The organism is Pseudomonas sp. NPDC089408 (genome assembly GCF_044749445.1).
Classification (GTDB): Bacteria; Pseudomonadota; Gammaproteobacteria; order Pseudomonadales; family Pseudomonadaceae; genus Aquipseudomonas.
On the sequence record NZ_JBIVHY010000001.1, the window covers coordinates 561,980 to 676,293 of the forward strand.

Sequence of the window (114,314 nt, forward strand, 5' to 3'; positions counted from 1 at the left end):
AACGGTCTCGACCTGCTGGTGGCAGAGGTGTTCCTGCCGGCACTCTGGCAAGCGGCCAAGGAGGAAAACCGCTGATGTACCTGCAACTGCTCAAGTCTCTCAACCGCCTGCACCCACGGGCCTGGGACTTCGTCCAGCTCAGCCGCATGGACCGGCCGATCGGCATCTACCTGCTGCTGTGGCCGACCCTCACGGCGGTATGGATTGCCGGCAACGGCTCGCCGACTCTGGCCAACGTGCTGATCTTCGGCCTTGGCGTGGTGCTGATGCGCGCTGCCGGCTGCTGCATCAACGACTTTGCCGACCGCAAGGTGGACGGCCACGTCAAGCGCACTGCCGACCGCCCGCTGGCCAGTGGCCGCGTACGGCCACGCGAGGCGCTGGCACTGTTCGCCATCCTGGTCGGGGTAAGCTTCCTGCTGGTGCTGTGTACCAACAGCCGGACCGTGTGGCTGTCGTTCGGCGCGGTAGCGCTGGCGTTCTGCTACCCGTTCATGAAGCGCTACACCTATTACCCTCAGGTGGTGCTGGGGGCGGCGTATTCGTGGGGCATCCCGATGGCTTTCACGGCCGCGGGCGGTGAGCTGCCGGCCAGCGCCTGGCTGCTGTACATCGCCAACCTGCTGTGGACGGTGGGTTACGACACCTACTACGCCATGGTCGACCGGGATGACGACCTGAAGATTGGCGTGAAGTCGACGGCGATCCTGTTTGGTGATGCCGACCGCACCATTATCCTGACCTTGCAGTTGCTGTCGCTGGGCTGCCTGTTGCTGGCGGGTAGCCGCTTTGACCTGGGTGGCTGGTTCCACTTGGGGCTGTTGGGTGCGGTGGCGTGCTTTGCCTGGGAATACTGGTCGACGCGCAAGCTGGACCGGGAGTCTTGCTTCAAGGCGTTTCTGCACAACCACTGGGCGGGGTTGCTGGTGTTCATTGGGGTGGTGCTGGATTACGCTCTGCGTTGAATTTCACCAGCCCTTTGCAGGAGCGGGTTTACCCGCGAATGCGTCGGTACAGCCACTATCGCATTCGCGGGTAAACCCGCTCCTACAACGCTACGTGGCGCTGTTCAGGGTTTGGCGATATGCCAGACGTCTTTCACGCCGTCACCGGTCTTGTCTCCGGCTTTCTTGTCCTTGATGAAGGTGTACAGCGGCTTGCCGTCATAAGCCCACTGCATCGTGCCGTCATCACGCTTGATCTGCGTCCACTTGCCCTCGTTCTTCTCGCCTGCCTTGGCCATGAGTGGCGGCCAGTTCTCCGCACAGGCGTCATTGCACATCGACTTGCCGCCCGCATCCTTGTCAAAGGTATAGAGCGTCATATTTGCAGGATCAGGTGTAACCAACATGCCGTCCATTTCCTTAGCCTGATGGTGGGCCGACGCCACCCCCGGGAGCGCCAGCGCAGTGAAAAGGGCCATCCAGCTCAGCGTTTGTCGTGTCATTGGATTCACCATAGTTTCGGGGGGATTTAGGTTCAGGTTGCCGCCGCTGCGGCCCTTTCAAGCCTAGTCCAGTCACGGAATGTCGCCAGAACGGCCAACACCCTGTCACACAGCTGCAATAATTCCGTTATCTAATGCGGGCCAAGACACCGAATCCAGGAGAGGTTTTGAGCATGGTTGGCAGGAACATTCTGATCGTCGACGACGAAGCGCCTATTCGCGAGATGATCGCCGTTGCCCTGGAAATGGCCGGCTATGACTGCCTGGAAGCGGAAAACTCCCAACAGGCCCACGCGATCATCGTTGACCGCAAGCCGGACCTGATCCTGCTCGACTGGATGCTGCCAGGCACCTCTGGCATCGAGCTGGCCCGCCGCCTGAAGCGCGACGAGCTGACCGGCGATATCCCGATCATCATGCTGACCGCCAAGGGTGAAGAGGACAACAAGATCCAGGGCCTGGAAGTGGGTGCCGACGATTACATCACCAAGCCGTTCTCACCACGTGAGCTGGTCGCACGCCTGAAAGCCGTGCTGCGCCGCACCGGCCCGAGCGACAGCGAAGCGCCGATCGAGGTGGGTGGGCTGCTGCTCGACCCGATCAGCCACCGCGTGACCATCGACGGCAAGCCGGCCGAGATGGGCCCTACCGAATACCGCCTGCTGCAGTTCTTCATGACCCACCAGGAGCGCGCCTACACCCGTGGCCAGTTGCTCGACCAGGTGTGGGGCGGCAACGTCTATGTCGAAGAGCGCACGGTCGACGTGCATATCCGCCGCCTGCGCAAGGCGTTGGGTGAAGCCTACGAAAATCTGGTACAAACCGTCCGGGGCACTGGCTACCGCTTCTCGACCAAGAGCTAGCTGCAAGCTGCAAGCTGCAAGAAAGAGCGGCAGCGTAAGGCTCGAAAAGGACTATCAGCACCACGATCCACTTCTTCTTGCAGCTTGAGGCTTGCAACTTGCAGCTGGATCCGAAGGATCTCGTCAATTGAACCAGAACTGGCACGCGACCCTGATTCGCCACCTGTTGCTGCTGATCACCGTCTGCCTGATCGGCGGCTTGGTCAGCGGCTATTACGGCTGGAGCCTGGCCATCGGCCTGGCGCTCTACCTGGGTTGGACCCTCAAGCAGCTGCTGCGCCTGCATGACTGGCTGCGCAACCACCAACCCGACGAAGCACCGCCCGACGGCTACGGCCTGTGGGGCGAAGTGTTCGACAGCATCTACCACCTGCAACGCCGCGACCAGCGCGTGCGGGGCCGCCTGCAGGCCGTGATCGACCGGGTTCAGGAGTCCACCGCCGCGCTGCGTGACGCGGTGATCATGCTCGACAGCGACGGTAACCTGGAATGGTGGAACCGCGCCGCGGAGACCCTGCTGGGCTTCAAGACCCCACAGGACGGTGGCCAGCAAGTGACCAACCTGGTGCGCCACCCGCGCTTCAAGGAGTACTTCGAGGCAGAAAACTACCTGGAACCGCTGGAAATCCCCTCACCGATCAATGACCGCCTGCGCGTGCAGCTGCACATCACCCGCTACGGCAACAACGAGCACCTGATGCTGGTGCGCGATGTCACCCGCATTCACCAGCTGGAGCAGATGCGCAAGGACTTCGTCGCCAACGTGTCGCACGAATTGCGCACGCCGCTGACGGTAATTGCCGGCTACCTGGAAACCCTGCTGGACAATGTCGAGGACGTGAACCCGCGCTGGAGCCGCGCCCTGCAGCAGATGAGCCAGCAAGGCGCGCGCATGCAGACGCTGCTCAACGACCTGTTGCTGCTGGCCAAGCTGGAAGCCACCGATTACCCGTCGGACAACCAGCCGGTGGCGGTCGATGCCCTGCTCGCCGCCATCAAGAACGATGCCCAGGCCTTGTCCGGCCCGCGTAACCAGCGCATTACCCTGGAGGCTGCACCCGGCGTGAAGCTCAAGGGCAGCGAGTCGGAACTGCGCAGCGCCTTTTCCAACCTGGTGTTCAACGCGGTCAAGTACACCCAGGACGAAGGCAACATCCGCATTCGCTGGTGGGCCGATGCGCAGGGCGCGCACTTGTCGGTGCAGGACTCGGGGGTGGGCATCGATGCCAAGCACCTGCCTCGCCTGACGGAGCGCTTCTACCGGGTGGACTCCAGCCGTGCGTCGAATACCGGCGGTACGGGGCTGGGGCTGGCGATCGTCAAGCATGTGCTGATGCGTCACCGCGGCAAGCTGGAAATCAGCAGCGTGCCGGGGCATGGCAGTACCTTTACCTGTCATTTTGCGCCGGCACAATTGGCTAGCGGTAAAGGCTGAGGGCCTCGGGGGCTGCTGCGCAGCCCAATCGCGACACAAGGCCGCTCCCACAGGGAGTCGTGTACGCCTTTGAGGCCAATGAGTCCTCTGCCCTTTGCTTTTGCGGCCCCAGCCGCTACATTGGATCCCCTGTGCCAGCAAGAGCTGGCACCTTTTTTCTCTCCTTTTCTAAGACGGACCCCGTAAAAAATCCATCATGGACCCTTCCCCTGGTATCAGCCTCACTTCGTTATTCGCCGATTTCGGCATGATCATCTTTGCCTTCCTGCTGGTGCTGCTCAACGGCTTCTTCGTTGCTGCCGAGTTCGCCATGGTCAAGCTGCGCTCCACGCGCGTCGACGCCATCGCCGAGCTGCACGGCTGGCGCGGCAGTATCCTGCGCAAGGTGCACAACCAGCTCGACGCCTACCTGTCGGCTTGTCAGCTGGGCATTACCCTCGCTTCGCTGGGCCTGGGCTGGGTCGGTGAACCCGCGTTTGCCCACCTGCTCGAGCCGCTGCTGGCGTACTTTGGTGTCGACTCGCCCGAACTGATCAAAGGCGTCTCGTTCTTCGTCGCCTTCTTTGTCATCTCGTACCTGCACATCGTGGTCGGCGAGCTGGCGCCCAAGTCCTGGGCCATCCGCAAGCCGGAGCTGCTGTCGCTGTGGACCGCCGTGCCGCTGTACCTGTTCTATTGGGCGATGTACCCGGCCATCTACCTGCTCAACGCCAGTGCCAACACCATCCTGCGCATCGCCGGCCAGGGCGAGCCGGGGCCGCATCACGAGCACCACTACAGCCGTGAAGAACTGAAGCTGATCCTGCACTCCAGCCGCGGCCAGGACCCAAGCGACCAGGGCATGCGCGTGCTGGCGTCGGCCGTGGAAATGGGCGAGCTGGAAGTGGTCGACTGGGCGAACTCGCGCGAGGACATGGTTACCATCGATGCCCATGCGCCGCTGAAGCAGATCCTGGCCCTGGTGCGCCGCCACAAATTCAGCCGTTACCCGGTGTACGATGCCGAACGCGAGGAATTCACCGGCCTGCTGCACATCAAGGACCTGCTGCTGGAACTGGCGGAGCTTGAGCACTTGCCCGAGACCATCGACCTGGACGACCTCGCCCGGCCGTTGGAACGCGTGTCCCGGCACATGCCGCTTTCCCAGCTGCTGGAGCAGTTCCGCAAAGGCGGCGCACACTTCGTGCTGGTGGAGGAAGCCGATGGCAAGGTGATCGGTTACCTGACCATGGAAGACGTGCTGGAAGTGCTGGTGGGTGATATCCAGGACGAGCACCGCAAGACCGAGCGTGGCATCCTCGCCTACCAGCCGGGCAAGCTGCTGGTACGTGGTGACACGCCACTGTTCAAGGTCGAGCGGCTGCTGGGCATTGACCTGGACCATATCGAAGCAGAGACCTTGGCTGGCCTGATCTACGAGACGCTCAAGCGCGTGCCTGAGGAAGAGGAAGTGCTGGAGGTCGAAGGGCTGCGGATCATCATCAAGAAGATGAAAGGGCCGAAGATTGTGCTGGCCAAGGTGCTGAAGCTGGATTAGAGGCTGGGGGGCTGCTGCGCAGCCCATCGCGACGCAAGGCCGCTCCTACAAGGGATTCGCGTATACCTGTAGGAGCGGCCTTGTTTCGCGATGGCCTGCAAAGCAGGCCCGGCAATCTCAAGGGTTACCCGCAGTAAAGTCCGGCAACCCGCTGATCGGCCGGTCGAACCGGTAAGGGATCGATTCCAGCGCCAACCCCACATTGCGCTGCACCACAAAATGCAGGTGCGGCCCCGTGCTGTTGCCGGTGTTGCCCGACTTGGCCAGCATTTGCCCTTGCCGTACCCGCTGCCCCTCCTTCACCACCACCGAACCGCGCAGCAGGTGCAGGTACACGCCCATGGTGCCGTCCGGGTGCAGGATGCGGACAAAATTACCCGACGGGTTGGGCTCGCGCCCGCTCTGGCTGTTCTGCGTCTTTACCACCACCCCTTCCCGCGCCGCGATGATCGTGGTGCCTTCTGGCATGGCGATGTCCATGGCATAGCGCCCCTTGGGCCCAAAATGGCTGACACGGCCATTGGGGCCCTGGGTTACGCGGAATGGCCCGCCAATCCACGGGAACGCATAGCGAAAGCCCTGCGGCCGCTTGCCCGGGTCACCCATGGCCTGCAACAGGGTGGAGCGGTAGTTCAGCAGCAACCCAGGCCGCCCCCTGAGTACGCTGAGCATCTGCGTGGTGCGCGGCGGCAGCAGCCGGCGCACGATACGCGGGGCATCGCCGCCTTGGGCGTTGACCAGGTTGTCCAGGCGCAACTCGACCTCTACCGGTACGTGCAGCTCGTTGCGTGCCGAAAAGCTCACCCCGCCGTCGAAGGTTTTTGCGTTCAGCAATACCTGGCCTTCGAGCGTTTCGACCATGGGTTCGAGCAGCACCAAAGGCTTGGCACCTGGGCCGGGGCGGTCGGAATAGGAGATGACACCGGATTCGTCGGTGATCTTGTAAAGGGTCACACCCAGGCTCGACGCCGAGGCCATGAGCAATGCACAGAACAGCAGCAGGCGCGTGGGCATGATAGTGGCTTTTTGACAGTTGTTATCTGTCGAAGCCTAGCAGCGGGTTTTGTGGCGGGTATTGCAGTTGGTCGGATGGCTCAGGTTGCGCAGGCCTTTTTGTAGGAGCGGCCTTGCGTCGCGATAGGGCCGCAAAGCGGCCCCAGAAATTGATGCCTCGACGCTGAAATCCTGGGGCTGCTGCGCAGCCCTATCGCGACACAAGGCCGCTCCTACACAGAATGCGCCGCATGGCCGGCATCAAGCCCCCGGGGTGAAATGCTTCTGCGCAGTCCCACGGGCAATCAGCCGCGACAGGTAGTCGAGCTTCTGCGCATCCTGGTCGACGAACTTGAACGTCAGCTGCAGCCAGTCACTGTCCGGCTTGGGCTCCAGCGCCGCGACGGCATGCAGGTAGCCGTTCAGGCGAGCGACTTCGGCGCTTTCGCCCTGTTCCAGGTCCAGTACCGCGCCTTCCAGCACCTGTGGCAGCGCTTCACCACGACGCACTACCAGCAGCGCCTCCTTCAAGCTCAATGCCTTGATCACGCACGGCTGCATGCCACTGGCCAGGCGCAGCTGGCCTTGGCCACGGCCGGCCGGTGCGGCAGCAGGTGGCGTTGGTGCACTGACCAATGGCTTGGCCGGGGCCGGGGCTGGCGCCGCGACCTTCACCGCTTCCGGCTTACCGGCCGTCAGCGCGTTCAGCGAATCGTTGGCAAACGCCGGGTTGGCACGCGCCGGGCCGATGGCCATCAGGCTGTCGAGCTTGCCGATCTTGCTCAGGGCCTTTTTCACCTTGGTCAGCAACTGCTCGTTGGTGAACGGCTTGCCGACAAAGTCGGAAACGCCCGCCTGGATCGCCTGAATGACGTTTTCCTTGTCGCCACGGCTGGTCACCATGATGAACTGCAGGTTCTTCAGCGCAGGCTGCTGGCGGCACCAGGTGAGCAATTCCAGGCCGGACATCTCCGGCATCTCCCAGTCGCACAGGACCAGATCGAACGCTTCCTTACCGAGCATGGCCATGGCCTTGCGGCCGTTGACCGCATCGTCGATCGCCATGCCCGGGAAGGCATTGCGCAGGCACTTGCGGACCAGGTCACGGATAAACGGCGCGTCATCCACGACCAGCACATTCACTTTACTCATCGATACTCCTTCTGAACCCGACTAGCCTACTGCCAAATACTGGCCACTTGCTACAACCTGGTCACGCCGGGACTTCATCACATCGTTCGCGGGTGCCTGCCGGCTCTCGACCACAAACGAAAACGCCCGGCCAAGGCCGGGCGTCGATGCTCGGGAGCAACCTTACTTATCGTCAGATTCGCCCGGAACATTAGCCTTTTCGCCGTCAGCGATGGCAGTGCCCTGCACTTCTGCGGTCATGCGCTTGAGGCCCATGTGGCGCACGTCGGTGCCGCGCACCAGGTAGATCACCAGCTCGGAGATGTTGCGTGCATGGTCGCCAATCCGCTCCAGCGAGCGCAGCACCCAGATCACGCTGAGTACCCGCGAGATCGAGCGCGGGTCTTCCATCATGTAGGTCACCAGCTCGCGCAAGGCGGTCTTGTATTCGCGGTCGATGGTCTTGTCGTACTGGGCCACCGACAGCGCCAGGTCGGCGTCGAAGCGGGCAAAGGCGTCCAGCGCATCGCGAACCATGTTGCGCACCTGGTCACCGATGTGGCGTACCTCCACATAGCCGCGTGGCGACTCGCCCTCTTCGCACAGCTGGATGGCGCGGCGGGCGATCTTGGTCGACTCGTCACCAATGCGCTCCAGGTCGATCACCGACTTGGAGATGCTGATGATCAGGCGCAGGTCGGAAGCCGCGGGTTGGCGACGGGCGAGAATGCGCAGGCACTCTTCGTCGATGTTGCGCTCCATCTGGTTGATCTGTTCGTCAACCTCGCGCACTTGCTGGGCAAGGCCCGAGTCGGCTTCGATCAGCGCGGTAACCGCGTCATTGACCTGCTTTTCCACCAGCCCGCCCATGGCCAGCAGGTGGCTGCGCACCTCTTCCAGCTCGGCGTTGAACTGCTGGGAAATGTGGTGGGTAAGGCTTTCTTTGTTGATCATGCTGTCGCTCCGCGAAGTTGCTAGCTTCAAGCTGCAAGCTTCAAGTGGTTCGTGTCGTTCCCTGGCTCCGCGCTAACCGCTTTATCTTGCAGCTTGCAGCTCAAAGCTTGCAGCTGCGCCAAAGGCGCTCTTAGCCGTAGCGACCGGTGATGTAGTCTTCGGTCTGCTTCTTCGCCGGGTTGGTGAACAGGGTGTCGGTATCACCGAATTCGACCAGTTTGCCCATGTACATGAACGCGGTGTAGTCCGAAACACGGGCCGCCTGCTGCATGTTGTGGGTCACGATGACGATGGTGTACTTGGATTTCAATTCGTAGATCAGTTCTTCGACCTTCAGGGTCGAGATCGGGTCCAGCGCCGAGCACGGTTCGTCGAGCAACAGCACTTCCGGCTCCACGGCGATGGTGCGGGCGATGACCAGACGCTGCTGCTGGCCACCGGACAGGCCCAGTGCCGATTCGTGCAGGCGGTCCTTGACCTCGTCCCACAGCGCCGCGCCCTTCAGCGCCCACTCGACCGCTTCGTCGAGCACGCGTTTCTTGTTGATGCCCTGGATACGCAGGCCGTAGACCACGTTCTCGTAGATGGTCTTGGGGAACGGGTTAGGCTTCTGGAACACCATGCCCACGCGGCGGCGCAGCTCGGCCACGTCTTCGCCCTTGCGGTAGATGTTGTTGCCGTACAGGTTGATGGCACCTTCCACGCGGCAGCCGTCAACCAGGTCGTTCATGCGGTTGAAGGTGCGCAGCAGGGTCGACTTGCCGCAGCCGGACGGGCCGATGAAGGCGGTCACGCGCTGCTTGGGGATGTTCATGCTGACGTCGAACAGGGCTTGCTTGTCGCCGTAGAACAGGCTCAGGCCCGGCACTTCGATGGCCACGGTTTCTTCGGCCAGGCGCAGGCTTTGCTTGCTGCGGCCCAGGGCAGACATGTCGATGCCGTGGGTATGGGATTCGTTCTGCATGGTTGACTCCGTTTGTAGCTGCCAGCTTCGAGCTGCAAGCTGCAAGTTTGGGCAAAGCGGCAATCTGCTTGGAGCTTGCCGCTTGTGGCTTAAAGCTTCAATCAGCTGTCCAGTGCCTTGTACTTCTCGCGCAGGTGGTTACGGATCCACACCGCCGACAGGTTGAGGGTCGCGATCACCAGCACCAGCAACAACGCCGTGGCGTACACCAGCGGCCGCGCGGCTTCGACGTTGGGGCTCTGGAAGCCGACGTCATAGATGTGGAAGCCCAGGTGCATGATCTTCTGGTCCAGGTGCAGGTACGGGTAGTTGCCGTCCACCGGCAGCGACGGCGCCAGCTTCACCACCCCCACCAGCATCAGCGGCGCCACTTCACCGGCGGCGCGGGCCACGGCGAGGATCATGCCGGTCATCATCGCCGGGCTGGCCATGGGCAATACGATCTTCCACAGCGTCTCGGCCTTGGTCGCGCCCAGTGCCAGCGAGCCTTCGCGCACGGTGCGCGGGATCCGTGCCAGGCCTTCTTCGGTAGCCACGATCACCACCGGCACTGCCAACAGCGCCAGGGTCAGGGAGGCCCACAGCAGGCCCGGTGTACCCAGGGTCGGCGCCGGCAGGGCTTCGGGGAAGAACAGCCGGTCGATCGAGCCGCCCAGCACGTAGACGAAGAAGCCCAGGCCAAACACGCCGTAGACAATCGCCGGTACGCCGGCCAGGTTGTTCACGGCAATGCGGATCAACCGGGTCACCGGGCCTTGCCGTGCATATTCGCGCAGGTACACGGCCGCCAGCACACCGAACGGGGTGACGATCACGGCCATGATCAGGGTCATCATCACGGTACCGAAAATGGCCGGGAAGATACCGCCCTCGGTGTTGGCTTCACGCGGGTCGTCACTGAGGAACTCCCAGACCTTGGCGAAGTAGGTGCCCAGCTTGGTGAACGCCGACATCCCGTTCGGCTGGGTGGCGTGCACCACCTTGCTCAGGTTGATTTCCACTTCACGGCCATTACCATCGCGCGCCACCAGGCTGTCGCGGGCGAAGGCCTGGTGCAGGCCGCTAAGGCGATCTTCGATAGCCTTGTAGCGGCTGTTCAGCTCGGCGCGGTCGGCGTCCATGTCGGCCTGGGCGGCGGCGTCCAGCTTGCCGTGCAGCTCCAGCTTGCGGGCTTCCAGACGCAGGCGTTCGAGACCATGGTTGATGGCACCGATGTCCTTCTTCTCCAGTTGCTGCAGCTCGCTGTTGAGCTGGTTGGCACGCTTGAGGCGGGCCTGCAGCTCGTTCCAGGCGGCAGGGCCTTCGGCGACCACGCGGCCTTGCTCCTTGACGCTGACCAAATAGCCATAAAAGTTGCCCCACTCACGCCGCTCCAGGGCGATCAGGTCGGCCGGTCGCTGCTCGTCGACCAGCCAGTCGCCGACCACCCAGGTGAAATCGCTGCCATTGAGGTCGCGGTTACCCACCTTGATCAGCTCGCGGGTCATGAACTCGGGGCCTTGGTCCGGTACCGGCAGGCCGGCGCCCTTCAGACGGGCGCGTGGGACTTCTTCCTTTTGCACCACTTCGCCGATAACTACGTGATCAGCCTGGCCCGGCACCTTGTAGGTGGCCTGGACCAGGTCGGCCGGCCAGAAGTGGCCCAGGCCGCGCACGGCAATGACCGCCAGCAGGCCGACGGTCATGATCACCGCCATGGCCACCGCGCCGCCGCTCATCCAGACACCTGGGGCGCCGCTCTTGAACCAGCCTTTGAGGGAATCCTTTTTCACGGATCGCTACCTTTCTATCAAAGCGACGAGTATTTCTTGCGCAGACGCTGGCGAATCAGCTCGGCCAAGGTGTTCATGACGAAGGTGAACATCAGCAGCACCAGCGCGGCCAGGAACAGCACGCGATAGTGGCTGCCGCCGACTTCCGATTCGGGCATTTCCACGGCCACGTTAGCGGCCAGCGTGCGCATGCCCTCGAACAGGTTCATCTCCATCACCGGGGTGTTGCCGGTGGCCATCAATACGATCATGGTCTCGCCCACCGCACGGCCCATGCCGATCATCAGCGCCGAGAAGATACCGGGGCTGGCGGTGAGGATGACCACGCGGGTGAGGGTCTGCCAGGGCGTCGCACCCAGCGCCAGCGAGCCCAGTGTGAGGCTGCGCGGCACGCTGAAAACGGCGTCTTCGGCGATGGAGTAGATATTCGGGATGACCGCGAAGCCCATGGCGATACCCACCACCAGGGCGTTGCGCTGGTCGTAGGTTATCCCTAAGTCGTTGGTGATCCACAGGCGCATGTCGCCGCCAAAGAACCAGCTTTCCAGGTGCGGGCTCATGGTCAGGGCAAACCAGCCGGTAAACAGGATGACCGGGATCAGGATCGCGGCTTCCCAGCCGTCCGGCACCCGCAGGCGGATAGACTCAGGCAGGCGGGTCCAGGCGAAGCCGGCCAGCAGGATGCCGAATGGCATCAGCAGGAACAGGCTGAACACACCTGGCAGATGGCCTTCCAGGTACGGGGCGAGGAACAGGCCGGCAAAGAAGCCGAGGATCACTGTCGGCATCGCTTCCATCAGTTCGATCACCGGCTTGACCTTGCGGCGCATGCCCGGGGCCATGAAGTAAGCGGTGTAGATAGCAGCGGCAATGGCCAGCGGTGCCGCCAGGATCATTGCGTAGAAGGCGGCCTTGAGGGTGCCGAAGGTCAGCGGCGACAGGCTCAGCTTGGGCTCGAAGTCGGTGTTGGAAGCGGTCGATTGCCAGACGTATTTCGGCTCGTCGTAGTTCTCGTACCAGACCTTGCCCCACAGCGCGCTGAAGGAAATTTCCGGGTGCGGGTTGCGCAGGCTCAGCGGCAAGAGCTTGCCGCCTTGTTCGATGATGATGCGGTTGGCGCGTGGCGACAGGGCCAGGATACCTGGGCCTTCAGCGGCAGGCTCGACCAACAGGGTGCGGTGCGCGGTGCTGTGGAACACGCCCAGCTTGCCTTCGGCGTCGAGGGCGATGAAGCCCTTGCGGCGCTCTTCTGCATCGATCTGCACGATCGGCGCCTTGCCCATCTGGAAGGTGCGGATCTGCTTGAAGCGCGATTCGCCGTCGGGGTCGCGGGCCATGAACCACTGGGCCAGGCCACCCTTGGAGTCGCCGATGATCAGCGAAATGCCGCCGACCAACTGGCCGGTGGCGGTCACTTCGGTGTCGGCGCTTTCGGACAGCTTGTAGCGGCCATTGAGGCTCTTGTCGCGCAGGCTGAATACATCGGCCGTGGCGCGGCCGTTGATCACGTAGAGCCACTGCTGACGCGGATCGATGAAGATGTTCTTCACGACCTCGGTCATTTGCGGCAGGACGATGCGGTTCTGCTCGGTGGTGACCTCTTCGGTCATCATGTTTTCGCTGCGGGTCAGCGCCAGTACCTGCAGTTGCGCACCGGTGGAGCCGGCCAGCACCAGGGTGTCGCCATTGACGTTGATGCTGACGTGATCCAGCGCGCGCCCCTGCTCGTCGAGCGCGAACGGCTGTTCGCCGTACGGGTAGTCGATGCCGGCGGTGATGGTTTTCTTGTTGTCCGGGTAGGTGATCTTGTAGGTGTGGTGGAACACCAGCGCCTGGCCGTTGGACAAGCCCAGCACCACCAACGGGCTGCCCGGCTGATCGGCACCGATCGACGTAACCTGGGTGCCTGCAGGCACGGGCAGGTCGACGCGCTTGATCTCGTTACCGCTCTTGGTATCGAAGAATAATGCCTGGCCCTTGTCCGAAACCCGCATGCCCACCAGGTTCTGCTCTTCCAGCGCGATCATCAGCGGCTTGCCGGCGTCCTGCTGCAGCCAGGTCGGTTCCAGGGCCTTCTTGCTGGTCAGCTCGGCGCCCTGGAACAGTGGCAGCACCACATAGGCCAGGTAGAAGAAGATCAGGGTGATGGCAGCCAATACGGCAAGCCCGCCCACCAGCACATACCAGCGGGTCAGGCGGTCCTTGAGCGCACGCATGCGGCGCTTGCGTTGCAACTCGGGCGTATTGAAGTCAATGCGCACGGGCTGGGAGTTTTGGGTCATGTTGGAATTGGCCAGATCATTCATGCGCACACCCTAGCGGTCCCGTGTGACAAAAACATTACAAAGTGGTGACGCGCGAAAGCCCGCCGCACAGGATACCTGGCTTCGGGCCGGGAATTCGTGGAAGAGGCCCGGCAGTGGCGCCGGCCTCTCCTTGAGTTACTTACTGCTTGGCAACGTTACCGGCGTGCGACAGGCCCAGGTCAGCCAGGGTCTTGTCGACGACTTTGGCCGGCAGCGGGATGTAACCATCCTTCACCACGACCTGCTGGCCAGCTTGCGACAGCACCAGCTTGACGAACTCGGCTTCCAGCGGGGCCAGAGGCTTGTTCGGCGCCTTGTTCACGTACACATACAGGAAGCGCGACAGCGGGTAGCTACCGTTCAGGGCGTTGGCTTCGTTGTCTTCAACGAACTCGCCGCCTTCTTTCTTGGCCAGGGCTACGGTTTTGACGCTGGCGGTCTTGTAACCGATGCCCGAGTAGCCGATGCCGTTCAGCGAGGAGCTGATCGACTGCACGACCGAAGCCGAGCCAGGCTGTTCGTTGACGTTAGGCTTGAAGTCGCCTTTGCACAGGGCCTCTTCCTTGAAATAGCCGTAGGTGCCCGATACCGAGTTACGGCCGAACAGCTGGATTGGCTTGTTGGCCAGGTCGCCGGTCACACCGACGTCACCCCAGGTCTTGATCTCGGCCTTGCCACCGCACAGGCGGGTGGAGGAGAAGATGGCGTCGACCTGAGCCATGGTCAGGCCCTTGATCGGGTTGTCCTTGTGCACAAACACAGCCAGGGCGTCGACGGCAACCGGGATGGCGGTCGGCTTGTAGCCGTACTTCTGCTCGAAGGCCTGGAGCTCGACGTCCTTCATCTTGCGGCTCATCGGGCCGAGGTTGGCGGTGCCTTCGGTCAGCGCGGGTGGCGCGGTGGAGGAACCGGCCGCCTGAATCTGGATGTTTACGTTCGGATATTCCTTCTTGTAGGCCTCAGCCCACAGCGTCATCAGGTTCGCCAGGGTGTCGGAGCCTACGCTGGAGAGGTTGCCCGAAACACCGGTGGTCTTGGTGTAGGTCGGGATCGCAGGATCGACAGCGGCTACCGCGTTGGCGGTTGCAACGCCAGCGGCGGCAAAGGTGAGGGCCGCCATCAAACGCTTCAGTTTCATGCCTTGCTCCTAGCAGGAATATTGGGGTGTTGGATGGAACGGGCCAAGTATCTGCAGGCCGCATGAATAGGATATGACCTAATTGTGACAAATGGATGAAAGGCCATCATCTGTAGGAGCGGCCTTGTGTCGCGATGGGCTGCATAGCAGCCCCAGAGATCGCAAACCCAGCACAGATTGTCTGGGGCTGCTGCGCAGCCCATCGCGACACAAGGCCGCTCCTACAGGGACCGCGCCAAACCTCCAGCGCAGATCAGCGCTTGTTGGCGAGCAGGTACAGCCCCACCGCCAAACCAACGGCGCACAGCCCCGCCACATAATAGGCCGGCGCCATCGGGCTTACCTTCAGCAGTGCGGTCACCACCATCGGCGTCAACCCGCCGAAGATGGCGTAGGCGACGTTGTAGGAGAACGACAGCCCACTGAAGCGCACCACCGCGGGGAACGCCTTGACCATCACATAAGGCACCGCGCCGATCACGCCCACGCACAAGCCGGTCACGGCATACAGCGGGAACAGCAGCTCGGGGTGGGTCGGCAGGCTGTGGTAGAAGGCCCAGGAGCTGGCCAGCAGCAGCAGGCTGCCGATCACGAACACCCGGCCCGCACCAAAGCGGTCGGCCAGGCTGCCAGCGCCGATGCAGCCGAAGCTGAGCAGTACGATGGCCATGCTGTTGGCCTTGAGCGAGTCGATCGGGCTGATGTGGTAGATGCTCTGCAGCAACGCCGGCGTCATCAGGATAACTACCACGATGGCGGCTGACAGCATCCAGGTCAGCAGCATCGACAGGATGATCGCGCTGCGATGGTCACGCAGCACGGCGCGCAGCGGCAGCTCTTCGGCCAGCGCCTTGCGCTGCTGCATTTCGGCGAACACCGGGGTCTCGTGCAGCCAGCGGCGCAGGTACACCGAGAACAGGCCAAACACACCGCCGAGCAGGAACGGGATACGCCAGGCGTAGTCGGCCACTTCTTCGGCGCTGTACACGCTGTTGATCAGCGTTGCCACCAGCGAGCCCAGCAGAATGCCGGCAGTCAGGCCCGCAGTCAGGGTGCCGCAGGCGTAACCGGTATTGCGCGCGGGCACGTGCTCGGAGACGAACACCCAGGCGCCCGGCACCTCGCCACCGATCGCCGCGCCCTGGATCACGCGCATCAGCAGCAACAGCACCGGCGCCCACATGCCGATCTGAGCATACGTCGGCAGCAGGCCCATGATCAGCGTCGGCAAGGCCATCATGAAGATGCTCAGGGTGAACATTTTCTTGCGCCCGAGCAGGTCGCCGAAGTGGGCCATGATGATGCCGCCCAGCGGCCGCGCCAGGTAGCCGGCGGCAAAGATGCCGAAGGTTTGCATCAACCGTAGCCACTCGGGCATGTCGGCCGGGAAGAACAGCTTGCCGACCACCGTGGCGAAGAACACGAAGATGATGAAGTCGTAGAACTCCAGGGCGCCGCCCAGGGCGGACAGTGAGAGGGTCTTGTAGTCACTGCGGGTCAGCGGCCGCGAGGGCTGCTCGATACTGCTCGGCACGGAAGTCATCGCTCGTTGTTCTCTTTGTAGGGCATGCAGGCCGCTTGGCACGCGGCTTCTGGATTGGGAGACAGGCGAAGATAGCAAATTGCCGAGCCCGGCCGAAAGCGATACAAAAACCAAGCGGATATTCATGAATGCGCGGTCGTCGCTGGCCGTTATGCTCTATATACTGGCGTTTCGTAGGAAAAGGTTGCCCCTAACGTGGGATGTTGTGCGAAAACGCCGGTCTTTATTGTCAGGCGGTTTCGCAGAGTTTCCCTACGGCCGCCCAGTGAAACGAAATCGGCGTAGTATGTTTCAAGCTGAATCGTTTACCCGGCCTTTGCGCCACACCAACGAAAGCGTCACGGGTCAGAGGCCCCATCGCATGATTGAGCTCGAACAAGAAGATCCTATCCCGCAAGGCGACCTGGCCTTGCAGATCACCGCGCTGCCGCGCGAAACCAACGGCTTTGGCGACATCTTCGGCGGCTGGCTGGTTGCCCAGATGGACCTGGCCGGCACCGCCATGGCCAGCCGTGTCGCCGGCGGCCGTGTGGCCACCGTGGCCATCGACCGCATGGCTTTCCTGGTACCTGTCGCGGTAGGCGCGCAACTGTCGTTCTATACCCAGACCCTGGAAATCGGCCGCAGCTCGATCCAGATGATGGTCGAAGTGTGGAGCGATGACCCGCTGTCCAGCGAATGGCGCAAGGTGACCGAAGCGGTGTTCGTCTTCGTTGCCATCGACGGCAGTGGCCGCACCCGCTCCGTGCCTCGTCGCTAAGCCTGGCTGGCGGTAAACTCATTGCATGTGCCCGGGTCCAAGGCCCACTGGCAATCAATGAGACGAGTGCAATGGCTACCTTTCAGGTCGTAACCGAGCAACATGGCGAACTCAACTGCTGGCGTATCAGCAGCGACCACGCCGAACTCCTGATCGCCCAGCAGGGCGCGCAGATTCTCAGCTACCAGCGGGTCGGTGAACCGCCGCTGCTGTGGCTGAGCGACCAGGCCATCTTCAGCAAGGGCAAGTCGGTACGCGCCGGGGTGCCGGTGTGCTGGCCGTGGTTTGGCAACTTGCAGCGCAACCCAGAGGCCGTGCAGGCCATGTACCAAGGTGAGCAGGCGCCTGCCCACGGGCTTGCGCGTGCGCGCGACTGGCAGTTGCTGGGAATCGAAGAAGTGGGCGAGCGCCTGCGGATCGAGTTCGAACTGCCTGAAGCGCAGGGCGATCTGCCCGGCTGGCCGCATGATGTGGAACTGAAGCTGGTCGTGGAGCTGGGCCCAGACCTGAAGCTGACACTGACAAGCCGTAACATGGGCAATAGCCCAGTGACCATCAGCCAGGCCCTGCACAGCTACTTTGCGGTCAGCGATGTGCGACAGGCGCGGGTCGAAGGGGTCGAGGGGCTGAGCTATATCGAGACCCTGGCTGACTGGGAGCAGCGCCAGCAGCAGGGGGCGCTTGAATTTGCCGGGGAGACTGACCGGATCTACCTGGCCACCCCGCCGCCACTGAGCATTGTCGACCCGCACTGGAACCGGCGGATAACCCTGACCAGCAGCGGCTCGCGTTCGGCGGTGATCTGGAACCCCTGGACTGAGCGGGCCAGGGAGTTGGTGGACATGGCCGATGATGGCTGGCAGCGGATGCTGTGCATCGAGACGGCGAATGTGTGGGATGACCTGGTGGAGTTGAAGCCTGGGGTCAGCAGTACGCTGGGGGTGAGGATTGGTTGTGAAATGATCTGAGTCTAGTAGCGCCTGTGCCGGCCTCTTCGCGGGTAAACCCGCTCCTACAGGGGATCGCGCCGTTCCTACGACCTGTGTAGGAGCGGGTTTATCGAGGCGTCGAACCGCCGCGAAAGGGCCGGTATAGGCAATCAGAGATCAGCGTCCTCCACCACCCTCACCTTCCCCGCATCCAGCGCATAGGCTGCATCAGCCAGATCATTGCTGACCTTCTCCACCTTCAGCGTGCCGCTGACCCACAGCGGTGTGTAGATGTCGTCGATCTTCAGGCCTTTGGGGTAGCGCACCAGCACCAGCTGGTTCGGCGGCGGTGGTGGCACGTGGATGCAGGCGCCCGGGTACGGCACCAGGAAGAACAGTGTGCTGTTGCCCTTGGCATCGCTCTCCAGCGGCACCGGGTAGCCACCCAAGCGGATGTCCTTGCCGTTCATGGTCGCCACGGTCTTGGTCGAGTACATCACCGCCGGCAGGCCCTTGCTCTGCTTCATGCCGCCCTTGGCAGTAAAGGTGCCCATGGCCTCTGGCGAGTTGTGGTCGATTTCGGGCATTTGCTCAAGCGCCTTCTGGTCCGACTTGGGCATCAGCTCCAGCCAGTCGGTTTCGGGCAGTTCGGCATGGGCCAGGGTGCTGGCCAAAAACAGGGGAACGAGGAAAAAGGCACGCATGGCAATGCTCGGCAACTCGAATGAATTGCCGGGCATTCTAACCAGTATTCAGCGTTTCTTGATGAATCCGTAGATCACCAGCAGTATCACGGCACCGACCAGCGCGCCAATGAAGCCCGCCGCCTGCCCAGCCTGGTAAATACCCAGGGCCTGGCCGCCATAGGTGGCCAACAGGGAGCCGGCGATACCCAGCAGGATGGTCATGATCCAGCCCATGCTGTCGTCGCCCGGTTTGATGAAGCGGGCCAGCAAGCCGACGATAAGGCCGATGAAAATGGTTCCGATGATGCCCATGGCAATCCCTCTGCAGTGAAGATAGAACAAGCCAAAGCCTAGACAGCGCTTTGGCTTGTTGCCATTTCAGAGGGCAAGCCGTGGGCAGAAGTTCGATCAGTTGCTGATCAGAGCCTCTACTTCGGCAATCTTGCGCTCGAGGGTAGCCATGTCATGGCAGCGCAGGGTGGCGTGGCCAACCTTGCGGCCGACCTTGAAGGCTTTGCCGTAATGGTGCAGGTGGCAGTCATCAATGGCGACAACCTTGTCCACGGCCGGCACTTCACCGATGAAGTTGAGCATCGCGCTCTCGCCCACCTTGGCGGTCGAGCCCAGCGGCAGGCCGGCAACGGCGCGCAAGTGGTTCTCGAACTGGCTGCACTCGGCACCTTCGATGGTCCAGTGCCCGGAGTTGTGCACGCGCGGGGCGATTTCGTTGGCCTTCAGGCCGCCGTCGACCTCGAAGAACTCGAAGGCCATTACGCCGACGTAGTCCAGCTGCTTGAGCACACGGCTGACGTAGTCTTCGGCCAGGCCTTGCAGCGGGTGCGCCGCGCTGGCCACCGACAGTTTCAGGATGCCGCTCTCGTGGGTGTTGTGCACCAGCGGGTAGAAGCGGGTTTCGCCATCACGGGCACGCACGGCCACCAGCGACACTTCACCGGTGAACGGCACAAAGCCTTCCAGCAGGCATGGCACGCTGCCCAGTTCGGCGAAGGTATCGACCACGTCTTCTGGCGTGCGCAGCACCTTCTGGCCCTTGCCGTCGTAACCCAGGGTGCGGGTTTTCAGCACGGCTGGCAGGCCGATGCTGGCCACTGCCGCGTCCAGGTCGGCCTGCGAGAGGATGTCGGCGAAGGCCGGGGTAGGAATACCCAGGTCGCGGAACATGCTCTTTTCGAACAGGCGATCACGGGCGATGCGCAGCGCTTCGGCGCTGGGGTACACCGGCACGAACTGCGAGAGGAAGGCCACGGTCTCGGCCGGCACGCTCTCGAACTCGAAGGTGACCAGGTCGACTTCGTCAGCCAGCTGGCGCAGGTGGTCCTGGTCGCCATAGTCGGCACGCAGGTGCTCGCCCAAGGGCGCGGCGCAGGCATCCGGCGCCGGGTCGAGGAAAGCGAAGTTCATGCCCAGCGGGGTGCCCGCCAGGGCCAGCATGCGGCCCAGCTGGCCGCCACCGATTACACCGATCTTCATGGGTTGAGCCTCAAGCCTGACGCGGGTCTGGGTTGTCCAGCACGGTGTCGGTCTGTTCCGTGCGGAACTGCTTCAGTGCCGCGTGGTACTGCGGGTACTTGGCGCCAAGGATGCTGGCCGACAGCAGCGCAGCGTTGACCGCACCGGCACGGCCGATGGCCAGGGTGGCAACCGGCACGCCCGCTGGCATCTGCACGATCGACAGCAGCGAATCGACGCCCGACAGCATCGACGACTGTACCGGCACGCCGAGCACCGGCAGGTGGGTCTTGGCGGCGCACATGCCTGGCAGGTGGGCAGCGCCACCGGCACCGGCGATGATCACCTCGATGCCACGGCCCTCGGCCTCCTCGGCATACTGGAACAGCAGATCCGGGGTGCGGTGGGCGGAAACCACCTTCACTTCGTAGGGAATGCCGAGTTTTTCCAGCATATCGGCGGTGTGGCTAAGGGTGGACCAATCGGACTTGGAGCCCATGATCACGCCAACCAGTGCACTCATCGTCGAGCCTCTTCGCTTGTGCGCCCGTGGGCGCGTCAAAAAACAACAAGCCACGCGGGACGGCCGGCGTGGCTTGTTTGCTGATCAGGACCGGACGCATCCGGTCGAAAGGCCGCGCAGTATACCGTAAGGTGGTGCGTTTAAGGCACCCCGGCGACCAACTGTCGGGCCTTATTTTTCGGGGCTTTGGCTGACTTTCGGGTCAACCGCGGCAGCACCCTCGAGCTTGCGCCATAGCAGCCTGACGTTGGCCTTGCGCACCAACGCGCAGCGGTACAGGCGGATTTCCAGCGGCACGTGCCACTGGCTGCCGCCACAGATCGCCAGTTCGCCGCGCTCCAGCTCGCCACGCATCGACAGCCGCGGCACCCAGGCGATGCCCATGCCCTCCAGCGCCATGCTCTTGAGGCTGTCGGCCATGGCCGTTTCATAGACAGTGGTATAGCGCAGGTTGCGCTGGCGCAGCAGCAAGTTGACCGAGCGGCCGAGGAAGGCGCCTGCGGAATACGCCAGCAGCGGCACACTGCCCTCGCCTTCCAGGTCGAACAATGGCTTGCCCTCGGCATCCACGGCGCACACGGGTAGCATTTCGGTGTTGCCCATGTGCAGCGACGGGAAGATCTCGGCATCCATCTGCAAGGCAGCATCGGGGTCGTAGAACGCCAGCATCAGGTCGCAGCCACCTTCGCGTAATGCGTGTACGGCATCCCCTACGTTAGTCGCAACCAGGCGGGTGGCGATGTTCAAACCGTCGTTGCGCAACTGCGCTACCCAGCGCGGGAAAAAGCCTGACGCCAGGGAGTGCGCCGCCGCTACCTGCACCACCTCGCCCTGACCACCCTCAAGGTGGTGCAAATGGCGCAGAATTTCGCCCAACTGGTCGACAACAGTGCGCGCCGTTACGAGAAACAGCTGCCCGGCCTCGGTCAGTTCGATCGGCGTGCGGGAACGGTTCACCAACTGCAGGCCCAAGGCCGCTTCCAAGCTGCGAATACGTCGGCTGAAGGCCGGTTGGGTGACGAAACGCCGCTCTGCCGCCTGGGAAAAACTGCGGGTAGCGGCCAGTGCGCTGAAGTCTTCCAGCCATTTGCTTTCAAGGTTCACGAAGCACATCTCCCGGCATGCACCAAAATGGAACACGCTCGAATGTCAATTGGCGTCACATGAAACACTATGCCGTTTGTGCATAGGTTAGCGTGCAACAGCATTGGCCGCAAAATCACCTTCAGGCCTAGGATTGGCGCCATTCCGGCATGTGCCGGGTCAAAATCGAGATGATATACATCATGTCCTCCGCTGCATCGTTCCGCGTCGAAAAAGATCTGCTGGGTACCCTTGAAGTTCCTGCTGATGCCTACTACGGCATCCAGACCCTGCGCGCTGCCAACAACTTCCACCTCTCTGGCGTTCCACTGTCGCACTACCCGAAACTGGTAGTCGGCCTGGCGATGGTCAAGCAGGCTGCTGCTGACGCCAACCGGGAGCTGGGGCACCTGAGCGATGCCAAGCATGCTGCCATCAGCGCTGCTTGCGGCCGACTGATCAAAGGCGACTATCACGAGCAGTTCGTGGTCGACATGATCCAGGGTGGCGCCGGTACCTCCACCAACATGAACGCCAACGAAGTCATCGCCAACATCGCACTGGAGGCCATGGGCCACCAGAAGGGTGAGTACCAGTACCTGCACCCGAACAACGATGTGAACATGGCGCAGTCCACCAACGACGCCTACCCGACGGCTATCCGCCTGGGCCTGCTGCTGGGCCACGATGCCCTGCTGGCCAGCCTCGACAGCCTGATCCAGGCTTTTGCTGCCAAAGGTAAAGAGTTCGACCACGTTCTGAAGATGGGCCGTACCCAGCTGCAGGACGCCGTGCCGATGACCCTGGGCCAGGAATTCCGCGCCTTCGCCACCACCATGACCGAAGACCTGCAGCGCCTGCGCTCGCTGGCCCCGGAACTGCTGACCGAAATCAACCTGGGCGGCACCGCCATCGGCACCGGCATCAACGCCGACCCTGGCTACCAGGCCCTGGCCGTACAGCGCCTGGCAATCATCAGCGGCCAGCCGCTGGTACCGGCTGCCGACCTGATCGAAGCCACCTCCGACATGGGCGCCTTCGTGCTGTTCTCCGGCATGCTCAAGCGTACCGCGGTCAAGCTGTCGAAGATCTGCAACGACCTGCGCCTGCTGTCCAGCGGCCCGCGTACTGGCATCAACGAGATCAACCTGCCAGCGCGTCAGCCAGGCAGCTCGATCATGCCAGGCAAGGTCAACCCGGTTATTCCGGAAGCCGTCAACCAGGTGGCCTTCGCCATCATGGGCAACGACCTGGCCCTGACCGTCGCTGCCGAAGGTGGCCAGCTGCAGCTGAACGTGATGGAGCCGCTGATCGCCTACAAGATCTTCGACTCGATCCGCCTGCTGCAACGCGCCATGGACATGCTGCGCGAGCACTGCATCGTTGGCATCACCGCCAACGAACAGCGCTGCCGTGAACTGGTCGAGCACTCGATCGGCCTGGTCACCGCCCTGAACCCTTACATCGGCTACGAAAACGCCACCCGTATCGCCCGCGTCGCCCTGGAAACCGGCCGCGGTGTGCTGGAACTGGTGCGCGAGGAGAAGCTGCTGGACGAAGAGATGCTCAACGACATCCTGCGTCCGGAAAACATGATCGCTCCACGTCTGGTGCCGCTGAAGGCGTAACCCGGCTGCTGCAAACTGTCTCACCAGGTTAAGGGACTAGACACCTCTCAACCTTTCAAGGCCCGAGCCAATGGTTCGGGCCTTTTTTTGCCTGATGAATTCTGGGGCTGCTGCGCAGCCCTTTCGCGGCACAAGGCCGCTCCCACAAGGGCCGTACAGTGGCCCCACCGGATAACGGCACACAACTTGCTCCATAATGCGTCCCAGGCCCACGGGATTACCCAGCATGCTGCACAGCCACCTGACCACCCTCAACGCGGTATCGCTAATCCTCAACGTCTTCCAGGCAGACGGTTGCGAGGCTTCGGCGCTGCTGGCCGGCAGCGGCATCGGCCCGGCCAACCTGGGGCATGCCGATGCGCGCATCACCACCCAGCAGGAACTGCAGGTGTGCGCCAACGCCGTGGCCCGACGCGAGGACATCGGGCTGGAACTGGGCCAGCGCATGCATGTGTCGTGCTACGGCATGCTCGGTTACGCGTTGCTCTCCAGTGCCACTTTGGGTGACGCCTTGCGCCTGGCGTTGCAGTATCCGGCACTGCTGGGAACAGTCTTCAAGCTACGTTTGCGCGACGATGGCCAGCGCGTATGGTTCAGCGCCAGCGATTACCACGACAGCCCGGCACTGAGCGCATTCAATGCCGAGTTCTGCCTGGTGTCGCTGAAAGTCATCTGCGACGACCTGCTCGGCCGCCCGTTGCCGTTGCTGGGCGCGCGCTTCGAGCACGCCCGCCCTGGTTACCACGCGCGCTATGCCGGTGCATTCCAGTGCCCGATCGTTTTTGCTGCCGAGGACAATGCCTTTGCTTTCGAAAAGCGCTGGTTGGACATGCCGCTGCCACTGGCTGACCCGATTACCCACAAGGCCATGAACGAACGCTGCCGGCGCCTGAACCTGGAATTCACGGGTCGCCAGGCCTGGCTGGGGCGGATTCGCCAGTTGCTGACGCAGCAACTGGACGCTGCACCCGGCCTGGATGGGCTGGCACGGCAGATGAACTGCTCATCGCGCACATTGCGCCGGCATTTGCAGGCGCTGGGCAGCAGTTATCAACAGCTGCTGGACGAACTGCGGTTCGAGCGGGCCAAGCAATTGCTGGCCGATGAGCAAATGCCGATCTACCGGATTGCCGAGACCTTGGGGTTCAGTGAGACCGCCAGTTTCCGGCATGCCTTCCAGCGCTGGAGTGGTGTGGCGCCTAGCCACTTCCGCGGTTGACCTGTTCCGGCCTCTTCGCGGCGGTTCGACGCCTCGATAAACCCGCTCCCACAGGTATCCCACTCGCCTTCGGGCCTGTGGAGTACCTGTGGGAGCGGGTTTACCCGCGAAAGGGCCGGTACAGGCCAAATACCTTGGCCACATCGATCCCCTTTTGGCCGTTTGCGTCGTTCTCCCCCACTGGCCCGCCCATGACAATGGACCCACGCCAGTCCCCACCGGAGAACAACAATGCTGACGATCTATTCCGATGACCACCGCCTGCACCACGGCCGCTGCGAGCTGATCGACGGCAAGCTGATGCCCTGCTTCGAAATGCCTTCGCGCGCCGACCATGTGCTCGACCAGGTGAAACAGCGCAAGCTCGGTGACATCAAAGGCCCTATCGACTTCGGCCGCGCGCCGTTGCTGCGGATTCACAGCGCCGACTACCTGAACTTCTTCGAAGGCGCCTGGGCGCGCTGGGCCGCACTGGGCCAGGAAGGCGACCTGCTGCCGTTCACCTGGCCTGCACGCACCCTGCGCCAGGTAAAACCCACCGGCCTGCACGGCGAACTGGGCTACTACAGCTTCGATGCCGGGGCGCCGATCACCGCCGGTACCTGGCAGGCCGCCTACAGCGCTGCCCAGGTCGCACTCACTGCACAAGCGGCGATCCAGCAAGGCGCACATTCCGCCTTCGCCCTGTGCCGCCCACCAGGGCACCACGCTGCTGGCGAGGTGATGGGCGGTTACTGCTATTTGAACAACGCCGCCATCGCTGCCCAGGCCTTCCTCGACCAAGGCCGGCGCAAGGTCGCCATCCTCGACGTCGACTACCACCACGGCAACGGCACCCAGGACATCTTCTACAGCCGCGACGACGTGTTCTTCGCCTCGATCCACGGCGACCCGCAGGACGAATTCCCGTTCTTCCTCGGCTATGCCGATGAAACCGGCGCCGGTGCCGGCGAGGGCTGCAATATCAACTACCCATTGCCCGCCGGCAGCGACTGGGCCGCCTGGAGCGCCGCCCTGGAACACGCCTGCCAGCGCATCGCCAGCTACGACGCCGACGTGCTGGTGGTCTCGCTGGGTGTGGATACCTTCAAGGACGACCCGATCTCGCAGTTCAAGCTGGACAGCCCCGACTATCTGGAAATGGGCAAGCGCATCGGCCAACTCGGCAAGCCGACCCTGTTCGTGATGGAAGGCGGCTACGCTGTGGAAGAAATCGGTATCAACGCGGTCAATGTGCTGGAAGGCTTCCAGCGCGCCCAGCCAGGAGCCCGGTAATGGTCCGACTCAAGCGTCTGCTCGCCCCGTTCATCGCTGCCACCCTGTTCACCGGTGCCCTGCACGCGCAAGCCGAGCAGCGCACCCTGCGTGTGTATAACTGGTTCGATTACATCACCCCGCAGACCTTGACCGACTTCCAGAAGGACAGCGGCGTCAAACTGATCTACGACATCTTCGACACCAACGAGGCGCTGGAGGCGAAGCTGCTGACCGGCAACTCCGGCTATGACGTGGTGGTGCCGTCCAACGTGTTCCTCGCCAAGCAGATCGAAGCCGGGGTGTTCCAGCCGCTGGACCGCAGCAAGCTGCCGAACTGGCAACACCTGGACCCGGCACTGATGAAGCTGATCGAGGCCAATGACCCGGGCAACAAGTTTGCCGTGCCGTACATGTACGGCACCGTGCTGATCGGTTTCAACCCGGCCAAGGTCAAGGCTGCGCTCGGCGAGAACGCGCCTGTGGACAGCTGGGACCTGATTTTCAAGGAAGAGAACATCGCCAAGCTCAAGCAGTGCGGCGTAGCCCTGCTCGACTCACCTTCTGAAATCCTGCCACTGGCCCTGCAGTACCTGGGCTTGCCGCCAAACAGCGACAAACCGGCCGACTACAAGAAGGCCGAGGCGCTGATGCTGAAGATTCGCCCCCACATCACCTACTTCCATTCCTCGAAGTACATGGCTGACATTGCCAACGGCGATATCTGTGTTGCGGTGGGTTACAGCGGCAGCTTCTCGCAGGCCGCCAACCGCGCCCGCGAAGCGAAGAACGGCGTGGAGGTGGACATGCGTCTGCCCAAGGAAGGTGCGCCGATCTGGTTCGACATGCTGGCGATACCGAAGAACGCGGCCAATCCGGAAGACGCCCATACGTTCATCAACTACCTGTTGCGGCCAGAGGTGATTGCACCGATCAGTGACTTTGTCGGCTACCCGAACCCGAACAAGGATGCCACCGACAAGGTGAACCCGGCGATTCGCAACAACCCCAACCTGTATCCCACGGCGGAGGCGATGGCCAAGCTTTATACGCTCAAGCCTTTGGCGCGGGATGCCGAGCGGGCTAGAACTCGGGCATGGACGCGGATCAAATCCGGGACCTGATGTATTTTGGGGCTGCTTTGCAGCCCTTCGCGGGTAAACCCGCTCCTACAGGTGCGCGCAGGCCTTGTAGGAGCGGGTTTACCCGCGAAGAGGCCGTCAGCCTCAACCCTTGCGCCAAGCCTTACGCAACTTCATCAACGCCTCGGCAATCTCCCCCTCCGGCACCGCCGCAAACCCCAACACCAACCCCGCACGCTTATCCACAGGCACCTCACTGTCCGCCAACCAGAAATTACTCAGCGGCGTCACCTCCACCCCCACTGCTTCGGCCTTGGCCACCAGCGCCTGCTCACGAGCAAAGTTATCCACACCCACCTTCACATGCAGCCCGGCCGCCACTTCCGGCATGGCGCCCAGCCCCGGAATGTCCATTGGCCAGCCTGCCTTGAGCACATTCCGCCGACTTAGCGCTGCCTTGCGCATCCGGCGGATATGCCGCTGAAAATGCCCGCGCGCCATGAACTCGGCCATCACGCATTGCGTACTCACCTCCGAATGCCGCACCGCCAGCGCCTTGCCCTGGCTGAACGCCTGCTCCAGCTGCGGCGGCAACACCAGGTAACCCAACCGCAACGCCGGGAAGGCGATCTTGCCAAACGTACCGACGTACAACACCCGCCCGTGCCGGTCGAGCGCCGCAAGCGGGGCCAAGGGCGCGCCGCTGTAACGGTACTCGCCGTCGTAGTCGTCTTCGATGACCCAGCTGTCGTTGCGCTCGGCCCAGGCCAGCAACTCCAGGCGTCGCGCCAGGCTCATGGTCACCCCGGTCGGGTACTGATGGGCCGGCGTCACATAGGCCAGCCTGCAGTCCGCCAACTGCCCAAGCCGCGTGCAGTCCATGCCGTCCTCATCCACCGCCACGCCGTGCAACGTGCCACCGGCCAGCGCAAAGGCATGCCCGGCCGCCCGATACCCAGGGTTTTCCACAGCCACGCCGTCGCCTGGCTGTAGCAGCAGCTGTGCACAAAGGCTAATGGCCTGCTGTGCACCGCTGGTGATCACAATTTGTTCAGCCGTGCAGCTCAGCCCACGCGAGCGGCGCAAGTAGGCCGCAATCAGCTCACGCAGTGCCGGCTCACCTGCCGGGTCACCATAACCCAGCTTTGCAGGGGACGGATTGCGCCAGAAACCCGCCTGTAGCTTGGCCCACACGTCGAAAGGGAACAAGTCGAATGCAGGAATACCGACACGAAAAGCACGCGGAGCACCGCTCTTTGGCAGCGGCAGGTGGTTACTTTTCAGACGCTGTAACGGCTCGCTGAAACGTCGCCTGCTGGATAAATCCTCAGTGTAATCCGAGGAAAATGTGGATAAGCCTGTTGATAAACCCAGGGATAACCCTGTGGATACTTGTGTGGATAGTTTCGGCAGCCGGCTAACGTAAGTGCCATCCCCCACCCGGCTTTCGATGTAGCCCTCGGCATACAGCTGGTCATAGGCACGCACCACGCTGTTGCGTGACAGCGCCAGCATCGCGGCCAGATCGCGGGTGGCCGGCAACCGCGTGCCGCTGCTCAGGCGCCCGTCCAGTACCCGTGCGCGCAGCGCCTGGTACAGCTGCTGGCTTAGACCGCCGCGGCGATCCAGGGCGATTCCGGCGGGGTCGAAAGGCAGGATGAGGGGGCGCTCGCTCATGGCATTGGACCTATGAAATCAGCTGGTAATGGCTCTTACTCAGAACCAATAGCCTGCCTAGGATGAAGCCATTCGACAAGGACCCTGCCCATGTACAACAGCAAACCCCATCAGGAACACGACCTCGCTCGCCTGCACCAGCACATGCTCGACACCCGCCTGGCCGTTTTGGTCAGCCACGGCGAACAGGGCCTGCTGGCCACGCACCTGCCGGTGCTGGTCAATACCACCGAAGGCAAGTTCGGCACTGTCTATGCGCACCTGGCCCGGGCCAACCGCCAATGGCAGGACCTGGAGCAAGGCGGCGAAGCCTTGCTGGTATTCCCCGGTGACGATGCCTACGTCAGCCCCAGCTACTACCCGAGCAAGGCCGATAACCCCAAGGTGGTGCCGACTTGGAACTACTTGGCCGTGCACGCCTATGGCCCGGCCGAAGTGATCCATGAAGCCGAGCCGTTGCTATCTATCGTCAGCCGCCTTACCGACCGCCACGAGCACGGCCGCAGCGAGCCGTGGAACGTCAGCGACGCCCCTGCCGATTACCTCGAGGGCATGCTCCGCGCCATCGTTGGCATCCGCCTGCCGATTGCGCGCCTGCAAGGCGCACGCAAGCTCAGCCAGAACCGTTCCGAACAAGACATCGCCGGCGTGCGCGAAGCCCTGAGCGCCAGCCCCGATCAAATGGACAACCAACTCGCCGCGCACATGCGCCAACTCTGAAGGAATAGCCCCATGCCCAGCGTTACCCTGCGCTCTGTCACCGCTCAAGATCAAGCCGCCTGGCATGCCCTGTGGCAAGCCTACCTGCACTTCTACGAAACCGAGTTGGCCGATGAAGTCAGCCTCAGCACCTGGCAGCGCCTGCTCGACCCCAGCGAGCCAACCCACTCGGCGCTGGCCTGGGTCGATGGCAAGGCGGTGGGCATGGTCAACTTCATTTACCATCGTTCCAACTGGAGCATCGAGAACGCCTGCTACCTGCAGGACTTGTACGTGGACAGCACGCAGCGCGGCCTGGGCATTGGCCGGCAGCTGATCGAGCATGTCTACAGCAGCGCCAAGGCCGACAACTGCATCAAAGTGCACTGGCTGACCCACGAAACCAACGCCACCGCCATCAGCCTGTACCAACAGGTTGCCGAGCGCTCGGGCTTCATTCAATTCCGCAAAGGCTTGTAGGCTGAACATGACAGATGCATTGAACTGGAAACCCGCCGCAACGCCCCAGGCCGAGCCCATCGAGGGCCGCTTCATCCGCCTGGACAAGCTCGACCCCGCACGCCACGGCGACGACCTGTGGGAAGTGCTGCAAGGCCCGACCTCCGACCCGGTGCTATGGGACTACCTGCCCTATGGCCCGTTCACCGAGCGTGCCGCCTTCGACCGCTGGCTGGACAGCAACGCCGCCGGCCGCGACCCGTTGTTCTATACCGTCATCGACCGCCCCAGCGGCCAGGCCCAGGGCATTCTCAGCCTGATGTCGATCGTGCCCGACCACGGCCGCATCGAAATCGGCCACATCGCCTTCGGCGCCGCCATGCAGCGCACACCCAAGGGCACCGAGGCGGTTTACCTGCTGGGCAAGCTCGGTTTTGAGCTGGGCAACCGTCGGCTGGAATGGAAGTGCAACAATGCCAATGCCCGCTCCAAGCGCGCGGCAGAGCGGTTCGGGTTTACTTTCGAAGGGGTGTTCCGTAAACACTTGGTGGTGAAGGACCACAACCGTGACACGGCGTGGTATTCGATTACCGATGATGAGTGGCCGCAGGTGGCTGCCGGGTTTGAGCGGTGGTTGAGTGACACAAACCAGCAGCCGGGCGGACAGGTGGAAACCTTAGAGGTGTGCCGCAAAGGTTGAAAGTTATGCTGGATCAGCGGGCCTCTTCGCGGGTAAACCCGCTCCTACAGGGGACGCGGTCTTTGTAGGAGCGGGTTTACCCGCGAAGAGGCCGGTGAATCCAGTGCAAAAAAAAGGGGAGCATCCGCTCCCCAGAGGTAAACCGCTTGTAGATGAGGGTCTGAATCAGCCCTCGATCTCGATCAGGATTTCACCCGGCGTGACACGGTCGCCCTTGGCCACGTGGATGGCCACGACCTTGCCGGCGATGGCCGCCTGCACTTCGGTCTCCATCTTCATGGCTTCGGTGATCAGCACCGCCTGGCCGGCCTTGACCCTGTCACCTTCCTTGACCAGCACATCGACAATGTTGCCGGGCATGTTGGTACTGACGTGGCCCGGCTCGGTAGCCTGCTTGCGCTTGCTGCCGCCGCCACCAACGAACTCATTGAGGGGTTCGAACACCACTTCTTCCGGCATGCCGTCGATCGACAGGTAGAAGTGACGCTTGCCTTCGGCCTTCACGCCCACGCCGGTGATGTCTACGCGGTAGGTCTCGCCGTGCACGTCGATCACGAATTCGGTCGGTACGCCTTCACCGCCTGGGGCCGCCACGGCGCCAGCTTCCGGAATTGGCAGCAGCGCTTCAGGGGTCAGGGTGCCGGCTTCGCGCTCTTCAAGGAACTTGCGGCCGATGTCCGGGAACATGGCGAAGGTCAGCACGTCTTCTTCGCAACGGGCCAGGGCGCCGATGTCACCACGCAGCTTGGCCATTTCCGGCTTGAGTAGGTCGGCCGGGCGCACGTCGATCACTTCTTCGCTGCCGATGGCCTGGCGGCGCAGTTGCTCGTTGACCACACCCGGAGCCTTGCCGTAACCGCCTTGCAGGTACAGCTTCACCTCGTTGGTGATGGTCTTGTAGCGCTCGCCGGCCAGCACGTTGAAGAAGGCCTGGGTGCCGACGATCTGCGAGGTCGGGGTCACCAGTGGTGGGAAGCCAAGGTCTTCGCGCACACGCGGGATCTCAGCCAGCACTTCGTTCATGCGGTTGAGGGCGCCCTGCTCCTTGAGCTGGTTGGCCAGGTTGGAAATCATGCCGCCCGGTACCTGGTTGACCTGCACGCGGGTGTCCACCGCGGTGAACTCGCTTTCGAACTGGTGGTACTTCTTGCGCACGGCGTAGAAGTACAGGCCGATCTCCTGCAGCAGTTCCAGATCCAGGCCGGTGTCGAACTCGCTGCCCTTGAGCGCAGCAACCATCGACTCGGTACCCGGGTGGCTGGTGCCCCAGGCGAAGCTGGAGATGGCGGTGTCGATGTGATCGGCACCGTTTTCCACAGCCTTGAGCTGGCACATGGCAGCCAGGCCGGCGGTGTCGTGGGAGTGGATGAACACTGGCAGCGACTGCTCGGCCTTGAGCGCCCTGACCAGCTCGCCGGTAGCGAATGGCGTCAGCAGGCCGGCCATGTCCTTGATCGCGACCGAGTCGCAACCCATGGCTTCCATCTGTTTGGCCTGGGCCACGAAGGCGTCGATGGTGTGCACCGGGCTGACGGTGTAGGCAATGGTGCCTTGGGCGTGCTTGCCGGCAGCCTTGACCGCTTCGATGGCCACGCGCAGGTTACGCACATCGTTCATGGCGTCGAAGATTCGGAAGACGTCGATGCCGTTGACCGCGGCCTTGGCGACGAAGGCCTTGACCACGTCGTCGCTGTAATGGCGATAGCCCAGCAGGTTCTGGCCACGCAGCAGCATCTGCAGGCGGGTGTTGGGCAGTGCTGCGCGCAGCTTGCGCAGGCGCTCCCACGGGTCTTCCTTGAGGAAGCGTACACACGCGTCGAAGGTGGCACCGCCCCACACTTCCAGCGACCAGTAGCCGACCTTGTCGAGCTTTTCGCAGATCGGCAGCATGTCTTCGGTACGCATGCGGGTGGCCAGCAGGGACTGGTGGGCGTCGCGCAGGATCGTGTCGGTTACGTGAATTTTCTTGGACATTGTTATCTCCTCGTAGCTTCAAGCTTCAAGCTACAAGCTGCAAGAAAAAGCTGATCTGCTTCTACTTGTAGCTTGCCGCTTACAGCTTGCAACTGCATTCATAGGCCTGCGTGGGCGGCGATGGCGGCGGCGATGGCCAGGGCGAGCTCTTCGGGTTTGCGCTTGATCGAGTAGTTGGTCAGTTCCGGGTGGCTTTCGACGAAGCTGGTGTTGAACTGGCCGCTACGGAATTCCGGATTGCGCAGGATTTCCTGGTAGTACGCGGCGGTGGTCTTCACCCCTTGCACGCGCATGTCGTCCAGGGCCCGCAGGCCGCGGTCCATGGCTTCTTCCCAGGTCAATGCCCACACCACCAGTTTCAGGCACATGGAGTCGTAGAACGGTGGAATGGTGTAGCCGGTATAGATCGCCGTGTCGGTACGCACGCCCGGGCCGCCGGGGGCGTAGTACCGGGTGATTTTGCCGAAGCTGGGCAGGAAGTTGTTTTTCGGGTCTTCGGCGTTGATACGGAACTGCAACGCGTAACCACGGTGCTGGATGTCTTCCTGCTTCACCGAAAGCGGCAGGCCCGAGGCGATGCGGATCTGCTCACGGACGATGTCGATACCGGTGATTTCCTCGGTGATGGTGTGTTCCACCTGCACCCGGGTGTTCATTTCCATGAAGTACACCTCGCCATCGGCGAGCAGGAACTCCACGGTACCGGCGTTCTCGTAGTTCACCGCCTTGGCTGCACGTACCGCCAGGTCGCCGATGTAGGCGCGCTGCTCGGGGGTGAGCTGTGGGCTTGGGGCAATTTCGATGAGCTTCTGGTTACGGCGCTGGATCGAGCAATCGCGCTCGAACAGGTGCACCACGTTGCCGAAGCTGTCACCGAGGATCTGCGCCTCGATGTGCTTGGGGTTGACGATGCACTTTTCCAGGAACACTTCGGCCGAGCCAAAGGCTTTAGTCGCCTCGGAAATAACCCGTGGGAAGTTCTGTTCCAGTTCTTCACGGCTGTTGCAGCGGCGAATACCACGGCCACCGCCACCGGAGGTCGCCTTGAGCATTACCGGGTAACCGATGCGCTCACCTTCGCTCAGGGCTTCATGAATATCGGCAACGTTGCCTTCGGTGCCCGGAGTTACCGGCACACCGGCGGCGATCATGGTGCGGCGCGCTTCGGTCTTGTCGCCCATGCGACGAATCACGTCGGCGGCAGGGCCGATGAACTTGATCCCGCGCTCGGCGCAGATCTCCGCCAGTTCGGCGTTTTCCGACAGGAAACCATAGCCTGGGTGCAGGGCATCACAGCCGGTTTCCACAGCCAGGTTCACCAGCTTGCGCGGGTTCAGGTAACCGGCCAGTGGCTCGGCACCAATGCTGTGTGCTTCGTCGGCACGCTTGACGTGCAAGGCGTGGCGGTCGGCGTCGGAATAGATCGCTACCGAGCGAATGCCCATCTCGGCGCAAGCACGCACGATCCGAACTGCAATTTCACCTCGGTTGGCGATCAGGATTTTTTTTATCACTGGAGTCTTCCCAAAGCCGTAGGAACAGTCGAGCCGGTTCTACCGGTCGGCGCGTGACCAGGCGTTGCTGGCCAGTCGCACATTCACCCTAGCGCTGTAGGTCGATAAACAAAAATCAATATTTGTTAGGGGCTGCATTAGCAAAAGCTTATAGTTCGGTAACAAGGTGTTGCCGAAGAGCCAATAAAAAATGCGTAAGTCCTTGATGCGTATGACTTTGCGTCAAATGCAGATCTTCAACGAGGTGTGCGATTTGCGCTCGTACAGCCGAGCGGCGGAGGAGATGTCACTGACGCAACCCGCCGTTAGTCTACAGATCCGCCAGCTCGAAGAGCTGATCGGCCAGCCGCTGTTCGAGTACGTCGGCAAGAAGCTCTACCTGACTGAAGCGGCCGAAGCCTTGCAGCGCGCCAGCCACGACATTTTCGGGCGCCTGGAGAACCTGGACATGCAGCTGTCGGACATGCAGGGCTCACTGCAGGGGCAGTTGAAGCTGGCGATCGAGTCCAGTGCCAAGTACTTCGTGCCACACCTGTTCGCCGCCTTCAAGCAGCGTCACCCGGAGGTCAACCTGACCCTTACGGTAGTCAACCGCGCCCAGGCCATCCGCCGCCTTTCCGACAACCGTGACGACCTGATCATCATGTCGATGGTGCCGCAGGACATGGGCCTGGAATTCCTGCCGTTTCTGAACAACCCGATTGTTGCCGTTGCACCGCCCGAGCACCCGCTGTGCAAGCTGGAGCAGCTGCGCTTGCAAGACCTGGAACCTCATACCCTGTTGGTCCGCGAGCAGGGCTCGGGCACGCGCAAGGCATGTGAAGAGTACTTCAAGGACAAGCGCGTGCATTTCACCCAGACACTTGAAGTGGCCTCGGCCGATGCCCAGCGCGAGTGCGTGATCGCCGGCCTGGGTATCGCCCTGCTTACCCGCCACGCAGTCAACCTGGAGCTGGCAACCGGGGTGCTGAAAGAGCTGCCGGTGGAGGAATTGCCGCTGTACCGCAGCTGGTGCGTGGTGCAGGCCAAGGCCAAGCGGCAGTCGCCGGTGGCCTTGGCCTTTCTGGCGTTCATACGTGGCGAACGTGCGCTGATCAGCGCGCTTGTTGAACGTTTTTCGGGGAAGTTGCTGACGACGCCTGCCAAATCGTGAGGTCCTGCAACTCGGGGTAGTCCACCAGGTCGCGGAGCAGTTGACGTTGGTCGCAATAGCTTTCGATCGCGCGGCGGTACTCCATGCGGCGCTGATCCTTTTCCTGCTGTTTGCGAGCCTTGGCGTTGGGTTGGTACGTACCGTCGAAGTCACGAGCCATTGCCTGTCTCCCAGATAGGATGCGGGAGTTTCAGACTGGCCTTGATGGTTTACCGTTTGGCTGTGGAATGGTGACAAAACCGTGAATTTTGTAGCGCCTGTGCCGGCCTCTTCGCGGGTTCACCCGCGAAGAGGCCGGCACAGGCAACGACAATCAGTCGTCGGTAGCCTTGATCGACTTGGGCGACAAACGCAGGCTGCGCAAGCTGCGCTTCACGCTCTTGAGGTGGTTGACCAGGCTCGGCCCGCGCGCCATGGCTACGCCCATGGCCAGCACGTCGATCACCACCAGGTGAGCGATACGCGAAGTCAGCGGGGTATAGATTTCGGTGTCTTCATGCACATCGATGGCCAAGTTGACCGTCGACAGCTCGGCCAGCGGCGTCTGGCTGGGGCACAGAGTAATCAGGTTGGCGCCGCTCTCACGCACCAGGTTGGCGGTAATCAGCAAGTCCTTGGAGCGCCCCGACTGGGAAATGCACACTGCCACATCGCCCGGTTTCAAGGTAACCGCCGACATCGCCTGCATATGCGGGTCGGAATACGCCGCTGCGCTGAGCAGCAGGCGGAAAAACTTGTGCTGGGCATCGGCCGCCACCGCACCGGAGGCGCCAAAACCGTAAAACTCCACACGCTGCGCCTGGGCCATGGCACTCACCGCCTGTTGCAGCGCCAGCGGGTCGAGGTGCTCGCGCACTTCCATCAGGGTGTGCAGGGTAGTGTCGAAAATCTTCAGGCTGTAGTCGGCGACCGAGTCATCTTCATGAATGGCGAACTGGCCAAAACTGGCCCCGGCGGCCAGGCTCTGCGCCAGCTTCAACTTCAGGTCCTGAAAGCCCGAGCAACCAATGGCGCGGCAGAAACGCACGATGGTCGGTTCACTGATACCCACGCTGTGTGCCAGGTCGGCCATCGAGCTGTGCATGACGGCAGCCGGGTCGAGCAGCACGTGGTCGGCCACTTTCAGTTCCGATTTGCGCAGCAGGTGGCGCGATTGGGCGATATGTTGCAACAGATTCACGGGCTGGACTCGGTTATGATCGGCTGGCCGGGTTGTAGCTTTCTTGTAGTTATACTACATGGACGCCAACCCGCCCAGTTAAACGAACGTGGAGAGTGGCGGTTTGACTATTCCTTGCGACATTCTGGTCTTCGGCGGCACCGGCGATCTGGCCCTGCACAAACTGCTTCCGGCGCTCTACCACCTGTTTCGCGAGGCCCGTTTGAACCCAGCCGTGCGGGTCATTGCCCTGGCCCGACGCAACTTGCGCCGAATCGACTACCTGAAGCTCGCTGAACGCCACTGCCGAGCACAAATTGCCCGCAACGACTTCGACGATGAAGTGTGGCAGCGTTTTTCAGCACGTCTCGACTACTTCCCCATGGATGCTTCGCAGAGCGCCGATTTCGGCCGCCTGGCACGTTACCTGGGTGAACCCGGCGGGCTGACGCGCATCTTCTACCTGGCCACGGCGCCCAACCTGTTCGTACCGATCGCCAACCACCTGCGCGTTGCCGGGTTGGCCGACAGTGAAGCGCGTATCGTGCTGGAAAAACCGATCGGCCATTCGCTGGAATCGGCTACAGCCATCAATGAAGCAATTGGTGCGGTGTTCGAAGAAGGCCAGGTGTTCCGCATCGACCACTACCTGGGCAAGGAAACCGTACAGAACCTGATGGCCCTGCGTTTTGCCAATGCCCTGCTGGAACCGGTGTGGCGTAACAACCAGATCGACCACGTGCAGATCAGCGTCTGCGAGACGCTGGGTGTAGAGAACCGTGGCGGCTACTACGACCGCGCCGGGGCGATCCGCGACATGCTGCAGAACCACCTGTTGCAGCTGCTGTGCCTGGTGGCCATGGAGCCGCCCGCGCAATTCGAGGCTGAAGCGGTACGCGACGAGAAGGTGAAGATCCTGCGCGCGCTCAAGCCGATCGCTGGCCAGGATGTGCAGGACAAGACCGTGCGCGGCCAATATGGCGCCGGGCGTATCGGCGGCCAGGAGGTGCCGGCGTACTACTTCGAGAAGGACGTCGACAACGACAGCGACACCGAAACCTTCGTCGCCATCGAGGCGCATATCGAGAACTGGCGCTGGGCGGGCGTACCGTTCTACCTGCGCACCGGCAAACGCATGGCACGTCGCTCTTCGCAGATCGTCATCCAGTTCAAGCCGGTGCCCCACGAGCTGTTCAACGGTGGCCAGGTCAACCAGCTACTGATCCAGCTGCAACCGGACGAACGCATCAGCCTGCGCATGATGACCAAGAGCCCGGGCAAGGGCATGCGCCTGGAACCGGTGGACCTGGACCTGAACCTGGCCCAGGTGTTCAGCCAGACCCGTCGCTGGGAGGCGTACGAGCGTCTGCTGCTGGATGTGCTGGAAGGGGATTCGACGCTGTTCATGCGCCGCGACGAAGTCGAAGCGGCCTGGGCCTGGGTCGACCCCATCCTCAAGGGCTGGGAAGAACACTTCCAGGCACCTCGTCCCTATCCAGCGGGAGCTTCCGGGCCGGAACAGGCCAACAGTCTGCTCGCCAGGCACGGTAGACATTGGCATAACTGAAATATTGCCCTGCTCCTGAGGTGTGCGGAAACCGTGAAAGTAGTCGCCGCGCAACCGCGCTACGTTCAATCCGATCAGGAGCAGACCATGGCTGTAATCGACAACCTCGTTGCAATCAATGACATCGCCGGCAACGAGAAGGTGTTCAGGGTTCACGGTACCGTGACAGTTGCCAACCCAGCGATCGAGCCGGTGCTGGTGGAACCGAAAATGCGCCACAGGGGCGGCTGGGAAGTACTGGAACTGCAGCTGAAAGACACGGGGGCTGTCACCATGCAGGTACTCGCGGAAAAAACCGTGATGTTCGAGCGAGTAGGCGGTACTCCTTGGAAGAGCCTGGAGATCGTCCAGGCCGATGGTTCTCAGCGATGCGAAATCCGCACCCTGGAAACGATTGACTGAGCCACTTGCTGCCGGGCCAGCCCAAGGTGGCGGCCTGGCTGCCTTTACCGGGTCGATGAACGGACAAAAGGTGCATATTTATACAGTAGAGATTTGCCCGATTTCCTGGCGCACCCTAGAATGGCCCGATGCGCACAGACGACCTCTCCCTCCTGCTGAACTCTCTTAACGATGCCCAACGCCAGGCCGTAGCGGCCACGCTCGGGCGTCAACTGGTGCTTGCCGGCGCCGGTTCCGGTAAAACCCGCGTGCTGGTGCACCGCATCGCCTGGCTGATCCAGGTGGAGCAGGCATCGCCGCACTCGATCCTGTCGGTGACCTTCACCAACAAGGCCGCTGCCGAAATGCGCCAGCGGATCGAGCAACTGCTGGGGATCAACCCGGCAGGCATGTGGGTGGGCACGTTCCACGGCCTGGCCCATCGCCTGCTGCGGGCGCACTGGCAGGAAGCGCGGCTGGTACAGAACTTCCAGATCCTCGACAGCGACGACCAGCAGCGCCTGATCAAACGGGTGATGCGCGAGCTGGGCCTGGACGAACAGAAGTGGCCGGCACGCCAGGCCCAGTGGTTCATCAACGGGCAGAAGGACGAGGGCCTGCGCCCGCAACATATCCAGGCCGGTGGCGATCTGTTCCTGGCGACCATGCGCGAGGTCTATACCGCCTACGAACAGGCTTGCGAACGTGCCGGGGTCATCGACTTTTCCGAGCTGCTGCTGCGTGCGCTGGACCTGTGGCGCGACCACCCGGGCCTGCTGGAACACTACCAGCGGCGCTTCCAGCATGTGCTGGTAGACGAGTTCCAGGACACCAACGCCGTGCAGTACGCCTGGCTGCGCCTGTTGGCGCGCGGCGGTGCCAGCCTGATGGCGGTGGGCGATGACGACCAGTCCATCTACGGCTGGCGCGGCGCCAAGATCGAGAACATCCATCAGTACACCGCCGACTTCCCCGACGCCGAAATGATCCGCCTGGAGCAGAACTACCGCTCCACCGGCGGCATCCTCAAGGCGGCCAACGCGCTGATCGCCAATAACAGCGGGCGCCTGGGCAAGGAGCTGTGGACCGACCTGGGCGAAGGCGAACCGCTGACCCTGTACGCGGCCTACAACGAACACGACGAAGCGCGTTACGTGGTGGAAACCATCGAGAGCCTGGTCAAGCAGGGCAATGCGCGCAGCGAGATCGCCATTCTCTACCGCTCCAACGCCCAGTCGCGGGTATTGGAAGAAGCCTTGCTGCGCGAGCGCATCCCCTACCGTATCTATGGCGGCCAGCGCTTCTTCGAACGCGCCGAAATCAAGAACGCCATGGCTTACCTGCGCCTGATCGAAGGCCGTGGTAACGATGCCGCCCTGGAGCGGGTGATCAACGTGCCGCCACGCGGCATTGGCGAGAAAACCGTCGAAGCCATCCGCGAGCACGCCCGCCACAGCCAGCTCTCCATGTGGGAGGCCATGTGCCAGCTGCTCGCCGCCAAGGCGCTGAAAGGCCGCGCCGCCAGTGCACTGGGGGCGTTCATCGAGCTGATCGAAGGCCTGGCTGCCAAGGTTGTGGACATGCCGCTGCATACCATGACCCAGACCACCATCGAGCAGTCCGGGCTGATCATTTATCACCAGGAAGAAAAGGGTGAAAAGGGCCAGGCGCGGGTAGAAAACCTTGAAGAACTGGTCAGCGCAGCGCGCAACTTCGAGTCCACCGACGAAGATGCCGATCTTTCGCCACTTTCCGCTTTTCTCGGCCACGCTTCGCTGGAAGCCGGCGATACCCAGGCCGATGAGCATGAAGACAGCATCCAGCTGATGACCTTGCACAGCGCCAAGGGCCTGGAGTTCCCGTTTGTGTTCCTGGTGGGCATGGAAGAAGGCCTGTTCCCGCACAAGATGAGCCTGGAAGAACCCGGCCGCCTGGAAGAGGAACGCCGCCTGGCCTATGTGGGCATCACCCGCGCCATGCGCCAGCTGGTGATGACCTACGCCGAAACGCGCCGCCTGTATGGCAGCGAAACCTACAACAAGGTGTCGCGTTTCGTGCGCGAAATTCCCGCAGGCCTGGTGCAGGAAGTGCGCTTGTCCAACAGCGTCAGCCGCCCCTTCGGTGGCGCCAAGACAGCCACCAACAGTAACCTGTTCGCCAATGCCAGCATCCCGCAGACCGCCTTCAACCTGGGCCAGCGTGTGCAGCATGCGGTGTTTGGCGAGGGCGTGATCCTCAACTTCGAAGGTTCCGGCGCCCAGGCCCGGGTGCAGGTGAACTTTGCCGAAGGCAGCAAGTGGCTGATGCTGGGGTATGCCAAGCTCGAGGCTATCTAAGCCCCTGCGCCGGCCCTTGTAGGAGCGGCCTTGTGTCGCGATGGGCTGCGCAGCAGCCCCAGAAAATCAGTGTCACCGCCACAATTATGGGGCTGCTGCGCAGCCCATCGCGACACAAGGCCGCTCCTACAGGGATGACGACAGTATTCAGAGGGGCGGTGGTGCCGGCGTTTTAACATTCAGGCAAAAGCTCGAAACATTATGTCGCTGGTCATGTGCCCGGGAACCTGTGCACCATGGCGCGCGTGCAATCCACAACAGGGGATATCCCAACTATGCAACGTTTTCTTAGCATCGCACTGGCGCTCTGCGTCGGCCTGACGCTGAGCCTGGACGCCAACGCCAAGCGTTTCGGCGGCGGCAAGAGCTCGGGCTCCGCGCCTATTCACCAGACCCGCCAAGCCACGCCAACCACGCCTGCCGCCGCGCCGACCGCACCTGGTCGTGCAGCTCCGGCCGCCAGCGGTGCTTCGCGCTGGTTGGGCCCACTGGCCGGCCTCGCCGCCGGTGGCCTGCTGGCGTCCATGTTCATGGGCGACGGTTTCGAAGGTTTCCAGATCATGGACTTCCTGATCGTGGCGCTCATCGCCTTCCTGGTGTTCCGTTTCATCGCCGCGCGCCGTCGCCAGCAACAGCCGCACATGGCCATGCCTGGCCATGCGCCGATGCAGCGTGAGGCACACGGCCAGCCTGCCCAGCCGTCGGTGTTCGGTGGTTCGGCCGCTCCTGCTGCCGCAGCTGCCCCGGTGATCAACGCCCCGGCCTGGTTCAACGAGCAGAGCTTCCTGGCTGCCGCCCGCAACCACTTCCAGTCGCTGCAGCAGCACTGGGATGCCAACGAAATGGACAAGATTGCCGAATTCGTCACCCCGCAAATGCTTGAGTTCCTCAAGCGCGAACGTGCTGAGTTGGGTGACGGTTTCCAGGCCACCTACATCGACAACCTTGAAGTGCAACTGGACGGCCTCGACGACCGCTCCGATCGTACCGACGCCACCCTGACCTTCCGTGGCGTGTCGAAGAACTCGCGCTTCGACCAAGGTGAAGTGTTCAGCGAAAGCTGGCACATGGTTCGCGCCCAAGGCGAGAACCAGCCTTGGCTGGTCGCCGGTATCCGTCAGAACGGCTAACCACTGCGTGCTGTACAAAAAACCCCGGGCCTGCCCCGGGGTTTTTGCTTTTGCCAGAGTGGCCTACTAGGGTATAACGCGCAGCGTTGTCATCTAGGTCAGAGGAAGTTAACCGTGGAAGAAGTGATCGAACAACTCCGTGAAGCCAATGAACCGGTACCGGTGCCCCTGGAGCTTCCCGACGAGGACCAACTGGTCGAGATCGAAGAGCAGCTGTTCATCAACATTCCATTCGTGTTCAAAGAGTTTCTGCTCACCGTAAGTGATGTGGTTTACGGCTCCCTTGAGCCTGTCACTTGTACCGACCCACAGTCGCACACTTATCTGCCAGAAGTTGCCGCCAACGCCTGGGATGCCGGCGTGCCGCGTGAGCTGATCCCGCTGTGCCAGGACGGCGACAACTACTACTGCGTTGAAGAAGACGGCACTGTGGTGTTGTGGGATGCGGAAGAAGAGCTAGTCGGTGAGGACAGCTGGGAATCGGTGTGGCACTGGGCGCGGGATGTTTGGCTGGAGAGCTGATCATTACCCATTGCCAGGCTAGCGCGGTCCCTGTAGGAGCGGCCTTGTGTCGCGAAAGGGCTGCAAAGCAGCCCCACGATTTCTGCACTGGTGCATAGATTGCTGGGGCCGCTTCGCGGCCCGATCGCGACGCAAGGCCGCTCCTACAAAGGCCATGCATAGTCTGCGACAGGAAAACTAATGGCTTAGTGCCATCATTGTAGTTTAAATCGCCAGGCTTTCTGCGCCTGGCGACATCACTACCGCTCCATCCCCTCGGACGACGGTGAAATCTTGGGCAGGGAGCGTTACCCCCTCCTCCAGCTTCAGTGCGAATTCTCGCGGCTGTTCTCCAGCGTTTCCAGCAAGGCAATCTGCATGCGCGTGTGCACGCGGATGAACCAGCGCCACAACAAGGCCACTACCACCGCAGCCACCACGGCAATCACCAGCAGTAACTCGCTGGTCGGCAGAATGCTCGCCGACAACGCCGACAGCAGCAGGAAAATCACCAGCAGCGAGAGCAGCGGGATCACTTCGGCGATCACCCGGCGCACCCGCTGGGTGTGCCGCCCGGCCATTTCCGGCTTCACGCCCATTTCTGCCAGCAGCATCGACAGCGCCTTCAGCTTACGGTACGCGGCGATCAAGAAGGGCAACGACAGCAACAACGCTGCGCCCCAGATAACCGCTTTCTGCTGGCTGGCGTCGCTGACCCATTCGCTGAGCCAGTTGCCAAGGCGCCCGGCAAAGTAGCCGCCACTGAAGAAAATGGCGATCACCAACGCCAGGTTAACCCCCACCTGCAACAAGATGCGCCGGATCATCGCTGCCAGCATGGCGCTCTCGCCCTGCGGCTGAATGTTGCGTAGCCATTCACCATACAGCGACAGCACCCGTGCCAGGCGGCCAGGCACCACGTTGCCCAGTTTTTGCGACAGCGGGTCGGCAGCGCGGATCAGGTAGGGGGTGAGCAGCGTGGTGATTGCCGATACGGCGACAGCCACCGGGTACAGGAAGTCGCTGGTCACCTGCAGGGTCATACCCAGTGCGGCAATGATGAAGGAGAACTCGCCAATCTGCGAAAGCCCCATACCCACCCGCAGCGAGGTACGCCCGTCATTGCCGGCGATGAACGCGCCCATGCCACAGGACAACATCTTGCCCAGCACCACCGCCAAGGTAATGACCACGATCGGCCAGGCGTAATCGACCAGTACCTGAGGGTCGATCATCAGGCCGATGGCGACGAAGAAGATGGCGCTGAACAGGTCGCGTACAGGCTCGATCAAGCGCTCGATCTTCAGCAGCTGGCGCGATTCGGCCATGATCGCGCCAATCAGGAAGGCCCCCAGTACCATGCTGTATTCCAGCTTCACCACCAGCAGGCAGAAGCCGAAGCACAGGCCCAGCACGGTAATCAGCAACATCTCGTTGCTTTCGAACCTGGCCACGTAGGCCAGCAGCCGTGGCACGAGCAAAATGCCGATGACCAGGGCAACGATCATGAACAACGACAGCTTGCCGACCGTGGAGAACACTTCGCCAGAGCTGACCGTGCCGCTCACGGCGATGCCCGAAAGCAGGGCGATGATACCGATGCCTAGGATGTCCTCGACGATGAGCACGCCAAAAATCAGCTGGGCAAAGCGCTCGTTCTTCATCTTCAGGTCGTTGAGCGCCTTGACGATGATGGTGGTCGAGGAAATGGCCAGAATGGCGCCGAGGAACAGCGAATCCATGGTGTTCCAGCCGAACCAGCGGCCGATCTCGAAGCCGATCCAGATCATCAGCACGATTTCCAGGAACGCGGCGATGAATGCCGTGGCCCCCACCCTGAACAGCTTACGCAAGCTGAACTCGAGCCCCAGGCAGAACATCAGGAAGATCACCCCCAGCTCGGCGAGGGTCTTGATGGTGTCTTCGTCGTGGATCAGGCCGAATGGCGGGGTGTGCGGCCCGATAATGAAGCCAGCGACAATGTACCCCAGTACCACCGGCTGTTTCAGACGGTGAAAAAGGATGGTGACTACGCCAGCGACCAGCATGATGACTGCCAGGTCCTGGATAAAGCTGATGGCATGCATGGCGTGATACTCCTTTTCTCGTCTTTTTTATGAATGCCTGGTCAGACCGCTCCTCTGCCGAGGCAAACCTGAGCGAGCAGCAAGTACATACTGTATTGAATGCCGGAAGGCCCATGTTGCATGGGCGTACTCAGGTTAACATCGCGCTCAGCCGCAAAAAGCCGGTGCAATATGCAGAAACAGATCGGCTGGAAAAGCGCCGTTGATGGCATGATCAGCGTGACGATAGCGCCGCAGCCAACGTCCCGTATCAGCAAGGCAAAATCAAAGAGGGGAACGAAAGTGTCAGCAGATAACGCCCTCCATTCGCCCGATTCAGCGCAACCTAACCGTGAGCACACTATGGAACCTGGAAACGCCCAGCTGAGCATGACCGTCCTGATGACACCGGACATGGCCAACTTTTCTGGCAACGTACATGGCGGCACCTTGCTCAAGTACCTCGACGAAGTCGCTTATGCGTGCGCTAGCCGCTATGCCGGCAGCTACGTGGTCACGTTGTCGGTCGACCAGGTGATCTTCCGCGAACCGGTACATGTGGGAGAGCTGGTGACCTTCCTGGCGTCGGTCAACTACACCGGCAACACCTCGATGGAAGTCGGCATCAAGGTGGTGACAGAGAACATCCGCGAGCGCTCGGTGCGCCATTCCAACAGCTGCTTCTTCACTATGGTCGCGGTCGACGACAACCGCCGCCCGGTGCCAGTGCCTCCACGCCAGCCGCACAGCAGCGAGGAAAAGCGCCGCTTCCTGCAGGGCCAGCAGCGCCGGCAGATCCGTCAGGAACTGGAAAAGCGCTACCAGGACCTGAAAACCGACGCCATTTAAAACGCCAGTAACTGCGCTTCGAAGCGTACCCGTGGGTGGGCGATGCGATCCTGGGCCCGCACCGGTTGCAGCTCGTAGCTGGCGCAGGCCTGGGTTTCAAGCAGGACTTCGTGCACTGCTGCAGCAGTGAACTCGAAGGCCTGTACCCAATTGTCGCCAAGCAACACGCGAGCAAGGAACAGCCCGGACGTCAGGTCACCCACCCCCACTGGCTGGCGCGGGAATGCCAGCAGCGGGCGGCGCAAGTGCCAGCTGTGCTCGGCGGTTACCAGCAACATTTCGAATTGGTCATCGTCACGCCCGGGGTAGGCCAGGTGCTTGACCAGCACCACCTGAGGCCCACGCTGCAACAGGCTGCGTGCCATGTTCACGCAATCCTCCAATGACTGCGCGCGGCGGCCGCAGAAGCTGTCCAGCTCCAGCTGGTTGGGGCAAAGGATGTCCGCCTTGGCAGCGGCCTCGTCCAGCAGGAACTCGCTGACTTCCGGCGGCACGATACACCCCTTCTCAGGATGCCCCATGACCGGGTCGCACAGGTATAACGCCTTGGGGTTCACCGCCTTGATCCGCTCGACGCCGGCCAGGATTGCCCGGCCTTGTTCGGCACTGCCCAGGTAGCCGGAAAGCACCGCATCGCAGTGGCCCAGCTCGCCGATGTTGAAAATACCTTCCACCAACGCAGGAATTTGCGCCGGGGCAAGCACTTCACCTGCCCACTGGCCATACTGTGTGTGATTGGAGAACTGCACGGTATTGAGCGGCCAGACATTGACCCCGATACGCTGCATGGGAAACACCGCGGCGCTGTTGCCGGCGTGGCCGAACACCACATGGGACTGAATGGCGAGCAGGTGCGGGGTACGTTTCATGCGGAAGGTTTCCAAAGCGGTTTCAAAGGATTGTGCGCAACGCAGTATGAACTCGATTGCCACCTGTACGACAGGCCAGGGACGCAGTTAAGCTGGATCTACCTGTTTGGAGCATATGCAAATGTTGACCCTGGAGAACCTCTTCGTCCTGATGCTGATAGCCACGGCAGGCGCCTGGTTGTGGCACAACCATGGGTTGCGCGAAAAAGCCCTGGAACGGGTCAAGCAGCATTGCGCCAAACTAGACCTCGAGTTGCTCGACGACGCTGTGGCGCTCAAGCGCATCGCCTTCGTGCGGGATGCCAACGGCCGCAAGCGCCTGGCTCGCATCTATGCCTTCGAGTTCACGGTCACTGGCGAACAACGCCACCCTGGCACCGTTACCCAGTTCGGCGCACATAGCGTGCAAATCGAACTGGCCCCCTACCCGTTCGAAATCAAGACCCCGCCGCGCGCCGATAACGTCATCGAAATGCAGCAGTGGCGCCAGGAACACAATCGCTGGCGTAACTGATCAGCTGACGCGGCATTCGCTCAACCCGGCTTGCAGGGCGGGTTGAGCCTGCGGCTGGTCGAAAATCAGCTCTATACGCGTGTCCCTGCGCCAGTCGCTGGGCTGCCAGGCGGGCATATCCCCATCAAGCCCGTTAAATGACTGCCAGCCTTCCACGCTGTGGATAACTCCTTTGGCGCGACGCCAGGGCCAAGCGCGCAAAAACGCCTGCAGTCGCTGTGGATAAAACCGCTCGCCGGGGTGCCAGCGCCAGCCAATACTCCAACCTCCCTCCCCCTGCTGGGCAAGACAGATCGGCTGGCTGGGGTCTGTCCATAGTGAAGCTGGGGCGCTCGCAATATTGTCGACAATCCTGAAATCGCGAAATGGGCTGTCAACAATCTGCCGAGGCGCTGTAGGCAGGCCCGAAAAGGCTAGCTCTCCCTGTACGGTCCAGCTGATCAACTTGTCTTTTAATTTATTAGTTATCAACAACTTAGATGATTGATCCACAACTTCAGACTTGTTGAAAACCAGTCTCTCGCAAGCGTCGAAAGCTTGCTGCTGAGCGTCCGAAAGCGGCTCGTTTCGGACCATGGCTTGAGCATCCAGAACCATCAATAAAGGCTGAATTGTCAGCACTCCAGCCCACGGTGCTTGTTGCAGTTGTGCCAACAGCTGCAAGGGGTGGCTCAGCCCGGAAGGCTCGATAAACAACCGGTCTGGCCGGAATTTGCGCAGCAAACGGCCTAGCCCCACCTGGAACGGCATACCGTTGACGCAGCACAGGCAGCCGCCAGCGACCTCACCGATGGCGATGCCGTCTTCATCGCGGCTGAGCAAGGCCGCATCCAGGCCTACCAGGCCAAATTCGTTGATCAGTACCGCCCAGCGCTCATTGGCCGGGCGCTGTGCCAGTAGATGACGGATCAGGGTGGTCTTGCCGGCACCCAATGGGCCGGCAATTACATGGGTGGGTATGTTCTGCAGCATGGGCGGGGCTTCGACGAGGGTGATGGCTCACTATGCGCCGTCAGGCAAGCCAGTCAAGGCTGAGCAACAGCCGCCCCTGCTGGCCCGAAGGCGAACGGTGAACCAGCCCTGCGCCTTCGTTGCCCTGCCACTTCTCGCCCTTGAGCACGGCAACATCGCCGGCTTTCAGGTGCTGAATGTTATCCACAGAAGATTCTGCTGTGGGTAACTCGACTCGCGGGCTCGCCGGTTCCTGTAACCACTCGCTACCTGGGCCAATGTAGGTGGTGAGCAGCCGCAATGGCACGTTATCCACATGGAAGCGCGGGCACATGGGGCCATCCAGCACCCGTAGCCGCAAGCCGACCCGGCGTGCGCCCACCAGGCAGGTGTAGGCCGCCACCAGCCAGGTCACATCGGCAACAAAAGACTCGTAACCCTGCAAGTCCGCAGCTTCGCGCAGTAGATCAGGCAATATTGGCGGGCGCTGCTCATCCACCTCGATAACTCGCTGATCAGCCAACGGCTGGCCGAGGCTGATCACCAGTGCGGCAAAGTCTTCCAGCTAAGCCGGCAAGCGCCGGCGCCATACCGCCAGATTCACGCCGTCCTGCAGCACTTCGGTCAGTACTTGTGGGTTCTCGCCGACTACCTGAAAGATATCCACAGGGCGCTGGGCCAAGTTCATGCTGCCGCTTCCTCGTGCCAAGGGCCGAACGGATCGGGCAGGCGCAGCCAACCCATATGCCCCAGGCTCATTTCCTCATCCGTCAACAGGCAGGCATCCAGGTCTGTGGATAGTTTTTCGAAGTCGATATTCTGCCCAATGAATACCAGCTCCTGTCGGCAGTCGCCGGTTTCCGCGGTCCAGTGTTTCAAGATCGCACTAGTGTTATCCACATCCTGTGGCCACTGATCGCGCGGCACGAAGCGCCACCAGCGACCTGCCAGGCCATGACGCATCATGCCACCCGCTTGCGACCAGCTACCGGCTTCCTGATATTTGCTGGCCAGCCAGAAAAAACCTTTGGAACGCAGCAAGCGTCCATTGCTCCAATGGCTGTGGATAAAGTCGAAAAAGCGCTGTGGGTGAAGCGGCCGTCGTGCTAACCAGGTGGTGGCCGCGATGCCATACTCTTCGGTTTCCGGCACATGTTCACCGCGCAGCTCCTGCAACCAGCCCGGCGCCTGGGCTGCCTGATCGAAGTCGAACAAGCCGGTATCGAGAATGCGCGCCAGCGGCACCTGGCCCATGACCACGGGCACGATCTGCGCTCGGGCATTGAGGCTGCGCAAAATGGCGGTGAGTTCTTCGCGATCATGCTGGCTGATCAAGTCGATCTTGCTCAGCAACAGCACATCGGCGAATTCGACCTGTTCGATCAGCAGGTCGCTGATTGAGCGCTCGTCTTCCTCGCCCAAGGTTTCGCCGCGGCTGGCCAGGCTGTCTGCGGCCTGGTAGTCGCGCAGGAAGTTTAAGCCATCGACCACGGTGACCATGGTGTCCAGCCGCGCCATGTCGGACAGGCTGCGACCTTGCTCATCACGGAAGGTGAAGGTCTCGGCTACCGGCAGAGGCTCCGAGATACCAGTGGACTCGATGAGCAGATAATCGAATCGTCCCTCTTCGGCCAGCCGCGCCACTTCTTCGAGCAAGTCTTCACGCAGCGTGCAGCAGATGCAGCCGTTGCTCATCTCGACCAGTTTCTCTTCAGCGCGGTTGAGGCTGACATTGCGCTGCACCTCACTGGCGTCGATGTTGATTTCACTCATGTCGTTGACGATCACCGCAACCCGCAGGTTATCGCGGTTACGCAGCACATGGTTGAGCAAGGTGCTTTTGCCGGCGCCAAGGAAGCCGGACAGCACGGTGACAGGGAGACGATTGGACATGGCGAACCTCTTCAGGCAGACGCATTCGAAACGATGCATTGCACAATGTTATAAAGTAACAATACAATTTCGCCAAGCCGTTCTCGACGGACGCGTGCTCACCGGGGATGAAACATGAAGCTTTCTCGTGCCATGGCGGTACTGCTACTCGCCATGCCCACCACGCTCATCGCCATGCCACAAGGCAGTGCATTGGCGCTGTGTACCCGTAGCGCAACGCTGCTCGCTTGCCAGGATGGCAAGGGCAGTTATTACAGCGTGCGCACCGAGGGCAGCACGTTCTACCTGCGCGGCTACGATTTCAACAGCCAGCGCTTATGGGCACAGACCAACAGCCGTTATGGCTCGTTGACCTTTTTTACCGGCCTGGCCAGTGATGGCGAGGCCTGGGTGGGCTACAGCCGTCGCGTTGGCTGGACCACTTTGAACCGCGTATCCAGTTCCAGCGGGCAGCGCTTCAACCTGCATTGCAGCTTGATCGGTGGTTGCCGCTGAGGCCAATTCTTTGTGTGGAAAGCCAAATGACCCAGCTCCCCGACATCGCTGCACAAACCCAGCAGTACACCTTGCCGTTGAACTGGGTGGGCATGTGCGGCATTGCCCTGCCTGTTCAGTTCGAAGGGCGCACCGCCGCTGCAAAAGTTGATGCTGGCGTCAGTCTGGTCGATGGCAGTTCACGCGGCATCCACATGTCGCGGCTTTACCTTGCCCTGGAATCACTGGAGAACCAGCCCCTCACACCACTGGCCATGTGGCAGCTTTTAAACGGTTTTCTCGCCAGCCACGAAGGGCTTTCGTCTGCGGCCTATTTGCGCCTCAGCTTCGAGCACTTGTTAAAAAGGCCTGCACTGATCAGCCCCCTGGCGGGCTGGAAAAGCTATGCCGTAACAGTCGATGCACGCATCAAAAATGAAATGTTCCACGTGGAACTATCCGTTTCCGTACCTTACTCGTCGACCTGCCCATGCTCGGCGGCACTTGCACGGCAGTTGATCCAACAGCAATTTCAGGCGCATTTCAGCGAACAGCACATCGAAAAAACTGCAGTACTGGATTGGCTCGGCACGGCCGAAGGCATTGTCGCCACCCCGCATAGTCAACGCAGTAATGCGCAAATCCAGGTACGGTTACGCAACAACCACCACGTTTTGCCGATTACGGAACTGATCGATTGCATTGAGGACAGCCTCGGAACGGCGGTGCAGACTGCTGTGAAACGCGCAGACGAACAGGCATTCGCCTTGGCCAACGGACAGAACCTGATGTTCTGTGAAGATGCCGCTCGACGCCTGCACAAGGCGCTGCGACAAATAGAATGGAGTACAGGCTTCAATCTGCGTGTGGAACATGCAGAAAGCCTGCATGCCCACGACGCGGTTGCCACCAGCCAGTGGCAATGGGATTTCAACTGCGCGGTTTGACCGTGCCGCAGTCGCTACCCACCCACACTGCCCGGGTGTTCATGCTGCCTTGCTGCTGAACACCCGAGGCATTGAACGTACCACTCACCTGGGTCGTGAATTCGCGATCGCTAAGAAAGGTCGCCTGACCGCTACCCTGCGCCTTCGGGCAACTGAACTGGAACTTCCATACGTTCCCAGTACGGTCGGTAATTTTCTGGGTACAACCTGACTTCGGGTCCTGCAGCGGGATGTCATTGGTTGCAACCTGCTCGGGTGTAAGGCACGAGCGTACGCCGTTGCCGCCGACAGTCACCCCTTGCTTGGCCAATGCCCCTTCCATCATTGCGCGCTGTTCCGGCGGCAGGTTCTTCAACTGGCCGAGCATGAACGCCATGTCGGGCAGCGGCTTGCCATCGACCTGCATGTTGCTGGTGGTCAGCTCCCACAAACCGGGCTGGAGCATCTGGGCATGCACCAGCGGGCTGCTCATAGCCAGGGCCAACGCCAACAGTGGCAGACGAATCTTCATGGGTGAACGCTCCTGGAAAAACCGGCCAAGTGGGCCGGGCTGAGCCTTAGACGTCAAATCCACCTACTGGTTGCAAGGCGGACCGGGAAGTGTTCTGTTAGCTCAAGTGTATATGGCAAGCAGGATGCATATGGATTACCACAGCCCCTACTTCTTGGGTTACCTCTTCGGTCTGATTCATCTACTGGGTATCGTCGCCGCACTGCACGCGCTGTTCACCGTGCGGACCGCCCAAGGTGCCATCGCCTGGGCCATGCCCTTGTTCTTCATTCCCTACTTTACCTTGATCCCCTACTTGGTCTTTGGCGCCCGCTCCTTCTATGCCTACATCAAGGCACGGCGGCAGGCCAACCAGGAAATGCACGTGGCCATGGCCAACCTCAACTGGCGGCCCTGGGTAGAAGAAGCGCTTACCGCCCGCGAATCAGAAAGCTACGCAGCCTTGCGCGCCATGCCCAAACTGGGGCGTATGCCGTGTCTGGCGAACAACCAGGTGAAGCTGCTGATCAATGGCAAAGCCACCTTCGATGCCATCTTCGCTGCTATCGATAAAGCTCGCGATGTGGTGCTGGTGCAATCCTTCATCATCCATGACGACAACCTCGGCAAGGCACTGCAGCAGTTGCTATTGCGCAAAGCCGCCGAAGGCGTGCAGGTTTTTGTGCTGTACGACCGCGTCGGCAGCCACGCCTTGCCTGCCAGCTACAGCCAACAGTTGCGCGACGGCGGCGTGCAGATCCATGCCTTCGCTACCCGGCGCGGCTGGTTCAACCGCTTCCAGGTGAATTTCCGCAACCATCGCAAGATCGTGGTGGTGGATGGCCTGTTCGGTTTCATCGGCGGGCACAACGTGGGGGATGAATACCTGGGTGAACACCCGCAGCTATCACCCTGGCGCGACACCCATGTGCAGATCAACGGGCCGGTGCTGGCCTGCCTGCAGGAATCGTTTGCCGAAGACTGGTACTGGGCCACGCGCCAGCTGCCACCGCTGATACTGCCCGATACCTATCCGGACAACGGCGTGTTGTGTCAGGCCTTGGCCAGCGGCCCGGCCGACCCGCAGGAAACCTGCTCGCTGTTCTTCCTTGAAGCCATCCACTCAGCTACCCGCAGGGTGTGGATCACCAGCCCGTACTTCATCCCGGACGAGGCAGTGTTCGCCGCGCTGCGCCTGGCGGTATTACGTGGGGTAGATGTACGGGTGCTGATTCCGTCACGGCCTGATCACCGCATCGTGTATGCCGCCTCTAGCTTGTTCGCCTTCGAAGCGGTACGTGCAGGCGTGCGCATGTTTCGTTACCAGCAGGGGTTCCTCCACCAGAAGGTGGTGCTGGTGGATGACGATGTCAGCGCGATTGGCAGTGCCAATCTGGACAACCGTTCGTTCCGCCTGAACTTCGAAATCACCCTGCTGACAGTCGACCGTGGCTTCGCCGACCAGGTCGAGCAGATGCTGAATGATGACTTTGAACAGGCGAGGGAGATAACGGCCGAGGACAGCCGCGATACCCATCGCCTGCAGCAGTTGGGGATGCGCATCGCGCGGCTTATCTCCCCAATCCTGTAATAACGCATTTTCACTCAGGCCCCTGTGGGAGCGGGTTCACCCGCGAATGCATCGGTGAATCCACCATCGCATTCGCGGGTGAACCCGCTCCCACAGGGTAGAGGTTTATCTACAGAAGTCAGCGGTAGAGATCTTCTCGCGTCCATGGCAAGTCATGATGCCCATCGGCATACGGCTTAACCGCCAGAATCTGGTGCAGGTTGATCCAGCCCTTCTGGAACGCATAGGCACACCCAGCCAGGTACAAGCGCCAGATGCGCAGGGTTTTCTCAGGCACGAGCGCCGCCGCCTTGTGCAGCTGGTTTTCCAGGTTCTCGCTCCAGTGGTGCAGGGTCTTGGCGTAATGCAGGCGCAGGCTTTCCACGTCCACTACTTCCAGGCCCGCTTCACAGATACTGGCGCTGATCATCGACAGGTGCGGTAACTCGCCATGGGGGAACACGTAGCGGTCGATGAACTCACCCGCGCCGCGTCCAACGGGTCGACCGTCGATATGCTTGGCGGTGATGCCATGGTTCATCACCACCCCCCCTTCCCTCACTGCACCAAAAAGTTTCTGGCAATAGAGCGCCAGGTTCGCATGCCCGACATGCTCGAACATACCCACGCTGACCACCTTGTCGAAGCGGCCATCCTGAGGCAGGTCGCGGTAATCCAGAATCTGAAGATCGACCTTGTCGCCCAGGCCCTCTGCCTTGACGCGCGCGCGGCCGAGCTTGAGCTGCTCTTTGCTCAGGGTGATACCGAACACCTTGGCGCCATACTCACGCGCAGCAAAACGCGCCAGCCCACCCCAGCCACAACCCACATCAAGCAGGTACTCGCCAGCGTCCAGCCGCAACTTGCGGCACAGGTGATCAAACTTGTCTTGCTGCGCCTGATCAAGCGTATTGTCGGGCTCGCGGAAATACGCGCAGGAGTACGCCATGTCCTGATCCAGCCACAGCTGATAGAACGCGTTGGATACGTCGTAGTGGTAGGAGATGGCTTTAGCGTCGGTGCTCTTGTCATGTGACAACCGTTGCGGCGGCGTTTCATCCTCACCCGCCGACAGTGCTTCGCTAAGCTCATCGCAGACGCGGATGGCCTCGCTGATATCACCTTCCAGCTCCAACTTGCCTTCTACGAATGCAGTACCCAGCTGGTCCATGCTTGGGTGGGTCAACTGGCTGATCAGCTGGGGCTCTTTCACCAGTATGGTGACCTGTGGGCTAGGCCCCAGATCGAACTGGTTACCGTCCCAAAGTTTCAGCCGCAGCGGCAGATGCAAGCTCTGCAATGCCGGTGGAAGTTGCGCAAGCATGTACGACCCTCCTGTCCTTATTTGGCCACGACGCCTGACATTTCGAACGTCGCCGGATCAGAGTAGTTCATTCGTGGGATGTTTCCTCTAAACACGACCATGGTCTAGATCCAACTGATCTTATCCACCAGCCGATTGTATACAATTTTCGCATCTCAGCTTAACCTTGTGCCCCTCTCGCGCTTCTACATCCTGGAGTTGAACCCATGAAATCCTATGACGTGGTGATCATCGGCGGTGGCCCTGGCGGCTACAACGCAGCCATCCGCGCTGGCCAGTTGGGCCTGAGCGTCGCTTGCGTGGAAGGCCGCTCGACCTTGGGCGGCACCTGCCTCAACGTGGGCTGCATGCCGTCCAAGGCACTGTTGCATGCTTCCGAACTGTACGAAGCAGCCAGCGGTGAAGCGTTCGCCCACCTCGGCATCGAAGTGAAGCCCACCCTCAACCTCGCCCAGATGATGAAACAGAAGGACGAGAGCGTGACCGGCCTTACCAAGGGCATCGAGTACCTGTTCCGCAAGAACAAGGTCGACTGGATCAAGGGCTGGGGCCGCCTGGACGGCGTCGGCAAGGTCGTGGTCAAGGCCGAGGACGGTAGCGAAACCACGCTGCAGGCCAAGGACATCGTCATTGCAACCGGCTCCGAGCCCACTCCACTGCCGGGCGTGACCATCGATAATCAGCGCATCATCGATTCGACCGGCGCGCTGTCGCTGCCGCAAGTGCCCAAGCACCTGGTCGTCATCGGTGCGGGCGTGATCGGCCTCGAGCTTGGTTCGGTCTGGCGCCGCCTGGGTAGCCAGGTCACGGTCATCGAGTACCTCGACCGCATCTGCCCGGGCACCGACACCGAAACTGCCAAGACCCTGCAGAAAGCCCTGGCCAAACAAGGCATGGTATTCAAGCTGGGTAGCAAAGTGACTCAGGCCACCGCCAGTGCCGACGGCGTGAACCTGACGCTGGAGCCTGCCACCGGCGGCACGGCTAAATCACTGCAAGCCGATTACGTGCTGGTAGCAATCGGCCGCCGCCCTTATACCAAAGGGCTCAACCTTGAAAGCGTGGGCCTGGAAACAGACAAGCGTGGCATGCTCGTCAACGAGCACCACCGCACTTCCGTGCCAGGGGTATGGGTAATTGGCGACGTCACTGCTGGCCCGATGCTGGCTCACAAGGCCGAAGACGAAGCTGTAGCCTGCATCGAGCGCATCGCCGGCAAGCCGCACGAGGTCAACTACAACCTCATCCCTGGGGTGATCTATACCCGCCCGGAGCTGGCCACGGTAGGCAAGACCGAAGAACAGCTCAAGGCCGAAGGCCGTGCCTACAAGGTTGGCAAGTTCCCCTTCACCGCCAACAGCCGCGCCAAGATCAACCATGAGACCGAAGGCTTCGCCAAGGTCATCGCCGATGCCGAAACCGATGAAGTCCTCGGCGTGCATCTGGTGGGCCCAAGCGTCAGCGAGATGATCGGCGAGTTCTGCGTGGCCATGGAGTTCTCGGCCTCGGCGGAAGATATCGCTCTCACCTGCCACCCCCACCCAACCCGCTCCGAAGCCTTGCGCCAGGCAGCGATGAATGTGGATGGCATGGCCATGCAGATCTGATGCTGCTATGCGGCCAAAAAAAAGCGGCTGCGGGCATCACTGCCGGCAGCCGCTCGTGGCGGGTTCGATGACTTACTCGACCGTCACCGATTTCGCCAGGTTACGCGGCTGGTCCACATCGGTGCCCTTGAGCACGGCCACGTAGTACGACAGCAACTGCAGCGGAATGGTGTACAAAATCGGCGCCAGAGCGTCGGCAATGTGCGGCACCTTGATCACGTGGGTACCTTCACCATTGGTCATGCCAGCCTGCTCGTCGGCGAATACCACCAACTCGCCACCACGGGCGCGCACTTCCTGCAGGTTGGACTTCAGCTTCTCCAGCAGTTCGTTGTTCGGCGCAACGGTAACCACCGGCATGTCGTTGTCCACCAGTGCCAGCGGGCCGTGCTTCAGCTCGCCCGCCGGGTAGGCTTCGGCGTGGATGTAGGAGATTTCCTTGAGCTTGAGTGCACCCTCCATCGCAACCGGGTACTGCGCACCACGGCCGAGGAACAGGGTGTGGTGCTTGTCTGCGAACAGCTCGGCGATTTTCTCGACCGTGGCGTCCATGGCCAGGGCTTCGCCCAGGCGGGTCGGCAGACGACGCAGTTCTTCGACCAGCTCAGCTTCAACACCCGCTTCCAGGGTGCCGCGCACTTGGCCCAAGGCCAGGGTCAGCAGCATCAGCGAAACCAGCTGGGTGGTGAAGGCCTTGGTCGAGGCCACGCCAATTTCCGGGCCAGCCAAAGTCAGCAGGGTCAGGTCCGATTCACGTACCAGCGAACTGATGCCCACGTTGCAGATCGCCAGGCTACCGAGGAAGCCCAGCTCCTTGGCATTGCGCAACGCAGCCAAGGTGTCGGCGGTTTCGCCAGACTGCGAAATGGAAACGAACAGGGTGTCCGGCTGCACCACCACCTTGCGGTAACGGAACTCGCTGGCCACTTCTACCTGGCACGGGATGCCAGCCAGGCTTTCCAGCCAGTAACGGGCGACCATGCCGGCATGGTAGCTGGTGCCGCAGGCAACGATCTGCACGTTACGCACCTTGGCGAACAGCTCGGCAGCCTGTGGACCGAAAGCCTGGACCAGGACATGGTCTTTACCCAAGCGACCTTCCAGGGTGCGCTGAACCACGGTTGGCTGCTCGTGAATTTCCTTGAGCATGAAGTGGCGGTAGTTACCCTTGTCTGCCGCCTCGGCACCTTCGTGGTACTGCACGGTTTCGCGCTGGACCTGGTGGCCGGCCTGATCCCAGATGGTGACCTGGTCACGGCGGATTTCGGCAATGTCGCCCTCTTCCAGGTACATGAAGCGGTCGGTGACCTGGCGCAAGGCCAACTGGTCGGAGGCCAGGAAGTTCTCGCCCAGGCCCAGGCCGATTACCAGTGGGCTACCGCTACGTGCCGCCACCAGGCGGTCAGGCTGCTTGGCGCTGATCAGAGCCAGACCATAGGCGCCATGCAGGCGCTTCACCGCGGCCTTCAGGGCATCGGCGAGGTCCGGAATGCTCTTCAGGGTGTGGTGAATCAGGTGGACAATGACTTCAGTGTCGGTCTGCGATGTGAAGGCATAGCCCAGGCCCTTCAGCTCTTCGCGCAACTCTTCGTGGTTTTCGATGATGCCGTTATGCACCACAGCCACTTCACTGCCCGAGAAATGCGGGTGGGCGTTGCCTTCGGTCGGAGCACCATGGGTAGCCCAACGGGTGTGGGCGATGCCCAGTTGGCCGGCCAGGGGGTCAGCAGCAACAGCAGCTTGCAGTTCGCTGACCTTGCCGATGCGGCGGCGGCGCTGCAACTCACCGTTCTGGGTAAGCACGGCCAGGCCGGCGCTGTCGTAGCCGCGGTACTCAAGACGCTTGAGGCCTTCGATCAGGATGGCGGTGATATTGCGTTCGGCGACGGCGCCAACGATTCCACACATGGTTATTGCTCCTGGCTGATCGCGGCGCAGATCAGGTTGATGCCGCGGGCTTGAATGTGTTCGCGTGCCGCTGCGGGCAGGCGTTCATCTGTAATAAGGGTGTGTACGCTGCCCCAGGGCAGCTCAAGGTTGGGTATCTTGCGTCCGACCTTGTCCGACTCGACCATCACGATCACTTCGCGGGCAACCTCAGCCATGACCCGGCTCAGCCCGAGCAACTCGTTGAAGGTGGTGGTGCCGCGGCCGAGGTCGATGCCGTCGGCACCGATGAACAGCTGGTCGAAATCGTAGGAGCGTAGTACCTGCTCGGCGACCTGGCCCTGGAACGATTCCGAATGCGGGTCCCAGGTACCGCCGGTCATCAGCAGTACCGGCTCGTGTTCAAGGTCGCAAATGGCCCGGGCCACATTCAGCGAGTTGGTCATCACCACCAGGCCAGGCTGGCGCCCCAGTTCCGGGATCATCGCTGCCGTGGTGCTGCCACTGTCGATAATGATGCGCGCATGCTCACGGATACGCCCGACGGCGGCGCGGGCGATAGCCTTCTTGTAGGAAGACACCGGCTGGGCGGGTTCACCGAGCAGTTCTTGCGGCACCGGCACCGCACCACCATAACGGCGCAGTAACAGGCCGTTGGTTTCCAGGGCGGCAAGGTCTTTGCGAATGGTCACTTCCGAGGTTGCGAAACGCTTGGCCAAGGCGTCCACGCTCACCTCGCCCTGCTCGCTGAGCAAGGCCAGGATGTTGTGCCGCCGTTGTGGGGTGTTTCGTTTCGACATGAGCGGTTAAGTTTCGATTCGAAAGATAATGGTTGCAATCAAAACCTAAGATGAGCGATTCGTCAAGCTGTGGATAAATCTTTGCGACAACATGGCCCCTGTAGGAGCGGGTTTACCCGCGAAGAATGCAACGCGGTGTATGGCACCGGCTTCGCCGGTGTTCGCGGGTAAACCCGCTCCTACAGGGATCGCGCCGGTGTTTAAAAATTGAGTACGACTATTAATCCGAGGGGATGTGACCAACCAATAAAAAAGCCGACTTATTCACACAAGTCGGCTTTCGATCGAAACAGCTGTGAATAACTCAGCTTTTCTTGATCTTCTCCGGCCGCTTCCAGCCCGGGATGTTGCGCTGGCGCGCACGTGCCACGGCCAGGTCACCAGCCTCGACGGTCTGGGTAATGGTCGAACCGGCCGCTGTGGTCGCGCCTGCCTGGATTTCCACAGGCGCCACCAGCGAGTTGTTCGAGCCGATGAACACGTCCTCGCCCATCACGGTCTTGAACTTGTTGGCCCCATCGTAGTTGCAGGTGATGGTACCGGCACCGATGTTGGTACGCGCACCGATCTCGGCATCGCCCAGGTATGTCAGGTGACCGGCCTTGGCGCCTTCACCCAGGTGGGCGTTTTTCAGTTCGACGAAGTTACCCACATGGGCCTTGGCGTCCAGTACGCTGCCCGGGCGCAGGCGGGCGAACGGGCCGGCATCGCTACCCTCGCCCATCACCGCACCTTCGAGGTGGCTGTTGGCTTTTACCACCGCGCCTTTACGCAAGGTGGTGTTCTTGATCACGCAGTTCGGGCCGATCTGCACGTCGTCCTCGATGACCACCTTGCCTTCAAGAATCACGTTGATGTCGATCAACACATCACGGCCCACGGTGACCTCGCCGCGAACATCGAAGCGCGCCGGGTCACGCAGGGTTACACCCTGGGCCATCAGGCGACGGCCTTCACGCAGCTGGTAGTGACGCTCCAGCTCGGACAACTGGCGACGGTCGTTGGCGCCCTGCACTTCCATTGGGTCGTGTGGCTGCTCGGTAGCCACCACCAGGCCATCAGAGACCGCCATGGCGATGACATCGGTCAGGTAATACTCGCCTTGGGCGTTGTTGTTCGACAGGCGGCCCATCCAGTCAGCCAGGCGTGCAGCCGGCAGCGCCAGAATGCCGGTGTTGCCCTCTTTGATGGCTTTCTGCGCGTCATTGGCGTCCTTGTGCTCAACGATGGCAGTGACCTGGCCTTGCTCATCGCGGACGATGCGGCCATAGCCGGTCGGGTCGTCGAGGGTGACGGTAAGCAGCCCCAGCTGCTGCTCATTAACCTTGGCCAGCAGGCGCTGCAGGGTTTCCACTTCGATCAGTGGCACGTCGCCGTACAGCACCAACACGGTGTCGGCGGTCAGCGCCGGCAGTGCCTGGGCAACCGCATGGCCAGTCCCCAGCTGCTTTTCCTGCATGACGAAGTTCAGGTCGTCAGCGGCCAGGCGCTCGCGAACCAGCTCGGCGCCATGGCCGATAACCACATGGATACCTTGCGGCTGGAGCTGGCGCGCGCTGTGGATAACATGGCCGAGCATGGAGTTGCCGGCTACCGGGTGCAGTACCTTGGGCAGCGCCGAGCGCATGCGGGTACCTTGGCCGGCGGCAAGAATTACGATATCGAGTGACATTACTGGCTACCAATCCTGGGCGGTCAGCTACGTGACCAAAATAGAAATTCAGAAAAAGAAAAAGGGTAGCCGAGGCTACCCTTTAACTCAATCGCAACGGAAGTACCTGGCCTAAGCCGGATTACCTGCCTTTGCGCAATTGCTGGACAGTACGCAGCTGAGCTGCAGCCTCGGCCAGACGTGCGGCAGCAGCGCCGTAGTCGAAGTCCGAGCCCTTAGTGTTCAGCGCGTTCTCGGCAGCCTTGAGGGCTTCCTGAGCCTGAGCTTCGTCCAGGTCGGCAGCACGTTGCACGGTGTCGGCAAGAACCTTCACCATGTTTGGCTGCACTTCGAGGAAGCCACCGGAGATGTAGAACACCTCTTGAGTGCCACCCTGCTTGGTCAGCGTGATCGGACCTGGCTTGAGATTGGTGATCAGCGGCGCGTGGCCTGGAGCGATACCCAGATCGCCCAGGTTGCCGTGCGCTACTACCATCTCGACCAGGCCGGAGAAGATTTCCCCTTCCGCGCTGACGATGTCGCAATGGACTGTCATAGCCATCTGCTTGCCTCAACCTGATTAGCGCCCCTTGCGGGGCGCCGGGATTACAGTTTCTTGGCTTTCTCGATCGCTTCGTCGATGCTGCCGACCATGTAGAACGCTTGTTCTGGCAGGTGGTCGTAGTCACCTTTGAGGATGCCGCTGAAGCCAGCGATGGTGTCTTTCAGGGAAACGTACTTGCCTGGCGAGCCGGTGAAGACTTCGGCCACGAAGAACGGCTGCGACAGGAAGCGCTGGATCTTACGAGCGCGGGCTACCAGTTGCTTGTCGCTCTCGGACAGTTCGTCCATACCCAGAATCGCAATGATGTCCTTCAGCTCTTTGTAGCGCTGCAGAACATACTGAACGCCACGAGCGGTCTCGTAGTGTTCGTTGCCGATCACGTTCGGGTCCAGCTGGCGCGAAGTCGAGTCCAGTGGGTCGACCGCCGGGTAGATACCCAGGGAGGCGATGTCACGGGACAGAACGACGGTGGCGTCCAAGTGGGCGAAGGTGGTCGCTGGCGACGGGTCGGTCAGGTCGTCCGCAGGTACGTATACGGCCTGGACGGAGGTGATCGAACCTTCCTTGGTGGAGGTGATGCGCTCTTGCAGAACGCCCATCTCTTCAGCCAGGGTCGGCTGGTAACCTACTGCCGAAGGCATACGGCCCAGCAGAGCGGATACTTCAGTACCGGCCAGGGTGTAACGATAGATGTTGTCGACGAACAGCAGAACGTCGTTACCTTCGTCACGGAACTTCTCAGCCATGGTCAGGCCGGTCAGCGCTACGCGCAGACGGTTTCCTGGTGGCTCGTTCATCTGACCGTAGACCAGCGCTACCTTGTCGAGAACGTTAGAGTCCTTCATCTCGTGGTAGAAGTCGTTACCCTCACGAGTACGCTCACCCACACCAGCGAACACGGAGTAACCGCTGTGTTCCATGGCGATGTTACGGATCAGTTCCATCATGTTTACGGTCTTGCCGACACCGGCACCACCGAACAGACCAACCTTACCACCCTTGGCGAACGGGCAAACCAGGTCGATAACCTTGATGCCGGTTTCCAGCAGGTCGTTGCCGCCTGCCTGGTCAGCGAACGAAGGCGCTGGCTGGTGGATACCGCGACGCTCTTCTTCGCCGATCGGACCGGCTTCGTCGATTGGGTTGCCCAGTACGTCCATGATACGGCCCAGAGTGGCCTTACCAACTGGAACGGAAATGGCAGCGCCAGTGTCGACGACATCCAGACCACGCTTCAGGCCTTCGGTCGAGCCCATCGCAATGGTACGAACCACGCCGTCGCCCAGCTGCTGCTGAACTTCCAGGGTGGTTTCCGCGCCTTGTACTTTCAGCGCGTTGTATACACTCGGCACGACGTCACGTGGGAATTCCACGTCGATGACGGCGCCGATGATTTGAACGATACGTCCGCTACTCATAGCTGGATCCTCTGAATATTTGAACCGTTAAACCGCGGCAGCGCCGCCGACGATTTCCGAGATCTCCTGGGTGATCGCAGCCTGACGCGCCTTGTTGTAGATCAACTGCAGCTCTTTGATCAAATCACCGGCGTTGTCTGTGGCGTTTTTCATGGCGATCATCCGGGCCGCTTGTTCAGCAGCGTTGTTCTCGACCACCGCCTGGTATACCTGCGACTCCACGTAACGCACCATCAAGCCGTCCAGCAGCTCTTTTGCGTCGGGTTCGTACAGGTAATCCCAGTGATGCTTGAGATCCTGATCCGGGGTTGCCACCAACGGTACCAATTGCTCGACCGTCGGTTGTTGGGTCATGGTGTTGATGAACTTGTTCGAAACCACGGAGAGGCGATCGATACGGCCGTCCAGGTAGGCGTCCAGCATCACTTTGACGGAGCCGATCAGATCATTGATCGATGGCTCTTCGCCCAGTTGGCTGATCGCGGCTACGACGTTGCCGCCAAAGATGCGGAAGAAAGTCGCACCCTTGCTACCAATCACGCACAGGTCGATTTCAACGCCCTGTTCGCGGTTTGCGTTCATGTCCTTGACCAGGGCCTTGAACAGGTTGGTGTTCAAGCCACCGCACAGACCACGGTCACTGCTCACCACGACATAACCGGCGCGCTTTACAGGGCGGTCGATCATGAACGGGTGGCGGTATTCCGGGTTGGCGTTGGCCAGATGACCGATCACCTGGCGGATACGCTCCGCGTAAGGACGGCTAGCAGCCATGCGCATTTGTGCCCTGCGCATTTTGCTGACCGCCACTTTCTCCATGGCGCTGGTAATTTTTTGCGTGCTTTTGATGCTCGCAATCTTACTGCGAATCTCTTTTGCGCCTGCCATGTATCACCTATCAGGTTAGCAAGCGGGGGCCAGGGCCCCCGCTGCGGCTTACCAGGTCTGGGTGGCCTTGAACTTCTCGATACCGGCTTTCAGGCCAGCGTCGATTTCGTCGTTGAAGTCACCCTTCACGTTGATCTTCGCCAGGAGTTCGGCGTGATCACGGTTGAAGTAGGCGATCAGCGCTTGCTCGAAGCTGCCGACCTTGGAGACTTCTACGTCAGTCAGGAAACCACGCTCAGCGGCGTACAGCGACAGGGCCATGTCCGCGATGGACATTGGCGCGTACTGCTTCTGCTTCATCAGCTCGGTTACGCGCTGACCATGCTCCAGCTGCTTGCGGGTCGCTTCGTCCAGATCGGAAGCGAACTGGGCGAATGCAGCCAGTTCACGGTACTGAGCCAGAGCGGTACGAATACCACCGGACAGCTTCTTGATGATCTTGGTCTGAGCGGCACCACCAACGCGCGATACCGAAACACCGGCGTTCACTGCAGGGCTGATGCCCGAGTTGAACATGGCCGTTTCCAGGAAGATCTGACCGTCGGTGATGGAAATCACGTTGGTCGGAACGAACGCGGAAACGTCGCCAGCCTGGGTTTCGATGATCGGCAGGGCGGTCAGGGAACCGGTCTTGCCAGTGACTGCACCGTTGGTGAACTTCTCGACGTACTCTTCCGAAACGCGCGATGCACGCTCCAGCAGACGGGAGTGGAGATAGAACACGTCACCTGGGTACGCTTCACGTCCTGGTGGACGGCGCAGCAGCAGGGAGATCTGACGGTAGGCAACGGCCTGCTTGGACAGGTCATCGTAAACGATCAGGGCGTCTTCACCGCGGTCACGGAAGAACTCGCCCATGGTGCAGCCGGCGTAAGGCGCCAGGAACTGCAGTGCGGCGGATTCCGAAGCACTGGCAACAACCACGATGGTGTTGGCCAGGGCGCCGTTTTCTTCCAGCTTGCGAACGATGTTGGCAACGGTGGAACGCTTCTGGCCGACAGCAACATAAACACAGAAAATACCGGAGTCTTTCTGGTTGATGATGGCGTCGATGGCCATGGCTGTCTTGCCGATCTGACGGTCACCGATGATCAGCTCGCGCTGGCCACGGCCGACAGGGATCATGGCGTCGACGGACTTGTAGCCAGTCTGTACAGGCTGGTCTACCGACTTACGCCAGATCACGCCTGGGGCTACTTTTTCGACTGCGTCAGTCTGGGTATTGCCCAGCGGACCTTTGCCGTCGATCGGGTTACCCAATGCGTCAACGACGCGACCCAGCAGTTCCTTACCAACCGGAACTTCCAGGATGCGGCCGGTGCACTTGGCGCTCATGCCTTCGGCGAGGGTGTCATAGGCACCCAGGATCACTGCACCTACGGAGTCTTGCTCCAGGTTCAGGGCCATGCCGTAGACGCCGCCAGGGAACTCGATCATTTCGCCGTACATGACGTCGGCCAGACCGTGGATCCGCACGATACCGTCGGATACCGAAACAACGGTACCTTCGTTACGGGCTTGGGAGCTCACATCGAGGTTGTCGATGCGGCCCTTGATGATTTCACTAATTTCGGAAGGATTGAGTTGCTGCATTGCTCTGCTGCCCCTTCAAACTCAAGATTTCAATGCTTCGGCCAGTTTCGCGATTTTGCCGCGAACAGAGCCATCGATTACCAGGTCACCAGCGCGGATGACGACGCCGCCAATCAGGCTGGCATCCTCCGACGCGTGCAGGCGAACTTCCTGGCCTAGCCGTGCACTGAGAACCTTGGCGAGTTTGTCTTGCTGTTCTTGGTTCAACGCGAAGGCACTGGTGACTTCCACGTCCACGGACTTCTCTTGCTCGGCCTTGTACAGGTCGAACAGATTGGCAATCTCCGGCAGAAGCAGGAGACGGTCGTTTTCCGCGGCAACATGAATGAAATTCTGTGCCTGTGCATTGAACTTGTCACCGCACACGTCAATGAACGTGGCGGCCTTTTCTGCGCTCGTCAGTCGCGGGGCCTTGAGCAGGCGCTGCATGGTGTCGTCTTGCGACACCGCAGCAGCCAGGCCGAGCATGGCTGACCAATTGGCCAGTTGCTGATGGGCCTGGGCATGCTCAAAGGCAGCCTTAGCGTAAGGTCGGGCCAACGTGGTCAGTTCTGCCATGATCGCCCTCGCTTAAATTTCAGCGGCCAGTTTGTTAACCAGCTCCGCATGCGCGTTTTGATCGATTGTGGCGCCAAGGATCTTTTCAGCACCGCCAACGGCCAGGGCACCCACTTGGGCACGCAGGGCGTCTTTAGCGCTGTTCAGTTCCTGTTCGATCTCGGCCAGAGCCTGAGCCTTCACACGGTCAGCTTCGACGCGGGCCTGGTCACGGGCTTCCTCGACAAGCTGAGCAGCGCGTTTCTTGCTTTGCTCAATGATTTCGGCTGCCTGTGCTTTAGCTTCACGCAGTTGCTGACCCGCTTTCTCTTGGGCCAGCTCCAGGTCGCGAGCTGCGCGGTTGGCAGCGTCCAAGCCGTCGGCAATCTTCTTTTGACGCTCTTGCAGGGCAGTAATGACCGGAGGCCATACGTACTTCATGCAGAAGAGTACAAAAATCAGGAAGGCAACGGATTGGCCAATCAGGGTTGCATTAATGTTCACGCCAACACCTCGCTCGGTCTTTGGTTCATCACAGCTATCAACTCGTGGTTAACGAGTGATTAGCCGGCGATTTGACCAACGAACGGATTCGCGAAGGTGAAGAACAGAGCGATACCAACACCGATCATGGTTACGGCGTCGAGCAGACCGGCAACGATGAACATTTTAACCTGCAGCATTGGAACCATTTCTGGCTGGCGAGCAGCGCCTTCCAGGAATTTGCCGCCCAGCAGGCCGAAACCAATGGCGGTACCCAGAGCACCCAGGCCGATCAGCAGAGCAACAGCGATAGCGGTCAGACCAACTACAGTTTCCATCTTTCCTCCCGACTTTTACGTCGTATTGGTTAGGTTTTTAAGTTGAAGCGGTAAAACAAATCGTTTGGTACAGCATGCCCTTGCGGACTTTTTAAGCCCTCCCCCCAAACGGGCGGGGAAGGCTATCAGACACGCCAGGCGGTCTTAATGGTTATCTTCGTGGGCCATCGACAGGTAGACGATGGTCAGCATCATGAAGATGAAAGCTTGCAGGGTGATGATCAGGATGTGGAACACAGCCCACGCCCATTGCAGCACCACACCCAGGCCGCTCAGCCAGAGCAGGCCGGAGCCGAACATTACAGCGATCAGGATGAACACCAGCTCGCCGGCGTACATGTTGCCGAACAGACGCAGTGCCAGCGAGATCGGCTTGGCGATCAGGGTGACGAATTCCAGCAGGAAGTTGACCGGAATCAGCAGGATCTGCACGAAGATGTTCTTGCTGCCGAACGGGTGCAGGGTCAGCTCACCGATGAAGCCGCCCAGGCCCTTGACCTTGATGCTGTAGAAGATGATCAGGGCGAACACGCAGAAGGCCATGGCCAAGGTCGCGTTCGGGTCGGTGGTCGACACGGCGCGGAATGGAATGTGCGGATCACCGGAAATCAGGATGGCCAGCTGAGGAATCCAGTCGACCGGTACCAGGTCGACGGCGTTCATCAGGAATACCCAGACGAAAATGGTCAGCGCCAGCGGTGCAATGACCGGGCTACGGCCGTGGAAGGAGTCCTTCACGCTGCCGTTGACGAAGTCGACCATCACTTCCACAAAGTTCTGCAGACCGCCAGGCTGACCGGAAGTCGCCTTCTTGGCCGCCATGCGGAAGATGAACAGGAAGATCAGACCCAGCGCAACGGACCAGCCCAGGGTGTCCAGGTGGAACGCCCAGAAGCCCATTGCCTTGGCTTCTGCAGCCGAATGGGCGAAGCCCCAGCTGCCGTCTGGTAGTTGACCGTAGGTCAGGTTCTGCAAGTGGTGCTGGATATAGCCCGAAGCGGTTTCTGCTGCCATGGTTGCCTCAAACGCCCTAAGGTCTCGAAAGTCTTTTATTCATTAGCAGTGGCGCGAACCAGCTGACCATGAGGGTCAGCAGGAAGACGCCGAATACTGCTAACGGCGCCAATGGCTTCACTCCTGCGAAGGTCAGTGCAAACAACACTGCCGTCAAAATCATTTTGCCTGCCTCGCCAGCGTAGAACGACTTGACGATGGCCTGCGCTGCCCGGGCTCCGCTGAAGCGAAAAGCCTTCCAGGCGAAGTACAGATTGGGTAGCCAGGCAATCAAACCTCCGCAGAGACCTGAATATCCACTGACCGCCCCTTTCCACTGCCACAACACCAACGTTGCCAGCAGCGCTACAACAAACTGAGTCAGCAGTACCGGAAAAACCGCCCAGCGATGGAAAGGCAGGCGGTTGGGCGTGCGTATTTCCATCACAACTGCTCCTCGGAAGTCGACCAACAAGTCAGCTATGACTTGGCATAATTTGTGCCGACAAAATGCGCGCAGAGTATAGGGGTGGATTAACCCCTATTCAACTCTTCGGTAGTGATTTCCGACTGCGCGCTACAACAGGAATTGTTTCAGCGGATGTGAGCAAGCACACCTTGCAACTCGTCAAGCGAGTTGTAGCGAATAACCAACTGGCCTTTGCCCTTGTTGCCATGACGGATCTGCACGGCAGAGCCCAGGCGCTCTGCGAGCCGCTGTTCAAGGCGTGCGATATCCGGATCAGGTTTGCTCGGTTCGACCGGATCAGGCTTGTCGCTGAGCCACTGACGGACCAGTGCCTCCGTTTGGCGCACAGTGAGGCCACGTGCGACAACATGACGCGCCCCCTCTTCCTGACGATCTTCGTCCAGGCCGAGCAATGCGCGGGCATGGCCCATTTCCAGATCGCCATGGGCGAGCATGGTCTTGATCGCCTCGGGCAGGGTAATCAGGCGCAGCAGGTTGGCCACGGTCACCCGCGACTTGCCCACGGCGTCAGCCACCTGTTGCTGGGTCAGCTCGAACTCTTGCTGCAGGCGCTGCAGTGCCAGGGCTTCTTCCAGCGGGTTGAGGTCTTCGCGCTGGATGTTCTCGATCAGCGCCATGGCAATGGCAGCTTCGTCGGCCACTTCGCGGACCATGGCCGGGATGGTATCCAGGCCGGCCTGCTGGGTGGCGCGCCAACGGCGCTCACCGGCGATGATCTCGTAGCGGTTGTCGCCGATCGGGCGTACCACGATCGGTTGCATCACGCCATGGGTGCGAATCGAGTGCGCGAGTTCTTCCAGCGCCTGCGGGTCCATGTCCCGGCGTGGCTGGTACTTGCCACGCTGGATCAGCTCGACCGGCAGGTGTTGCAGTTCTTTCTGGTCGATCTTCACAGCCTGCTCTTCGAGCGCGCTGACGGAAGGACCACTGAGCAGTGCATCCAACCCACGTCCGAGACCCCGTTTCTTGACGGCCATACGGATTCCTTAAGTTGTTTGTGCAGTGCGTGATTGACGGCGTTGACGGCGAACCAGTTCCCCAGCCAGGGCCAGATAAGCCAGCGCGCCACGCGATTGCTTGTCGTAGGCCAAGGCCGGCATGCCGAAGCTTGGGGCCTCGGCCAGGCGAATGTTGCGCGGGATGACCGTGTCGTACAGCTGCGGGCCGAAGTGCTCCTTCAGCTGCGCCGAAACATCGTTGTTCAGGCTCAGGCGCGGGTCGTACATGGTCCGCAGCAGGCCTTCGATCTTCAGCTCCGGGTTCAACCGGGCAGCGATGCGCTTGATGTTATCCACAAGGTCACTGAGACCTTCCAGCGCGTAGTACTCGCACTGCATGGGGATGATCACGCCATCGGAAGCGACCAGGGCGTTCAGTGTCAGCATGGACAGCGAAGGCGGGCAGTCGATGAGGATGTAGTCGTAGTTCTCGCGGATGGGCGCCAGCGCGTTGCGCAGGCGGCTTTCCTTGACCTGCATTTCCAGCAGCACCACTTCGGCGGCGGTCAGGTCGCGGTTGGCCGGCAGCAGCTGGAAACCACCGTGCTCGGAGTAATGCATGGCCTGGGCCAGGTCGCATTCCCCGATCAGCAGGTCGTAGACCGAGTGCTCGAGCTCGTGTTTGTCCACACCGCTGCCCATGGTGGCGTTGCCCTGCGGATCGAGGTCGATCAGCAGCACACGACGCTTGGTCGCGGCCAGCGAGGCGGCGAGATTGATACAGGTGGTGGTCTTGCCTACACCACCTTTCTGGTTCGCGATTGCGAATACCTTAGCCATTGATGCGCGTGTTCCCAGTCATGCCTTGCGGCGCAGTATCAGCAGATGGCGCTGGCCCTGGCAACCCGGAACGGTCAGGGCCTGTTCGCTTTCCACTGTGAAGTCTGCGGGCAATGCTACCAGTTCATCGGCAGGATGCAGCCCCTTCATTGCAAGCCATTGCGTCCCGGTGTCGCCCAGGTGGCGGGTCCAGTTGGTGAAGTTCTCCATGCTGCTGAAGGCACGAGAGATGATTCCGTCGAACGGTTGCGCTGGCTGGAAGGCTTCGACCCGGCTGTGGATAACCGTCAGGTTGTCCAGCTTGAGCTCCATTTTCACCTGGGTCAGGAAACGCGTTTTCTTGCCATTGGCGTCCAGCACGGTAACGCGTTTGTGCGGATGCAGGATAGCCAACGGGATGCCAGGCATGCCACCGCCGCTGCCCACATCCAGCCAGTTGTCACGCTCGCTGTGGATAAACGACATGATGCTGAGGCTGTCGAGCAAGTGCCGTGAAACCATCTCGTCCGGGTCACGCACAGCAGTCAGGTTGTAGGCTTTGTTCCATTTGATCAACAGGGCCAGATAACCAAGCAGCCTCTCGTGCTGATCGGCACTCAGCTCGACGCCTAGCTGGCGCGCGCCTGTGGACAACTCTTCAGCGTGTTGCGGGGTGACCAGGGAACTCAAGCGCTTTGCTCCAATTCGCGGCCAGCGCCGCGTTTTTTCAAGTGAATCAGCAACAGGGAAATCGCCGCCGGGGTCACGCCCGGGATGCGTGAAGCCTGGCCCAAGGTTTCCGGGCGGGTCTGGCCCAGCTTGCCCTGGATCTCCTTGGACAGGCCGGAAATCGTCGTGTAGTCGATATCCACAGGCAGGCGGGTATCTTCGCTGGCGCGCAGGCGGGCGATTTCATCCTGCTGGCGGTCGATGTAGCCGGCGTACTTGGTGCGAATTTCGACCTGCTCGGCGACCTGTGGGTCGATCGCTGCAGCACCGGTCGCCTCGATCAGGCCGGCATAGTCGATTTCCGGGCGCGCCAGCAGGTTCAGCAGGCTGTACTCGTGGCTGAGTGGGGTGCCGAACTTATCCACAATGGCCTGGCCTTGCTCGGTATTCGGCCGTACCCAGGTCGATTTCAGGCGCTGTTCTTCGCGCTCGATGCCGTCGCGCTTGGCGCAGAACGCGGCCCAGCGCTGGTCATCGATCAGGCCCAGTTCACGGCCCTTCTCGGTCAGGCGCAGGTCGGCGTTGTCTTCGCGCAGGATCAGGCGGTACTCGGCACGCGAGGTGAACATGCGATACGGCTCCTGGGTACCCAGGGTGATCAGGTCATCCACCAGCACGCCGATGTACGCCTCGTCGCGGCGCGGGCACCAGCTTTCACGGCCCTGCGCCCGCAGTGCGGCGTTGGTCCCGGCCAGCAGGCCTTGGGCACCGGCTTCTTCGTAACCGGTGGTGCCGTTGATCTGCCCGGCGAAGAACAGGCCGCCGATGACTTTGGTCTCGAGGCTGTATTTCAGGTCGCGCGGGTCGAAGTAGTCGTACTCGATTGCGTAGCCCGGGCGCACGATGTGGGCGTTTTCCATGCCGCGGATCGACCGCACCAGCTCCAGCTGCACGTCGAACGGCAGCGAAGTGGAAATACCGTTGGGGTACAGCTCATGGGTGGTCAGGCCTTCCGGCTCGATGAACACCTGGTGGCTGTCCTTGTCGGCGAAGCGGTGGATCTTGTCTTCGATCGACGGGCAGTAGCGCGGGCCAACCCCTTCGATGACACCCGAGTACATCGGCGAGCGATCGAGGTTCGAGGCGATGATCTCGTGGGTGCGCGCGTTGGTGTGGGTAATCCAGCAGCTCACCTGGCGCGGGTGCATGTCGGCACTGCCCATGAACGACATCACCGGGATCGGTGTATCACCTGGTTGCTCGGTCATGACCGAGAAGTCTACCGAGCGGCCATCGATGCGTGGCGGGGTGCCGGTTTTCAGACGGCCAACGCGCAGCGGCAGTTCACGCATGCGGTGGGCCAGCGCGATCGAAGGCGGGTCGCCGGCACGACCGCCGGAATGGTTTTGCAAGCCAATGTGAATAAGCCCGCCGAGGAAAGTCCCGGTGGTCAGTACCACCGATTCGGCGAAGAAACGCAGGCCCATCTGGGTAACCACGCCCTTGACCTGGTCCTGCTCGACGATCAGGTCGTCGCAGGACTGCTGGAATATCCACAGGTTCGGCTGGTTTTCCAGGATCTCACGTACCACTGCCTTGTAGATGGCGCGGTCAGCCTGTGCACGGGTGGCGCGTACGGCCGGGCCCTTGCGGTTGTTCAAAACGCGGAACTGGATGCCGCTCTTGTCAGTGGCCAGCGCCATGGCGCCGCCGAGCGCATCGATCTCTTTCACCAGATGGCTTTTGCCAATACCGCCGATGGCGGGGTTGCAGCTCATGTGACCGAGGGTTTCCACGTTATGGGTCAGCAGCAGGGTTTTCACACCCATACGTGCAGACGCAAGCGCAGCCTCGGTACCGGCATGGCCGCCGCCGATGACGATCACTTCAAAACGGGAAGGGAAATCCACCACGCACCTCGTGCCTGTTTTGCGAATAGAGAAGGTAAGCGGACAAGTATAGGGACTTCACCCCCCTTAAAGAAACCTTCTGAGCAAATTTTGACCAGTCTGTGGATGAGTGGCAAACAACAGAAATCAAAGAAGAGAAATTTATAAAAGCTTTGTTTTTATGTTTATTCTTATGCACAGCCTTATCTGTGGATAAACCGTTACAGCCCATTAATTACGCCATGTACAGAGAAATTAAACCCTGTGATTGGAGTGCCATGAGGGGTATGGATAACGTGGTTTAGCCTGTGGATTAAATGGCTGTTTACCCACAGGGGGATTTTTCCTCAGAAAAAAAGCCTGCTTATCAACGGACCTGAAGGCGGGTTTTCCACAGGGCTCCTGAGGGCAGTTTTGTGTCTGTGAATAAAATTTGTGAGCCTGCACTGGCCTCTTCGCGGGTAAACCCGCTCCTACAGGTGCTGTGTATCGCCAAGAGAAATGCGATCGATGTAGGAGCGGGCTTGCCCGCGAATGCGTTGGGACAGACACAATCAATTCCACAGGTGAAGCGGTTCGCCTTCCCACGGCCATCTTCGGCAACAAATTTCAGCCAAAAAAAAGCCGCTCTCGAAGGAGCGGCCCATTTCCTTGCCTGCCTGTGGATTACTTACCGATGCAGAAGCTGGAGAAAATCCGCCCCAGCAAATCATCCGAACTGAATGCCCCAGTGATCTCGCCCAACGCATGCTGTGCCTGGCGCAGGTCTTCTGCCAACAGCTCTCCTGCGCCTGCCAAGGTCAGTTGTGCACGGCCGTGCTCCAGGTGCTCACCGGCCTGGCGCAACGCATCCAGATGGCGCCGGCGGGCGCTGAAACCGCTCTCGGCAGTCTGTTCATAACCCATGCAGGCCTTCAGGTGGTCGCGTAGCAGCTGCAGGCCTGCGTCATTGCCCTTGGCACTGAGGGTGATGGTGACGTGGCCGTCATCGCATTGTTCCAGCGCTACCCGCTCGCCACTCAGGTCCGCCTTGTTACGGATGAGGGTAACCTTGGCCGGGTCTGGCCGCTGGTCGAGAAACTCTGGCCACAATGCAAACGGGTCGCAGGCCTCGGGCGCGGTGGAGTCGACCACCAGCAACACCCGGTCAGCCTCGCCAATGGCCTTCAACGCACGTTCCACACCGATCTTTTCCACATGGTCATCGGTATCGCGCAAACCGGCCGTATCGACCACATGCAGCGGCATGCCGTCTATGTGGATATGTTCACGCAGGATATCCCGTGTGGTGCCGGCGATATCGGTAACGATGGCCGCTTCCCGTCCGGCGAGTTGGTTCAGCAGGCTGGATTTGCCAGCATTCGGCCGGCCAGCGATGACCACCGTCATGCCATCACGCAGCAAGGCACCCTGCCCGGCTTCACGTTGCACGGTGGATAACTCGCCACGCACCGCATCAAGCATCGACAGCACATGGCCATCGGCAAGGAAGTCGATCTCCTCCTCGGGGAAGTCGATGGCTGCCTCGACGTAGATACGCAGGGCGATCAACGCCTCGGTCAGGCCATGCACACGCTTGGAGAACTCCCCCTGCAACGAGCGCAGCGCGTTGCGCGCAGCCTGACTGGAGCTGGCCTCGATCAGGTCGGCGATAGCTTCTGCCTGGGTCAGGTCGAGCTTGTCGTTGAGGAATGCACGCTCGCTGAACTCGCCGGGGCGGGCCAGGCGGCAGCCCACCTGTACACAGCGCTGCAGCAGCATGTCGAGGACCACCGGGCCACCGTGCCCCTGCAGTTCAAGCACATCTTCACCGGTGAACGAATTCGGCCCTGGGAAGAACAACGCGATCCCCTCATCCAGCACCAGCCCTTCCTCATCACGGAACGGGCCGTAGTGGGCGTGCCGCGGGGTAAGTGTACGACCGGTTATCAACTGGCCAGCCTTGGCAGCCAGAGGGCCGGACAGCCTGACAATACCCACACCACCGCGGCCCTGGGCAGTAGCGATGGCGGCGATGGTTTCACGCACAGTGTTCATGCTCAAAGCCTCTACGACAAAAACGACAGATAGCAAAAACGCCCCACTAGGGGGCGTTTTTTATTCACAGGCTAGCGTACTAGCCCGTCAAGCAGCAGCTTTTTTCGTTGCTGCTTCGATGCGACGGGTGATGTACCACTGCTGCGAAATCGACAGGCAGTTGTTCACAACCCAGTACAGCACCAGACCAGCCGGGAACCACAGGAAGAAGAAGGTGAAGATGATTGGCATCATTTTCATGACCTTGGCCTGCATCGGATCCGGCGGGGTCGGGTTCAGCCGCTGCTGGATGAACATGGTAGCGCCCATGATGATCGGCAGGATGAAGAACGGATCCTTGATCGACAGGTCGGTAATCCACAGCATCCATGGGGCCTGGCGCATTTCCACGCTTTCCAGCAGTACCCAGTACAGGGCCAGGAAGACCGGCATCTGCACCAGGATCGGCAAGCAGCCGCCCAACGGGTTGATCTTCTCTTTCTTGTACAGCTCCATCATCGCCTGGGACATCTTCTGGCGATCGTCACCGAAGCGTTCCTTCAGTGCGGCAAGCTTCGGCGCAACGGCACGCATGCGTGCCATGGAGCGGTAGCTGGCAGCCGACAGCGGGAAGAACAGGCCTTTGATCAGCATGGTCAGGACGATGATCGACCAGCCCCAGTTACCCAACAGGCTGTGGATATGTTGCAGCAGCCAGAAGATTGGCTGAGCGATGAACCACAGCAAGCCGTAGTCGACAGTCAGTTCCAGGCCTGGGGACAACTCTTTCAGCTTGGACTGGATCTTCGGACCGGCGTACAGCATGGCGCTGGTCTCAACCTTGCCACCCGCGGGTACGTTGAGCGTCGGGCCGGTGTAGCCGATGATGTAGTTGCCTTGGCTGTCCTTGCGGGTCTGAACAACGTTGTTGTCCGATTTAGCCGGAATCCAGGCGGTTACGAAGTAGTGCTGCAGCCAGGCAACCCAGCCGCCAGACACATTTTCTTTCAAACTACCTTTGTCGATGTCCTTCATCGAGACCTTTTTGTAAGGCTCGGAAGCTGTCCACAGGGCTGCGCCCAGGTAGGTCGCGGTGCCGGTGGCAGTACTCGACGACGGATCACCGCTGGCGTCACGCTTGAGCTGGGCAAACATGTTGCCGCTCCAGGCCTGACTGCTCTGGTTGTCGATCAGGTAGCTGACATTCAGGTCGTACTCACCGCGCTTGAAGCTGAAGCGCTTGATGTAGTTGACGCCGTTGTCGCTGAACTTCAGGTCGACCACCAGTTGTTGCTGGCCGTCAGCCAGCTGGTAGCTCTTCTGTTCGGCGGCATACAGTGGGCGACCGCTGGCGCGGGCGTCCGGGCCGTTGGCGCCGGTCAGCCCGCTTTGTGCCAGGTAGACACGCTCACCACCGTTGTCGAACAACTGGAATGGAATGTCCGGGTGGTCCTGACGGCGCGGGTACTGCGGCAGGTTCAGCTGGACAATGTCACCACCGACCGGATCGATAGCCAGTTCCAGGACGTCGGTCTTGACTCGGATCAGGTCCTTGCTGAGTGCGACCGGTGCCAGTTCGGCAGGGCTCGATTCGGCGTTGGCGCTCGGTACATCGGCGCTGGCACCGTTGTTACCGGCCGGCACGCCATCGGGCAAGCCCGGAGCAACAGTGCTGGCAGCAGTATTCTGAGTCGGCAGGGCAGCCTGGCCGTAGTCATCGTTCCACTTCAGGACCATGACGTAGGACACGACTGCCAGCGCGGCGATCAGGATCGTGCGTTTAATATCCATGATTACTCGGCTATCGAAGAAGTTCGGGAGGAAGGAGCGGGTGGAACGGGGTCGAAACCGCCGTCATTCCACGGATGACAACGCCCCAGGCGACGAACGGCCAGCCACCCACCACGCCAGAGGCCATGGTTTTCGATGGCTTCATATGCGTAACAGGAGCAGCTGGGGAAGAAACGACAGTGGCTGGCCATCAGAGGACTAATGGCGTAACGGTAAAACTGGATCGGAACGAGCGCCAGTTTACGCATCTTGGCTGTCTACCCCTGCCGAATTGGCGGTGACTGCTGGAGTTGGCCGGCTGCGCGCCAGGCGTTTCCAGAGCTTGCCAAAGTGTTGGTGCAATTCCGGGTTTTCTACCTCACCCAATCCCTTGCGCGCGACGATCACAATGTCCAACCCGGCAAGCATTTGCTGGTTCAGACGAAAGGAATCGCGCATCAAGCGCTTGAGGCGATTGCGCTGAACGGCGAGCTTGACGCTCTTCTTGCCGATCACCAGGCCGAGGCGTGGGTGATCAAGGCCGTTCTCGCGAGCAAGGATCAGCAGGTTTTTCCCTGGAACCTTGCCGGTTGGGGAGTCGAAGACCGCTTTGAAATGTCGGGGTGTAAGCAGTCGCTTTTCCCGACTGAAGTCCTGACTCACCACCTGTGCCGAAAAATCAAATGGCCAGACGCTTACGGCCTTTGGCACGACGACGCGACAGAACAGCGCGGCCGTTCTTGGTAGCCATACGGGCACGGAAACCGTGAGTGCGCGCGCGCTTGATGGTGCTTGGTTGGAAAGTACGTTTCATGGCGTGTTACCTGGTTTGTCGACGACGGGCCGGGATGGCCCCCTTTTTAAGAGACCGGCGATTCTAGAGAAAGCAAGCCCGTAGGTCAATTTCCAACCAGTCTTTCCCTATAGAGCACGTGATGGACGGTGCTTGTTGGTTCATCGCCAGAGGGTGCTTGATCGGACACGCGAATCGGGGACAACATGAAAAAAAAGAAGAGACATATAAAAAGCTTTTCTGAAGAATCTATAAATCTTAAGTGGATAAGTTTCTGTGGATAACACGCTGAAGCCTAGGATTCATGCACTGTACAGAGTTTCATAAGGTTGTTCTGAACCCGTGCTGCGCTTGTTTTCTACGTGGTCGAAACCTGTGGATTAAAAGGCCACTTATCAACAGCTGAGTTATCAACAGGCTTGACCTCAGGGTTGTGCATAGCCCTCATGGGCGGTTATCCACAGAGCTTATGCACATGGCTGGCAAGCCGATTTGGTCGATAAATGGCTGTTTTGCCATGGTTCCTAACGTGTCCACATGTGGATAACTGAACGCTCGACCGGTACAATGGCGGTTTGTTTTTGCCTCATCCGGCTTTCAAACTCAGGGGATATCCGTGTCAGTGGAACTTTGGCAGCAGTGCGTGGAGCTTCTGCGCGATGAACTGCCTGCCCAGCAATTCAACACCTGGATCCGTCCGCTACAGGTCGAAGCCGAAGGCGACGAGTTGCGCGTCTATGCGCCTAACCGTTTCGTTCTCGATTGGGTCAATGAAAAGTACCTGGGCCGCTTGCTCGAGCTGTTGGGTGAGAACGGCAGCGGCATTGCACCTGCCCTTTCCTTATTAATAGGTAGCCGCCGCAGTTCGGCGCCACGGGCTGCGCCTAACGCGCCGGTTAGTGCCGCCGTGGCGGCTTCGCTGGCGCAGAGCCAGCCCAGGGCCGCTCCGCCGGTAGCTGCGGCCGAACCGGTTGCCGTGGCTGCAGCCGAACCTGTGCTGGTGGTCGATCAACTCGCCGAGCCGTCTTCACGTGACAGCTTCGATGCCATGGCCGAGCCTTCTGCTGCACCCGCTGCCAGTGGCCGGGCCGAGCAGCGCACCGTGCAGGTTGAAGGCGCGCTCAAGCACACCAGCTACTTGAACCGTACCTTCACCTTCGACACCTTCGTCGAAGGTAAGTCGAACCAGCTGGCACGCGCAGCTGCCTGGCAGGTGGCGGACAACCCCAAGCATGGTTACAACCCGCTGTTCCTTTATGGCGGCGTAGGCCTGGGTAAAACCCACCTTATGCATGCTGTGGGTAACCATCTGCTGAAGAAGAACCCGAATGCCAAGGTGGTGTACTTGCATTCGGAGCGCTTCGTCGCCGACATGGTCAAGGCGTTGCAGCTCAATGCCATCAACGAATTCAAGCGCTTCTACCGCTCGGTGGACGCGCTGCTGATCGACGATATCCAGTTTTTCGCCCGTAAAGAGCGCTCGCAGGAAGAGTTTTTCCACACCTTCAACGCCCTGCTTGAGGGTGGCCAGCAGGTAATTCTGACCTCTGACCGCTATCCCAAGGAGATCGAAGGCCTGGAAGAGCGCCTGAAGTCGCGCTTTGGCTGGGGCCTGACGGTGGCCGTGGAGCCGCCAGAGCTGGAAACCCGCGTAGCGATCCTGATGAAGAAGGCCGACCAGGCCAAGGTCGAGCTGCCGCATGACGCAGCCTTCTTCATTGCCCAGCGTATCCGCTCCAACGTACGTGAGCTGGAAGGTGCACTGAAGCGGGTGATTGCCCACTCGCACTTCATGGGCCGCGACATCACCATCGAGCTGATCCGTGAGTCGCTGAAAGACCTGCTGGCGCTGCAAGACAAACTGGTCAGTGTGGATAACATCCAGCGTACCGTCGCCGAGTACTACAAGATCAAGATCTCCGATCTGTTGTCCAAGCGCCGTTCGCGCTCTGTGGCGCGTCCGCGCCAGGTGGCCATGGCCCTGTCCAAGGAGCTGACCAACCACAGTCTGCCGGAAATCGGCGACATGTTCGGTGGTCGCGACCATACGACCGTGCTGCACGCCTGCCGCAAGATCAACGAACTGAAGGAATCCGACGCGGACATCCGCGAGGACTACAAGAACCTGCTGCGGACGCTGACGACCTGATGGCCGTTTGCGCAGCTAATTGAAGGCAAGGGACTAGACCATGCATTTCACCATTCAACGCGAAGCCCTGTTGAAACCCCTGCAACTGGTCGCCGGTGTCGTCGAGCGCCGTCAGACCTTGCCGGTCCTGTCCAACGTATTGCTGGTCGTACAAGGCCAGCAACTGTCGTTGACCGGTACCGACCTGGAAGTCGAACTGGTAGGCCGCGTGCAACTGGAAGAGCCGGCTGAGCCTGGCGAGATCACTGTACCGGCGCGCAAGCTGATGGACATCTGCAAAAGCCTGCCGAACGACGCCCTGATCGATATCAAGGTCGATGAGCAGAAGTTGTTGGTCAAGGCCGGTCGCAGCCGCTTCACCCTGTCGACCCTGCCAGCAAACGACTTCCCGACCGTGGAAGAAGGCCCGGGCTCGCTGACCTGCAACCTGGAGCAGAGCAAGCTGCGCCGCCTGATCGAGCGTACCAGCTTCGCCATGGCTCAGCAGGACGTGCGTTACTACCTCAACGGCATGCTGCTTGAGGTGTCCCGCAACACCCTGCGTGCAGTATCGACTGATGGCCACCGGCTGGCGCTGTGCTCCATGACTGCGCCGATCGAGCAGGATGATCGCCACCAAGTCATCGTGCCTCGTAAAGGTATCCTGGAACTGGCGCGCCTTCTGACCGACCCGGAAGGCATGGTTAGCATTGTCCTGGGCCAGCATCATATCCGTGCGACCACCGGTGAGTTCACGTTCACCTCCAAGTTGGTGGACGGCAAGTTCCCTGATTACGAGCGCGTATTGCCTAAAGGCGGCGACAAACTGGTAGTCGGTGACCGTCAGGCCCTGCGTGAAGCCTTCAGCCGTACCGCAATTCTCTCCAACGAGAAGTACCGTGGTATTCGCCTGCAACTGGCTGCCGGCCAGTTGAAGATCCAGGCCAACAACCCCGAGCAGGAAGAGGCGGAAGAAGAAATCAGCGTGGACTACGAAGGTAGCTCGCTGGAAATCGGCTTCAACGTCAGCTACCTGCTGGACGTGCTGGGCGTGATGACTACAGAGCAAGTTCGTCTGATCCTGTCTGATTCCAACAGCAGCGCCCTGCTGCAGGAAGCTGGCAACGACGATTCTTCCTACGTTGTCATGCCGATGCGTCTGTAACCGTAGCAGGCGACATGTCCCTTCGACGTATCATGGTCACCGCGGTGCGCAACCTGCACCCGGTGACTCTCTTACCTTCCCCCCGCATCAACATCCTTTACGGCGCCAATGGCAGCGGCAAGACCAGCGTGCTCGAAGCTGTGCATTTGCTTGGGCTGGCGCGGTCTTTCCGTAGCACCCGCTTGAACCCGGTCATTCAGTACGAACAGCCTGCCTGTACCGTGTTTGGTGAAGTGCAGTTGACCGAGGGTGGCGCCAGCAACCTGGGTGTTTCTCGCGAGCGCCAGGGGGAATTCACTATCCGCATCGACGGGCAGAATGCGCGCAGCGCTGCCCAGTTGGCAGAGTTGTTGCCGCTTCAGCTCATCAACCCTGACAGTTTCCGGCTGTTGGAAGGTGCCCCAAAAATACGCCGCCAGTTCCTGGATTGGGGGGTGTTCCACGTGGAACCTCGCTTTCTACCTGCTTGGCAACGGCTGCAGAAGGCACTGCGGCAGCGGAACTCATGGTTGCGGCATGGTACACTTGACCCAGCTTCGCAAGCCGCTTGGGACCGGGAATTGTGCCTGGCCAGCGCGGAAATAGATGAATACCGTCGCAACTACATCAAGGCCTTGAAGCCCGTCTTCGAGCGAACCCTGAGCGAACTGGTCGAGCTGGACGGGTTGACCCTGAGCTACTACCGAGGCTGGGACAAGGATCGGGAACTGCAAGAAGTACTCGCCTCCTCTCTCCTTCGCGATCAGCAGATGGGCCATACCCAGGCCGGTCCGCAGCGCGCTGATCTGCGTCTTCGTCTGGCTGCCAACAATGCAGCCGACATTCTGTCGCGTGGTCAGCAAAAGCTGGTGGTATGCGCATTGCGCATTGCCCAAGGCCACCTCGTTAGCCAGGCTCGCCGCGGTCACTGTATTTATCTCGTGGATGACTTGCCGTCCGAACTGGACGATCAGCATCGCCGCGCACTGTGCCGCTTGCTTGAAGAATTACGCTGCCAGGTGTTCATCACCTGTGTAGATCACGAATTACTGAGGGAAGGCTGGCAGACGGAAACGCCAGTTGCTTTGTTCCACGTGGAACAAGGCCGTATCACCCAGACCCACGACCATCGGGAGTGAAGGCATGAGCGAAAATCAAACGTACGACTCCTCCAGCATCAAGGTGCTGAAAGGTTTGGATGCCGTACGCAAGCGTCCCGGCATGTACATTGGCGACACCGATGATGGTAGCGGCCTGCACCACATGGTCTTCGAAGTGGTCGACAACTCGATCGACGAAGCCCTCGCCGGTCACTGCGATGACATCACCGTCATCATCCACCCGGACGAATCCATCAGTGTGCGCGACAACGGTCGCGGTATTCCGGTCGACGTGCATAAAGAAGAAGGCGTTTCCGCAGCCGAGGTCATCATGACCGTACTGCACGCCGGCGGTAAGTTCGACGACAACTCCTACAAGGTCTCCGGGGGTCTGCACGGCGTAGGTGTATCGGTTGTTAACGCCCTGTCCGAGAAGCTGGTGCTGACAGTTCGCCGCAGCGGCAAGATTTGGGAACAGACTTACGTTCACGGTGTTCCACAAGCGCCGATGGCGGTTGTCGGTGACAGCGAAACGACCGGTACCCACATCCATTTCAAGCCGTCGGCCGAAACTTTCAAGAACATTCACTTCAGCTGGGACATCCTGGCCAAGCGTATCCGTGAGTTGTCGTTCCTCAACTCGGGCGTTGGCATTCTGCTGAAGGATGAGCGCAGCGGTAAGGAAGAGTTCTTCAAGTATGAAGGCGGCCTGCGTGCGTTCGTCGAGTACCTGAACACCAACAAGACGCCGGTCAACTCCCAGGTTTTCCACTTCAACGTCCAGCGTGACGATGGCGTGGGTGTTGAAGTCGCCCTGCAATGGAACGATAGCTTCAACGAAAACCTGCTGTGCTTCACCAACAACATTCCCCAGCGTGACGGTGGTACTCACCTGGTGGGCTTCCGTTCTTCGTTGACCCGTAGCCTGAACAGCTACATCGAGCAGGAAGGCTTGGCCAAGAAGAACAAGGTGGCAACCACTGGCGACGACGCCCGTGAAGGCCTGACCGCGATCATCTCGGTGAAGGTACCGGACCCGAAGTTCAGCTCACAGACCAAAGACAAGCTGGTTTCCTCGGAAGTGAAAACCGCCGTGGAGCAGGAGATGAACAAGTACTTCTCCGACTTCCTGCTGGAGAACCCGAACGAAGCCAAGGCCGTCGTTGGCAAGATGATCGACGCTGCCCGTGCGCGTGAAGCGGCCCGTAAAGCCCGTGAGATGACTCGCCGCAAAGGTGCGCTGGATATCGCCGGCCTGCCGGGCAAACTGGCGGACTGCCAGGAGAAAGACCCTGCACTTTCCGAACTGTACCTGGTGGAGGGTGACTCCGCAGGTGGTTCGGCCAAGCAAGGCCGTAACCGTCGTACCCAGGCGATCTTGCCGCTGAAGGGTAAAATCCTCAACGTCGAGAAAGCGCGTTTCGACAAGATGATTTCGTCCCAGGAAGTGGGCACGCTGATAACGGCGCTGGGCTGTGGTATTGGCCGCGAAGAGTACAACATCGACAAGCTGCGCTATCACAACATCATCATCATGACCGATGCTGACGTTGACGGTTCGCACATTCGTACCCTCCTGCTGACCTTCTTCTTCCGTCAGCTGCCGGAGCTGGTCGAGCGCGGCTACATCTACATTGCCCAGCCACCGCTGTACAAGGTGAAGAAAGGCAAGCAGGAGCAGTACATCAAGGACGACGAGGCCATGGAAGAGTACATGACCCAGTCGGCCCTGGAAGATGCCAGCCTGCACCTGGACGAGTCGGCGCCAGCAGTTTCTGGCGTGCAGCTGGAGGCTCTGGTCAATGAGTTCCGCAGTGTGATGAAGACGCTCAAGCGTCTGTCTCGCCTGTACCCGGAAGAGTTGACCGAGCACTTCATCTACCTGCCTGAAGTTACGCTGGATCAGCTGGGCGACCATGCTGTCATGCAGTCGTGGCTGAGCAAGTTCCAGGAGCGTTTGAACAACAGCCAGAAGTCTGGCCTGGTGTACAAGGCAAGCCTGCGCGAAGACAAGGAGCGCAACGTTTGGCTGCCGGAAGTGGAAGTGACTTCCCACGGTCTGGCCAGCTACGTCACCTTCAACCGCGATTTCTTCGGCAGCAACGACTACCGCACAGTGGTCAACATCGGTTCCAAGCTGTCCAGCTTGCTGGGTGAAGGTGCCTACGTTCAACGTGGGGAGCGCCGCAAGGCGATTGTCGAATTCAAGGAAGGCCTGGACTGGCTGATGAACGAGACCACCAAGCGTCACACGATCCAGCGATACAAAGGGCTGGGTGAGATGAACCCTGATCAGTTGTGGGAAACCACCATGGACCCAACCGTCCGCCGTATGCTCAAGGTCACCATCGAAGACGCGATCGCTGCCGACCAGATCTTCAACACCCTGATGGGTGATGCGGTCGAGCCGCGCCGTGACTTCATTGAAAGCAACGCGCTGTCGGTTTCGAACCTGGACTTCTGATTCAGGTGTAGATTCTGCAAGCACAAGAAAGCCCGCTGATGCGGGCTTTTTTGTGCCTGAAAGAATCAGTAACCAGTGAGGATATTGACGATCACGCCACTGGCAATGGCTACCAGTACATAGTCCCCGTTCACATACAACCAGCGGTGATCGCGCGGCGGTGCATACAGGTGGCGTGCTTTCCAGTCGGTCACCCAGTAACGGTCGCCACGGTAATGTGGGTCAACCGCATGCCCACGCTGCCACTGCTGATGCGGTACCGGCATGCCTTGTTGCGGGCGGAAATTCGGGTCGCGGTACGCCGGCCCGCGGCCATTGTCATGACGGCCTTGTTGCTGCGGCTTGCCATGCGAAGGGTTGCCCTGGTGCGATGGGCCGCTGTCGTGCCGGTCAGGTGGGCCTGGCTGGGCGAAGCTGGCCAGAGGTGCACTGAGCATGAGTGCTGCGCAGATCACGGTTAGGGTTTTCTTCATTTGTTGCGGTCCTCTGTGCGGTTAACTCATCAGACCATGGATTTGGCTACTTAATGTCAGGACAGAGGTAAAGGTCCGGTAAAGGTGGCCCTTGTAGGAGCGGCCTTGCGTCGCGAAAGGGCCGCAAAGCGGCCCCAGAGATTTTTGCATCTGTGCCGAAACCCTGGGGCTGCTTCGCAGCCCTTTCGCGACGCAAGGCCGCTCCTACACTGACCGCGTCTGAACTGCAGTACCTAGCTCAGGCCGAGCGCTTTCAAGCGGCGATACAGCGTGCGTTCGCTCATTCCTAAATGAAGGGCAAGCTCACTACGCGAACCCTTGAACTGCTCAAGGGCCTGCGCCAGCTCCCCCAGGTCATTACGCCGTCCGCCTGACTTCACCACTGACGCTGGCCCAATGTCTTCCGGCAAATGCTCCGGCCGAATCACCCCGTCATCGGCAAACAATCGCGCACGCTCCAGAATATTGCGCAGCTCGCGGATGTTGCCCGGGAACGGATGCAAACCAAGCTGCTGCATGGCATCGTCGCTCAAGCTGGGCGTCGACTTACCGGCCATGCGTTGTAGCAGGCTCTGCGCCAGCAAGGGCAGGTCCTCGACTCGCTCGCGCAGCGCCGGCAGACGAATCGGGAAACCGCTAATGCGGTAGTAGAGGTCTTCGCGGAAGCTACCCTCGGCAACCATCTGCCTGAGCGGTTTGTGCGTCGCCGATACCAGGCGAAAATCGGAATGAACGGTACGCAGGCTACCCACCGGGCGAAAACTGCCTGACTCGATCAGGCGCAGCAGCTTCACCTGCATCGCCAGCGGCACTTCGCCAATTTCATCGAGGAACAACGTACCGCCATGGGCCGCTTCGGCCAGGCCGATCTTGCGCTGGTTGGCACCGGTGAACGCGCCCTTCTCGTAGCCGAACAATTCGCTCTCGAACAACGATTCGGTCAGGCCGGTGCAGTCGACCACCACCAACGGGCCTGTGGCCCTGGGGCTACCCATGTGCAGCGCGCGGGCGAAAAGCTCCTTGCCGGTACCCGACTCACCCTGCAGCAATACCGGGATCTGTGCTGGCGCAGCGCGTTGCAGGCTGACCAGGGCCGCTTTGAAGGCAGGCGCCCGGCCGACCAGGCCCTGCTCCTGAGGCTGTGCCGAAGCGAGGGTGATGGTAGTCAGGCGTTCGACAAAGGCCACCACCCTGGCCTGCTCGTCCAGAATCGGCCGCAGTTCGACATCGACATGCTCCGGGCCACGTGGCGTGTGATGAATGTGCAACACCCGCTCCGGTACCTTGCTGTCCCACGCCTTGCGCATCGGGCAATGCTCGCCAGCCTGGTCGCACGGTACGGCGTAGTGGTGCGAGACCTTGTGGCACTTTTCGCCCAGCGGTGCGTGGTCATGCTGGCCGAACTGGCGGCGATAGGCCGCGTTGGCAGCCAGGATGTTGTAGTCGGTGTCCAGCACGATGGTGGGCAGGGCATCGTGCTCAAGGTAGGAAACCAGGGCTAGGATGAGGGGATGGGCTTCAGGCATGACGGCACCGTTTGGATGACCGGCGCAGGGTAACAAGGACTGCCAAACACTGCCATTGGCTGACAGTCGACTGCCATTCGAGCTGCCAGTATTGCCCACCGCTGTCAGCACCCGGCCAGTTTCATTGAGCCATGCGCAGGAAAAAGCCTGGCATGCATCTTGATAAACCTCCTGTCACTGCCTACGCCTTACAAGGCGCGGCGGATAAATTGGAGAACGTGATGATCATCGGCAACAACCTTCACGTGGACGCCTTTTACGACAAGGCGACCTCGACCATCAGCTACCTGGTCATGGACCGTGAAACCCGGCAGTGCGCGTTGATCGACAGCGTGCTGGATTACGACCCCAAGTCCGGGCGTACCTGCAGCGCGTCGGCGGATCGCTTGATCGAGCGCGTGACCGAGCTGAATGCCAGCGTGCGGTGGGTGCTGGAAACCCATGTGCACGCCGACCACCTTTCAGCAGCGGCCTACCTGAAGGAGAAGCTCGGCGGCCATACCGGCATCGGTGCGCACATTACCCAAGTGCAGAAAGTGTTCGGGGCCCTGTTCAATGCCGAGCCTGGTTTTGCCCGCGATGGCAGCCAGTTCGACGTGCTGTTCGAAGACGAGGAAGGCTTCCGCATTGGCAACCTGCATGCCCGCGCCCTGCACACCCCGGGGCATACGCCCGCATGCATGAGCTACATGATCGAGGATGCTGGCGAGATTGCAGTGTTTGTCGGTGACACCCTGTTCATGCCCGACTACGGCACCGCCCGCTGCGACTTCCCCGGTGCCGATGCCCGCACCTTGTACCGCTCTATCCGCCGGCTGTTGGCATTCCCCGACCAGACCCGCTTGTTCATGTGCCACGACTACCTGCCCGGTGGCCGCGACATGCAGTACGTCACTACCGTTGCCGAGCAGCGCACCAGCAATATCCACATCCATCAGGGCATCGATGAGGAGAGCTTCGTTGCCATGCGTGAAGCCCGTGACAAGACCCTCGACATGCCCGTGCTGATCCTGCCTTCGGTGCAGGTGAACATGCGCAGCGGCCAACTGCCTGCGCCGGAAGCCAACGGTGTGAGCTACCTGAAGATTCCGCTGAACAAGCTGTAAGCGCCCTGCCCCCATAACCAGATTTCCAGGATTTACCGCCATGCCTGCCTTGTTGTCCCCTGCCACTAACGACCACCACAAGGTGGTCATCGTAGGTGCCGGTGCCGCTGGTATCGCCACTGCTTCCAGCCTGATCAGCCGCGACCCGTCTTTGGACATCACCTTGATCGATCCCGCCGAGGTGCACTACTACCAGCCCGGCTGGACCATGGTCGGCGCCGGTGTGTTCAATGCACCGAGCACCGCCCGCACCATGGCATCGACCCTTCCGCGCGGTGTGCGCTGGGTCAAGGCGCGCGTTCAGGGCTTCGATCCGTTGGGCCAGTTGGTCATGCTCGAAGATGGCCGTGCCATCAGCTATGAACAGCTGGTGGTCTGCCCCGGCCTCAAGCTGGACTGGGCCGCGATCGATGGGCTTAGCGAGACCCTGGGCCGCAACGGTGTCACCTCAAACTACCGCTACGACCTGGCGCCCTATACCTGGGAACTGGTGCAAAAGCTCAAGCAAGGCCGTGCCCTGTTCAGCCAACCGCCCATGCCGATCAAGTGCGCCGGTGCGCCGCAGAAGGCATTGTACCTCTCGTGTGACCACTGGCTGCGCAACGGCCATCTGGGGGCGGTTAAGGCCAGCTTCTTCAATGCCGGCGCAGTATTGTTCGGCGTGGCGGACTACGTGCCCGCACTGATGAAGTACATTGAAAAGTACGCCGTTGACCTGAAATTTTCCCACCGGCTGGTAGCCGTGGATGGCCCGAACAAACGCGCCACCTTCGTGCGCAGCCTGCCCGATGGCAGCAGCGAAACCTGCACCGAGGCCTTTGACATGCTGCATGTGGTGCCGCCGCAGGTAGCGCCGGACTTCATCCGCCAAAGCCCGTTGGCCGACAGCGCCGGCTGGGTCGATGTCGACCCGCACACCCTGCGCCATCGCAAGTACGGCAACGTTCATGCCTTGGGTGATGTAGCCAATACCAGCAACGCCAAGACCGCTGCGGCTGCTCGCAAGCAGGCACCGGTCGTGGCCAACAACGTGCTGGTGGCGCTGGGCAGGTTGCCGACCCTGGCCCAGTACGACGGCTACGGCTCATGCCCGCTAACCGTCGAGCGCGGCAAGATCGTACTGGCCGAGTTCACCTATGGCGGCAAGCTGGCCCCGAGCTTCCCCAACTGGCTGCTGGATGGCCGCAAGCCGACGCGCCTGGCCTGGTTGCTCAAGGCTCAGGCGCTGCCGCCGCTTTACTGGCAAGGCATGCTCAAGGGCCGCGAGTGGCTGGCGCGGCCACAGCCGCTGGCAGCCGAGGGTGGGCAGTGATCGAACATCAATTGTTGGGCGCAGGCCTGGGCGCAATCATCGGCGCAGTGCTGGCGTTGACCGGCGCAGGCGGTGGGATTCTCGCCGTGCCGCTGCTGGTGTTCGGCCTTGGGTTGTCGATGGTGGAGGCGGCACCGGTCGGCCTGTTGGCAGTAGGTCTTGCTGCAGCGGTGGGCGCGGTACTGGGCCTGCGCCAAGGTTTGGTGCGCTACAGGGCAGCATTGTTCATTGCCCTGATGGGTGTGGCGGCAGCGCCGTTCGGGTTGATGCTGGCGCACCGTTTGCCGGATACACCCTTGCAATTGGTGTTCGCCGGGGTGCTGGTTTACGCCTGCCTGCGCATCTGGCGCAAGGCGGCCAAGGAACTACGCGGCGAAGCCAATGATGCTCACCGCTTTATCGAGCCTTGTGTGTTGAACCCGCTTCAGGGGCGCTTGCGCTGGACACTGCCCTGCGCACGCGCGCTGGCCTGCACCGGGGCGTTGTCCGGTTTGCTGTCGGGGCTGCTCGGTGTGGGCGGCGGGTTCGTCATTATCCCGGCCCTTAACCGCTACACCAACCTGCGCATGGCCAGCATCGTTTCCACCTCGTTGGCGGTAATCGCTCTGGTATCGACCGGCAGTGTGGTCAGCGCCAGCCTTGCGGGTGTCATGCATTGGCAGGTGGGCGCCCCGTTTGCCGTTGGTGCAGTGCTCGGCTTGCTATTGGCGCGGCCGCTGGCGGCCAGGTTGGCCGGGCCGCGCCTGCAGCAGATGTTTGCCTTAGCAGGCTGGGCCGCGGCCCTGCTGCTGGCCGGCAAGGCGCTACTGAGCTAGCAGTTCGCTCTGCTCTTCTGCGCACAGCGCCAGCAGGTAGTCCCACACTACCCGCAGGCGCACCGACTTGTGCAGCTCGCGGCGGGTGCAGATCCAGTAGCTGCGCTGGATGGTTTCGCCCGGCAGCACGCGCACCAGGGTAGGATCATGGCGGGCCATGTAGTTGGGCAGCACGGCGATGCCCAGCCCGGCGCGGGCGGCGGTTTGCTGGGCGATCACGCTGGTGCTGCGGAACACCACGTTGGGTGCTCGGCAAAAACTGTTGAGAAACAGCAGTTCCTGGCTGAACAACAGGTCGTCGACGTAGCCGATCCAGTTGTGCCGCGCCAGGTCTTCGCGGTTGAGCAGTGGCGGCGCACGGTCCAGGTAAGCTTGGCTGGCGTACAGCGCCAGGCGGTAGTCGGTGAGTTTGCGCGTGATCAGCAAATCGGCGTTGGGCCGCTCCAGGTGGATGCTGATTTCCGCTTCGCGGTTGAGGATGCTGACGAAGCGCGGCACTGCTACCAATTCCACTTCCAGCCCCGGGTAGCGCTCGAACAGCGCGTTCATGCGTGGGGTGAAGAACATGATGCCGATGCCTTCGGTCACCCCCAGGCGAATCTTGCCCAGCGGGGTAATGGCCTGGGTGATTTCTTCCTGCGCCAGCAGGGCAACGTTCTCCATGGCTTCGGCGTGCTTGAGCAAGGCCTGGCCCGAAGGGGTCAGCTCGTAGCCTTGGGCATGCTGCACGAACAGCGCAGTGCCCAGGCTCTGCTCGATGCTCTCGATGTGCCGGGCCACGGTGCTGTGGGTGGTATTGAGGCGCTTGGCGGCGGTAAGCAGGCGGCCGCTGCGCTGCAACTCGAGGAAAAACCGCAGATCGTTCCAGTCGAACATGCTTGTCCCTATGCATCCAGACGGCGTACCCCTTGTAGGAGCGGCCTTGCGTCGCGATGGGGCGCGCAGCGGCCCTGAATCAGCACATACGGTTTTTCAGATGGACCGAGTTTGCTGAATTTAGGGCCGCTGCGCGCCCCATCGCGACACAAGGCCGCTCCTACAGGACAGCACCGTCGCAATGATGGTCGCTGTGCTAAAACGCACAACGGCTGCGCGAAATCTCGTGTTTCCCCCACGAAATTACTCACTAAGATGGATCGGGACAAGAATAATAATCAGGCCCGAGGTTGCACATGCCATCAGCCGATTCTGTCTTTGATTACGTGGTCGTAGGGGCCGGCCCTGCCGGGTGCCTGCTGGCCAATCGTTTGTCCGCTGACCCTGCCTGCCGCGTGCTGCTGCTGGAAGCGGGCGGGCGTGACAACTATCCCTGGATTCACATTCCCGTCGGTTACCTCTACTGCATCGGCAACCCGCGCACCGACTGGTGCTTCAAGACCGAGGCACAGCCCGGCCTGGCTGGTCGCGCACTGGGTTATCCACGGGGCAAGGTGCTCGGTGGCTGTTCCTCGATCAACGGCATGATCTACATGCGCGGCCAGGCCGCCGACTATGACCACTGGGCCGAGCAAGGCAACGACGGCTGGGCCTGGAAGGACGTGCTGCCACTGTTCAAGGCCAGCGAAAGCCATTTTGCCGGCGCCAGCGAACACCATGGCAGTGACGGCGAATGGCGAGTCGAGCGCCAGCGCTACAGCTGGCCAATCCTCGATGCCTTCCGTGATGCTGCCGAGCAAAGCGGTATCGGCAAGGTCGATGACTTCAACACCGGCGACAATCAGGGCTGTGGATATTTTCAGGTCAACCAGCGCAGTGGTGTGCGCTGGAATGCTTCGAAGGCGTTCTTGCGGCCCATCAAGGACCGCGCCAATCTCACCGTGCTGACCGGCGTACAGGTTGACCAGGTGCTGCTGAACAACACACGCGCCCGCGCGGTGAAAGCGTTCTGGCAAGGTACTTGGCACGAGTTTGCCGTACGCCGCGAAATCATTCTTTGCGCTGGCGCTGTCGGCTCGCCCGGCATCCTGCAGCGCTCCGGCATTGGCCCTCGCCAACTGCTGGAAGGTTTGGGCATCGGTGTGCGTCATGACATGCCTGGCGTTGGTGGCAACCTGCAGGACCACCTGCAACTGCGGCTGATCTACCAGGTTCGCAATACCCGTACCTTGAACCAGATGGCCAACAGCCTGTGGGGCAAGATGGGCATGGGCCTGCGCTATCTCTACGATCGCAGCGGCCCGCTGGCCATGGCGCCGAGCCAGCTAGGCGCGTTCGTACGTTCCAGCCCGGACCAGGCCACTGCCAACTTGCAGTACCACGTGCAGCCGCTGTCACTCGAGCGCTTTGGCGAACCGTTGCATCAGTTCCCGGCATTCACCGCTTCGGTGTGCAACTTGCGCCCGGCCAGTCGCGGGCGTATCGATATTCGCAACACCGACATGAACAGCACCCCACTGATCGACCCCAACTACCTCAGCGACCCCCAAGACCTGCGGGTCGCCGCCGATGCCATCCGCCTTACCCGGCGCATCGTCCAGGCCCCTGCCCTTGCGGCATTCGAGCCTCAGGAATATTTGCCAGGCTCGGCGCTGCAAACCGAGCAGGATCTGTTCGACGCCGCCGGCAAGATCGGCACCACCATTTTCCACCCGGTCGGTACCTGCCGCATGGGCAATGGCGCCATGGACGTTGTGGATAACCAGCTGCGTGTACATGGCATCCCCGGCCTGCGCGTGGCTGACGCTTCGATCATGCCGCAGATCACCTCCGGCAATACCTGTTCCCCCACCCTGATGATCGCCGAGAAGGCGGCGCAACTGATCCTCAAAGGAGCGGCTACCCAAACCTACTTGAACGAAGACGCGTTACCGACGCCCTGACCCGGGTGCGTGCAGTAGCGGCAGCTTGCGGTCGAAAGCTGTCGGCAGTGGAACAACAAGAATAATCACTGTGGCCTGCGGGCCGAGGACAGCAACGATGTCGGATTACATCCAGGAAAAGGGTGCGGCGGCCAGCAGCCCAAGCCGCCGTGAAGAACGCAAGATCATTTTCGCGTCATCCCTCGGGACGGTTTTCGAGTGGTATGACTTTTTTCTCTATGGCGCGCTGGCAGCGGTCATCAGCAAGCAGTTCTTTGCGGGTGTGAACGACACCACGGCCTTTATCTTCGCCCTCATGGCATTTGCCGCCGGCTTTCTGGTGCGGCCGTTCGGCGCGCTGGTGTTCGGCCGACTGGGTGACATGATCGGGCGCAAGTACACCTTCCTGGTCACCATTGTGCTGATGGGCCTGTCCACTTTCGCGGTGGGCTTGTTGCCCACCTACGCCAGCATTGGCATCGCTGCACCGATCATCCTGGTGATCCTGCGCATGCTGCAAGGGCTGGCGCTGGGCGGTGAGTACGGCGGTGCGGCTACTTATGTGGCCGAGCATGCGCCGCAGGGCAAGCGTGGCTTCCACACCGGTTTCATCCAGTCCACCGCCACCCTGGGCCTGTTGCTGTCGCTGCTGGTGGTGCTGGGTAGCCGCTACATCAGTGGCGACCAGTTCGAAACCTGGGGCTGGCGCCTGCCGTTCCTGCTGTCTATCGTGCTGCTGGCCATCTCCACGTGGATTCGCATGAGCATGCACGAATCGCCGGCCTTCGTGAAAATGAAGGCTCAGGGCAAAGTCAGTAAATCGCCGATCCGTGAATCGTTCACCTCCTGGCCGAACCTGAAGGTGGTGCTTACCGCGCTGTTCAGCATCAACGCCGGGCAAGCCGTGACCTTCTACACGGCGCAGTTCTATGTGCTGTTCTTCATGACCCAGATGCTGAAGATGGACCCGGCCCAGGCCAACACCCTGCTGATCATCAGTGTGGTGATTGGTGCACCGTTCTTCGTATTCTTTGGCTGGTTGTCCGACCGTATTGGCCGCAAGCCGATCCTCATGCTCGGCCTGCTGCTGGCCACCGTGCTGTACTTCCCGCTGTTCAAGGCGCTGAGCCACTACGCCAACCCGCAAATTGACGCCGCCAGCCGCCAGGCACCCATCGTGGTAACGGCCGACCCGCAAAGCTGCACCTTCCAGTTCGACCCGGTTGGCAAAGCACGCTTCGACAGCCCGTGCGACAAGGTCAAGACCTTCCTGGTCAAGCAGGGCCTGCCATACAGCTCGGTGAGCGTGGCCGGTAGTGATGTGGTGGTGAACATTGGCGACAAGACCATCAACGGCTTCGACGAAGCGGCCATGCGTACGGCGGTGGAACAGGCTGGCTACCCGGCCAAGGCCGACCCGGCGCAGGTCAATCAGGTGATGGTGGTGGTACTGATCGTGGCGATGATCCTGATCGCGACCATGACCTACGGGCCACTGGCGGCGGTGATGGTCGAGCTGTTCCCAACCCGCATCCGCTATACCTCGATGTCGCTGCCCTACCACATAGGCAACGGCTGGTTCGGGGGCTTCCTGCCGACGGTGTCGTTCGCGCTGGTGGTGTACACCGGGGATATTTTCTACGGGCTTTGGTACCCCGTGCTGGTCACCGGGATCAGCCTGGTGGTGGGGATCTTCTGCCTGAAAGAAACCAAGGATGTGGATATCGACAAGATCTAACGGCCGATGCGAACCCTTGTAGGAGCGGCCTTGTGTCGCGATCAGGCCGCGCAGCGGCCGCAGGATTTCTGCCTTGATGCACAAATTGCTGGGGCCGCTTTGCGGCCCGATCGCGACGCAAGGCCGCTCCTACACAAAGCGATCCGTGCTTGCATGGAGCCATAAAAAAACCGGCTGTAAAAGCCGGTTTTTTTATGCCTCGAAAAAACTTATGCACGCTTTTCAGAAAAATGTCATACAAAGAAATAAACAGCTAATTCAATAACTTAGAGCTTATTTCAAGCTTTTCATGGAAAAACTGCTCACAAGTTATCCACAGATTCTCAGGCCATCTGCTCCTGCGGTTTTTCTTCGGCTGGCGGCAGTGAGCCCATGGCTCGCTGGGTCGCTTCGTTCCACGCCTGGGCGCGGTCGTTGAGCTCGGCGATGGCCCGTGGCCCGGTGCCGTTGGCGTACATCGGCTCGCCAATCACCACCTCGATGGTGCCGGAGCGTTTACCCCAGCCGGTCTTCGGCCAGAACTTCCCGGCGTTGTGGGCAATCGGCAACACCGGCAGCCCGGCATTGACCGCCAGCGCAGTGCCGCCGCGGGAGAACTTGCCGACCGTGCCGAACGGCACGCGGGTACCTTCCGGGAAAATCAGCACCCAGGTTTTCTGCTTGAGCAGCTCATCGCCCTTGCTCGCCACCTGGCGCAGCGCTTCCTTGGGGTTGTCGCGGTTGATCGCGATCGGCCGCAGCATGGCCATGGCCCAGCCGAAGAACGGCACATACAGCAGTTCGCGCTTGAGCACCTGGCTCAGTGGCGAGAAATACTGGGACAGGAAGAAGGTTTCCCAGGTGCTCTGATGGTTCGACAGGATCACGCAAGGCTCAACCGGCACGTTCTCGGCGCCAGTGATCTTGTAGTCGATGCCCAGGATGGTGCGCACCAGGAACAGCGCGCAGCGGCACCAGTACACGTTGATGAACTTGTAGCGCTTGGGGAACGACAAGAACGGCGCGACGAAGAAGCTCAGCGAGCACCACAGCAGCGAACTGGTGCCCAGCAGCAGGTAAAAAAGAAAGATTCTGATCGCCTGCAGGATCGACATAGTGGCTTGTACCATTGCGGGGCATGCCCGCCTGAGAAAAATGCGCCCGTAGGCGCACTGTTTAAATTAGTTCTCTGGCGATAGCAGCCAGATCGTCGAAAATCAGTGTAGTTTCCGGGACACCTTTTTCCAGGGTCCGCTCGCCCTTGCCGGTTTTCACCAACACGGGTTGGGCACCGACGGCCAGGGCGGCCTCCAGGTCACCTTTGCTGTCGCCGACGAACCAGACGCCTTCAAGGCCCACCTGGTAATACTCGGCAATTGCCCGCAGCATGCCAGGCTTGGGCTTGCGGCAATCGCAACCTTCGTCCGGCCCGTGCGGGCAAAACACGATGTGGCCCACCTCGCCGCCCTGCTCGGCCACCAGTTCGCGCAGGCGCGTGTGCATGGCCTCCAGGGTTGCCAGGGGGTAGTAGCCACGGGCAATGCCGGACTGGTTGGTGGCCACGGCCACCGTCCAGCCCGCCTTGCTCAACTGCGCGATCGCTGCGACCGAGCCAGGGATCGGGATCCACTCTTCCAGCGTCTTGATGTAGGCGTCGGAGTCGTAGTTGATTACCCCGTCACGGTCGAGAATCAGCAGTTTCAAGGCTTACCCCAGCAGCGAAATGTCAGCCACGCCCAGGAACAGGCCGCGCAGGCGGCTGAGCAGGGCATAACGGTTGGCACGTACCTTGGCGTCTTCGGCGTTGACCATTACCGCCTCGAAGAAGGCGTCGACCGGATCACGCAGGGCCGCGAGGCGGGCCAGCGATTCGCTGTACTGGCGTGCAGCAGCCATCGGTTGCACGGCTTGGTCGGCCTGCTGGATGGCCGAGTACAGGGAGAACTCGTTGGCATTGTCGAAGTACTTCGGCTCGACCTGTTCGGCGATGGCGCCTTCGGCCTTGCTCAGCAGGTTCGACACACGCTTGTTCACCGCGGCCAAGGCCTCGGCTTCCGGCAGCTTGCGGAACGCCTGCACCGCCTGTACGCGCTGGTCGAAGTCCAGCGCGGAGCCTGGCTGCAGGGCACGTACCGACAGGTAGGTGGCCACGTCGATGCCTTCGTCTTCGTAACGCGCACGCAGGCGGTCGAAGATGAACTCCAGCACCTGCTCGGACAAACCGGCAGCCTTGACCTTGGCACCGAACTGCTTGACCGCGAACTCGACCGCACCGGTCAGGTTCAGGTCCAGCTGCTTCTCGATCAGGATCCGCAGCACGCCCAGCGCGGCACGGCGCAGGGCATACGGGTCTTTGCTGCCGGTAGGCAGCATACCGATGCCGAAGATGCCGACCAGGGTGTCGAGCTTGTCGGCAATGGCCACGGCAGCACCGGTGAGGGTCTGCGGCAGCTCGGCGCCAGCACCGCGTGGCATGTACTGCTCGTTCAGGGCCAGGGCAACGTCTTCCGGCTCACCGTCGTTGAGCGCGTAGTAGTAACCGGCAACACCCTGCATTTCAGGGAATTCGCCGACCATTTCGGTGGCCAGGTCGCACTTCGACAGCAGGCCGGCACGGCCGGCGCGCTGGGCGTCGCCGCCGATCAGCGGGGCGATGAAGGCAGCCAGTTTGGAAACGCGCTCGGCCTTGTCGTACACAGTGCCCAGCTGAGCCTGGAACACCACGTTTTTCAGGCGCTCGTTGAAGGTTTCCAGCGGTTGTTTCTTGTCTTGCTTGAAGAAGAACTCGGCGTCGGTCAGGCGTGGGCGCACGACCTTCTCGTTGCCCTGCACGATCTGCTTCGGGTCGCGGCTTTCAACGTTGGCCACGGTGATGAAGCGCGGCAGCAGCTTGCCTTCGCTGTCCAGCAGGCAGAAGTACTTCTGGTTGTCCTGCATGGTAGTGATCAGGGCTTCCTGCGGCACTTCGAGGAAACGTTCCTCGAACGAGCACACCAACGGCACCGGCCACTCCACCAGTGCGGTCACTTCGTCCAGCAGCGCCGGTGGCACGATGGCTGTGCCTTCCTGCTGCATGGCAAGCTCCGCGGTACGCTTGCTAATCAGCTCGCGACGCTCGGCAAAGTCGGCCAGCACGTAGGCTTTGCGCAGGTCTTCGACGTAGTTGGCCGGGGTAGTGACAAGCACGTTTTCCGGGTGGTGGAAGCGGTGGCCACGGGATTCACGGCCAGCCTTCTGCGACAGGATAGTGCAGTCGACTACCTGGTCGCCCAGCAGCATTACCAGCCATTGGGTCGGGCGCACGAACTCTTCACGGCTGGCCGCCCAGCGCATGCGCTTGGGGATCGGCAGGTCGTTCAGCGAATCTTCGACGATGGTTGGCAGCAGGCCGGCGGTAGCCTTGCCTGGAATGTGCTGGGAGAAGCGCAGCTTGGGACCGCTCTGGTCGATTTCGGCCAGCTCTACACCGCACTTCTTGGCGAAGCCCAGGGCAGCCTGGGTCGGCTCGCCGTCTTTGAATGCGGCCTGCAGGGGTGGCCCGTCGATGTTGATGCTGCGGTCTGGCTGCTGCACGTCCAGCTGGCGGATCAGCACGGCCAGACGACGCGGCGCGGCGTATACCTGCTTGCCGGTGTAGTTCAGGCCAGCGGCCTGCAGGCCTTTCTCGATGCCGGCCAGGAAGGCGTCGCCGAGGCTGGCGAGGGCCTTGGGTGGCAGCTCTTCGGTGCCCAGTTCTACCAGGAAATCTTGAGCACTCATTGTGCAGCCTCCAGCTTAGCCAACACTTCGTCACGCAGTTCAGGGGTGGCCATCGGGAAGCCCAGGCGTGCACGGGCTTGCAGATAGCTTTGTGCCACGTCCCGGGCCAGGGTACGTACGCGCAGGATGTAGCGCTGGCGCTCGGTTACCGAGATGGCGCGGCGGGCGTCCAGCAGGTTGAAGGTGTGCGAGGCCTTCAGCACCATTTCGTAGGTCGGCAGTGGCAGGTCCAGCTTGATCAGGCGGTTGGCTTCGCTTTCGTAGAAGTCGAACAGTTCGAACAGCTTCTCGACGTTGGCGTGTTCGAAGTTGTAGGTCGACTGCTCCACCTCGTTCTGGTGGAACACGTCGCCATAGGTAACCTTGCCGAACGGGCCGTCAGCCCACACCAGGTCGTACACCGAGTCGACGCCCTGGATGTACATGGCCAGGCGTTCGAGGCCGTAGGTGATTTCACCGGTGACCGGGTAGCACTCGATGCCACCCACCTGCTGGAAGTAGGTGAACTGGGTGACTTCCATGCCGTTCAGCCAGATTTCCCAGCCCAGGCCCCACGCGCCGAGGGTCGGCGATTCCCAGTTGTCTTCGACAAAGCGAATGTCGTGCACCAGCGGGTCCAGGCCGATGGCTTTCAGCGAGCCAAGGTACAGCTCCTGGAAGTTGGCCGGGTTCGGCTTGAGCACTACCTGGAACTGGTAGTAGTGCTGCAGGCGGTTGGGGTTTTCGCCATACCGCCCGTCGGCAGGGCGACGGCTAGGCTGCACGTAGGCGGCGTTCCAGGTTTCTGGACCCACGGCGCGCAGGAATGTAGCGGTGTGGAAAGTGCCGGCGCCTACTTCCATATCGTAGGGCTGAAGCACCACACAACCTTGAGCTGCCCAGTAGTTTTGCAGGGCGAGGATCAGGTCTTGGAAGGTACGCACGGCTGGCGTAGGCTGGCTCACGAAATTCACCTGTATCTGGGGATGCGGATGTAAAGAGCGGGAGTATAACCTGATTCGCCTCGCCCTCTACTCATTGGAGCCTTATGCCACGCTGCTTTTGGTGTACCGACGATCCGTTGTACCAGGCCTACCATGACCAGGAATGGGGAACGCCCCAGCGTGACCCGGCGTTGCTGTTCGAGATGCTTTTGCTCGAAGGGTTCCAGGCGGGGCTGTCATGGATCACCGTTTTGCGCAAACGCGAGCGTTATCGCGAAGTGATGCACGGCTTCGACCCGGTGAAACTGGCGGCCATGAGCGATGAACGCATCGAAGAACTGATGCAGGATGCCGGTATCATCCGCAACCGCCTCAAACTCAAGGCTGCCCGGCGCAATGCACAGGCCTGGCTGGCTGTGGATAACCCCGCCGAATGGCTGTGGTCGTTCGTTGGCGGCGCGCCGAAGGTCAACCACTTCACCGCCCGCAGCGAGGTGCCGGCGGTGACCGATGAAGCCAAGGCGATGAGCAAGGCCCTGCAAAAAGCCGGCTTCACCTTCGTCGGCCCGACCATCTGCTACGCCTTCATGCAGGCTACTGGCATGGTCATGGACCACACCACCGATTGCGATCGCTACCCCGCCTTGCTGCGCTGAGGGGTTACAATGCGCGCCTTGCTGAAATAAGGAATTCGCCTGTGGAAAAGTTCAAGGGCGCCCTGATGGTCGGGGTGCTGCGTCTGTTTGCCAAGCTGCCCTGGGGCGCTGTGCAGCGCGTGGGTGCCGGCATCGGCTGGCTGATGTGGAAGCTCCCCAACGGTTCGCGCAACGTGGTGCGGATCAACCTGGCCAAGTGCTTCCCCGAAATGGACCCGGTTGCCCGTGAGCAACTGGTCGGCCAGGCGTTGCGCGATATCGGCAAGTCCTTTGTCGAAAGCGCCTGCGCCTGGATCTGGCCGCCGCAGCGTTCGCTGGAGCTGGTCAAGGAAGTGCACGGTCTTGAAGTGCTGGAGCAGGCCCTGGCCTCGGGCAAGGGCGTGGTCGGCATCACCAGCCACCTGGGCAATTGGGAAGTGCTGAACCACTTCTACTGCAACCAGTGCAAACCGATCATCTTCTACCGGCCGCCGAAGCTGAAGGCGGTGGACGACCTTCTGCGCGAACAGCGGGTGCAGATGGGCAACCGTGTGGCGCCATCGACCAAGGAAGGCATCCTTAGCGTGATCAAGGAAGTGCGCCGGGGTGGCCAGGTGGGCATCCCGGCCGACCCGGAGCCGGCGGAATCGGCGGGCGTGTTCGTGCCGTTCCTCGGTACCCAGGCGCTGACCAGCAAGTTCGTGCCGAACATGCTGGCCGGGGGCAAGGCGGTGGGGGTGTTCCTGCATGCCCTGCGGCTGCCGGATGGCTCGGGCTTCAAGGTATTCCTCGAAGCGGCACCGGAAGAGATGTACAGCACCGACGTGAATGTGTCGGCGGCGGCGATGAGCAAGGTGGTGGAGCGCTATGTGCGCGAGTACCCCAGCCAGTACATGTGGAGCATGAAGCGCTTCAAGAAGCGCCCGGCGGGCGAGCCGCGCTGGTATTAAGCCTTTCACAGTCCCATGTAGGAGCGGGTTTACCCGCGAATGCGTCGGTTGATCCAATATCGCATTCGCGGGTAAACCCGCTCCTACAAGGACCGCGTCAACCGGAGGCTTTGTTGAGCTTCTTCAGGAATACGGTCATCTCTTTCTCGGCCTGCTTGTCACCATGGGCCTGCGCCGCCACGATCCCGTCCTCCCAGGCCTTGCGCGCCGCCGGCAAGTCCCCGACCAGCTGATAAGCCTTCCCCAGCAGCTTCCACGCCGCCGAATACTTAGGGTCCTGCTCCAGGCAGCGCGCCAGGTGCACTGCCGCCTCAGCACCATTGCCCTCATCCAGCCAGGCTTTACCCAGGCCAAACCTCAGCAACGGGTTATCCACACCCTTGGCCAGCATTTTCTCCAGCGACTCGCGCATGCTCTTTTCTCCTAGAAGAAACTCAAGCCGACGTGGAACAGCTTTTCCACATCGCGAATATGCTTTTTATCCACAACGAACAGGATCACATGGTCACCCGATTCGATCAGGGTGTCGTCGTGGGCAATCATCACCTCTTCGTCACGGATGATCGCGCCGATGGTGGTGCCCGGTGGCAGGGCGATGTCTTCGATGGCCTTGCCGACCACCTTGCTCGACTTCGAATCGCCATGCGCCACGGCCTCGATAGCCTCGGCTGCACCACGGCGCAGCGAGTGCACGCTGACAATGTCGCCGCGGCGCACGTGCGCCAGCAGGGTACCGATGGTTGCCAGCTGCGGGCTGATGGCAATATCGATATCGCCACCCTGTACCAGGTCGACGTAGGCGGGGTTGTTAATGATGGTCATCACCTTGCCCGCCCCCAGGCGCTTGGCCAGCAGCGACGACATGATGTTGGCTTCGTCGTCATTGGTCAGGGCCAGGAAAATATCGGCATCAGCGATGTTCTCTTCGAGCATCAGGTCCTTGTCCGAGGCGCTGCCTTGAAGCACCACGGTGCTTTCCAGGGTATCGGAGAGGTGCCGGCAACGGGCCGGGCTCATCTCGATGATCTTCACCTGGTAGCGGCTTTCGATGGCTTCGGCCAGGCGCTCGCCGATCTGCCCGCCGCCAGCGATGACAATGCGTTTATTGGTCTCGTCGATGCGGCGCAATTCGCCCATCACCGCACGGATGTCCTTCTTTGCGGCAATGAAGAACACCTCGTCATCCGCTTCGATCACCGTGTCACCACGTGGGGTGATTGGCCGGTCGCGGCGGAAGATGGCTGCCACGCGGGTGTCGACGTTGGGCATGTGCGCGCGGATCTGGCGCAACTGCTGGCCGACCAACGGGCCGCCGTAGTAGGCCTTCACCGCCACCAGCTGGGCCTTGCCTTCGGCGAAGTCGATCACCTGCAGCGAGCCTGGGTGTTCGATCAGGCGCTTGATGTAGTTGGTCACCACCTGCTCGGGGCTGATCAGCACGTCGACCGGGATATGGTCGTTGTCGAACAGCTCTTCACGGGTCAGGTACGAAGACTCGCGCACCCGGGCGATTTTGGTCGGGGTGTGGAACAGCGAATAGGCCACCTGGCAGGCAACCATGTTGGTCTCGTCGCTGTTGGTTACCGCCACCAGCATGTCGGCGTCGTCGGCACCGGCCTGGCGCAGCACCGTCGGCAGCGAGCCGCGGCCTTGCACCGTGCGGATATCCAGACGGTCGCCAAGGTCGCGCAGGCGGTCGCCGTCGGTGTCGACCACGGTAATGTCGTTGGCTTCGCTGGCCAGGTGTTCCGCCAGCGTACCGCCTACCTGCCCTGCGCCGAGGATGATGATCTTCATCCGCTACTCCCTACCCGTTTGTGCTTACCCGCGCGTGGCGGCGATCTTGATCAGCTTGGCATAGTAGAAACCGTCGTGGCCGCCTTCCTGGGCCAGCAACTGGCGACCGTGGGGCTGGCGCAGGCCGGCTTCGGTCGCCAAGTCCAGCTCCCGCGCGCCCGGGGTGCGGGCGAGGAAGGCGTCGATCACTTCGGTGTTCTCGGTCGGCAGGCTGGAGCAGGTGGCGTACAGCAGCATGCCACCCACTTCCAGGGTCGGCCACAGGGCATCGAGCAGCTCGCCTTGCAGCGCGGCCAACGCCGGGATGTCATCGGCCTGGCGGGTCAGCTTGATGTCCGGGTGGCGGCGGATCACGCCGGTGGCCGAGCACGGCGCATCGAGCAGAATGCGCTGGAACGGCTTGCCGTCCCACCAACTGCCGGTATCGCGGGCGTCGCAGGCGATCAGCTCGGCGTCCAGCTGCAGGCGGTCGAGGTTCTCGCGCACGCGGGTCAGGCGCTTGGCTTCGAGGTCGATGGCTGTCATGTGGGCCAAGCCCGGTTCGGCTTCCAGCAGGTGGCAGGTTTTGCCGCCCGGGGCACAGCAGGCATCGAGCACGCGCTGGCCGGGGGCCAGCTCCAGCAGGTCGGCGGACAGTTGCGCCGCTTCGTCCTGCACGCTAACCCAGCCCTCGGCAAAGCCCGGCAAGCCGCGCACGTCGCAGGCTTCGGCCAGCACGATGCCGTCACGGCTGAACTGGCAGGCGCTGGCGTCTACACCTGCTGCGGCCAGCAGCGCCAGGTAGGCATCGCGGCTGTGGTGACGGCGGTTGACTCGCAGAATCATCGGCGGGTGGGCGTTGTTGGCGGCGCAGATGGCTTCCCATTGCTCCGGCCAGAAGGCCTTCAGCGATTTTTGCAGCCAGCGCGGGTGGGCAGTGCGCACCACTGGGTCGCGCTCCATGCCGGCGAGCAGTTCCTCGCCTTCGCGCTGGGCGCGGCGCAGCACGGCATTGAGCAGGCCCTTGGCCCACGGTTTCTTCAGTTTGTCGGCGCAGCCCACCGTTTCACCGATGGCAGCGTGGGCCGGAATACGGGTGTAGAACAGCTGGTACAGGCCGACCAGTAGCAGCGCCTGCACATCGGTATCGGCAGCCTTGAACGGCTTCTGCAGCAATTGCGCGGCCAGCAGGTCGAGGCGTGGTTGCCAGCGGGCGGTGCCGAACGCCAGGTCCTGGGTCAGGCCACGGTCGCGCTCCTCGACCTTGTCCAGCTGGGCTGGCAGCGAGCTGTTCAGCGAGGCCTTGCCGCTGAGCACAGCGGCAAGGGCACGGGCAGCGGCGAGGCGTGGGTTCATTGGCCCAGCACCTTGCCGGCGGCGAACTTCTCGCGGCGGCTGTTGAACAGGTCGCTGAAGTTCAGCGCTTTGCCGCCAGGCAGTTGCAGGCGGGTCAGGCTCAGCGCCTGGTCACCGCAGGCGACTACCAGGCCGTCCTTGCTGGCGGAGAGGATCTCACCGGGGGCGCCCTTGCCTGTGGACAAGTTGGCAGCCAGCACCTTCACGCTCTCGCCATCCAGGGTGCTGTGGCACACCGGCCATGGGTTGAAGGCTCGAATCAGGCGCTCCAGCTCGACGGCCGGGCGGCTCCAGTCGATGCGCGCTTCGTCCTTGTTCAGCTTGTGTGCATAAGTGGCCAGGGCATCGTCCTGTACCTCGCCTTGCAGCGACCCGTCGGCCAGGCCGGCGATGGCCTGTACCACTGCCGGCGGCCCCATCTCGGCCAAGCGGTCGTGCAGGCTGCCGCCGGTATCGTCGGCGCTGATCGGGGTGACCACCTTCAGCAGCATCGGGCCGGTGTCCAGGCCCGCTTCCATGCGCATCACGGTCACGCCGCTTTCGGCGTCACCGGCTTCCACGGCGCGCTGGATCGGCGCCGCACCGCGCCAGCGCGGCAGCAAGGATGCGTGGCTGTTGATGCAACCCAGGCGCGGAATATCCAGCACGGTTTGCGGCAGGATCAGGCCATAGGCGACCACCACCATCAAGTCGGGTTTCAGCGCGGCGAGTTCGGCTTGCGCATCGGCATTGCGCAGGGTCTGCGGCTGGAACACCGGGATGTCATGGGCCACGGCCAGCGCCTTGACCGCGCTCGGCATCAGCTTCTGGCCACGGCCGGCAGGGCGATCGGGCTGGGTGTAAACGGCCACGATCTCGTACGGGCTGTCGAGCAGGGCCTTGAGGTGTTCGGCGGCAAACTCTGGAGTGCCTGCAAAGACGATGCGCATGGAGTTCTCGCTTCAAAAAAGAAAAAGGCTTGCCGGAGCAAGCCTTCTGGAAGGTGGGGATCAGGCTTGCTGGCGGTGCTGCTTTTCCAGCTTCTTCTTGATCCGGTCGCGCTTGAGCTGCGACAGGTAGTCGACGAACAGCTTGCCGTTGAGGTGATCGAATTCGTGCTGTACGCACACGGCCAGCAGGCCCTCGCATTCCAGCTCGTACGGCTTGCCGTCGCGGTCCTGGGCCTTGACGCGGACACGCAGCGGGCGGTCGACGTTCTCGTAGAAGCCCGGTACCGACAGGCAGCCTTCCTGGTACTGGCCCATGTCGTGGGTCAGCTCTTCGACCGTAGGGTTGATGAAGACGCGCGGCTCGCTGCGGTCTTCGCTGAGGTCCATGACCACGACTTGCAGGTGCACGTTGACCTGGGTGGCAGCCAGGCCGATGCCAGGGGCTTCGTACATGGTTTCAAACATGTCGTCGATCAGCTGACGCAGGGCGTCGTCGAACACCGTCACCGGCTTGGCGATGGTGCGCAGGCGCGGGTCCGGGAATTCGAGAATGTTCAAGATGGCCATAAGTCAGGCAGTCACTGTGCGTTCGGTTGAAAACTGAGCACACATAATAAAGGGAAACGGGGATTTCAGCACCTGTGAAAGCTGGTCTAGGGTTTTCAGGGCATGTTGATGGCCTATTCAATGGACAGGTTGTCAAAGCGTTATCAACAAAGTTATCCACAGTTTGTGCCACGTCGATGGCCCTATATTTGATCAAGGATGATCCCCATGTTCAGTCACCATTCGTCGACTCTTTCACCGGCCGAGCTGGAAGCGCGACTGCGCTTGCATCGCTTGCCGGAGACGGGACTGCGACGGTTTCGCAGCTTGCTGGAAGCATTCGGCAGCGCCTCTTCCGCGCTGTGTGCTCCCGCCGGGGCCTGGCGCGCACTGGGCATACCCCAGGCCAGTATCGATGCCCGGCGTAGCGCCGAAGTACGCGAAGGCGCGCTGGCGGCAATGGCCTGGCTAGAGCGCCCGGGTCAGTATTTGCTGATGTTCGACGGCCCTGGCTACCCGCCACTGCTGGGTGAAATTGACGATGCCCCACCGCTGCTTTTCGTCGCTGGTGACCCCGCTTTGCTCGAACGTCCGCAGCTGGCAATTGTGGGCAGCAGGCGTGCTTCACCGCCGGCAATCGATACGGCTGCGGCATTTTCCCGTTATTTGGCGCAGGCTGGTTTCACCATTACCAGTGGCTTGGCCGTGGGCATCGACGGTGCCGCTCATCGGGCCGCCCTGCAGGCCGGTGGGGGCACGATTGGCGTACTCGGCACCGGCTTGCAAAAACTTTATCCACAGCGGCACAAAGCGCTTGCGCAGGCGATGATCGACCAAGGCGGAGCACTGGTTTCCGAGTACCCGCTGGATGCCGAGCCGCAGCCGGGTAACTTTCCGCGGCGCAACCGCATCATCAGCGGTTTGTCGCTGGGTGTGCTGGTGGTTGAAGCGAGCCTGGCCAGCGGTTCGCTGATCACGGCGCGTTTGGCAGCCGAGCAGGGTCGTGAGGTGTACGCCATACCGGGCTCTATCCACCACCCTGGGGCCAAGGGCTGTCACCAGTTGATTCGGGATGGAGCCCTGCTGGTGGAGACTGTGGAGCAGATCATGGAAAGCCTGCAGGGCTGGCAGAACCTGCCGCCGGCAATTGTGGACAGATTCGACCATCCGCTGCTCGCCTTGCTGCATGCCGCGCCACAAACCAGCGAAAGCCTGGCCCACTGCAGCGAGCTGCCGCTGGCTGAAGTGCTGGCGCAGCTGACCGAACTGGAGCTGGCTGGCCGGGTCAGCAATGAAGCCGGGCGTTGGTTTGCCCGCGTGGGCTAAGTACACTGCGCATATGCAAGGTATATAGGCGGAGTAACAGCAATGGTGAGCAGTTTTCGTGTGCAACAAGCCGCACGTGAGATCCGGGCGGGTGCAGTGATCGCCTACCCGACGGAAGCGGTCTGGGGCCTGGGCTGCGACCCCTGGAACGAGGACGCGGTGTACCGCCTGCTGGCGCTGAAGTCACGGCCTGTGGATAAAGGGCTGATCCTGATCGCCGACAACATCCGCCAGTTCGACTTCCTGTTCGAGGATTTCCCCGAGGACTGGATTGATCGCATGGGCAGCACCTGGCCGGGGCCGAACACCTGGCTGGTGCCGCATCAGGACCTGCTGCCCGAGTGGGTGACCGGGCAGCATGACACCGTGGCGCTAAGGGTCAGCGACCACCCGGTGGTGCGTGAACTGTGTGCGTTGGTTGGGCCATTGATTTCCACCTCGTGCAACCCCGGCGGACGTCCGGCGGCGAAGACCCGGTTGCGGGTGGAACAGTACTTCCATGGCCAGTTGGATCTGGTGCTGGGTGGGGCGCTGGGTGGAAGGAAGAATCCGAGTGTGATTCGTAACCTGGCTACTGGTGAGGTTGTGCGGCCGGGCTAAACACATATCCACAGGTGTGGCAGGGAACCCTGTGGGAGCGGGTTTACCCGCGAAGAGGCCAGCCCAGGCAACCATCTGTGGATGGCACGGGCTTCGGCCTAATACCAGTCAGTTAAGCAGTAAGGGCTGACAGGTGCTTGCCTTGGGATGTTGGGTGCCTATGCGACCGAGCGCCGCCCGCGCGGCGCTTCGCGGGACAAGCCCGCTCCCACATCTGTTTCGGGCCAATTATTCCTGTGCCAGATGGGTTGCAGCCTTGGTGCATGGCTGGAGATGGATGAAGAGCTTTTGCCCACCCCTGATATCGAATGGAACAAACAGGGCGGACAGAGGTGACCTCACAGAAGAGACTGGCCCGAAACAGATGTGGGAGCGGGCTTGTCCCGCGAAGCGCCGCGCGGGCGGCGCTCGATCTCACAGGCGCTGCAAACATCAAGGCAGGCACTTGTCAGCCCTGATGCTATCCCCTGCCCATCTCAAGGCAACAAAACAGTAGACCCCACAGTCCGCCGCGCCGACAGCTCAGCCTGCGCCTTGGCCGCCTCACTCAACGGATACCTTTGCTGGATATCCACCACCAGCTTGCCATTGCCAATCATCGCAAACAGGTCATCCGCCATGGCCTGGGTGTTCTCGGCATTATTCGCATAGGTCGCCAAGGTCGGCCGGGTCACATACAGCGAGCCCTTCTGCGCCAGAATCCCCAGGTTCACCCCGCTCACCGCGCCCGAGGCATTGCCAAAGCTCACCATCAACCCACGCGGCTGCAGGCAGTCCAGCGAAGTCAGCCAGGTATCAGCGCCCACGCCGTCATACACCACCGGGCATTTCTTGCCATCGGTCAGTTCCAGCACCCGCTTGGCCACGTCTTCATGGCTGTAGTCGATGGTCGCCCACGCACCCAGCGCCTTGGCCCGCTCGGCCTTCTCGGCAGAGCTGACGGTGCCGATCAACTTGGCCCCCAGCGCCTTGGCCCACTGGCACGCCAGCGAACCCACGCCACCCGCTGCGGCATGGAACAGGATCACGTCACCCGCCTTCACCTCATAGGTCTGCTTCAGCAGGTACTGCACGGTCAAACCCTTGAGCATCACCGCCGCCGCCTGCTCGAAGCTGATGTTGTCCGGCAGCTTGACCAGGTTGGCCTCCGGCAGCGTATGCACCTCGCTGTACGCGCCCAGCGGGCCGCCGGCATGGGCCACGCGGTCACCGACCTTCAGCCGGGTGACGCCCTCACCCACGGCTTCCACCACGCCCGCCGCTTCGGTGCCCAGGCCCGAAGGCAGGGATGGCGGTGCATAGAGCCCGCTGCGGAAGTAGGTGTCGATGAAGTTCAGGCCGATTGCATGGTTGCGCACACGCACCTGCTGTGGCCCGGGCGGGGCGGGTTCGAATTCCACAAACTGCAGCACTTCCGGGCCGCCATGCTGGCTGAACTGGATACGCTTGGCCATCTCGCACTCCTGTCGTCGGGATCGGGAAAAGGCCTTCTATCGGACGCCTTTGCTTGATCGCCGTCAACTGCGGCGCGCGGGCTGGCGGTGGTATGCTACGCGGCGAATTCTTCCCTGCCCGTTCCTGGTGACCCGATGACTAGCCGCACCGAGGCCGTGAAAGCCTACCTGCTCGACCTGCAAGACCGCATCTGCTCTGCCCTCGAAAGCGAAGACGGCGGCGCCCGCTTCGTCGAGGACGCCTGGGTGCGCGAAGCCGGTGGCGGGGGTCGCACGCGGGTGATCGGCGACGGCAAGCTGATCGAGAAAGGCGGGGTCAACTTCTCCCACGTGTTCGGCGCCGGCCTGCCACCGTCGGCCAGTGCCCACCGCCCTGAACTGGCGGGCCGTGGTTTCGAGGCGCTGGGGGTGTCGCTGGTGATTCACCCGCACAACCCGCATGTGCCCACGTCCCACGCCAACGTGCGCTTCTTCATCGCCGAGAAGGAAGGTGAAGAGGCGGTCTGGTGGTTCGGCGGCGGCTTCGACCTGACCCCTTACTACGGCAATGAAGAAGACTGCATCCACTGGCACCGCGTGGCCGAGCAGGCCTGTGCGCCGTTCGGCGCCGATGTGTACCCGCGCTACAAGGCCTGGTGCGACCGTTACTTCCACCTCAAGCACCGGGGCGAGCCTCGCGGCATCGGCGGCCTGTTCTTCGATGACCTGAACGAGTGGGACTTCGACACCTGCTTCGCCTTCATCCGCGCCATCGGCGACGCCTATGTCGATGCCTACCTGCCGATCGTCCAGCGCCGCAAAGACACGCCCTATACCGCGGAGCAACGCGAGTTCCAGGAGTACCGTCGCGGGCGCTACGTAGAGTTCAACCTGGTCTACGACCGTGGCACCCTGTTCGGCCTGCAGTCCGGTGGCCGCACCGAATCGATCCTCATGTCGCTGCCGCCGCAGGTGCGCTGGGGCTACGACTGGAAGGCCGCGCCCGGCAGTGAAGAAGCGCGCCTGACCGAGTACTTCCTGCAGGACCGCGACTGGCTCGGCCAGTAAGCCTGTGCACAACCAAGGAGCCGTCATGGACCAGTACGTCGTTTTTGGCAACCCGATCGGCCACAGCAAGTCGCCGCTGATCCACCGCCTGTTCGCCGAGCAGACCGGCGAGGACCTGGAATACGCCACCCTGCTGGCGCCGCTGGACGAGTTCAGCGACTGCGCCCGTGGCTTCTTCAAGCAAGGCAGCGGCGGCAATGTCACCGTGCCGTTCAAGGAAGAGGCCTACCGCCTGTGCGACAGCCTGACCCCACGGGCCCAGCGTGCTGGCGCGGTGAACACGCTGAGCAAATTGGCTGACGGCACCTTGCAGGGCGACAACACCGATGGCGCTGGCTTGGTGCGTGACCTGACGGTGAATGCCGGGGTCGAGTTGGCCGGCAAGCGCATTCTTATTCTGGGTGCTGGCGGCGCCGTTCGGGGCGTGCTGGAGCCGATCCTGGCGCACAAGCCGCAATCGCTGGTGATTGCCAACCGAACCGTGGAAAAGGCCGAGCAGCTGGCGCGCGAGTTCGATGAACTGGGGCCGGTGGTAGCCAGTGGGTTTGCCTGGTTGCAGGAGCCGGTGGATGTGATCATCAATGCCACTTCGGCGAGTTTGGCCGGGGAGCTGCCGCCGATTGCCGACAGTTTGGTCGAGGCTGGGCGCACGGTTTGCTATGACATGATGTATGGCAAGGAGCCTACGCCGTTTTGCCAGTGGGCTGAGAAGCTGGGCGCGGCCAAGGTGCTGGATGGGTTGGGGATGCTGGCTGAGCAGGCGGCTGAGGCGTTCTTTATCTGGCGTGGGGTTAGGCCGGATACGGCGCCGGTTTTGGCTGAACTTCGCAGGCAGCTCGCTCGGGGCTGAGAATTTGGGGCCGCTTTGCGGCCCTTCGCGACACAAGGCCGCTCCTACAAAGACCGCGAAATACTTGCTGGCGCGGTCCCCTGTAGGAGCGGCCTTGCGTCGCGATGGGCTGCAAAGCAGCCCCAAGATCTCAACCCAACCTCATTCCTCAAACCGGATCGGACACAACTCCACCCCTTCCAGCTTCTGCAATTCTTCAATCACCTGCGGCCTGGCCCGATGCAAGGTCAGACTCCCGCCCATCCGCCGCAACCTCCGCGCCTCGCGGTGCAACATATCCACACCCGAGTAATCGATAAAATTAACCTGCCGCGCATCGATCACCACATGTGGCCCCTGGCAGCGCTGCAAGCGCACCTGCAGGTAATGCGCCGCGCCAAAGAAGATCGACCCGCCCACCCGCAGCACATCCGCCTCCCCTTCACGGCTCTGCTGCACCCGTGGCCTTGAGGTGCGCTTCAAATAGAAGAACAGCGACGCCAGCACCCCGGCATAGATCGCCGTCTGCAGCTCCAGCAACAAGGTCGCCGCCGCCGTCAGCGCCATTACCAGAAACTCCGAACGGCTGACCCGGAACAGCGCACGAATCCCGCGGTGGTCCACCAACCCCCAGCAGATCAACAGTATGCTGCCTGCCATGGCCGGGATCGGCAGGTGTGCGATCACCCCGGCGCCGACAACGGCGAACAGCGCCACCCACAGCGCCGAGAACACCCCGGCCATCGGCGAGCGGGCACCGGCCTCATAGCTCAGGCCCGAACGGGTGAAGGAACCGGCAGACAGGTAGCCAGAGAAAAATGCCCCGGCAATGTTCGACAGGCCTTGTGCGCGAATTTCCTGGTCGGGGTCGATCAGTTGTTCCGAACGCGCTGACAGCGAGCGGGCAATCGACAGGCTGGTGACCAGCCCCAGCATGCCCACCGCCACGGCGCTGGGCAGCAGGCGCAATATCAGTTCCACGTCCAGCAACGGCAGCGGGCTGAACGGCGGCAGTTGCCCGGTGAACACCGCTACCCGCTGCACATGGCCAAAGTAGCCCGGCAGCAGCCAGGCCAACAGGCTGACCAGCATCAGGCTTATCAACAGGCTCGGCCAGCGCGGGCGCCAGAGTTTGAACGCTACGCCGATTATTACGGTGGCCAGGCCCAGGGCCAGCGACGGCAGGTCGACCTCACCGGCGTGGCTGGCCAGGTCTTGCACGGTCTTCAGCGCCGTGGCCTGGCTGGGCAGGTCCATGCCCAGCAGGTTGGGCAATTGGCCCAGGGCGATGACGATGGCGGCACCGAGGGTGAAACCGAGCACCACGGAATGCGAGACGAAATTGACCAGCGCGCCGAAGCGCAGCAACCCCAGCAGCAATTGGAAGATGCCGCCAAGGAAGGTCAGCAGCAACACCAAGGTCACGTAGTCGGCACTGCCGGCGACGGCCAGCGGGCTGATGCTGGCGTAGAGGACGATGGAGATGGCCGCGGTCGGGCCACAGATCAGGTGCCAGGACGAACCCCACAGGCAGGCGATCAGCACCGGTACGATGGCGGCGTACAGGCCGTACTCGGCGGGCAGGCCGGCGATCAGGGCGTAGGCGATGGATTGCGGCAGGGCGAGGATGGCACCGCTCAGGCCGACCAGCAGATCCTGGCGCAGGCTGCGGCCCGATTGGCGGGGGAGCCAGGTAAGGAAGGGCAGCAGGTGGAAGAGGCGATGCATGAGATATCCACAGTTCCGAAGGTACACTGGCCCATTGTAGGAGCGGGTTTACCCGCGAATGCGGTGGTACATTCACTGCAGCATTCGCGAGTAAACCCGCTCCTACAATGGGGCGCGTCAAGTCTGAGATTACAGCTTGGCTTTGATGGCCTCCAGGGCATTGCCATCGGCCTTGGTCGTCACCCCAGCCAACCACTCTTCCAGCCACTCTGGATGCGCCTTCACCCAAGCCTTGGCCGCTTCATCGAAGCTGATCTTCTTGTCCACAACCTCGGCCATGATGGCGTTTTCCATGTCGAGTGTGAAATTCAGGTTACCCAGCAGCTTCGCCGCATTCGGGCAGGCTTGTGGATAACCCTTGCGGGTCAGGGTGTACACCTCGCCTTTGCTGCCGAACCACTTCTCCCCTCCCGTCAGGTAATGCATCTTCAACTTCACGTTCATCGGGTGCGGGGTCCAGCCAAGGAAGGTAATGAACTGCTGCTTTTTCACCGCCCGGTCGACCTGGGTCAGCATCGCCTGCTCGCTGGACTCCACCAGCTTCCACTGGCCGAGGTTGAACTCATTCTTGTCGATGATTTCCTTCAGTGACAGGTTGGCCGGTGCGCCAGAGCCAATTCCGTAGAGCTTCTTGTCGAACGGGTCGGCGTGTTTCTGCAGGTCGGCGAAGTCCTTTACCCCGGCATTCCACACATAGTCGGGCACTGCCAGGGTAAATTCGGTTCCCTCCAGGTTGCGCGACAGTTGCTGCACATCGCCATTGGCGATGAACTTGTCATGGAAGCCCTGCTGCGCCGGCATCCAGTTGCCAAGGAAGACATCGACCCGGCCGTCCTTGAGGCCGCCGTAGATGATTGGCACCGCCAGGCTGTCGATCTTCACCTGGTAGCCCAGGCTTTCCAGCAACAGGCGGGCTACGGCATTGGTCGTGGCGATGTCGCTCCAGCCGGGGTCGGCCATTTTCACGGTACTGCATTGTGCGTCGCTGTCGGCGGCGTGGGCCGTGGCGGCACCCAGGCCCAAGGCCAGGGTGAACACGGCGGCGGAGAACTTGTGCATGACGGCCTCTCTTCTCAATCCATGGGGGCGGGCTGTGGATAACGTGCCTTGCGCTCGAGGTCGTCGAGATCGATGTGGTTGCGCATGTACTGTTGGCTGGCGTCCACCAGCGGTTGGTGGTCCCAGCTTTTCAGCTTGCCGATGGCCAGCGCCTCGGCCACCAGGCGGCGGCGCCGTTGGCTGGCCAGTACCTGCTGGCGCAGGCTGGGGATATCCCAACGCTGCCGTGCTTCATCGACAAATGCCTGCAGCAGCGCCTGGTGGTCCGGGCTGCCGGTGAGGTTCTCCCGCTCGTGCGGGTCGCGGCTCAGGTCATAGAGTAGGCAAGGGTCGTCTTCGCTGTACACGAATTTGTAAGGCCCGCGGCGGATCATCATAAGTGGGCCGACGGTGCCTTCGGCCATGTACTCGCCGATCACCTCGTCGTGGCCGCCCTGCCCTTGCAGGTGGCCGAGCAGCGAGCGGCCGTCCAGGTGCAGGGCGTTATCCACAGCCCCGCCCGCCAGTTCGACCAGGGTTGGCAGCAGGTCGCAGGTCGAGACCGAGGCACTGACCCGGCCCGCAGCAAAGTGCTTCGGCGCATGGATCAGCAGCGGCACCCGCGCCGACATCTCGAACCAGTGCATCTTGTACCAGAGGCCACGCTCGCCAAGCATGTCGCCGTGGTCGCCAGAGAACACGATCAGGGTGTCGTCGGCCAGGCCGCATTCCTCCAAGGTTTGCAGTAGCTGGCCGATGTTGTCGTCGATGTAGCTGCAAGCGCCGAAGTAGGCGCGGCGGGCGTCGCGGATCTTGTCCACAGGCAGCGGCTTGTTCCACAGGTCGTAGACCTTCAGCAGCCGCTGCGAGTGCGGGTCGAGTTCTGCCTGGCTGAATTCGGCACGGGGCGTGGGGATATCCACACCCTCATAGCGATTCCAGTAGCGCTTGGGGATAGTGTACGGGTCGTGCGGGTGGGTCATCGACACGGTCAGGCAGAATGGCCGGCCATCGTTTTCACGCACATGGTCGTACAGGTACTGGCGCGCCTTGAACACCACCTCTTCATCGAAATCCAGCTGATTGGTGCGCACGCATGGCCCGGCCTGCAGCACCGAGGACATGTTGTGGTACCAGCTTGGGCGCACGTCCGGTTCATCCCAGTTCACCGCCCAGCCGTAGTCGGCGGGGTAGATGTCGCTGGTCAGGCGTTCTTCGTAGCCGTGCAACTGGTCCGGGCCGCAGAAGTGCATCTTGCCCGACAGCGCGGTGCGATAACCCAGGCGGCGCAGGTAATGCGCGTAGGTCGGGATGTCGGCGGGGAAATCGGCAGCGTTGTCGTAGGCGCCTATACGGCTGGGCAACTGGCCGCTGACCAGGGTGAAGCGCGACGGGGCACACAGCGGGCTGTTGCAGTAGGCCGAATCGAACACCACGGCCTGTTCGGCCAGGCGGCTCAGGTGTGGCATCTGGATTGGTGACGGGCCGTAGATCGGCAGCAAGGGTGCGGCCATCTGGTCAGCCATGATGAACAGGATATTCGGGCGCGTCATGGTGGCTTCCATCGTTGAGGGTTATGCGAATCGCTTGCCTACCAAGATGCGACTGTGGATAACATGGGTAAAGCCCATGGCGGGCAATGACTGGGATTAGCTGTGCTTATGTTTGACCACCTGGCCGAGTTGTCGCTGGATAGCTTGCGTGTGTTCGAGGCCGCCGCGCGCCTGCGTGGCTTTACCGCCGCGGCACTCGAGCTGGGCACCACGCAACCAGCGGTGAGCCAGCAGGTGAAGCGCTTGGAGGCGCAACTGGGCACGCGCCTGTTTGACCGTATCTACCGCGGCATCGAACTGACCGAGGCGGGCCAGGTGCTGTTCGAGCACGTGCATCAGGGTTTGCAGGCCATGGAGGATGGTATTGCCCAGGCCAGCGGGCGCGGCCAGCGCGAGGTGCTGCAGGTGGCCACCGACTTTGCCTTTGCGGCGTTCTGGCTGATGCCACGGTTGCAGCGTTTTCACGAGGCTTATCCACAGGTGGATGTGAGCTTGGTGACCGGTGAACGCAGCCAGGGCATGTTGCGCCCGGACATTGATGTGGCTGTCCTGTTTGGCGACGGGCGTTTTCATCAGGGCGAGAGCCGATGGTTGTTCGATGAAGAGGTTTTCCCGGTCTGCAGCCCCCGGCTGAATCATGGCAAACCCTTGTCTGCCGTGGCTTTGCAACGATTGCCGTTGCTGCATTTGAAGGGGGAACAGGCCAGCGGCTGGTTTGACTGGGCGGGGGTGTTTCGCGGGTTTGGTGTAGCCAGCCCGCCGCCGGCTGGGCAGTTGCGGTTCGATAACTACACGTTGCTGATCCAGGCAGCGATTGCCGGGCAAGGCGTGGCGATTGGCTGGGGGCACCTGGTGGACGGGTTGGTCGAGCAAGGGTTGCTATGCCGGCCGTTAGAAGGGAGCTTGCGCTCGGCGCGGGGGTATTACGTGGTGCTGCCGCCGCGCAAGCGCCGTGGGGCGTTGATCGAGCGGTTTGTGGATTGGCTGGAGCATGAGCGCAGCCTGTGACATCCCCGGGGCCGCTTTGCGGCGCGATCCCTGTAGGAGCGGGTTTACCCGCGAACACCGGCGTAGCCGGTGCCACACACCAAGTTGCATGCTTCACGGGTAAACCCGCTCCTACAGGCGATGGGCTGCGCAGCAGCCCCGGCCATCTAGACCACGAAATTCAAATGCTCGCCCCGGTGCAAATCCAGCTCCAGCATGTCCACCATCCCCGCCGCG

General features: G+C 61.4%; 105 protein-coding genes and 1 pseudogene (2 of these 106 running past the window's edge). 42 read left to right on the forward strand and 64 right to left on the reverse strand.

The genetic code is table 11. From position 1 onward, the window contains the following. Together ACIP02_RS02485 and ubiA are read left to right on the forward strand one after the other, a co-directional pair. On the forward strand, window positions 1-75 hold the 3' portion of the coding sequence (locus tag ACIP02_RS02485; protein WP_400612876.1) for a chorismate--pyruvate lyase family protein. It extends 483 nt beyond the left edge of the window; 75 of the gene's 558 nt are visible here — the last part of the coding sequence; its start codon lies off the left edge, out of view; the stop codon is at window positions 73-75. Further along, on the forward strand, window positions 75-965 hold the full coding sequence (gene ubiA / locus ACIP02_RS02490; RefSeq protein ID WP_400612878.1) for a 4-hydroxybenzoate octaprenyltransferase: 891 nt from the start codon (window positions 75-77) through the stop codon (window positions 963-965). Before ACIP02_RS02485 ends, ubiA begins: the two co-directional genes overlap by 1 nt. Window positions 966-1,069: 104 nt before the next feature. Here ubiA and ACIP02_RS02495 read toward each other — a convergent pair whose 3' ends face one another. Further along, entirely contained in the window at window positions 1,070-1,447 is a 378-nt protein-coding gene (locus ACIP02_RS02495) for a hypothetical protein (protein WP_400612881.1), read from the reverse strand. Window positions 1,448-1,620: 173 nt separating this feature from the next. Between ACIP02_RS02495 and phoB the strand changes: the two genes are divergently transcribed. From phoB to ACIP02_RS02510, 3 genes are all read left to right on the forward strand, one after another. Next, window positions 1,621-2,310 carry a phosphate regulon transcriptional regulator PhoB gene (gene phoB / locus ACIP02_RS02500; protein WP_003253341.1) on the forward strand — a complete coding sequence of 230 codons (690 nt, stop codon included), beginning with the start codon at window positions 1,621-1,623 and terminating at the stop codon, window positions 2,308-2,310. Window positions 2,311-2,437: 127 nt separating this feature from the next. After that, window positions 2,438-3,745 carry a phosphate regulon sensor histidine kinase PhoR gene (phoR, locus tag ACIP02_RS02505; RefSeq protein ID WP_400612884.1) on the forward strand — a complete coding sequence of 436 codons (1,308 nt, stop codon included), beginning with the start codon at window positions 2,438-2,440 and terminating at the stop codon, window positions 3,743-3,745. A 196-nt stretch (window positions 3,746-3,941) separates the two neighbouring features. After that, on the forward strand, window positions 3,942-5,282 hold the full coding sequence (locus ACIP02_RS02510; protein WP_400612886.1) for a hemolysin family protein: 1,341 nt from the start codon (window positions 3,942-3,944) through the stop codon (window positions 5,280-5,282). Between the two features lie 117 nt (window positions 5,283-5,399). On the opposite strand, the gene ACIP02_RS02515 is transcribed toward ACIP02_RS02510, so the two are convergent. From ACIP02_RS02515 to ACIP02_RS02550, 8 genes are all read right to left on the reverse strand, one after another. Then, the gene (locus ACIP02_RS02515; protein ID WP_400612889.1) at window positions 5,400-6,296 is read right to left on the reverse strand and encodes a peptidoglycan DD-metalloendopeptidase family protein; all 897 of its coding nucleotides are present in this window, start codon (window positions 6,294-6,296) and stop codon (window positions 5,400-5,402) included. 240 nt (window positions 6,297-6,536) lie between these two features. Beyond that, a complete protein-coding gene (locus ACIP02_RS02520; RefSeq protein WP_400612891.1) occupies window positions 6,537-7,427 on the reverse strand; it encodes a response regulator in 891 nt (296 codons plus the stop codon). A gap of 162 nt (window positions 7,428-7,589) precedes the next feature. Continuing rightward, window positions 7,590-8,360, reverse strand: a complete 771-nt coding sequence (phoU, locus tag ACIP02_RS02525; protein WP_400612893.1) for a phosphate signaling complex protein PhoU — start codon at window positions 8,358-8,360, stop codon at window positions 7,590-7,592. Between the two features lie 130 nt (window positions 8,361-8,490). After that, window positions 8,491-9,324 (reverse strand): phosphate ABC transporter ATP-binding protein PstB, encoded by an 834-nt coding sequence (pstB, locus tag ACIP02_RS02530; RefSeq protein WP_201199512.1) that lies wholly within the window; start codon window positions 9,322-9,324, stop codon window positions 8,491-8,493. Window positions 9,325-9,425: 101 nt separating this feature from the next. Then, window positions 9,426-11,042, reverse strand: coding sequence for a phosphate ABC transporter permease PstA (gene pstA, locus ACIP02_RS02535; protein WP_400613257.1), 1,617 nt, complete (start codon window positions 11,040-11,042; stop codon window positions 9,426-9,428). Between the two features lie 71 nt (window positions 11,043-11,113). After that, window positions 11,114-13,402, reverse strand: coding sequence for a phosphate ABC transporter permease (locus ACIP02_RS02540; protein ID WP_400612895.1), 2,289 nt, complete (start codon window positions 13,400-13,402; stop codon window positions 11,114-11,116). Between the two features lie 139 nt (window positions 13,403-13,541). Continuing rightward, complete coding sequence (locus ACIP02_RS02545) at window positions 13,542-14,540, reverse strand: phosphate ABC transporter substrate-binding protein PstS (RefSeq protein WP_400612897.1); 999 nt, start codon at window positions 14,538-14,540, stop codon at window positions 13,542-13,544. A 253-nt stretch (window positions 14,541-14,793) separates the two neighbouring features. Continuing rightward, window positions 14,794-16,083, reverse strand: coding sequence for an MFS transporter (locus ACIP02_RS02550; RefSeq protein ID WP_400612899.1), 1,290 nt, complete (start codon window positions 16,081-16,083; stop codon window positions 14,794-14,796). A 361-nt stretch (window positions 16,084-16,444) separates the two neighbouring features. On the opposite strand from ACIP02_RS02550, the gene ACIP02_RS02555 reads away from it, so the two are divergent. After that, the gene (locus tag ACIP02_RS02555; RefSeq protein WP_003253317.1) at window positions 16,445-16,843 is read left to right on the forward strand and encodes an acyl-CoA thioesterase; all 399 of its coding nucleotides are present in this window, start codon (window positions 16,445-16,447) and stop codon (window positions 16,841-16,843) included. Window positions 16,844-16,914: 71 nt separating this feature from the next. Next, entirely contained in the window at window positions 16,915-17,811 is an 897-nt protein-coding gene (locus ACIP02_RS02560; RefSeq protein WP_400612902.1) for a D-hexose-6-phosphate mutarotase, read from the forward strand. A 131-nt stretch (window positions 17,812-17,942) separates the two neighbouring features. Here ACIP02_RS02560 and ACIP02_RS02565 read toward each other — a convergent pair whose 3' ends face one another. The 5 genes from ACIP02_RS02565 to ACIP02_RS02585 all read right to left on the reverse strand — a co-directional run bounded on the left by ACIP02_RS02565 (window position 17,943) and on the right by ACIP02_RS02585 (window position 21,555). Then, a complete protein-coding gene (locus ACIP02_RS02565) occupies window positions 17,943-18,476 on the reverse strand; it encodes a DUF3299 domain-containing protein (protein WP_400612905.1) in 534 nt (177 codons plus the stop codon). Window positions 18,477-18,524: 48 nt separating this feature from the next. Continuing rightward, a complete protein-coding gene (locus tag ACIP02_RS02570) occupies window positions 18,525-18,770 on the reverse strand; it encodes a GlsB/YeaQ/YmgE family stress response membrane protein (RefSeq protein ID WP_201199533.1) in 246 nt (81 codons plus the stop codon). A gap of 96 nt (window positions 18,771-18,866) precedes the next feature. Continuing rightward, a complete protein-coding gene (locus ACIP02_RS02575) occupies window positions 18,867-19,949 on the reverse strand; it encodes a 5-(carboxyamino)imidazole ribonucleotide synthase (protein ID WP_400612908.1) in 1,083 nt (360 codons plus the stop codon). 10 nt (window positions 19,950-19,959) lie between these two features. Further along, entirely contained in the window at window positions 19,960-20,451 is a 492-nt protein-coding gene (gene purE, locus ACIP02_RS02580; RefSeq protein WP_003253304.1) for a 5-(carboxyamino)imidazole ribonucleotide mutase, read from the reverse strand. 171 nt (window positions 20,452-20,622) lie between these two features. After that, window positions 20,623-21,555, reverse strand: a complete 933-nt coding sequence (locus ACIP02_RS02585) for a LysR substrate-binding domain-containing protein (RefSeq protein ID WP_400612911.1) — start codon at window positions 21,553-21,555, stop codon at window positions 20,623-20,625. 182 nt (window positions 21,556-21,737) lie between these two features. On the opposite strand from ACIP02_RS02585, the gene aspA reads away from it, so the two are divergent. The 4 genes from aspA (at window position 21,738) to ACIP02_RS02605 (ending at window position 26,759) form a co-directional block, all read left to right on the forward strand. Further along, window positions 21,738-23,162 (forward strand): aspartate ammonia-lyase, encoded by a 1,425-nt coding sequence (gene aspA / locus ACIP02_RS02590; RefSeq protein ID WP_201199541.1) that lies wholly within the window; start codon window positions 21,738-21,740, stop codon window positions 23,160-23,162. Between the two features lie 226 nt (window positions 23,163-23,388). Next, the gene (locus ACIP02_RS02595) at window positions 23,389-24,381 is read left to right on the forward strand and encodes an AraC family transcriptional regulator (protein WP_400612913.1); all 993 of its coding nucleotides are present in this window, start codon (window positions 23,389-23,391) and stop codon (window positions 24,379-24,381) included. A 231-nt stretch (window positions 24,382-24,612) separates the two neighbouring features. Further along, window positions 24,613-25,656, forward strand: a complete 1,044-nt coding sequence (locus ACIP02_RS02600; RefSeq protein WP_400612915.1) for a histone deacetylase family protein — start codon at window positions 24,613-24,615, stop codon at window positions 25,654-25,656. Then, complete coding sequence (locus tag ACIP02_RS02605) at window positions 25,656-26,759, forward strand: extracellular solute-binding protein (protein ID WP_400612917.1); 1,104 nt, start codon at window positions 25,656-25,658, stop codon at window positions 26,757-26,759. The genes ACIP02_RS02600 and ACIP02_RS02605 overlap by 1 nt, the downstream gene beginning before the upstream one ends. Window positions 26,760-26,861: 102 nt before the next feature. Here ACIP02_RS02605 and ACIP02_RS02610 read toward each other — a convergent pair whose 3' ends face one another. Next, window positions 26,862-28,394 carry a PLP-dependent aminotransferase family protein gene (locus ACIP02_RS02610; RefSeq protein ID WP_400612919.1) on the reverse strand — a complete coding sequence of 511 codons (1,533 nt, stop codon included), beginning with the start codon at window positions 28,392-28,394 and terminating at the stop codon, window positions 26,862-26,864. A 90-nt stretch (window positions 28,395-28,484) separates the two neighbouring features. Here ACIP02_RS02610 and ACIP02_RS02615 point away from each other — a divergent pair, with 90 nt between their 5' ends. Genes ACIP02_RS02615 through ACIP02_RS02625 form a run of 3 tightly spaced genes read left to right on the forward strand, consistent with a single transcriptional unit; the run spans window position 28,485 to window position 30,252 of the window. After that, window positions 28,485-29,114, forward strand: a complete 630-nt coding sequence (locus tag ACIP02_RS02615) for an FMN-binding negative transcriptional regulator (RefSeq protein ID WP_400612921.1) — start codon at window positions 28,485-28,487, stop codon at window positions 29,112-29,114. Window positions 29,115-29,126: 12 nt separating this feature from the next. Then, window positions 29,127-29,573 (forward strand): GNAT family N-acetyltransferase, encoded by a 447-nt coding sequence (locus tag ACIP02_RS02620; RefSeq protein WP_400612923.1) that lies wholly within the window; start codon window positions 29,127-29,129, stop codon window positions 29,571-29,573. A gap of 7 nt (window positions 29,574-29,580) precedes the next feature. Then, complete coding sequence (locus ACIP02_RS02625) at window positions 29,581-30,252, forward strand: GNAT family N-acetyltransferase (protein WP_400612926.1); 672 nt, start codon at window positions 29,581-29,583, stop codon at window positions 30,250-30,252. Window positions 30,253-30,417: 165 nt separating this feature from the next. On the opposite strand, the gene oadA is transcribed toward ACIP02_RS02625, so the two are convergent. Together oadA and ACIP02_RS02635 are read right to left on the reverse strand one after the other, a co-directional pair. Beyond that, window positions 30,418-32,226 carry a sodium-extruding oxaloacetate decarboxylase subunit alpha gene (gene oadA / locus ACIP02_RS02630; protein ID WP_400612928.1) on the reverse strand — a complete coding sequence of 603 codons (1,809 nt, stop codon included), beginning with the start codon at window positions 32,224-32,226 and terminating at the stop codon, window positions 30,418-30,420. Window positions 32,227-32,324: 98 nt separating this feature from the next. After that, window positions 32,325-33,740: an acetyl-CoA carboxylase biotin carboxylase subunit gene (locus ACIP02_RS02635; RefSeq protein WP_016489867.1), complete on the reverse strand. Its 1,416-nt coding sequence runs from the start codon at window positions 33,738-33,740 to the stop codon at window positions 32,325-32,327. Between the two features lie 190 nt (window positions 33,741-33,930). Between ACIP02_RS02635 and ACIP02_RS02640 the strand changes: the two genes are divergently transcribed. Further along, complete coding sequence (locus ACIP02_RS02640) at window positions 33,931-34,893, forward strand: LysR family transcriptional regulator (protein ID WP_400612932.1); 963 nt, start codon at window positions 33,931-33,933, stop codon at window positions 34,891-34,893. On the opposite strand, the gene ACIP02_RS02645 is transcribed toward ACIP02_RS02640, so the two are convergent. Together ACIP02_RS02645 and hexR are read right to left on the reverse strand one after the other, a co-directional pair. Next, window positions 34,835-35,053, reverse strand: coding sequence for a PA3496 family putative envelope integrity protein (locus tag ACIP02_RS02645; protein WP_400612934.1), 219 nt, complete (start codon window positions 35,051-35,053; stop codon window positions 34,835-34,837). The two genes, ACIP02_RS02640 and ACIP02_RS02645, sit on opposite strands and share 59 nt — an antisense overlap. Before the next feature lie 153 nt (window positions 35,054-35,206). Then, complete coding sequence (hexR, locus tag ACIP02_RS02650; RefSeq protein WP_201199558.1) at window positions 35,207-36,073, reverse strand: transcriptional regulator HexR; 867 nt, start codon at window positions 36,071-36,073, stop codon at window positions 35,207-35,209. 103 nt (window positions 36,074-36,176) lie between these two features. On the opposite strand from hexR, the gene zwf reads away from it, so the two are divergent. The 5 genes from zwf (at window position 36,177) to ACIP02_RS02675 (ending at window position 41,988) form a co-directional block, all read left to right on the forward strand. Beyond that, window positions 36,177-37,619, forward strand: coding sequence for a glucose-6-phosphate dehydrogenase (zwf, locus tag ACIP02_RS02655; RefSeq protein WP_400612937.1), 1,443 nt, complete (start codon window positions 36,177-36,179; stop codon window positions 37,617-37,619). Window positions 37,620-37,652: 33 nt separating this feature from the next. Next, complete coding sequence (locus tag ACIP02_RS02660) at window positions 37,653-38,021, forward strand: hypothetical protein (protein ID WP_400612940.1); 369 nt, start codon at window positions 37,653-37,655, stop codon at window positions 38,019-38,021. A 128-nt stretch (window positions 38,022-38,149) separates the two neighbouring features. Then, window positions 38,150-40,336 (forward strand): DNA helicase II, encoded by a 2,187-nt coding sequence (uvrD, locus tag ACIP02_RS02665; RefSeq protein ID WP_400612942.1) that lies wholly within the window; start codon window positions 38,150-38,152, stop codon window positions 40,334-40,336. Between the two features lie 275 nt (window positions 40,337-40,611). Continuing rightward, window positions 40,612-41,466 (forward strand): Tim44 domain-containing protein, encoded by an 855-nt coding sequence (locus ACIP02_RS02670; RefSeq protein ID WP_400612944.1) that lies wholly within the window; start codon window positions 40,612-40,614, stop codon window positions 41,464-41,466. Between the two features lie 114 nt (window positions 41,467-41,580). Continuing rightward, window positions 41,581-41,988 carry an SMI1/KNR4 family protein gene (locus ACIP02_RS02675; protein ID WP_060499707.1) on the forward strand — a complete coding sequence of 136 codons (408 nt, stop codon included), beginning with the start codon at window positions 41,581-41,583 and terminating at the stop codon, window positions 41,986-41,988. A 305-nt stretch (window positions 41,989-42,293) separates the two neighbouring features. Here ACIP02_RS02675 and ACIP02_RS02680 read toward each other — a convergent pair whose 3' ends face one another. Further along, the gene (locus tag ACIP02_RS02680) at window positions 42,294-44,054 is read right to left on the reverse strand and encodes a cation:proton antiporter (RefSeq protein ID WP_400612947.1); all 1,761 of its coding nucleotides are present in this window, start codon (window positions 44,052-44,054) and stop codon (window positions 42,294-42,296) included. A 342-nt stretch (window positions 44,055-44,396) separates the two neighbouring features. On the opposite strand from ACIP02_RS02680, the gene ACIP02_RS02685 reads away from it, so the two are divergent. Next, window positions 44,397-44,882 carry an acyl-CoA thioesterase gene (locus ACIP02_RS02685; protein WP_003253263.1) on the forward strand — a complete coding sequence of 162 codons (486 nt, stop codon included), beginning with the start codon at window positions 44,397-44,399 and terminating at the stop codon, window positions 44,880-44,882. Here the strand turns inward: ACIP02_RS02685 and pdxY are convergent. Continuing rightward, window positions 44,879-45,751: a pyridoxal kinase PdxY gene (gene pdxY / locus ACIP02_RS02690; RefSeq protein WP_400612950.1), complete on the reverse strand. Its 873-nt coding sequence runs from the start codon at window positions 45,749-45,751 to the stop codon at window positions 44,879-44,881. The genes ACIP02_RS02685 and pdxY overlap by 4 nt on opposite strands. 121 nt (window positions 45,752-45,872) lie before the next feature. On the opposite strand from pdxY, the gene ACIP02_RS02695 reads away from it, so the two are divergent. After that, on the forward strand, window positions 45,873-46,265 hold the full coding sequence (locus ACIP02_RS02695) for a DUF3301 domain-containing protein (protein ID WP_400613260.1): 393 nt from the start codon (window positions 45,873-45,875) through the stop codon (window positions 46,263-46,265). Here the strand turns inward: ACIP02_RS02695 and ACIP02_RS02700 are convergent, their stop codons facing one another. The 3 genes and pseudogenes from ACIP02_RS02700 to zigA all read right to left on the reverse strand — a co-directional run bounded on the left by ACIP02_RS02700 (window position 46,266) and on the right by zigA (window position 49,109). Continuing rightward, window positions 46,266-47,237: a CobW family GTP-binding protein gene (locus ACIP02_RS02700; protein ID WP_400612952.1), complete on the reverse strand. Its 972-nt coding sequence runs from the start codon at window positions 47,235-47,237 to the stop codon at window positions 46,266-46,268. A 40-nt stretch (window positions 47,238-47,277) separates the two neighbouring features. Then, a pseudogene (locus ACIP02_RS02705) lies at window positions 47,278-47,904 on the reverse strand (DUF1826 domain-containing protein). Further along, a complete protein-coding gene (gene zigA / locus ACIP02_RS02710) occupies window positions 47,901-49,109 on the reverse strand; it encodes a zinc metallochaperone GTPase ZigA (RefSeq protein WP_400612954.1) in 1,209 nt (402 codons plus the stop codon). The pseudogene ACIP02_RS02705 and the gene zigA overlap by 4 nt, the downstream one beginning before the upstream one ends. 114 nt (window positions 49,110-49,223) lie before the next feature. Between zigA and ACIP02_RS02715 the strand changes: the two genes are divergently transcribed. Together ACIP02_RS02715 and folE2 are read left to right on the forward strand one after the other, a co-directional pair. Continuing rightward, window positions 49,224-49,604, forward strand: a complete 381-nt coding sequence (locus ACIP02_RS02715) for a glutamine synthetase (protein WP_400612956.1) — start codon at window positions 49,224-49,226, stop codon at window positions 49,602-49,604. A gap of 26 nt (window positions 49,605-49,630) precedes the next feature. After that, window positions 49,631-50,530, forward strand: a complete 900-nt coding sequence (gene folE2, locus ACIP02_RS02720) for a GTP cyclohydrolase FolE2 (protein WP_400612958.1) — start codon at window positions 49,631-49,633, stop codon at window positions 50,528-50,530. Here folE2 and ACIP02_RS02725 read toward each other — a convergent pair. Beyond that, window positions 50,514-51,041, reverse strand: a complete 528-nt coding sequence (locus ACIP02_RS02725; protein ID WP_400612960.1) for a DUF3617 domain-containing protein — start codon at window positions 51,039-51,041, stop codon at window positions 50,514-50,516. The two genes, folE2 and ACIP02_RS02725, sit on opposite strands and share 17 nt — an antisense overlap. 130 nt (window positions 51,042-51,171) lie before the next feature. Here ACIP02_RS02725 and cls point away from each other — a divergent pair, with 130 nt between their 5' ends. Beyond that, on the forward strand, window positions 51,172-52,611 hold the full coding sequence (cls, locus tag ACIP02_RS02730; RefSeq protein ID WP_400612962.1) for a cardiolipin synthase: 1,440 nt from the start codon (window positions 51,172-51,174) through the stop codon (window positions 52,609-52,611). Between the two features lie 118 nt (window positions 52,612-52,729). On the opposite strand, the gene cfaB is transcribed toward cls, so the two are convergent. Further along, on the reverse strand, window positions 52,730-53,914 hold the full coding sequence (gene cfaB / locus ACIP02_RS02735; RefSeq protein ID WP_400612964.1) for a C17 cyclopropane fatty acid synthase CfaB: 1,185 nt from the start codon (window positions 53,912-53,914) through the stop codon (window positions 52,730-52,732). A gap of 206 nt (window positions 53,915-54,120) precedes the next feature. On the opposite strand from cfaB, the gene lpdA reads away from it, so the two are divergent. Continuing rightward, window positions 54,121-55,521: a dihydrolipoyl dehydrogenase gene (gene lpdA, locus ACIP02_RS02740; RefSeq protein ID WP_400612966.1), complete on the forward strand. Its 1,401-nt coding sequence runs from the start codon at window positions 54,121-54,123 to the stop codon at window positions 55,519-55,521. Between the two features lie 72 nt (window positions 55,522-55,593). Here the strand turns inward: lpdA and glmS are convergent, their stop codons facing one another. From glmS to rpmH, 21 genes are all read right to left on the reverse strand, one after another. Next, window positions 55,594-57,429, reverse strand: a complete 1,836-nt coding sequence (gene glmS, locus ACIP02_RS02745; protein WP_400612969.1) for a glutamine--fructose-6-phosphate transaminase (isomerizing) — start codon at window positions 57,427-57,429, stop codon at window positions 55,594-55,596. A gap of 2 nt (window positions 57,430-57,431) precedes the next feature. After that, entirely contained in the window at window positions 57,432-58,208 is a 777-nt protein-coding gene (locus ACIP02_RS02750; protein ID WP_201200277.1) for a DeoR/GlpR family DNA-binding transcription regulator, read from the reverse strand. Between the two features lie 304 nt (window positions 58,209-58,512). After that, window positions 58,513-59,880 (reverse strand): bifunctional UDP-N-acetylglucosamine diphosphorylase/glucosamine-1-phosphate N-acetyltransferase GlmU, encoded by a 1,368-nt coding sequence (glmU, locus tag ACIP02_RS02755; protein ID WP_400612973.1) that lies wholly within the window; start codon window positions 59,878-59,880, stop codon window positions 58,513-58,515. Between the two features lie 121 nt (window positions 59,881-60,001). Further along, entirely contained in the window at window positions 60,002-60,421 is a 420-nt protein-coding gene (locus tag ACIP02_RS02760) for a F0F1 ATP synthase subunit epsilon (protein WP_114167566.1), read from the reverse strand. 44 nt (window positions 60,422-60,465) lie between these two features. Next, complete coding sequence (gene atpD, locus ACIP02_RS02765; RefSeq protein WP_009684662.1) at window positions 60,466-61,842, reverse strand: F0F1 ATP synthase subunit beta; 1,377 nt, start codon at window positions 61,840-61,842, stop codon at window positions 60,466-60,468. Window positions 61,843-61,869: 27 nt separating this feature from the next. Next, window positions 61,870-62,730, reverse strand: a complete 861-nt coding sequence (gene atpG / locus ACIP02_RS02770; protein WP_400612977.1) for a F0F1 ATP synthase subunit gamma — start codon at window positions 62,728-62,730, stop codon at window positions 61,870-61,872. A gap of 48 nt (window positions 62,731-62,778) precedes the next feature. Further along, complete coding sequence (gene atpA, locus ACIP02_RS02775; protein ID WP_400612979.1) at window positions 62,779-64,323, reverse strand: F0F1 ATP synthase subunit alpha; 1,545 nt, start codon at window positions 64,321-64,323, stop codon at window positions 62,779-62,781. 21 nt (window positions 64,324-64,344) lie between these two features. Further along, the gene (locus ACIP02_RS02780; RefSeq protein WP_201200283.1) at window positions 64,345-64,881 is read right to left on the reverse strand and encodes a F0F1 ATP synthase subunit delta; all 537 of its coding nucleotides are present in this window, start codon (window positions 64,879-64,881) and stop codon (window positions 64,345-64,347) included. 12 nt (window positions 64,882-64,893) lie between these two features. Beyond that, window positions 64,894-65,364 carry a F0F1 ATP synthase subunit B gene (locus ACIP02_RS02785; protein WP_003260032.1) on the reverse strand — a complete coding sequence of 157 codons (471 nt, stop codon included), beginning with the start codon at window positions 65,362-65,364 and terminating at the stop codon, window positions 64,894-64,896. Between the two features lie 59 nt (window positions 65,365-65,423). Further along, window positions 65,424-65,681, reverse strand: coding sequence for a F0F1 ATP synthase subunit C (gene atpE, locus ACIP02_RS02790; protein WP_003097235.1), 258 nt, complete (start codon window positions 65,679-65,681; stop codon window positions 65,424-65,426). A 144-nt stretch (window positions 65,682-65,825) separates the two neighbouring features. After that, window positions 65,826-66,695 (reverse strand): F0F1 ATP synthase subunit A, encoded by an 870-nt coding sequence (gene atpB / locus ACIP02_RS02795; protein ID WP_003260030.1) that lies wholly within the window; start codon window positions 66,693-66,695, stop codon window positions 65,826-65,828. Window positions 66,696-66,711: 16 nt separating this feature from the next. Then, the gene (locus ACIP02_RS02800) at window positions 66,712-67,119 is read right to left on the reverse strand and encodes a F0F1 ATP synthase subunit I (RefSeq protein ID WP_201200285.1); all 408 of its coding nucleotides are present in this window, start codon (window positions 67,117-67,119) and stop codon (window positions 66,712-66,714) included. A gap of 149 nt (window positions 67,120-67,268) precedes the next feature. Beyond that, window positions 67,269-68,141 carry a ParB/RepB/Spo0J family partition protein gene (locus ACIP02_RS02805; RefSeq protein ID WP_201200289.1) on the reverse strand — a complete coding sequence of 291 codons (873 nt, stop codon included), beginning with the start codon at window positions 68,139-68,141 and terminating at the stop codon, window positions 67,269-67,271. Window positions 68,142-68,150: 9 nt separating this feature from the next. Continuing rightward, window positions 68,151-68,942, reverse strand: a complete 792-nt coding sequence (locus ACIP02_RS02810) for a ParA family protein (protein WP_012274913.1) — start codon at window positions 68,940-68,942, stop codon at window positions 68,151-68,153. Window positions 68,943-68,960: 18 nt separating this feature from the next. Then, a complete protein-coding gene (rsmG, locus tag ACIP02_RS02815) occupies window positions 68,961-69,611 on the reverse strand; it encodes a 16S rRNA (guanine(527)-N(7))-methyltransferase RsmG (RefSeq protein WP_400612986.1) in 651 nt (216 codons plus the stop codon). After that, complete coding sequence (gene mnmG / locus ACIP02_RS02820; RefSeq protein ID WP_400612989.1) at window positions 69,608-71,500, reverse strand: tRNA uridine-5-carboxymethylaminomethyl(34) synthesis enzyme MnmG; 1,893 nt, start codon at window positions 71,498-71,500, stop codon at window positions 69,608-69,610. Before mnmG ends, rsmG begins: the two co-directional genes overlap by 4 nt. A gap of 645 nt (window positions 71,501-72,145) precedes the next feature. Continuing rightward, entirely contained in the window at window positions 72,146-73,516 is a 1,371-nt protein-coding gene (mnmE, locus tag ACIP02_RS02825) for a tRNA uridine-5-carboxymethylaminomethyl(34) synthesis GTPase MnmE (RefSeq protein ID WP_400612991.1), read from the reverse strand. A gap of 87 nt (window positions 73,517-73,603) precedes the next feature. Further along, on the reverse strand, window positions 73,604-75,286 hold the full coding sequence (gene yidC / locus ACIP02_RS02830) for a membrane protein insertase YidC (RefSeq protein ID WP_400612993.1): 1,683 nt from the start codon (window positions 75,284-75,286) through the stop codon (window positions 73,604-73,606). Window positions 75,287-75,288: 2 nt separating this feature from the next. Beyond that, on the reverse strand, window positions 75,289-75,534 hold the full coding sequence (gene yidD / locus ACIP02_RS02835; protein WP_075046823.1) for a membrane protein insertion efficiency factor YidD: 246 nt from the start codon (window positions 75,532-75,534) through the stop codon (window positions 75,289-75,291). Then, window positions 75,527-75,931 (reverse strand): ribonuclease P protein component, encoded by a 405-nt coding sequence (gene rnpA / locus ACIP02_RS02840; RefSeq protein ID WP_016712775.1) that lies wholly within the window; start codon window positions 75,929-75,931, stop codon window positions 75,527-75,529. The genes yidD and rnpA overlap by 8 nt, the downstream gene beginning before the upstream one ends. Window positions 75,932-75,944: 13 nt before the next feature. Then, on the reverse strand, window positions 75,945-76,079 hold the full coding sequence (rpmH, locus tag ACIP02_RS02845) for a 50S ribosomal protein L34 (protein ID WP_003253163.1): 135 nt from the start codon (window positions 76,077-76,079) through the stop codon (window positions 75,945-75,947). A gap of 595 nt (window positions 76,080-76,674) precedes the next feature. On the opposite strand from rpmH, the gene dnaA reads away from it, so the two are divergent. The 4 genes from dnaA to gyrB are packed head-to-tail and all read left to right on the forward strand — an operon-like array spanning window position 76,675 to window position 82,894. Continuing rightward, window positions 76,675-78,207: a chromosomal replication initiator protein DnaA gene (dnaA, locus tag ACIP02_RS02850; protein ID WP_400612997.1), complete on the forward strand. Its 1,533-nt coding sequence runs from the start codon at window positions 76,675-76,677 to the stop codon at window positions 78,205-78,207. 40 nt (window positions 78,208-78,247) lie between these two features. Continuing rightward, window positions 78,248-79,351, forward strand: a complete 1,104-nt coding sequence (gene dnaN, locus ACIP02_RS02855) for a DNA polymerase III subunit beta (protein WP_016712777.1) — start codon at window positions 78,248-78,250, stop codon at window positions 79,349-79,351. A gap of 14 nt (window positions 79,352-79,365) precedes the next feature. After that, window positions 79,366-80,469: a DNA replication/repair protein RecF gene (gene recF / locus ACIP02_RS02860; protein ID WP_400613001.1), complete on the forward strand. Its 1,104-nt coding sequence runs from the start codon at window positions 79,366-79,368 to the stop codon at window positions 80,467-80,469. Between the two features lie 4 nt (window positions 80,470-80,473). Then, complete coding sequence (gene gyrB / locus ACIP02_RS02865; RefSeq protein WP_400613004.1) at window positions 80,474-82,894, forward strand: DNA topoisomerase (ATP-hydrolyzing) subunit B; 2,421 nt, start codon at window positions 80,474-80,476, stop codon at window positions 82,892-82,894. 65 nt (window positions 82,895-82,959) lie between these two features. Here gyrB and ACIP02_RS02870 read toward each other — a convergent pair whose 3' ends face one another. Together ACIP02_RS02870 and ACIP02_RS02875 are read right to left on the reverse strand one after the other, a co-directional pair. Then, entirely contained in the window at window positions 82,960-83,367 is a 408-nt protein-coding gene (locus ACIP02_RS02870; protein ID WP_400613006.1) for an RcnB family protein, read from the reverse strand. Window positions 83,368-83,600: 233 nt separating this feature from the next. Beyond that, on the reverse strand, window positions 83,601-84,893 hold the full coding sequence (locus ACIP02_RS02875; protein ID WP_400613008.1) for a sigma-54 interaction domain-containing protein: 1,293 nt from the start codon (window positions 84,891-84,893) through the stop codon (window positions 83,601-83,603). A 221-nt stretch (window positions 84,894-85,114) separates the two neighbouring features. On the opposite strand from ACIP02_RS02875, the gene ACIP02_RS02880 reads away from it, so the two are divergent. From ACIP02_RS02880 to ACIP02_RS02890, 3 genes are read left to right on the forward strand one after another with little or no spacing between them, the layout of a single operon-like run. Next, entirely contained in the window at window positions 85,115-85,999 is an 885-nt protein-coding gene (locus ACIP02_RS02880) for an MBL fold metallo-hydrolase (RefSeq protein WP_400613010.1), read from the forward strand. Window positions 86,000-86,039: 40 nt separating this feature from the next. Next, a complete protein-coding gene (locus ACIP02_RS02885; protein ID WP_400613012.1) occupies window positions 86,040-87,311 on the forward strand; it encodes an FAD/NAD(P)-binding oxidoreductase in 1,272 nt (423 codons plus the stop codon). After that, window positions 87,308-88,126 carry a sulfite exporter TauE/SafE family protein gene (locus ACIP02_RS02890; RefSeq protein WP_400613014.1) on the forward strand — a complete coding sequence of 273 codons (819 nt, stop codon included), beginning with the start codon at window positions 87,308-87,310 and terminating at the stop codon, window positions 88,124-88,126. Before ACIP02_RS02885 ends, ACIP02_RS02890 begins: the two co-directional genes overlap by 4 nt. Here the strand turns inward: ACIP02_RS02890 and ACIP02_RS02895 are convergent. After that, the gene (locus ACIP02_RS02895) at window positions 88,115-89,002 is read right to left on the reverse strand and encodes a LysR family transcriptional regulator (RefSeq protein ID WP_400613017.1); all 888 of its coding nucleotides are present in this window, start codon (window positions 89,000-89,002) and stop codon (window positions 88,115-88,117) included. The two genes, ACIP02_RS02890 and ACIP02_RS02895, sit on opposite strands and share 12 nt — an antisense overlap. Before the next feature lie 296 nt (window positions 89,003-89,298). Here ACIP02_RS02895 and ACIP02_RS02900 point away from each other — a divergent pair, with 296 nt between their 5' ends. Together ACIP02_RS02900 and ACIP02_RS02905 are read left to right on the forward strand one after the other, a co-directional pair. Beyond that, window positions 89,299-90,945, forward strand: coding sequence for a GMC family oxidoreductase (locus ACIP02_RS02900; protein ID WP_400613019.1), 1,647 nt, complete (start codon window positions 89,299-89,301; stop codon window positions 90,943-90,945). Window positions 90,946-91,042: 97 nt separating this feature from the next. Then, entirely contained in the window at window positions 91,043-92,662 is a 1,620-nt protein-coding gene (locus tag ACIP02_RS02905; protein ID WP_400613021.1) for an MFS transporter, read from the forward strand. A 323-nt stretch (window positions 92,663-92,985) separates the two neighbouring features. Here the strand turns inward: ACIP02_RS02905 and ACIP02_RS02910 are convergent, their stop codons facing one another. The 4 genes from ACIP02_RS02910 to glyQ are packed head-to-tail and all read right to left on the reverse strand — an operon-like array spanning window position 92,986 to window position 97,344. Beyond that, window positions 92,986-93,771 (reverse strand): lysophospholipid acyltransferase family protein, encoded by a 786-nt coding sequence (locus tag ACIP02_RS02910; RefSeq protein WP_400613023.1) that lies wholly within the window; start codon window positions 93,769-93,771, stop codon window positions 92,986-92,988. A gap of 46 nt (window positions 93,772-93,817) precedes the next feature. Beyond that, the gene (gene gmhB, locus ACIP02_RS02915; RefSeq protein ID WP_400613025.1) at window positions 93,818-94,345 is read right to left on the reverse strand and encodes a D-glycero-beta-D-manno-heptose 1,7-bisphosphate 7-phosphatase; all 528 of its coding nucleotides are present in this window, start codon (window positions 94,343-94,345) and stop codon (window positions 93,818-93,820) included. A gap of 3 nt (window positions 94,346-94,348) precedes the next feature. After that, entirely contained in the window at window positions 94,349-96,400 is a 2,052-nt protein-coding gene (gene glyS, locus ACIP02_RS02920; protein WP_201200340.1) for a glycine--tRNA ligase subunit beta, read from the reverse strand. Continuing rightward, complete coding sequence (gene glyQ, locus ACIP02_RS02925; protein WP_012312032.1) at window positions 96,397-97,344, reverse strand: glycine--tRNA ligase subunit alpha; 948 nt, start codon at window positions 97,342-97,344, stop codon at window positions 96,397-96,399. The genes glyS and glyQ overlap by 4 nt, the downstream gene beginning before the upstream one ends. A gap of 83 nt (window positions 97,345-97,427) precedes the next feature. Here glyQ and ACIP02_RS02930 point away from each other — a divergent pair, with 83 nt between their 5' ends. Continuing rightward, window positions 97,428-97,979 carry a DNA-3-methyladenine glycosylase I gene (locus ACIP02_RS02930; protein ID WP_400613027.1) on the forward strand — a complete coding sequence of 184 codons (552 nt, stop codon included), beginning with the start codon at window positions 97,428-97,430 and terminating at the stop codon, window positions 97,977-97,979. A 41-nt stretch (window positions 97,980-98,020) separates the two neighbouring features. After that, window positions 98,021-98,908: a lysophospholipid acyltransferase gene (locus ACIP02_RS02935; protein WP_400613029.1), complete on the forward strand. Its 888-nt coding sequence runs from the start codon at window positions 98,021-98,023 to the stop codon at window positions 98,906-98,908. 97 nt (window positions 98,909-99,005) lie between these two features. Here ACIP02_RS02935 and ACIP02_RS02940 read toward each other — a convergent pair whose 3' ends face one another. From ACIP02_RS02940 to def, 5 genes are read right to left on the reverse strand one after another with little or no spacing between them, the layout of a single operon-like run. Further along, window positions 99,006-99,320 carry a tetratricopeptide repeat protein gene (locus ACIP02_RS02940; RefSeq protein WP_400613031.1) on the reverse strand — a complete coding sequence of 105 codons (315 nt, stop codon included), beginning with the start codon at window positions 99,318-99,320 and terminating at the stop codon, window positions 99,006-99,008. Window positions 99,321-99,331: 11 nt separating this feature from the next. Further along, window positions 99,332-100,705, reverse strand: coding sequence for a Trk system potassium transporter TrkA (trkA, locus tag ACIP02_RS02945; protein WP_201200348.1), 1,374 nt, complete (start codon window positions 100,703-100,705; stop codon window positions 99,332-99,334). 24 nt (window positions 100,706-100,729) lie between these two features. Then, the gene (gene rsmB, locus ACIP02_RS02950) at window positions 100,730-102,040 is read right to left on the reverse strand and encodes a 16S rRNA (cytosine(967)-C(5))-methyltransferase RsmB (protein ID WP_400613033.1); all 1,311 of its coding nucleotides are present in this window, start codon (window positions 102,038-102,040) and stop codon (window positions 100,730-100,732) included. Further along, window positions 102,037-102,969 (reverse strand): methionyl-tRNA formyltransferase, encoded by a 933-nt coding sequence (gene fmt, locus ACIP02_RS02955; RefSeq protein WP_400613035.1) that lies wholly within the window; start codon window positions 102,967-102,969, stop codon window positions 102,037-102,039. Before fmt ends, rsmB begins: the two co-directional genes overlap by 4 nt. A gap of 60 nt (window positions 102,970-103,029) precedes the next feature. Beyond that, window positions 103,030-103,536, reverse strand: a complete 507-nt coding sequence (gene def / locus ACIP02_RS02960) for a peptide deformylase (protein ID WP_016712797.1) — start codon at window positions 103,534-103,536, stop codon at window positions 103,030-103,032. Between the two features lie 207 nt (window positions 103,537-103,743). Here def and dprA point away from each other — a divergent pair, with 207 nt between their 5' ends. Then, window positions 103,744-104,841 (forward strand): DNA-processing protein DprA, encoded by a 1,098-nt coding sequence (dprA, locus tag ACIP02_RS02965; RefSeq protein ID WP_400613038.1) that lies wholly within the window; start codon window positions 103,744-103,746, stop codon window positions 104,839-104,841. Window positions 104,842-104,883: 42 nt separating this feature from the next. Then, a complete protein-coding gene (locus ACIP02_RS02970) occupies window positions 104,884-105,441 on the forward strand; it encodes an L-threonylcarbamoyladenylate synthase (protein ID WP_011953122.1) in 558 nt (185 codons plus the stop codon). Between the two features lie 476 nt (window positions 105,442-105,917). Here the strand turns inward: ACIP02_RS02970 and ACIP02_RS02975 are convergent, their stop codons facing one another. Continuing rightward, window positions 105,918-106,895, reverse strand: coding sequence for an NADPH:quinone reductase (locus ACIP02_RS02975; protein WP_400613042.1), 978 nt, complete (start codon window positions 106,893-106,895; stop codon window positions 105,918-105,920). 135 nt (window positions 106,896-107,030) lie between these two features. Between ACIP02_RS02975 and hemF the strand changes: the two genes are divergently transcribed. Together hemF and aroE are read left to right on the forward strand one after the other, a co-directional pair. After that, on the forward strand, window positions 107,031-107,942 hold the full coding sequence (gene hemF, locus ACIP02_RS02980; protein WP_400613044.1) for an oxygen-dependent coproporphyrinogen oxidase: 912 nt from the start codon (window positions 107,031-107,033) through the stop codon (window positions 107,940-107,942). 25 nt (window positions 107,943-107,967) lie between these two features. Then, window positions 107,968-108,792 carry a shikimate dehydrogenase gene (gene aroE / locus ACIP02_RS02985; RefSeq protein WP_400613046.1) on the forward strand — a complete coding sequence of 275 codons (825 nt, stop codon included), beginning with the start codon at window positions 107,968-107,970 and terminating at the stop codon, window positions 108,790-108,792. A 141-nt stretch (window positions 108,793-108,933) separates the two neighbouring features. Here aroE and ACIP02_RS02990 read toward each other — a convergent pair whose 3' ends face one another. From ACIP02_RS02990 to betC, 3 genes are all read right to left on the reverse strand, one after another. Further along, window positions 108,934-110,499, reverse strand: coding sequence for a SulP family inorganic anion transporter (locus tag ACIP02_RS02990; RefSeq protein ID WP_400613048.1), 1,566 nt, complete (start codon window positions 110,497-110,499; stop codon window positions 108,934-108,936). A 129-nt stretch (window positions 110,500-110,628) separates the two neighbouring features. Further along, entirely contained in the window at window positions 110,629-111,558 is a 930-nt protein-coding gene (choX, locus tag ACIP02_RS02995; protein WP_400613050.1) for a choline ABC transporter substrate-binding protein, read from the reverse strand. Window positions 111,559-111,572: 14 nt separating this feature from the next. Continuing rightward, complete coding sequence (betC, locus tag ACIP02_RS03000; protein ID WP_400613052.1) at window positions 111,573-113,090, reverse strand: choline-sulfatase; 1,518 nt, start codon at window positions 113,088-113,090, stop codon at window positions 111,573-111,575. A 108-nt stretch (window positions 113,091-113,198) separates the two neighbouring features. Between betC and ACIP02_RS03005 the strand changes: the two genes are divergently transcribed. Then, a complete protein-coding gene (locus tag ACIP02_RS03005) occupies window positions 113,199-114,098 on the forward strand; it encodes a choline sulfate utilization transcriptional regulator (RefSeq protein ID WP_400613054.1) in 900 nt (299 codons plus the stop codon). A gap of 146 nt (window positions 114,099-114,244) precedes the next feature. Here the strand turns inward: ACIP02_RS03005 and ACIP02_RS03010 are convergent, their stop codons facing one another. Next, window positions 114,245-114,314: the end of an NAD(P)-dependent oxidoreductase gene (locus tag ACIP02_RS03010; RefSeq protein ID WP_400613056.1), read on the reverse strand. It continues 548 nt past the right edge of the window; the window shows 70 of its 618 coding nt (coding positions 549-618); its start codon lies beyond the right edge, outside the window; its stop codon occupies window positions 114,245-114,247.

Bases quoted from the DNA above. Each gene is read 5' to 3' on its own strand.
- glyS (WP_201200340.1), bottom strand. From the start codon at position 96,400: ATGAGTGCTCAAGATTTCCTGGTAGAACTGGGCACCGAAGAGCTGCCA.
- dprA (WP_400613038.1), top strand. From the start codon at position 103,744: ATGTTCAGTCACCATTCGTCGACTCTTTCACCGGCCGAGCTGGAAGCG.
- ACIP02_RS02515 (WP_400612889.1), bottom strand. From the start codon at position 6,296: ATGCCCACGCGCCTGCTGCTGTTCTGTGCATTGCTCATGGCCTCGGCG.
- trkA (WP_201200348.1), bottom strand. From the start codon at position 100,705: ATGAAGATCATCATCCTCGGCGCAGGGCAGGTAGGCGGTACGCTGGCG.
- ACIP02_RS02805 (WP_201200289.1), bottom strand. From the start codon at position 68,141: ATGGCCGTCAAGAAACGGGGTCTCGGACGTGGGTTGGATGCACTGCTC.
- ACIP02_RS02930 (WP_400613027.1), top strand. From the start codon at position 97,428: ATGCCACGCTGCTTTTGGTGTACCGACGATCCGTTGTACCAGGCCTAC.
- hemF (WP_400613044.1), top strand. From the start codon at position 107,031: ATGACTAGCCGCACCGAGGCCGTGAAAGCCTACCTGCTCGACCTGCAA.
- yidD (WP_075046823.1), bottom strand. From the start codon at position 75,534: ATGCGTAAACTGGCGCTCGTTCCGATCCAGTTTTACCGTTACGCCATT.
- ACIP02_RS02685 (WP_003253263.1), top strand. From the start codon at position 44,397: ATGGAACCTGGAAACGCCCAGCTGAGCATGACCGTCCTGATGACACCG.
- aroE (WP_400613046.1), top strand. From the start codon at position 107,968: ATGGACCAGTACGTCGTTTTTGGCAACCCGATCGGCCACAGCAAGTCG.
- atpE (WP_003097235.1), bottom strand. From the start codon at position 65,681: ATGGAAACTGTAGTTGGTCTGACCGCTATCGCTGTTGCTCTGCTGATC.
- lpdA (WP_400612966.1), top strand. From the start codon at position 54,121: ATGAAATCCTATGACGTGGTGATCATCGGCGGTGGCCCTGGCGGCTAC.
- ACIP02_RS02900 (WP_400613019.1), top strand. From the start codon at position 89,299: ATGCCATCAGCCGATTCTGTCTTTGATTACGTGGTCGTAGGGGCCGGC.
- ACIP02_RS02700 (WP_400612952.1), bottom strand. From the start codon at position 47,237: ATGCTGCAGAACATACCCACCCATGTAATTGCCGGCCCATTGGGTGCC.
- ACIP02_RS02780 (WP_201200283.1), bottom strand. From the start codon at position 64,881: ATGGCAGAACTGACCACGTTGGCCCGACCTTACGCTAAGGCTGCCTTT.
- phoU (WP_400612893.1), bottom strand. From the start codon at position 8,360: ATGATCAACAAAGAAAGCCTTACCCACCACATTTCCCAGCAGTTCAAC.
- ACIP02_RS02550 (WP_400612899.1), bottom strand. From the start codon at position 16,083: ATGACTTCCGTGCCGAGCAGTATCGAGCAGCCCTCGCGGCCGCTGACC.
- atpB (WP_003260030.1), bottom strand. From the start codon at position 66,695: ATGGCAGCAGAAACCGCTTCGGGCTATATCCAGCACCACTTGCAGAAC.
- ACIP02_RS02810 (WP_012274913.1), bottom strand. From the start codon at position 68,942: ATGGCTAAGGTATTCGCAATCGCGAACCAGAAAGGTGGTGTAGGCAAG.
- ACIP02_RS02760 (WP_114167566.1), bottom strand. From the start codon at position 60,421: ATGGCTATGACAGTCCATTGCGACATCGTCAGCGCGGAAGGGGAAATC.
- ACIP02_RS02575 (WP_400612908.1), bottom strand. From the start codon at position 19,949: ATGAAGATCGGTGTAATCGGTGGCGGCCAGCTGGGCCGCATGCTGGCC.
- ACIP02_RS02545 (WP_400612897.1), bottom strand. From the start codon at position 14,540: ATGAAACTGAAGCGTTTGATGGCGGCCCTCACCTTTGCCGCCGCTGGC.
- pstB (WP_201199512.1), bottom strand. From the start codon at position 9,324: ATGCAGAACGAATCCCATACCCACGGCATCGACATGTCTGCCCTGGGC.
- cfaB (WP_400612964.1), bottom strand. From the start codon at position 53,914: ATGCTTGCGCAACTTCCACCGGCATTGCAGAGCTTGCATCTGCCGCTG.
- ubiA (WP_400612878.1), top strand. From the start codon at position 75: ATGTACCTGCAACTGCTCAAGTCTCTCAACCGCCTGCACCCACGGGCC.
- ACIP02_RS02555 (WP_003253317.1), top strand. From the start codon at position 16,445: ATGATTGAGCTCGAACAAGAAGATCCTATCCCGCAAGGCGACCTGGCC.
- ACIP02_RS02625 (WP_400612926.1), top strand. From the start codon at position 29,581: ATGACAGATGCATTGAACTGGAAACCCGCCGCAACGCCCCAGGCCGAG.
- ACIP02_RS02715 (WP_400612956.1), top strand. From the start codon at position 49,224: ATGAAGCTTTCTCGTGCCATGGCGGTACTGCTACTCGCCATGCCCACC.
- glmU (WP_400612973.1), bottom strand. From the start codon at position 59,880: ATGTCACTCGATATCGTAATTCTTGCCGCCGGCCAAGGTACCCGCATG.
- ACIP02_RS02540 (WP_400612895.1), bottom strand. From the start codon at position 13,402: ATGAATGATCTGGCCAATTCCAACATGACCCAAAACTCCCAGCCCGTG.
- rpmH (WP_003253163.1), bottom strand. From the start codon at position 76,079: ATGAAACGTACTTTCCAACCAAGCACCATCAAGCGCGCGCGCACTCAC.
- def (WP_016712797.1), bottom strand. From the start codon at position 103,536: ATGGCCATCTTGAACATTCTCGAATTCCCGGACCCGCGCCTGCGCACC.
- oadA (WP_400612928.1), bottom strand. From the start codon at position 32,226: ATGTCCAAGAAAATTCACGTAACCGACACGATCCTGCGCGACGCCCAC.
- aspA (WP_201199541.1), top strand. From the start codon at position 21,738: ATGTCCTCCGCTGCATCGTTCCGCGTCGAAAAAGATCTGCTGGGTACC.
- atpG (WP_400612977.1), bottom strand. From the start codon at position 62,730: ATGGCAGGCGCAAAAGAGATTCGCAGTAAGATTGCGAGCATCAAAAGC.
- cls (WP_400612962.1), top strand. From the start codon at position 51,172: ATGGATTACCACAGCCCCTACTTCTTGGGTTACCTCTTCGGTCTGATT.
- betC (WP_400613052.1), bottom strand. From the start codon at position 113,090: ATGACGCGCCCGAATATCCTGTTCATCATGGCTGACCAGATGGCCGCA.
- ACIP02_RS02895 (WP_400613017.1), bottom strand. From the start codon at position 89,002: ATGTTCGACTGGAACGATCTGCGGTTTTTCCTCGAGTTGCAGCGCAGC.
- pstA (WP_400613257.1), bottom strand. From the start codon at position 11,042: ATGAGCGGCGGCGCGGTGGCCATGGCGGTGATCATGACCGTCGGCCTG.
- uvrD (WP_400612942.1), top strand. From the start codon at position 38,150: ATGCGCACAGACGACCTCTCCCTCCTGCTGAACTCTCTTAACGATGCC.
- choX (WP_400613050.1), bottom strand. From the start codon at position 111,558: ATGCACAAGTTCTCCGCCGCCGTGTTCACCCTGGCCTTGGGCCTGGGT.
- ACIP02_RS02670 (WP_400612944.1), top strand. From the start codon at position 40,612: ATGCAACGTTTTCTTAGCATCGCACTGGCGCTCTGCGTCGGCCTGACG.
- ACIP02_RS02970 (WP_011953122.1), top strand. From the start codon at position 104,884: ATGGTGAGCAGTTTTCGTGTGCAACAAGCCGCACGTGAGATCCGGGCG.
- ACIP02_RS02885 (WP_400613012.1), top strand. From the start codon at position 86,040: ATGCCTGCCTTGTTGTCCCCTGCCACTAACGACCACCACAAGGTGGTC.
- atpA (WP_400612979.1), bottom strand. From the start codon at position 64,323: ATGCAGCAACTCAATCCTTCCGAAATTAGTGAAATCATCAAGGGCCGC.
- ACIP02_RS02510 (WP_400612886.1), top strand. From the start codon at position 3,942: ATGGACCCTTCCCCTGGTATCAGCCTCACTTCGTTATTCGCCGATTTC.
- ACIP02_RS02645 (WP_400612934.1), bottom strand. From the start codon at position 35,053: ATGGCTCGTGACTTCGACGGTACGTACCAACCCAACGCCAAGGCTCGC.
- ACIP02_RS03005 (WP_400613054.1), top strand. From the start codon at position 113,199: ATGTTTGACCACCTGGCCGAGTTGTCGCTGGATAGCTTGCGTGTGTTC.
- folE2 (WP_400612958.1), top strand. From the start codon at position 49,631: ATGACCCAGCTCCCCGACATCGCTGCACAAACCCAGCAGTACACCTTG.
- ACIP02_RS02725 (WP_400612960.1), bottom strand. From the start codon at position 51,041: ATGAAGATTCGTCTGCCACTGTTGGCGTTGGCCCTGGCTATGAGCAGC.
- ACIP02_RS02560 (WP_400612902.1), top strand. From the start codon at position 16,915: ATGGCTACCTTTCAGGTCGTAACCGAGCAACATGGCGAACTCAACTGC.
- ACIP02_RS02605 (WP_400612917.1), top strand. From the start codon at position 25,656: ATGGTCCGACTCAAGCGTCTGCTCGCCCCGTTCATCGCTGCCACCCTG.
- ACIP02_RS02695 (WP_400613260.1), top strand. From the start codon at position 45,873: ATGTTGACCCTGGAGAACCTCTTCGTCCTGATGCTGATAGCCACGGCA.
- ACIP02_RS02800 (WP_201200285.1), bottom strand. From the start codon at position 67,119: ATGGAAATACGCACGCCCAACCGCCTGCCTTTCCATCGCTGGGCGGTT.
- ACIP02_RS02595 (WP_400612913.1), top strand. From the start codon at position 23,389: ATGCTGCACAGCCACCTGACCACCCTCAACGCGGTATCGCTAATCCTC.
- atpD (WP_009684662.1), bottom strand. From the start codon at position 61,842: ATGAGTAGCGGACGTATCGTTCAAATCATCGGCGCCGTCATCGACGTG.
- phoB (WP_003253341.1), top strand. From the start codon at position 1,621: ATGGTTGGCAGGAACATTCTGATCGTCGACGACGAAGCGCCTATTCGC.
- mnmE (WP_400612991.1), bottom strand. From the start codon at position 73,516: ATGAACACTGTGCGTGAAACCATCGCCGCCATCGCTACTGCCCAGGGC.
- gyrB (WP_400613004.1), top strand. From the start codon at position 80,474: ATGAGCGAAAATCAAACGTACGACTCCTCCAGCATCAAGGTGCTGAAA.
- pdxY (WP_400612950.1), bottom strand. From the start codon at position 45,751: ATGAAACGTACCCCGCACCTGCTCGCCATTCAGTCCCATGTGGTGTTC.
- ACIP02_RS02680 (WP_400612947.1), bottom strand. From the start codon at position 44,054: ATGCATGCCATCAGCTTTATCCAGGACCTGGCAGTCATCATGCTGGTC.
- ACIP02_RS02905 (WP_400613021.1), top strand. From the start codon at position 91,043: ATGTCGGATTACATCCAGGAAAAGGGTGCGGCGGCCAGCAGCCCAAGC.
- recF (WP_400613001.1), top strand. From the start codon at position 79,366: ATGTCCCTTCGACGTATCATGGTCACCGCGGTGCGCAACCTGCACCCG.
- ACIP02_RS02610 (WP_400612919.1), bottom strand. From the start codon at position 28,394: ATGAGCGAGCGCCCCCTCATCCTGCCTTTCGACCCCGCCGGAATCGCC.
- ACIP02_RS02620 (WP_400612923.1), top strand. From the start codon at position 29,127: ATGCCCAGCGTTACCCTGCGCTCTGTCACCGCTCAAGATCAAGCCGCC.
- rsmB (WP_400613033.1), bottom strand. From the start codon at position 102,040: ATGAACCCACGCCTCGCCGCTGCCCGTGCCCTTGCCGCTGTGCTCAGC.
- ACIP02_RS02600 (WP_400612915.1), top strand. From the start codon at position 24,613: ATGCTGACGATCTATTCCGATGACCACCGCCTGCACCACGGCCGCTGC.
- dnaN (WP_016712777.1), top strand. From the start codon at position 78,248: ATGCATTTCACCATTCAACGCGAAGCCCTGTTGAAACCCCTGCAACTG.
- ACIP02_RS02870 (WP_400613006.1), bottom strand. From the start codon at position 83,367: ATGAAGAAAACCCTAACCGTGATCTGCGCAGCACTCATGCTCAGTGCA.
- ACIP02_RS02880 (WP_400613010.1), top strand. From the start codon at position 85,115: ATGATCATCGGCAACAACCTTCACGTGGACGCCTTTTACGACAAGGCG.
- yidC (WP_400612993.1), bottom strand. From the start codon at position 75,286: ATGGATATTAAACGCACGATCCTGATCGCCGCGCTGGCAGTCGTGTCC.
- zigA (WP_400612954.1), bottom strand. From the start codon at position 49,109: ATGTCCAATCGTCTCCCTGTCACCGTGCTGTCCGGCTTCCTTGGCGCC.
- ACIP02_RS02570 (WP_201199533.1), bottom strand. From the start codon at position 18,770: ATGGGCATCATCGGAACCATTTTCATCGGCCTTATCGTCGGCTTGCTG.
- ACIP02_RS02495 (WP_400612881.1), bottom strand. From the start codon at position 1,447: ATGACACGACAAACGCTGAGCTGGATGGCCCTTTTCACTGCGCTGGCG.
- ACIP02_RS02520 (WP_400612891.1), bottom strand. From the start codon at position 7,427: ATGAGTAAAGTGAATGTGCTGGTCGTGGATGACGCGCCGTTTATCCGT.
- fmt (WP_400613035.1), bottom strand. From the start codon at position 102,969: ATGCGCATCGTCTTTGCAGGCACTCCAGAGTTTGCCGCCGAACACCTC.
- ACIP02_RS02975 (WP_400613042.1), bottom strand. From the start codon at position 106,895: ATGGCCAAGCGTATCCAGTTCAGCCAGCATGGCGGCCCGGAAGTGCTG.
- ACIP02_RS02640 (WP_400612932.1), top strand. From the start codon at position 33,931: ATGCGTAAGTCCTTGATGCGTATGACTTTGCGTCAAATGCAGATCTTC.
- purE (WP_003253304.1), bottom strand. From the start codon at position 20,451: ATGAGTGCACTGGTTGGCGTGATCATGGGCTCCAAGTCCGATTGGTCC.
- ACIP02_RS02750 (WP_201200277.1), bottom strand. From the start codon at position 58,208: ATGTCGAAACGAAACACCCCACAACGGCGGCACAACATCCTGGCCTTG.
- ACIP02_RS02565 (WP_400612905.1), bottom strand. From the start codon at position 18,476: ATGCGTGCCTTTTTCCTCGTTCCCCTGTTTTTGGCCAGCACCCTGGCC.
- ACIP02_RS02875 (WP_400613008.1), bottom strand. From the start codon at position 84,893: ATGCCTGAAGCCCATCCCCTCATCCTAGCCCTGGTTTCCTACCTTGAG.
- ACIP02_RS02910 (WP_400613023.1), bottom strand. From the start codon at position 93,771: ATGGTACAAGCCACTATGTCGATCCTGCAGGCGATCAGAATCTTTCTT.
- ACIP02_RS02615 (WP_400612921.1), top strand. From the start codon at position 28,485: ATGTACAACAGCAAACCCCATCAGGAACACGACCTCGCTCGCCTGCAC.
- ACIP02_RS02990 (WP_400613048.1), bottom strand. From the start codon at position 110,499: ATGCATCGCCTCTTCCACCTGCTGCCCTTCCTTACCTGGCTCCCCCGC.
- glmS (WP_400612969.1), bottom strand. From the start codon at position 57,429: ATGTGTGGAATCGTTGGCGCCGTCGCCGAACGCAATATCACCGCCATC.
- ACIP02_RS02940 (WP_400613031.1), bottom strand. From the start codon at position 99,320: ATGCGCGAGTCGCTGGAGAAAATGCTGGCCAAGGGTGTGGATAACCCG.